This window comes from Streptomyces gilvus, assembly GCF_022513565.1.
GTDB lineage: Bacteria > Actinomycetota > Actinomycetes > Streptomycetales > Streptomycetaceae > Streptomyces > Streptomyces gilvus.
In genome coordinates this window covers 56,498-147,662 of sequence record NZ_JAKWBE010000020.1, presented here as the reverse complement: position 1 = coordinate 147,662, position 91,165 = coordinate 56,498, and the positions used below count along the sequence as shown (strand labels likewise).

General features: G+C 71.5%; 82 protein-coding genes, 2 pseudogenes and 2 riboswitches (1 of these 86 only partly in view). Of the genes and pseudogenes, 56 read left to right on the top strand and 28 right to left on the bottom strand.

The window, feature by feature from the left end; translation table 11 throughout:
* Positions 1 to 87 precede the first annotated feature (87 nt).
* The 3 genes from trpD to MKW14_RS27575 all read left to right on the top strand — a co-directional run bounded on the left by trpD (position 88) and on the right by MKW14_RS27575 (position 3,554).
* The gene (gene trpD, locus MKW14_RS27585) at positions 88 to 1,152 is read left to right on the top strand and encodes an anthranilate phosphoribosyltransferase (protein WP_240866621.1); all 1,065 of its coding nucleotides are present in this window, start codon (positions 88 to 90) and stop codon (positions 1,150 to 1,152) included.
* A 72-nt stretch (positions 1,153 to 1,224) separates the two neighbouring features.
* Positions 1,225 to 1,341: riboswitch (SAM riboswitch) on the top strand.
* A gap of 120 nt (positions 1,342 to 1,461) precedes the next feature.
* The gene (locus tag MKW14_RS27580; protein WP_240866620.1) at positions 1,462 to 2,823 is read left to right on the top strand and encodes an aminotransferase class V-fold PLP-dependent enzyme; all 1,362 of its coding nucleotides are present in this window, start codon (positions 1,462 to 1,464) and stop codon (positions 2,821 to 2,823) included.
* A gap of 11 nt (positions 2,824 to 2,834) precedes the next feature.
* The gene (locus MKW14_RS27575) at positions 2,835 to 3,554 is read left to right on the top strand and encodes a hypothetical protein (RefSeq protein WP_240866617.1); all 720 of its coding nucleotides are present in this window, start codon (positions 2,835 to 2,837) and stop codon (positions 3,552 to 3,554) included.
* Positions 3,555 to 3,563: 9 nt separating this feature from the next.
* Here MKW14_RS27575 and MKW14_RS27570 read toward each other — a convergent pair whose 3' ends face one another.
* Positions 3,564 to 3,845, bottom strand: a complete 282-nt coding sequence (locus MKW14_RS27570; protein ID WP_240866615.1) for an Lrp/AsnC family transcriptional regulator — start codon at positions 3,843 to 3,845, stop codon at positions 3,564 to 3,566.
* Complete coding sequence (locus tag MKW14_RS27565; RefSeq protein WP_240866613.1) at positions 3,842 to 4,576, bottom strand: rhomboid family intramembrane serine protease; 735 nt, start codon at positions 4,574 to 4,576, stop codon at positions 3,842 to 3,844. Before MKW14_RS27565 ends, MKW14_RS27570 begins: the two co-directional genes overlap by 4 nt.
* Positions 4,577 to 4,732: 156 nt before the next feature.
* Here MKW14_RS27565 and MKW14_RS27560 point away from each other — a divergent pair, with 156 nt between their 5' ends.
* From MKW14_RS27560 to MKW14_RS27535, 6 genes and pseudogenes are all read left to right on the top strand, one after another.
* Positions 4,733 to 4,972, top strand: coding sequence for a hypothetical protein (locus tag MKW14_RS27560; protein ID WP_055541554.1), 240 nt, complete (start codon positions 4,733 to 4,735; stop codon positions 4,970 to 4,972).
* A 36-nt stretch (positions 4,973 to 5,008) separates the two neighbouring features.
* Positions 5,009 to 6,352, top strand: a complete 1,344-nt coding sequence (locus tag MKW14_RS27555) for an NYN domain-containing protein (RefSeq protein WP_240866606.1) — start codon at positions 5,009 to 5,011, stop codon at positions 6,350 to 6,352.
* A 247-nt stretch (positions 6,353 to 6,599) separates the two neighbouring features.
* Positions 6,600 to 7,637: a C40 family peptidase gene (locus MKW14_RS27550; protein ID WP_240866603.1), complete on the top strand. Its 1,038-nt coding sequence runs from the start codon at positions 6,600 to 6,602 to the stop codon at positions 7,635 to 7,637.
* Between the two features lie 206 nt (positions 7,638 to 7,843).
* Positions 7,844 to 8,860 carry a C40 family peptidase gene (locus MKW14_RS27545; RefSeq protein WP_240866601.1) on the top strand — a complete coding sequence of 339 codons (1,017 nt, stop codon included), beginning with the start codon at positions 7,844 to 7,846 and terminating at the stop codon, positions 8,858 to 8,860.
* Between the two features lie 33 nt (positions 8,861 to 8,893).
* On the top strand, positions 8,894 to 10,087 hold the full coding sequence (locus MKW14_RS27540) for a hypothetical protein (RefSeq protein WP_240866598.1): 1,194 nt from the start codon (positions 8,894 to 8,896) through the stop codon (positions 10,085 to 10,087).
* A gap of 47 nt (positions 10,088 to 10,134) precedes the next feature.
* Positions 10,135 to 10,962: pseudogene (locus MKW14_RS27535) on the top strand (MATE family efflux transporter); the annotation flags it as partial.
* A 53-nt stretch (positions 10,963 to 11,015) separates the two neighbouring features.
* On the opposite strand, the gene MKW14_RS27530 reads toward MKW14_RS27535, so the two are convergent.
* Positions 11,016 to 12,251, bottom strand: a complete 1,236-nt coding sequence (locus MKW14_RS27530) for a glycosyltransferase 87 family protein (protein WP_240866596.1) — start codon at positions 12,249 to 12,251, stop codon at positions 11,016 to 11,018.
* A 119-nt stretch (positions 12,252 to 12,370) separates the two neighbouring features.
* Here MKW14_RS27530 and MKW14_RS27525 point away from each other — a divergent pair, with 119 nt between their 5' ends.
* Positions 12,371 to 13,513 carry a glycosyltransferase family 4 protein gene (locus tag MKW14_RS27525; protein ID WP_240866593.1) on the top strand — a complete coding sequence of 381 codons (1,143 nt, stop codon included), beginning with the start codon at positions 12,371 to 12,373 and terminating at the stop codon, positions 13,511 to 13,513.
* A 32-nt stretch (positions 13,514 to 13,545) separates the two neighbouring features.
* Positions 13,546 to 15,180 (top strand): GMC oxidoreductase, encoded by a 1,635-nt coding sequence (locus tag MKW14_RS27520; protein ID WP_502628183.1) that lies wholly within the window; start codon positions 13,546 to 13,548, stop codon positions 15,178 to 15,180.
* Positions 15,181 to 15,193: 13 nt separating this feature from the next.
* Here the strand turns inward: MKW14_RS27520 and MKW14_RS27515 are convergent, their stop codons facing one another.
* Positions 15,194 to 17,029 carry an AMP-dependent synthetase/ligase gene (locus MKW14_RS27515; RefSeq protein ID WP_240866588.1) on the bottom strand — a complete coding sequence of 612 codons (1,836 nt, stop codon included), beginning with the start codon at positions 17,027 to 17,029 and terminating at the stop codon, positions 15,194 to 15,196.
* Between the two features lie 294 nt (positions 17,030 to 17,323).
* Between MKW14_RS27515 and MKW14_RS27510 the strand changes: the two genes are divergently transcribed.
* The 6 genes from MKW14_RS27510 (at position 17,324) to MKW14_RS27485 (ending at position 22,386) form a co-directional block, all read left to right on the top strand.
* Complete coding sequence (locus MKW14_RS27510) at positions 17,324 to 18,121, top strand: metallophosphoesterase family protein (protein WP_240866587.1); 798 nt, start codon at positions 17,324 to 17,326, stop codon at positions 18,119 to 18,121.
* 109 nt (positions 18,122 to 18,230) lie between these two features.
* Positions 18,231 to 18,674, top strand: coding sequence for an SRPBCC family protein (locus tag MKW14_RS27505; protein WP_133042889.1), 444 nt, complete (start codon positions 18,231 to 18,233; stop codon positions 18,672 to 18,674).
* A 43-nt stretch (positions 18,675 to 18,717) separates the two neighbouring features.
* The gene (locus MKW14_RS27500; RefSeq protein ID WP_240866584.1) at positions 18,718 to 19,875 is read left to right on the top strand and encodes an ArsA family ATPase; all 1,158 of its coding nucleotides are present in this window, start codon (positions 18,718 to 18,720) and stop codon (positions 19,873 to 19,875) included.
* Between the two features lie 57 nt (positions 19,876 to 19,932).
* Positions 19,933 to 20,430 (top strand): DUF5304 domain-containing protein, encoded by a 498-nt coding sequence (locus MKW14_RS27495; RefSeq protein ID WP_240866581.1) that lies wholly within the window; start codon positions 19,933 to 19,935, stop codon positions 20,428 to 20,430.
* 107 nt (positions 20,431 to 20,537) lie between these two features.
* Positions 20,538 to 21,491 (top strand): ROK family glucokinase, encoded by a 954-nt coding sequence (locus MKW14_RS27490; RefSeq protein ID WP_240866577.1) that lies wholly within the window; start codon positions 20,538 to 20,540, stop codon positions 21,489 to 21,491.
* A gap of 145 nt (positions 21,492 to 21,636) precedes the next feature.
* Positions 21,637 to 22,386 (top strand): endonuclease/exonuclease/phosphatase family protein, encoded by a 750-nt coding sequence (locus MKW14_RS27485; protein ID WP_240866574.1) that lies wholly within the window; start codon positions 21,637 to 21,639, stop codon positions 22,384 to 22,386.
* Between the two features lie 107 nt (positions 22,387 to 22,493).
* On the opposite strand, the gene MKW14_RS27480 is transcribed toward MKW14_RS27485, so the two are convergent.
* Both MKW14_RS27480 and MKW14_RS27475 read right to left on the bottom strand, forming a co-directional pair.
* Positions 22,494 to 23,093, bottom strand: coding sequence for a hypothetical protein (locus MKW14_RS27480; RefSeq protein WP_240866572.1), 600 nt, complete (start codon positions 23,091 to 23,093; stop codon positions 22,494 to 22,496).
* Positions 23,086 to 23,865: an alpha/beta hydrolase gene (locus MKW14_RS27475; RefSeq protein WP_240866636.1), complete on the bottom strand. Its 780-nt coding sequence runs from the start codon at positions 23,863 to 23,865 to the stop codon at positions 23,086 to 23,088. Before MKW14_RS27475 ends, MKW14_RS27480 begins: the two co-directional genes overlap by 8 nt.
* 174 nt (positions 23,866 to 24,039) lie before the next feature.
* On the opposite strand from MKW14_RS27475, the gene MKW14_RS27470 reads away from it, so the two are divergent.
* The 4 genes from MKW14_RS27470 to MKW14_RS27455 all read left to right on the top strand — a co-directional run bounded on the left by MKW14_RS27470 (position 24,040) and on the right by MKW14_RS27455 (position 27,877).
* Positions 24,040 to 24,768 (top strand): lysophospholipid acyltransferase family protein, encoded by a 729-nt coding sequence (locus MKW14_RS27470; RefSeq protein ID WP_240866570.1) that lies wholly within the window; start codon positions 24,040 to 24,042, stop codon positions 24,766 to 24,768.
* 106 nt (positions 24,769 to 24,874) lie between these two features.
* Entirely contained in the window at positions 24,875 to 26,062 is a 1,188-nt protein-coding gene (gene macS / locus MKW14_RS27465; protein WP_502628182.1) for a MacS family sensor histidine kinase, read from the top strand.
* Entirely contained in the window at positions 26,062 to 26,739 is a 678-nt protein-coding gene (locus MKW14_RS27460) for a response regulator (RefSeq protein WP_240866568.1), read from the top strand. Before macS ends, MKW14_RS27460 begins: the two co-directional genes overlap by 1 nt.
* Before the next feature lie 109 nt (positions 26,740 to 26,848).
* On the top strand, positions 26,849 to 27,877 hold the full coding sequence (locus MKW14_RS27455) for a 6-phosphofructokinase (protein ID WP_240866565.1): 1,029 nt from the start codon (positions 26,849 to 26,851) through the stop codon (positions 27,875 to 27,877).
* A 20-nt stretch (positions 27,878 to 27,897) separates the two neighbouring features.
* On the opposite strand, the gene MKW14_RS27450 is transcribed toward MKW14_RS27455, so the two are convergent.
* Together MKW14_RS27450 and MKW14_RS41600 are read right to left on the bottom strand one after the other, a co-directional pair.
* Complete coding sequence (locus tag MKW14_RS27450; protein WP_240866563.1) at positions 27,898 to 29,760, bottom strand: anthranilate synthase family protein; 1,863 nt, start codon at positions 29,758 to 29,760, stop codon at positions 27,898 to 27,900.
* A 114-nt stretch (positions 29,761 to 29,874) separates the two neighbouring features.
* On the bottom strand, positions 29,875 to 29,931 hold the full coding sequence (locus MKW14_RS41600) for a trp operon leader peptide (RefSeq protein ID WP_078912442.1): 57 nt from the start codon (positions 29,929 to 29,931) through the stop codon (positions 29,875 to 29,877).
* Between the two features lie 96 nt (positions 29,932 to 30,027).
* On the opposite strand from MKW14_RS41600, the gene MKW14_RS27445 reads away from it, so the two are divergent.
* Complete coding sequence (locus MKW14_RS27445) at positions 30,028 to 31,380, top strand: class II 3-deoxy-7-phosphoheptulonate synthase (RefSeq protein ID WP_240866561.1); 1,353 nt, start codon at positions 30,028 to 30,030, stop codon at positions 31,378 to 31,380.
* Positions 31,381 to 31,514: 134 nt separating this feature from the next.
* A complete protein-coding gene (locus MKW14_RS27440; RefSeq protein ID WP_240866558.1) occupies positions 31,515 to 31,757 on the top strand; it encodes a (2Fe-2S)-binding protein in 243 nt (80 codons plus the stop codon).
* 15 nt (positions 31,758 to 31,772) lie between these two features.
* Here MKW14_RS27440 and bfr read toward each other — a convergent pair whose 3' ends face one another.
* The gene (gene bfr / locus MKW14_RS27435) at positions 31,773 to 32,252 is read right to left on the bottom strand and encodes a bacterioferritin (protein WP_133042876.1); all 480 of its coding nucleotides are present in this window, start codon (positions 32,250 to 32,252) and stop codon (positions 31,773 to 31,775) included.
* Positions 32,253 to 32,426: 174 nt separating this feature from the next.
* Between bfr and MKW14_RS27430 the strand changes: the two genes are divergently transcribed.
* The gene (locus MKW14_RS27430; RefSeq protein WP_240866556.1) at positions 32,427 to 33,074 is read left to right on the top strand and encodes a sulfite oxidase-like oxidoreductase; all 648 of its coding nucleotides are present in this window, start codon (positions 32,427 to 32,429) and stop codon (positions 33,072 to 33,074) included.
* 13 nt (positions 33,075 to 33,087) lie between these two features.
* On the opposite strand, the gene MKW14_RS27425 is transcribed toward MKW14_RS27430, so the two are convergent.
* From MKW14_RS27425 to thiO, 6 genes are all read right to left on the bottom strand, one after another.
* A complete protein-coding gene (locus MKW14_RS27425) occupies positions 33,088 to 33,621 on the bottom strand; it encodes a DUF4396 domain-containing protein (RefSeq protein WP_374116602.1) in 534 nt (177 codons plus the stop codon).
* A gap of 77 nt (positions 33,622 to 33,698) precedes the next feature.
* Positions 33,699 to 34,577, bottom strand: a complete 879-nt coding sequence (locus MKW14_RS27420) for a deoxyribonuclease IV (RefSeq protein WP_240866554.1) — start codon at positions 34,575 to 34,577, stop codon at positions 33,699 to 33,701.
* 34 nt (positions 34,578 to 34,611) lie between these two features.
* Complete coding sequence (gene pknB, locus MKW14_RS27415; protein ID WP_240866550.1) at positions 34,612 to 36,540, bottom strand: Stk1 family PASTA domain-containing Ser/Thr kinase; 1,929 nt, start codon at positions 36,538 to 36,540, stop codon at positions 34,612 to 34,614.
* Positions 36,541 to 36,658: 118 nt separating this feature from the next.
* A complete protein-coding gene (locus MKW14_RS27410; protein ID WP_240866547.1) occupies positions 36,659 to 37,453 on the bottom strand; it encodes a thiazole synthase in 795 nt (264 codons plus the stop codon).
* A gap of 3 nt (positions 37,454 to 37,456) precedes the next feature.
* Positions 37,457 to 37,657, bottom strand: coding sequence for a sulfur carrier protein ThiS (gene thiS, locus MKW14_RS27405; RefSeq protein WP_240866542.1), 201 nt, complete (start codon positions 37,655 to 37,657; stop codon positions 37,457 to 37,459).
* Positions 37,654 to 38,808, bottom strand: coding sequence for a glycine oxidase ThiO (thiO, locus tag MKW14_RS27400; RefSeq protein WP_240866538.1), 1,155 nt, complete (start codon positions 38,806 to 38,808; stop codon positions 37,654 to 37,656). Before thiO ends, thiS begins: the two co-directional genes overlap by 4 nt.
* Positions 38,806 to 38,917, bottom strand: a riboswitch (TPP riboswitch). Its footprint overlaps the gene before it by 3 nt.
* 53 nt (positions 38,918 to 38,970) lie before the next feature.
* Here thiO and MKW14_RS27395 point away from each other — a divergent pair.
* The 6 genes from MKW14_RS27395 to MKW14_RS27370 all read left to right on the top strand — a co-directional run bounded on the left by MKW14_RS27395 (position 38,971) and on the right by MKW14_RS27370 (position 43,933).
* Positions 38,971 to 39,321 (top strand): avidin-fold protein, encoded by a 351-nt coding sequence (locus tag MKW14_RS27395; RefSeq protein ID WP_240866535.1) that lies wholly within the window; start codon positions 38,971 to 38,973, stop codon positions 39,319 to 39,321.
* Between the two features lie 31 nt (positions 39,322 to 39,352).
* The gene (locus tag MKW14_RS27390; protein WP_240866533.1) at positions 39,353 to 40,582 is read left to right on the top strand and encodes an NAD(P)/FAD-dependent oxidoreductase; all 1,230 of its coding nucleotides are present in this window, start codon (positions 39,353 to 39,355) and stop codon (positions 40,580 to 40,582) included.
* Positions 40,583 to 40,647: 65 nt separating this feature from the next.
* On the top strand, positions 40,648 to 41,019 hold the full coding sequence (locus MKW14_RS27385; RefSeq protein WP_133042867.1) for an Rv2175c family DNA-binding protein: 372 nt from the start codon (positions 40,648 to 40,650) through the stop codon (positions 41,017 to 41,019).
* A 150-nt stretch (positions 41,020 to 41,169) separates the two neighbouring features.
* Positions 41,170 to 41,826 carry a thiamine phosphate synthase gene (thiE, locus tag MKW14_RS27380; RefSeq protein WP_240866531.1) on the top strand — a complete coding sequence of 219 codons (657 nt, stop codon included), beginning with the start codon at positions 41,170 to 41,172 and terminating at the stop codon, positions 41,824 to 41,826.
* A 134-nt stretch (positions 41,827 to 41,960) separates the two neighbouring features.
* Positions 41,961 to 42,884, top strand: a complete 924-nt coding sequence (gene metF, locus MKW14_RS27375) for a methylenetetrahydrofolate reductase [NAD(P)H] (protein ID WP_240866529.1) — start codon at positions 41,961 to 41,963, stop codon at positions 42,882 to 42,884.
* Between the two features lie 56 nt (positions 42,885 to 42,940).
* Positions 42,941 to 43,933: an SCO2102 family sporulation regulator gene (locus MKW14_RS27370; RefSeq protein ID WP_240866526.1), complete on the top strand. Its 993-nt coding sequence runs from the start codon at positions 42,941 to 42,943 to the stop codon at positions 43,931 to 43,933.
* A 27-nt stretch (positions 43,934 to 43,960) separates the two neighbouring features.
* On the opposite strand, the gene MKW14_RS27365 is transcribed toward MKW14_RS27370, so the two are convergent.
* The 4 genes and pseudogenes from MKW14_RS27365 to MKW14_RS27350 all read right to left on the bottom strand — a co-directional run.
* Complete coding sequence (locus MKW14_RS27365) at positions 43,961 to 45,469, bottom strand: phytoene desaturase family protein (protein ID WP_240866524.1); 1,509 nt, start codon at positions 45,467 to 45,469, stop codon at positions 43,961 to 43,963.
* A gap of 472 nt (positions 45,470 to 45,941) precedes the next feature.
* Complete coding sequence (locus tag MKW14_RS27360) at positions 45,942 to 46,571, bottom strand: TetR/AcrR family transcriptional regulator (protein WP_240866522.1); 630 nt, start codon at positions 46,569 to 46,571, stop codon at positions 45,942 to 45,944.
* Positions 46,572 to 46,618: 47 nt separating this feature from the next.
* Entirely contained in the window at positions 46,619 to 48,703 is a 2,085-nt protein-coding gene (locus MKW14_RS27355; RefSeq protein ID WP_240866520.1) for a YhgE/Pip family protein, read from the bottom strand.
* Between the two features lie 16 nt (positions 48,704 to 48,719).
* Positions 48,720 to 49,400: pseudogene (locus MKW14_RS27350) on the bottom strand (ATP-binding cassette domain-containing protein); the annotation flags it as partial.
* Positions 49,401 to 49,573: 173 nt separating this feature from the next.
* Here MKW14_RS27350 and MKW14_RS27345 point away from each other — a divergent pair.
* From MKW14_RS27345 to MKW14_RS27335, 3 genes are all read left to right on the top strand, one after another.
* Positions 49,574 to 50,140 (top strand): SAV_6107 family HEPN domain-containing protein, encoded by a 567-nt coding sequence (locus MKW14_RS27345; RefSeq protein ID WP_240866517.1) that lies wholly within the window; start codon positions 49,574 to 49,576, stop codon positions 50,138 to 50,140.
* Positions 50,141 to 50,392: 252 nt separating this feature from the next.
* On the top strand, positions 50,393 to 51,163 hold the full coding sequence (locus tag MKW14_RS27340) for a methyltransferase (RefSeq protein ID WP_240866514.1): 771 nt from the start codon (positions 50,393 to 50,395) through the stop codon (positions 51,161 to 51,163).
* Between the two features lie 276 nt (positions 51,164 to 51,439).
* Complete coding sequence (locus tag MKW14_RS27335; RefSeq protein WP_240866512.1) at positions 51,440 to 51,829, top strand: SCO2097 family morphological protein; 390 nt, start codon at positions 51,440 to 51,442, stop codon at positions 51,827 to 51,829.
* 695 nt (positions 51,830 to 52,524) lie between these two features.
* Here MKW14_RS27335 and MKW14_RS27330 read toward each other — a convergent pair.
* The 4 genes from MKW14_RS27330 to MKW14_RS27315 all read right to left on the bottom strand — a co-directional run bounded on the left by MKW14_RS27330 (position 52,525) and on the right by MKW14_RS27315 (position 58,256).
* On the bottom strand, positions 52,525 to 54,987 hold the full coding sequence (locus MKW14_RS27330; RefSeq protein WP_240866510.1) for a transglutaminase TgpA family protein: 2,463 nt from the start codon (positions 54,985 to 54,987) through the stop codon (positions 52,525 to 52,527).
* A complete protein-coding gene (locus MKW14_RS27325) occupies positions 54,984 to 56,357 on the bottom strand; it encodes a DUF58 domain-containing protein (RefSeq protein WP_240866509.1) in 1,374 nt (457 codons plus the stop codon). The genes MKW14_RS27330 and MKW14_RS27325 overlap by 4 nt, the downstream gene beginning before the upstream one ends.
* On the bottom strand, positions 56,357 to 57,397 hold the full coding sequence (locus tag MKW14_RS27320; protein ID WP_240866507.1) for an AAA family ATPase: 1,041 nt from the start codon (positions 57,395 to 57,397) through the stop codon (positions 56,357 to 56,359). Before MKW14_RS27320 ends, MKW14_RS27325 begins: the two co-directional genes overlap by 1 nt.
* A gap of 250 nt (positions 57,398 to 57,647) precedes the next feature.
* Positions 57,648 to 58,256, bottom strand: a complete 609-nt coding sequence (locus MKW14_RS27315) for a beta-class carbonic anhydrase (RefSeq protein WP_374116601.1) — start codon at positions 58,254 to 58,256, stop codon at positions 57,648 to 57,650.
* Positions 58,257 to 58,525: 269 nt separating this feature from the next.
* Here MKW14_RS27315 and rsmH point away from each other — a divergent pair, with 269 nt between their 5' ends.
* The 16 genes from rsmH (at position 58,526) to MKW14_RS27235 (ending at position 76,347) form a co-directional block, all read left to right on the top strand.
* Positions 58,526 to 59,482, top strand: coding sequence for a 16S rRNA (cytosine(1402)-N(4))-methyltransferase RsmH (gene rsmH, locus MKW14_RS27310; RefSeq protein ID WP_240866503.1), 957 nt, complete (start codon positions 58,526 to 58,528; stop codon positions 59,480 to 59,482).
* Positions 59,483 to 59,533: 51 nt separating this feature from the next.
* Positions 59,534 to 60,109: a cell division protein FtsL gene (gene ftsL / locus MKW14_RS27305; RefSeq protein ID WP_240866496.1), complete on the top strand. Its 576-nt coding sequence runs from the start codon at positions 59,534 to 59,536 to the stop codon at positions 60,107 to 60,109.
* Between the two features lie 5 nt (positions 60,110 to 60,114).
* Positions 60,115 to 62,079, top strand: coding sequence for a peptidoglycan D,D-transpeptidase FtsI family protein (locus MKW14_RS27300; RefSeq protein ID WP_276621926.1), 1,965 nt, complete (start codon positions 60,115 to 60,117; stop codon positions 62,077 to 62,079).
* A gap of 161 nt (positions 62,080 to 62,240) precedes the next feature.
* A complete protein-coding gene (locus MKW14_RS27295) occupies positions 62,241 to 63,761 on the top strand; it encodes a UDP-N-acetylmuramoyl-L-alanyl-D-glutamate--2,6-diaminopimelate ligase (RefSeq protein ID WP_240866630.1) in 1,521 nt (506 codons plus the stop codon).
* Positions 63,762 to 63,765: 4 nt separating this feature from the next.
* Positions 63,766 to 65,181: a UDP-N-acetylmuramoyl-tripeptide--D-alanyl-D-alanine ligase gene (locus MKW14_RS27290; protein ID WP_240866492.1), complete on the top strand. Its 1,416-nt coding sequence runs from the start codon at positions 63,766 to 63,768 to the stop codon at positions 65,179 to 65,181.
* Complete coding sequence (gene mraY / locus MKW14_RS27285; protein ID WP_240866490.1) at positions 65,178 to 66,251, top strand: phospho-N-acetylmuramoyl-pentapeptide-transferase; 1,074 nt, start codon at positions 65,178 to 65,180, stop codon at positions 66,249 to 66,251. Before MKW14_RS27290 ends, mraY begins: the two co-directional genes overlap by 4 nt.
* Complete coding sequence (murD, locus tag MKW14_RS27280) at positions 66,233 to 67,666, top strand: UDP-N-acetylmuramoyl-L-alanine--D-glutamate ligase (protein WP_240866488.1); 1,434 nt, start codon at positions 66,233 to 66,235, stop codon at positions 67,664 to 67,666. The genes mraY and murD overlap by 19 nt, the downstream gene beginning before the upstream one ends.
* Before the next feature lie 20 nt (positions 67,667 to 67,686).
* The gene (gene ftsW, locus MKW14_RS27275; protein ID WP_240866483.1) at positions 67,687 to 69,048 is read left to right on the top strand and encodes a putative lipid II flippase FtsW; all 1,362 of its coding nucleotides are present in this window, start codon (positions 67,687 to 67,689) and stop codon (positions 69,046 to 69,048) included.
* Positions 69,049 to 69,054: 6 nt separating this feature from the next.
* Entirely contained in the window at positions 69,055 to 70,152 is a 1,098-nt protein-coding gene (gene murG / locus MKW14_RS27270) for an undecaprenyldiphospho-muramoylpentapeptide beta-N-acetylglucosaminyltransferase (RefSeq protein ID WP_240866482.1), read from the top strand.
* Between the two features lie 43 nt (positions 70,153 to 70,195).
* Positions 70,196 to 70,999 carry a cell division protein FtsQ/DivIB gene (locus MKW14_RS27265; protein ID WP_240866480.1) on the top strand — a complete coding sequence of 268 codons (804 nt, stop codon included), beginning with the start codon at positions 70,196 to 70,198 and terminating at the stop codon, positions 70,997 to 70,999.
* 278 nt (positions 71,000 to 71,277) lie between these two features.
* Entirely contained in the window at positions 71,278 to 72,474 is a 1,197-nt protein-coding gene (gene ftsZ / locus MKW14_RS27260) for a cell division protein FtsZ (RefSeq protein ID WP_240866478.1), read from the top strand.
* A 10-nt stretch (positions 72,475 to 72,484) separates the two neighbouring features.
* On the top strand, positions 72,485 to 73,222 hold the full coding sequence (pgeF, locus tag MKW14_RS27255) for a peptidoglycan editing factor PgeF (protein ID WP_240866475.1): 738 nt from the start codon (positions 72,485 to 72,487) through the stop codon (positions 73,220 to 73,222).
* A gap of 5 nt (positions 73,223 to 73,227) precedes the next feature.
* Positions 73,228 to 73,947, top strand: coding sequence for a YggS family pyridoxal phosphate-dependent enzyme (locus MKW14_RS27250; RefSeq protein WP_240866471.1), 720 nt, complete (start codon positions 73,228 to 73,230; stop codon positions 73,945 to 73,947).
* A gap of 129 nt (positions 73,948 to 74,076) precedes the next feature.
* Positions 74,077 to 74,718 (top strand): cell division protein SepF, encoded by a 642-nt coding sequence (locus tag MKW14_RS27245; protein ID WP_240866468.1) that lies wholly within the window; start codon positions 74,077 to 74,079, stop codon positions 74,716 to 74,718.
* Positions 74,719 to 74,789: 71 nt separating this feature from the next.
* Positions 74,790 to 75,074, top strand: a complete 285-nt coding sequence (locus MKW14_RS27240) for a YggT family protein (RefSeq protein WP_016435858.1) — start codon at positions 74,790 to 74,792, stop codon at positions 75,072 to 75,074.
* 52 nt (positions 75,075 to 75,126) lie between these two features.
* Positions 75,127 to 76,347, top strand: coding sequence for a DivIVA domain-containing protein (locus MKW14_RS27235; RefSeq protein ID WP_240866463.1), 1,221 nt, complete (start codon positions 75,127 to 75,129; stop codon positions 76,345 to 76,347).
* Positions 76,348 to 76,587: 240 nt separating this feature from the next.
* Here MKW14_RS27235 and ileS read toward each other — a convergent pair whose 3' ends face one another.
* Positions 76,588 to 79,725, bottom strand: a complete 3,138-nt coding sequence (gene ileS, locus MKW14_RS27230; protein WP_240866459.1) for an isoleucine--tRNA ligase — start codon at positions 79,723 to 79,725, stop codon at positions 76,588 to 76,590.
* Between the two features lie 594 nt (positions 79,726 to 80,319).
* Here ileS and MKW14_RS27225 point away from each other — a divergent pair.
* From MKW14_RS27225 to MKW14_RS27200, 6 genes are all read left to right on the top strand, one after another.
* A complete protein-coding gene (locus tag MKW14_RS27225; protein ID WP_308314637.1) occupies positions 80,320 to 81,996 on the top strand; it encodes a TraR/DksA C4-type zinc finger protein in 1,677 nt (558 codons plus the stop codon).
* 61 nt (positions 81,997 to 82,057) lie between these two features.
* Positions 82,058 to 82,633 carry a signal peptidase II gene (gene lspA, locus MKW14_RS27220; protein ID WP_240866456.1) on the top strand — a complete coding sequence of 192 codons (576 nt, stop codon included), beginning with the start codon at positions 82,058 to 82,060 and terminating at the stop codon, positions 82,631 to 82,633.
* Between the two features lie 75 nt (positions 82,634 to 82,708).
* Positions 82,709 to 83,653, top strand: a complete 945-nt coding sequence (locus MKW14_RS27215; protein WP_240866453.1) for an RluA family pseudouridine synthase — start codon at positions 82,709 to 82,711, stop codon at positions 83,651 to 83,653.
* Positions 83,650 to 84,120 (top strand): GNAT family N-acetyltransferase, encoded by a 471-nt coding sequence (locus MKW14_RS27210; protein ID WP_240866450.1) that lies wholly within the window; start codon positions 83,650 to 83,652, stop codon positions 84,118 to 84,120. The genes MKW14_RS27215 and MKW14_RS27210 overlap by 4 nt, the downstream gene beginning before the upstream one ends.
* 88 nt (positions 84,121 to 84,208) lie before the next feature.
* Positions 84,209 to 85,795: a Na+/H+ antiporter gene (locus MKW14_RS27205; protein WP_240866447.1), complete on the top strand. Its 1,587-nt coding sequence runs from the start codon at positions 84,209 to 84,211 to the stop codon at positions 85,793 to 85,795.
* Positions 85,796 to 85,867: 72 nt separating this feature from the next.
* The gene (locus tag MKW14_RS27200; protein WP_240866445.1) at positions 85,868 to 86,608 is read left to right on the top strand and encodes an SDR family NAD(P)-dependent oxidoreductase; all 741 of its coding nucleotides are present in this window, start codon (positions 85,868 to 85,870) and stop codon (positions 86,606 to 86,608) included.
* Between the two features lie 24 nt (positions 86,609 to 86,632).
* On the opposite strand, the gene MKW14_RS27195 is transcribed toward MKW14_RS27200, so the two are convergent.
* Positions 86,633 to 87,763 (bottom strand): mechanosensitive ion channel family protein, encoded by a 1,131-nt coding sequence (locus MKW14_RS27195; protein ID WP_240866443.1) that lies wholly within the window; start codon positions 87,761 to 87,763, stop codon positions 86,633 to 86,635.
* A gap of 109 nt (positions 87,764 to 87,872) precedes the next feature.
* Here MKW14_RS27195 and MKW14_RS27190 point away from each other — a divergent pair, with 109 nt between their 5' ends.
* Positions 87,873 to 88,442 carry a dienelactone hydrolase family protein gene (locus MKW14_RS27190; RefSeq protein ID WP_240866441.1) on the top strand — a complete coding sequence of 190 codons (570 nt, stop codon included), beginning with the start codon at positions 87,873 to 87,875 and terminating at the stop codon, positions 88,440 to 88,442.
* Here MKW14_RS27190 and MKW14_RS27185 read toward each other — a convergent pair whose 3' ends face one another.
* The 3 genes from MKW14_RS27185 to MKW14_RS27175 form a co-directional block, all read right to left on the bottom strand.
* Positions 88,443 to 90,113 (bottom strand): alkaline phosphatase D family protein, encoded by a 1,671-nt coding sequence (locus MKW14_RS27185; protein WP_240866438.1) that lies wholly within the window; start codon positions 90,111 to 90,113, stop codon positions 88,443 to 88,445.
* A gap of 94 nt (positions 90,114 to 90,207) precedes the next feature.
* A complete protein-coding gene (locus MKW14_RS27180) occupies positions 90,208 to 91,026 on the bottom strand; it encodes a thioredoxin domain-containing protein (RefSeq protein WP_240866435.1) in 819 nt (272 codons plus the stop codon).
* 133 nt (positions 91,027 to 91,159) lie between these two features.
* A protein-coding gene (locus tag MKW14_RS27175; protein ID WP_240866433.1) for a hypothetical protein crosses the window boundary here: on the bottom strand, positions 91,160 to 91,165 show its end. The gene runs 687 nt beyond the window's last position; the window shows 6 of its 693 coding nt (coding positions 688–693); its start codon lies beyond the right edge, outside the window — the gene reads right to left on this strand; the stop codon is at positions 91,160 to 91,162.

The following is a 91,165-nucleotide window of genomic DNA, read 5'->3' as shown; positions in this document are numbered from 1 at the left end:
CGGTGTTCGGACGGGGCCCTTCACCATGTCCTGGAGCTGGATAGGGTGGGGTTCACGTTTTCTGCTACGACACCCCGGAGCGGCCCTATGAGCGCTGTGACCCCCGCTGGAGGCGACACCGCGGCGGGCCGTTCCTGGCCCCAGCTGCTGAACGGCCTGCTGGACGGCCACGACCTCAGCGCCGACGACACCGCCTGGGCGATGGACCTGATCATGCGCGGCGAGGCGACCGACGCGCAGATCGCCGGGTTCGCGGTGGCGCTCAGGGCCAAGGGCGAGACGGTCGAGGAGATCACCGGGCTCGTCCGGACGATGTACGAGCACGCGAACGTGATCGAGGTGCCGGGGCGGACCGTCGACATCGTCGGCACCGGTGGCGACGGCGCCAAGACGGTGAACATCTCCACGATGTCGGCGATCGTCATCGCCGGCACGGGCGCGAAGGTCGTCAAGCACGGCAACCGGGCCGCGTCCTCGGCGTCCGGCGCCTCGGACGTCCTGGAGAAGCTGGGCGTCAACCTGCAACTCACGCCGAAGCGCGTGGCCGAGGTCGCCGAGGAAGCCGGCATCACGTTCTGCTTCGCCATCAAGTTCCACCCGGCACTGCGTCATGTGGCCGCCGCGCGCGGCCAGTTGGGCATCCGGACCACCTTCAACGCCCTCGGCCCGCTGACCAACCCGGCGAAGGTGAGGGCGCAGGCGGTGGGCGTCGCCGACCCGCGGCTGGCGCCCCTCATCGCGGGCGTCCTCGCCGAGCGCGGCAACTCCTCCCTCGTCTTCCGCGGCGACGACGGCTTCGACGAGCTGACCACGACGGCGACTTCGCGGGTCTGGATCGTCCGGGACGGCAAGGTCACCGAGGAGACCTTCGACCCGCGGGACGTCGGCATCGAGCTGGTCCCCGTGGAGGCTCTGCGGGGCGCGGACCCGTCGTACAACGCGGAGGTCGCCCGCCGTCTGCTGGACGGCGAGACGGGCCCGGTGCGCGACGCCGTCCTGCTGAACTCGGCGGCAGCCCTGGTCGCCCTCGACCCGGGCCCCGGGACTCTGGCCGAGCAGATCGGCGCCGGGATGGCCAAGGCGGCCGAGTCGATCGACTCCGGGTCGGCCAAGCGGGCGCTGGAGCGCTGGGTGGCGGCCAGCAACGCATAACGGCGAGGTGCGGTCCCGTAATTCGGACACGAGTTGCGGGACCGCGATCACTTCACGTACGTTCCTGTACCAGGTCATGAGTGACAGTCATGAGGCCCCGGCCGACTGTCCGGCAACCCTCCGTCCGTGGCGGGGTGCCCCGGGTGAAGACCAGGCCGTGGGCAGCGAGGTCTGCGGCAAGCGCGGATCCCTCACGAACCAGGGATCCTGGTCGTTCGAGGAGTCTTCCGTGAGCAAGCGAATGCGATAGGGCGCCGAGCCCCGCCTCCGCACACCCATCTCACCTTTCTCTTTTCACGGGAGTTCCCCATGTCCGTCTCCACCGCTGCCTCCGCCCAGACCATTTGTGCCCCGCTGCCCGTTCTGGGCCGGGATGTCACCGTCCCGCTCGTGACGGGCGGCGAAGTCACCTACGCGGCCCTCGACTACGCGGCCAGCGCCCCCGCCCTGCAGCGCGTCTGGGACGACGTGGCGGCGTACGCCCCGTACTACGGCAGCGTCCACCGCGGTGCCGGCTACCTCTCGCAGCTGTCGACCGACCTGTTCGAGAACGCCCGCAGGACCGTCGCCGAGTTCCTCGACTGCCGCTCCGACGACCAGCTGGTCTTCACCCGCTCGACCACGGACTCCCTCAACCTCCTGGCCCGCGCCCTGCCCGCCGACTGCCAGGTCTTCGTCTTCGAGACCGAGCACCACGCGAGCCTGCTGCCCTGGCCGGACGCCCGGGTCACCTACCTCGACGCCCCGCGCACCCCGTGCCAGGCCGTGGCGACCCTGAAGAAGGCCCTCGCGGACCGCGACCCCCATGGCCCGGCCCTGGTCTGCGTCACCGGCGCCTCGAACGTCACCGGCGAGCTGTGGCCGGTCCGTGAGCTGGCCGCCGCCGCCCACGCGCACGGCGCCCGCATCGTCCTGGACGCCGCCCAGCTGGCCCCGCACCACCCGGTCTCCGTGCGCGACCTGGACGTCGACTGGGTCGCCTTCTCCGGCCACAAGCTGTACGCCCCCTTCGGCTCCGGCGTCCTGGCCGGCCGCGCCGACTGGCTGCGCGCGGCCGACCCCTACCTCGCGGGCGGCGGCGCCAGCCGCAAGGTCACCCGCCGCGAGGACGGGGGAGTGGACGTGGAGTGGCACGACAGCGCCGCCCGGCACGAGGCCGGCTCCCCGAACGTCATCGGCGCCTACTCCATCGCCTCGGCCTGCAAGGCGCTGACGGAGGCCGGTTTCGACACCCTGGTCGCCCGTGAGCAGTATCTGATCGAGAAGGTGCGGGCGGGCCTCGCGGAGGTCCCGCAGGTGAAGGTGCTGTCCCTCTTCGGCGACGACGCGCCCCGGGTCGGCGTGATCTCCTTCGTCGTCGAGGGCTGGAACAGCTCCCACTTCGCCGCCGCCCTCTCCGCCGAGTACGGCATCGGCGTCCGCGACGGCCTGTTCTGCGCCCACCCGCTGGTGCGCACCCTCCTGGGCTCCGACCCGCAGACCCAGGGCGAGTGCGGCGCCCCCGAGGCCGCGCCCGGCGAGAAGTCCCTCAACGCGATCCGGGTCAGCTTCGGCGCGGGCACCCCCGACGAGCACGTCGAGCGCTTCGTGAACGCCGTCCGGGAACTGGTGAGCGACGGGGCGAAGTGGAACTACCGGACGGAGGACGGCCGCTGCGTGCCGGCCGTGTAATCATCCGTTGTGTGGGGATTCCGGCCGCGGTGGGTGAGTCGGCATCGGCCGGGGAACTCGGGGAGCTCCTCGCGGTGGCCGTCGCCCGCCGCCGGCCACGGCTGCTCGGCGGGACGCCGGTGTACCTGTACGAGGAGGGGCTGGTGACCGGGCCGGACGCGCGGGCCCGGCGCTGGGAGCAGGTGACCCACTGGCGCTCCACCATCGACCTGACCCTGAGACGGGACCGGGAGCACGGCCCGCCCTGGTACACCTTCGGCCACCGGCACCTGGCGCGGTTCGCCGACGGCGCGCAACAGTCCTTCGTCCTCGACGAGTGGCAGCTGCACGAGCCGGACGAGCAACGCTCCGAGAACGCGTCGATCCGGGCCGCCGTCCATCACATCCGGCGGCGGGTCGGGCGGGCGCAGGCGCCCGCGCTGCTCGCGCGGCTCGAGGAGGGCCGGCAGGTCGCCTTCGGCCCGCTCACCGCGGACGCGCGGGGACTGTGGCTGCCGCGCGGCCGGACGCTCCTGACCTGGTCCGGCCTGGAGGAGCCCACGCTCGGTGTCGACCTGCCCGACCCGTCCGTCCCCCGCTCCTGGTGGGCGATGCGGCGGGACGCGCGGCTCACGGTGCGCGGCGCCGACGAGGACGGCGTGCCGCACTCCGCCGACCTCCCGGCCTGGCAGGTCGAGAACTGGGGCGCGCTGGTCACCCTCTGGGGCCGCCTGCACCGCCCCGCGGAGTAGGGCGGGGTGTCAGGAGTCCAGGCCGATCGCGAACGCGGCCTCCAGGTCGTGCTGCGAGTAGGTCCGGAACGCGACATGGGTGTCGGTGGCCTCGACGCCCGGGATCTTGCTGATCGAGCCGGGGATGACCTCCGCCAGGTCCTCGTGCCGCTTGACCCGGACCATGGCGATCAGGTCGTAGGTGCCCGTGACGGAGAAGACCTCACTGACGGAGTCCAGCGCGGCGATCCGCTCGGCGATCTCGGGGATCCGGTCCACGCTGGTCTTGATGAGGACGATCGCGGTGATCACGGCTGGTTCTCTCCCTCGGGGGCCGGAGCAGGGGCGGCCCTCACTCTAGTCGTACGGCGGAAACGGGCCCACGCGTAGAGGAAGCCCAGGCCGAAGCCCACCAGGTGGGCCAGATACGCCACCCCGGGCCCCTGGGGCGCCCGGCCCGCCGCCAGCCACTGCAGGGACGCCCAGAAGGGCAGGACCACCCAGGCGGGGAAGCGGAGGGGGAGGAAGAACAGGAAGGGCAGCAGGCTTGTCACCCGGGCCCCGGGGAAGAGGTACAGAAACGCGCCCAGGACCGCCGAGATCGCCCCGGACGCGCCGACCAGGGACTGCTCGGAGGCGGCGTTGGCGGCCGCGTAGCCCAGCAGGGCCAGATAGCCGCAGCCGACGTAGAAGAGCGTGAACCGGATGCGGCCCATCCGTTCCTCGGCCATCGCCCCGAAGACGTAGAGGAAGAGCATGTTGCCCAGCAGGTGCACCCAGCTGCCGTGCACGAACAGGGCGGTCGCCGGGGTGAGGGCGGCCCGGGGAGAGCCCTGGAACAGCTCGGCCGGGACCACGCCCCAGCGGTGGAAGTAGGCGCGCTGCGCGGCGAGCAGCGCGTCCCCGGTGCCGTAGGCCGGGTTCAGCCCCGCCGCGGGCCCGGCCAGGAAGAGCAGACAGCACAGGGCGATCAGCCCGTACGTCACCGGTGCCGAGGGTGTGCGCAGCACTCTGCCGACGGTCACGCTCCAGTTGCCGATCATGAACACAGAGCATGACGTAACAGGACACAGCCGCCCAGACCGCCTCGCCGCCGTGGACGCATCAGCGGTGAGGTGTCGGCAGGCCGTAGGGTTACGGCCACACGCTCCAGGGAAGCTGGGGCGTCACGGAGACTAGAAGGAAAGCGAACAGTCACGATGACGGTTCCCCTGCCGACCGCCACGACGCGGTGGCGCTGCACCCTCTGCGGCAACCTCACGCGTTTCGACGTGACCCGCTCGTCGAAGGTCGTCGAGTACGTCCATCTCGACCTGGCCGGAGAGCCGAAGGTCGAGGAGCGCGAGGTGGTCAGTGAGACCATCGAGTCGGTGCGCTGCCGCTGGTGCAACGCCGTGGACCAGGTGGAACTCGTGGACAGGCCGGGCGCCGGCTCCTGACCGGGAGCGGCCCCGCACAGTGATGGGGTGTGACGGATGGTGGAGACACAAGGCGGGGGGCCGGGCGACGGCGCCGCCGAGGTGCTCGACCGTCCGCTGCCCGACGGGGTGCGCAGAAGAGTCGTACAGATCGTCTCGGACGGGTTCGGCGGGCTGACCGTCGCGGAGCTGCCCGCCCAGCTGAGGCAGTACGCGCGCTTCGCGCCGAACCGGCGGGCCAAGTTCGCCGGGAACGCGATGGCGGCGGCGCTGGAGACCGATCCGCTGTTCCGGCAGCGCATCGGGGAGAAGCTGAGAGAGGCCCAGCCGGAGCTCGCCGGCGCTCTCGACTCCGGCTCGCCGCCCCCGGCCGCGGATCCGCTCGACGTGGCGGCCGCGGCCTATGTTCTGCGGCCCACCGGCTGGGTCAAGCTCGTCACCGCGGCCGGCGAGGAGGCCCAGCGGGCGGACGCCGAGCGGGCCGGCGAGGAGAGCCGGGCGGAGCTGGAGCGGCTGCGCGAGGAGCTCACCGCCGCCCGCGACCAGACCCGCGCGGAGACCGAGCGGCTGCGGGCGGAGCTGGAGTCGGCCAAGAAGGAAGCCGAATCGCTTCACCGCAAGCTCCGTGCCGCCCTCAGCGACGTCAAGCGCGGCGAGGCCGCCCTGCGCAAGATCCAGGGCGAGATGGAGGCCGTACGGGCCGACGGGCAGGCCCAGGTGTCCGCCGCGGAGAGCGAGACCCGGCGGCTCAAGGCGCGGCTCGGGGAGGCCGAGGCGGCCCTCGAGGCCACGCGCAGAGCGGCGCGGGAGGGGCGCAGTGTCGAGGACATGCGCGTCCGTCTGCTTCTGGACACCGTTCTGGACGCGGCCCAGGGGCTGCGCCGCGAACTGGCGTTGCCGCCCGTGTCCGTACGGCCCGCGGAAACCGTCGACGCGGTCGAACCGGGACGAATGACCCCGAAGGACATCGCCGCCAGGGCGCTGTCCGAGCACGATCCGGCCATCCTGGACCAGCTTCTGGCCCTGCCCCAGGCGCACTTGGTGGTCGACGGCTACAACGTCACCAAGACCGGCTATCCGCAGATGCCCCTGGAGAAGCAGCGCCTCAGGCTCCTCGGCCAGCTCTCCCAGCTCGCCGCGCAGACCGGCGCCGAGGTCACCTGCGTCTTCGACGGGGCCGAACTGGTGGCCCCGGTGCTGCTGGCGCCCCCGCGCGGGGTGCGGGTGCTGTTCTCCAAACCCGGCGTCACCGCCGATGAGTTGATCCGTCAGCTGGTGCGCGCCGAGCCGCCGGGGCGGCCCGTCATCGTCGCCTCCACCGACCGTGAGGTGGCCGACGGGGTCGCCAAGGCGGGGGCGCGTCCGGTCGCCTCCGCGATGCTGCTGAAGCGCCTGTCCTGAGTGCCTGCCCGGCCCCTTTGCGGGGCGCCTGTCGCAAACGTCAATCTCCGGTTTCAATGCCCGATTTGATGGGATCGTCACGCAACGTAGCGTCAACCTGGCGTGACCCCATGTGAGTTGTGTGCAAAGAATGCATTGCGTGACGGGATTTTTTGGTGTGAGGATTTGATCTGATCACAGGAAGGTCACTAGGGTCTGGCCTCGAACCTCCGAGCGGGTGATCACTCAAAAGAAGGAGTTCACCTCCGTGGCGTCCCACCGTCGACCCAAGCAGCCGAGCCGCACGCGCGTGACCGTGCTCACCACCGCCGCTGCTGCAGCCGTTGCCATCAGCGCTCAGGCCGCCAACGCCGCGCCGAGCGAGAAGCCCTCCAAGGACGAGGTCAAGGCGAAGGTCGACAAGCTCTACGAGCAGGCCGAGCAGGCCACCGAGAAGCTCAACGGCGCCAAGGAGAAGGAGCAGAAGCTCCAGAAGGAGATCTCCACCATCCAGGACGACGTCGCCCGGGGCCAGGAGGAGCTCAACACCCTGCGCGACTCCATCGGCCTGGCGGCCGCCGCCCAGTACCGCAGCGGCACCATCGACTCCTCCCTGCAGCTGTTCCTGTCGTCGAACCCGGACGACTACCTCGACAAGGCCTCCACCGCCGACCAGCTCAGCGCCCAGCAGGTCGAGGCGCTGAAGAAGATCGAGGAGAAGCAGCGCGAGCTCGCCCAGGAGCGCGCCGAGGCCTCCGGCAAGCTCAAGGACCTCTCCGCCACCCGCGCCGCGTTCGTCGCCCAGAAGAAGGCGGTCCAGGGCAAGCTCGCCCAGGCGCAGAAGCTCCTCAACTCCCTGACCGCCGCCGAGCGCGCGGCCCTCAACGCCGACCAGTCCCGCGCCAACCGCGACGCCAACGAGCGGGTCGACCTCGGCAACAGCACCGCCGCCTCCAGCCGGGCCGCCGCCGCCTTCCAGTGGGCGCAGGGCCAGCTCGGCAAGCCGTACTCCTTCGGCGCCACCGGCATGGCCTCCTTCGACTGCTCCGGTCTGACCTCCCGCGCCTACGCCGCGGCCGGCGTCACCATCCCGCGCACCTCGCAGGAGCAGGCCAACGCCGGCACCCGGATCTACAGCGAGAGCCAGCTCAGGGTCGGCGACCTCGTCCTCTTCTACGGCGACCTGCACCACGTCGGCCTGTACGCGGGCAACGGCATGGTGCTGCACGCCCCGCGCACCGGCACCGTCGTGCGCTACGAGTCGATGAGCAACATGCCGTTCCAGTTCGGCGTCCGCATCGGCTGACGTTCCGGGTGCCGCCCGAACGGGCGAATTACGGCACCTCCCGCTGACCCCGCGCCCCGCCGATGACCTGCGTCAGAGGCGGGGCGTCACTGTGCGTGCCCACCGAGGTCTTTGGCCGACCCCCCACCGCGCGGCTACTGTCTGCCGCGTTTCCCCGCCGCGCGGGGAAGCGGTCCTTGTCGTCAGCGGAAGGAGCGCGGCTTCCCGTGGGGTCCCATCGCCGCCTTGTACCGACGTCCGGGTTCAACCGAGGTGCAGGCACCGCGCTGTGTGTCCTGTCCGCGGCGACCGCCGCCCTCGGCGCCGTGCCGGCCGACGCCGCGCCGCGCACCGACACCAAGACCGAGGTGGACCGCCTCTACGCGGAGGCCGAGAAGGCGACCCAGGCCTACGACAAGGCCGACGAGACCGCCGCCACCCTGCGCCGCGAGCTCGGTCAGGCGCAGGACGGCATCGCCCGCCAGCAGCAGCGCGTCAACACCATGCGGGACGCGCTCGGTTCGCTGGCCGGCGCCCAGTACCGTTCCGGCGGCATCGACCCGACCGTCGCCCTGCTCTTCTCCGACGACCCGGCCGACTACCTCGACAAGGCCTCCACGCTCGACCGGATCAGCGTCCACCAGGCCGGTCAGCTGCGGGAGCTGCGGTCCGCGCTGCGTGAACTCGCCCAGGAGCGCGCGGAGGCGGCCGGCAAGCTCGCCGACCTGGAGAAGAGCCGCACGGCGGTCGCCGCCCACAAGAAGACCGTCGAGCAGAAGCTCGCCAAGGCCCGGCAGCTGCTCACCTCCCTGCCGTTCGGGCAGCGCGCCGCCTACGACCGGGCCTCCCGCTCCGGACGCGACGACGTCCCCGGCCTCTCGGGCGTCGTCCCGCCCGACGCCCGCGCGGCCGCCGCGATCGCCGCCGCCCGCTCGGCGCTCGGCAGACCGTACGTCTGGGGCGCCAACGGCCCCTCCGGCTTCGACTGCTCGGGCCTGATGCAGTGGTCGTACGCGCACGCCGGCGTCCATCTGCCGCGCACCTCGCAGGAGCAGCGGTTCGCCGGCCGGCAGGTGCCGCTCTCCCAGGCGCAGCCCGGCGACCTGGTCGTCTACCGCTCGGACGCCAGCCATGTCGCGATGTACGTGGGCAACGGCCAGGTGATCCACGCGCCCTACCCGGGCGCCCCCGTGCGCTACGACCGCGTCAACATGATGCCGGTGTCGTCCGTCACGCGGGTCTGACGCCGCGCGCCCGGTCGGCCGTACGATCGGAAAGTGGCTGGTGGTCGTGGGCGGGCGTGGAAGCCGGGTGTCGTGGCGCTCGTTCTGCTGCTCGTCTCCCTGGTGGCCTGCGGCGGACAGTCGCCGGACGGCACGGCGAGGGCCGGTCTGCAGCGGGTCCTGGACCGGCGGTCCGCCGCCGTTCTCGACCGCGACCGGACGGCCTTTGTGAAGACCGGCGCGCTCGGGTGGTTCGAGAACCTGCGCGGAGTGCCGCTGGCCTCCTGGTCCTACCGCGTCACGGCCCTGCACCGGCACGGCGACGAGGCCACCGCGGACGCCGAACTCCGCTACCGGGTCCAGGGGTACGACAACGCCCCGGTCACCGCCGGCCGCACCCTCACCCTCTCCCGGGGCCCGGACGGGCAGTGGCGGGTGGACGCCGACACCCCCGCCCGCAAGTCCGCCCAACAGCTGTGGGACCAGGGCGAGGTGACGGTCATGCGCGGCAGGCACAGCCTCGTCCTCGGCGTCGGGCAGTCCAGCGAGCGGCTGCACGTCTACGCCGACCTCGCGGACCATGCCGTCCCGGCCGTCAGCGGGGCGTGGGGCACCGACTGGGCCCGGCACGTCTTCGTCCTCGTACCGAAGTCCGTGGAGGGCATGGCGGGGCTGCTCGGCTCACCGGCCTCGCAGTACCGGGGCATCGCCGCGGTGACCACCGGCGAGGTCGGCGGGCCGCCGGACGCGCCGGCGGACCGGATCATCGTCAACCCGGACGCGTACGCCCTCCTCGGCACGCTGGGCAAGCAGGTCGTGCTCACCCACGAGACCACCCATGTCGCCACCCGCGCCCACACCACGGCCGCGACCCCGCTGTGGCTGTCGGAGGGGTACGCCGACTGGGTCGGCTACCTCGGCACCGGCCGTACAGCGGTCCAGGCCGCCCCCGAGCTGGCCCGCTCGGTCGACGACGGGCAGGTGCCGGCCGCGCTGCCGACCGACAAGGACTTCGGCTTCAGCGGGGACGCGACGAAGCTGGCGCAGGCCTACGAGGGCGGCTGGCTGGCCTGCCGCATGATCGCCGACCGGTGGGGCCAGGACCGGCTCGGGCAGTTCTACCGGGCGGTGGGCGACCATCCGCGCCGGACCGGGTCGGTCGAGGACGCGATGAGGAAGGTCCTCGGCACGACGCTGGGGAAGTTCACCGAGCAGTGGCGGGAGTACCTCAAGTCTCAACTGGCCTGATCCAACAGGCCGATGACCTCCCGGAGCCAGGCCCGCTCCGTATGCACAGGTGCCTGGCGCTGGGCGTGGGGCTGGTCGTCCTCCGACGGAACGACCTGCCGCGGGAGGCGGTCGGCGCGCGCGGCCCGCGGAACCGGTGGTTGCGGCCCTGCGCCGGACCCTGAGGACCGGGCTGCCCATGTCCGCCGACTTCACCGTGCGGCAGGGCGGGGTGCTGGTGCTGGTGCTGGTGCTGGTGCTGGTGCTGGTGGCGATCGTGGCGCGGCTCGGGGTGACGGCGGTGGCGGCGTACGCCGTCGCGTAGCAAGGTCATGTACGTGGCCACCATGGCGTTCTACGCGGTGCGGCAGGCCGCCTCGATCCACACCGCCCACACACGGGGCGCGGGCCGGGACGCGCGGCGGGAGATCGGCCGCCAGGCGATGCTGGTGTCCGGCACGGTGGGGCTGGTGGCCGCCGTCCTGCTCGCCGCCACCGCCCCCTTGATCATGGCCGCCTTCGGTGCCGGACCCGAGGTCGCCCGCGCCGGTGCGCTGTTCCTGCGCTGCATCGGCCCGTACCTGCTGCTGATGGCCTGCTTCATCGCGCTGGGCGGGGTCTTCGAGGGGAGTGGGGGAGCGCCGGCCCTGCTGCGGGTGACACTCCTCGGCACGGCGGTCCAACTCCCGCTCACGTACGCCCTGTCGGGGCTCGGGCTGCCCGGTGTGTGCCTGGCGATGGCGATCGCCATGGCCGTGCAGTGCGCCGCGGTGGCCGTGCCCTTCACGCGGATCGCGCGGATCGCGCGGAGGGGCGGGAGGCGTGCGGCTGCGAGGCGGCACAGCCGTGTGGATCCGCTGCCCGTGCGAGGCGTGACGCGGCGGGGCGGCGACTGACGACCGCCTGGCCGCCGGTGGTCCGTGCCGGTCGGCTGTCGGCAGGGCCCGCCTCAGGTGGAGGTCGTGGTCTCCTTGGTGCGGGGCGTCTGGGCGGGCAGGGTCGGGACCTGGGTGCGGGGGACCGTCGAGCGCCAGAGCTGGACGGCCGTGCAGACGGCTGCGGCGACCAGGAGGCCGTTGCGGAGGAACAGGAGGGTCACCCCGAGGCGGTCGCTCGCGACGACGTGCTGGAACCAGAGCGGGAACTCCAGCACCGTCACCAGACAGGCCGCGAGGACCAGCAGCGCGGGCAGCCCCATCCGGGTGCCCCGGAAGCACACGCAGACGGCCCCGAGACCGACCAGCCACACCATGTACTGGGGGCTGATCACCCGGCTGGTGACCGTGAACATCAGCACCGCCGCGAACGCCGCGTCGGCGAGCGTGCTCGGCAGGAACCGCGTCGCCATCAGCCGCCACAGCAGCAGCCAGCCGAAGGCCACGCCGGTCAGGAACAGGGCGGCGGAGCTGACGGCGTTCACCCAGGGGCCGACGAACTCGATCGAGCCGTAGTTGAACAGCACCCGGCCGTCCCAGCCGAAGTGCCGGGCCACATGGAAGACGAGCGAGCCCAGGGACTCCACCTCGGTGCCCCGGTTGCTCTGGAAGGTCAGGAAGGCGAACGCGCCCGGCATCGACACCGCGAACAGCCCCGCCAGCACGGCGACGGTCCCCGCGGTCCAGGCCCACGCGGTCCACTTGCGGGCGCCGAGCAGCAGCAGCGCCGGCCACACCTTCAGCATCGCCGCGAACCCGACCAGGACGCCCATCACGCGGGGCCGCCGGGCCCCGGCGAGCAGGCCGGCCACGGCGACGGCGGTGACCATCACGTCGTAACGGGCGTACACGGTCGGCCCGACCAGCGGCACGCCCACCACCCACATCCAGGCCCCGCGCAGCGACTTGCCGGGGCGCAGGCCCGTGTACAGCAGCAGGGCGAGGACGGCCAGGTCGGCCACGCAGGCCAGGACGAAGAAGGCCGACGCGTACTGCAGGAAGGGCAGCAGCGCCGGGGAGAGGATCGCGAGGGCCGCCGCGGGCGGGTACTGCCAGGTGACGTCGCCGAGCGGGAAGGTGCCGGTGCGCAGCACCTCGTACCAGCCCTGGTAGATCACCGACACGTCGCTGGTGACGTCCGGGCCCGGGAAGATCCACACCTTGAAGACGAACAGCAGCAGGACCACCCTGGTCAGGCCCCAGGTCACCAGCAGCCCCGCGAGGGACCGCCTCGCACCCGCAATGTCCACCCGAGCCCCTTCGGCCAGCTGTTCGTCTTGAGGGGAACATGATGTCCTGCCCAGCTGTGAACTCGCCACCAACACGGCCGAGCCCACCTGTGCGGACGCGCCCGGTAGGGTCGGCGGCGATGCACAAGACCCTGATCGTGACCAACGACTTCCCGCCCCGCCCCGGCGGCATCCAGGCGTTCCTGCACAACATGGCGCTGCGCCTGGACCCCGAGCGGCTGGTCGTCTACGCCTCCACCTGGAAGCGGGGCAAGGAGGGCGTCGAGGCGACCCGCGCCTTCGACGCCGAGCAGCCCTTCACCGTGGTCCGGGACCGTACGACCATGCTGCTGCCGACGCCGGCGGCCACCCGGACGGCCGTCGGGCTGCTGCGCGCGCACGGTTGTACGTCGGTGTGGTTCGGGGCGGCGGCGCCGCTCGGGCTGATGGCGCCGGCGCTCCGCAGGGCCGGCGCCGAGCGGCTGGTGGCGACGACTCACGGCCACGAGGCGGGGTGGGCGCAGCTGCCCGGCGCGCGGCAGTTGCTGCGGCGGATCGGGGAGGGCACGGACACGATCACCTACCTCGGTGAGTACACGCGCTCGCGGATCGCCTCCGCGCTGACGCCCGCGGCGGCCGGGCGGATGGTGCAGCTGCCGCCCGGCGTCGACGAGAAGGTCTTCCACCCCGCCTCGGGCGGTGACGCGGTCCGGGCGCGGCTCGGGCTGACCGACCGGCCGGTGGTCGTGTGCGTGTCCCGGCTGGTGCCGCGCAAGGGGCAGGACACGCTGATCCTGGCCATGCCCCGGATCCTGGCCGCCGAGCCGGACGCGGTGCTGCTGATCGTCGGCGGCGGGCCCTACGAGGGCGAGCTGCGCAAGCTGGCGCGCGAGACCGGTGTCGCGGGCTCCGTGCGTTTCACGGGTGCCGTCCTCTGGTCCGAGCTGCCCGCCCACTACGGCGCCGGTGACGTCTTCGCCATGCCCTGCCGGACCCGCCGGGGCGGGCTCGACGTCGAGGGGCTCGGCATCGTCTACCTGGAGGCGTCGGCGACGGGCCTGCCGGTCGTGGCCGGCGACTCGGGCGGCGCCCCCGACGCCGTCCTGGACGGCGAGACCGGCTGGGTGGTCCACGGCGGCTCCCCCGAGGAGACGGCCGAATGGATCACCGTCCTCCTCTCCGACCCGGAGCTCAGGCGACGCATGGGGGAGCGGGGACGTGAGTGGGTGGAAGAGAAGTGGCGCTGGGACTTGTTGGCGGAAAAGTTGAAGACCTTGCTATAGCCGGAGCCCGATAATCCGCCGATGCTGCGCGCATGACAGTGAAACTGACGCAGCATCAGCTGACGAGACGTCAAATACTGGGCATGATCGCCCTGCAGAGCGCGGCTGCCGCCGGGCTCACCCGGATCGGGCTGCAGTCGGCGCAGGCGGCCGAGGAAGCGGCCTCCGTCGACAACGCGCCCGCCATCGTGGTCGGTTCGGGGTACGGCGGTGCCGTCGCCGCCCTGCGCCTCGGCCAGGCCGGCATCCGCACGCTCGTCCTGGAGATGGGGCAGCTGTGGAACACCCCCGGCGCCGACGGCAAGATCTTCTGCAACACCGCCAGCCCCGACCAGCGCTCCATGTGGTTCAAGTCCCGCACCGAGGCCCCGCTGGCCACCTTCCTGTGGCTGGACGTCGTCAACAAGGACATCACCCCCTACCCCGGCGTCCTGGACCGCGTGCACTTCGACACGATGTCCGTCTACGTCGGACGCGGTGTCGGCGGCGGCTCCCTGGTCAACGGCGGCATGGCCGTCACCCCGCTCCAGTCGTACTTCACCGAGCAGTTCCCCACCGTGGACGCGACGGAGATGTACAACACCTACTTCCCGCGCGCCCGTTCCATGCTCGGCGTCAACACCATCGACCCCGCCTGGTTCGAGTCGACCGAGTGGTACCAGTTCGCCCGCACCTCGCGGAAGGCCGCCGACAACACCGGGCTCAAGACCACCTTCGTACCGAACGTCTACGACTTCGGCTACATGGAGCGCGAGGCGGCCGGCACCGCCACCAGGTCGGCGCTGGCGCAGGAGGTCATCTACGGCAACAACTACGGCAAGAAGAGCCTCGACAAGACCTACCTGGCCGCCGCGCTCGGCACCGGGAACGTCACCATCAACACCAGGGAGCGGGTCAAGGCCATCCACCGCGCGAGCGACGGGAGTTGGCTGCTGACGACCGACCGCATCGACGTCACGGGAAAGGTCGTGCAGACGAAGCAGTACAGCTGCACGTACCTCTTCCTCGGCGGCGGCAGCCTCGGCACCACCGAACTCCTCGTCCGGGCCCGGGACACCGGCGCCCTGCCCGCCCTCGACGCGAGCGTCGGCGCCGGTTGGGGCCCCAACGGCAACACCATGCTCGGCCGCGCCAACCACATCTGGGACACCACCGGCGCCAACCAGTCGACCATGCCGGTCATGGGCATCGACGACTGGGCCAACACCGACAACCCCGTCTTCGCGGAGATCGCCCCGCTGCCCATCGGGTTCGAGACCTGGGTCAGCCTCTATCTGGCGATCACCAAGAACCCCCAACGGGCGGCCTTCACCTACGACTCCGCGAGCGACGGGGTCAAGCTGGGCTGGACCGCCGCCCAGAGCGCGGTGTCCGTCGCCATGGCCAAGAAGCTCTTCGACCGGATCAACTCGGCCAACGCGACGATCTACCGCTACGACCTGTTCGGCACGTCCAACAAGGTCTTCGCCGACGACTTCTGCTACCACCCGCTGGGCGGCTGCGTGCTGGGCCAGGCGACCGACAACTACGGCCGGGTGAAGGGCTATTCGAAGCTGTACGTCACCGACGGCTCGCTGGTGCCCGGCAACATCGGCGTGAACCCGTTCGTCACCATCACCGCGCTCGCCGAGCGCACGATGACCCGGGTCCTCGCCGAGGACACCTGACCCGAGGGCCGTCCTACTTCTGGTAGATGGCCTCGATCTCGTCCGCGTAGTCCTTCGCCACCACGTTGCGCTTGAGCTTCAGCGAGGGCGTCAGGTGGCCCGACTCCTCCGTGAACTGGGAGGACAGAATGCGGAACTTCCGCACCGATTCCGCCTTCGACACCGCGGCGTTGCCGTCGTCGACCGCGTCCTGGATCGCCGCGAGCAGATCCGGATCCGCACGCAGCGACGCCGCGGTGACACCCGCGGGCTTGCCGTGCTCGGCGGCCCAGCGGCCCAGGAACTCCTCGTCGATGGTGACCAGCGCGCCCACGAACGGCCGCCCGTCGCCCACCACCATGCACTCCGCGACCAGCGCGTGCGCGCGGATCCGGTCCTCGATCACGGCCGGGGCGACGTTCTTGCCGCCCGCGGTGACGATGATCTCCTTCTTGCGGCCGGTGATCCTGAGGTAGCCGTCCTCGTCGAGGGTGCCGATGTCACCGGTGTGGAACCAGCCGTCGGTCAGCGCCTCGGCCGTGGCGGCCTCGTTGTTCCAGTAGCCCTTGAACAGGTGCTCGCCGTGCAGCAGCACCTCCCCGTCGTCCGCGATCCGGATCACCGAGCCCGGCAGCGGCTGCCCGACGGTGCCGATCTTCGTACGGTCCCAGGGGTTGAAGGCGGTGGCCGCGCAGGACTCGGTCAGGCCGTAGCCCTCCAGCACCGTGAAGCCGATGCCGCGGAAGAAGTGGCCCAGCCGCTCGCCCAGCGGGGCGCCGCCGGAGATGGCGTACTCGCCCCGGCCGCCGAGCACCGCGCGCAGCTTGCTGTAGACCAGCTTGTCGAAGGTCCGGTGCTTGATCTTCAGGCCCAGCGACGGGCCCGAGGGCGTGTCCAGCGCCTTGCTGTACGCGATCGCGGTGTCCGCGGCCCTGTCGAAGATCTTGCCCTTGCCGTCCGCCTGCGCCTTGGCGCGCGCCGAGTTGTAGACCTTCTCGAAGACCCGCGGCACGCCCAGGATCAGCGTCGGCCGGAAGGACGCCAGCTCGTCGGTGAGGTTCTTGATGTCCGGGACGGTGCCCAGCTTGATCGGCGCCATCATCGGGGCGATCTGCACGAGCCGGCCGAAGACGTGCGCGAGCGGCAGGAACAGCAGCACGGAACACTCGCCGGTGCGGAACAGCGGCCGCAGGCGCTCGACGATGTTGCCGCACTCGGCGAAGAAGCTGCGGTGGGTGAGCACACAGCCCTTGGGGCGGCCGGTGGTGCCGGAGGTGTAGACGATCGTCGCCGGGTCGTCGGCCCGCGCCAGCGAGCTGCGCTCGTCGACGGTCGCGTCGGAGACGTCCTTGCCGAGGCGCCCGAGCTCCTCGACCCCGCCGGCCTCGATCTGCCACAGGTGCTTGAGGGCCGGCAGCCGGTCGCGCACCGACTCGACGGCGGCGGCGTGGTTGTCCAGCTCGACGAGGGCAGCGGTCGCGCCCGAGTCGGAGAGGATCCACTGGACCTGCTCCGGCGAGCTGGTCTCGTACACCGGCACGGTGACCGCGCCCGCGCTCCAGATCGCGAAGTCCAGCAGCGTCCACTCGTAACGCGTGCGGGACATCAGGGCGACCCGGTCGCCGGGCTGGACGCCGGAGGCGATCAGGCCCTTCGCGGCGGCGTGCACCTCGGCCAGGAACGCCGTGGCCGACACGTCCTGCCACGCGCCTCCCCCAGACTCCGTCCGGGGGGACCCCCATTTCGCTCCGCTCACCTTGCGGGCGATGACGGCCACATCGGGATGCTGCGCGGCGTTTCTGCGGACGATGTCGGTGAGATTGCCGTCCGCAGGGACCTCGTACAAAGCCGGAAGGCTGAACTCGCGCAAGACTGCTGCTCCTCATAAGGCGCCGGCGCCACGACGTTGTGCGATGCGACGGTGCGTCCAAGGCTCGGGCAGGTGCTCGGGAATCACTGGTTGAAATCCTGAGCACGACTGGACTGCCCGGACGTTACCCGCCGGTATGGCTTCTCCGACAGGGGGTCCCGGCGAGATGTTCGCTGCGTCACACAGATGGGTGTTCCTCTGTGTACGGTAGTCGACCCGCTGACCGACTAGCCAGTAACCGCAGGTCCCGACGGCTCTGTTCACGTACACCCCACACCCTTACGCTTGATCGCCATGGCATCGACAGCGGCCGACAGCGGCAGGACCCGGGTTCACGTGGTCAGCGACGTGCACGGCAACGCCCGTGACCTGGCCCGCGCCGGCGACGGCGCCGACGCCCTGATCTGTCTGGGTGACCTGGTCCTCTTCCTCGACTACGCCGACCACTCGCGCGGCATCTTCCCCGACCTGTTCGGCCGGGAGAACGCCGACCGCATCGTCGAGCTGCGCACCGCCCGCCGCTTCGAGGAGGCACGCGAGTTCGGGGCCCGGCTGTGGGGCGGCATCGGCACGGACCGGGCCACCGCCGTCGAACGGGCGGTGCGGGGACAGTACGCGGAGATGTTCGCGGCCTTCCCGACACCCACGTACGCCACCTACGGCAATGTCGATTTGCCGCCTCTGTGGGCCGAGTACGCGGGGCCCGGGACGACCGTGCTGGACGGGGAGCGGGTGGAGATCGGCGGCTGGACCTTCGGCTTCGTCGGAGGGGGCCTGCGCTCGCCGATGCGGACGCCGTACGAGATGGACGACGAGGAGTACGAAGCCAAGCTGGCGGCCGTCGGCGAGGTGGACGTGCTGTGCACGCACATCCCGCCGGAGGTGCCCGAGCTCGTCTACGACACCGTGGCCCGGCGCTTCGAGCGCGGAAGCCGGGCGCTGCTGGAGACCATCCGCCGCACCCGACCCCGCTACGCGCTGTTCGGTCACGTCCACCAACCCCTGGTGCGGCGCATGCGGATCGGGGCCACGGAGTGTGTGAACGTCGGACACTTCGCCGGCACCGGGAAGCCCTGGGCACTCGAATGGTGAACAGCCCGAACCGGGTGAAGTCGCCTGGTCGGGCGCGCGGTAGCCTTCACGCTGCACACACGTGCGTACGACGACCTCTCACCGGCCCGCATCTGGAGGAGCCACGGCGATGGCGGAACACACCAGCTCGAGCATCACGATCGAGGCGGCACCGGCCGATGTCATGGGGGTGATCGCCGACTTCGCGCGCTACCCGGACTGGACCGGCGAGGTCAAGGAGGCGGAGGTCCTCGCGACCGACGCGCAGGGGCGGGCCGAGCAGGTGCGCCTCGTGATGGACGCGGGCGCCATCAAGGACGACCAGGTCCTGGCGTACACGTGGACCGGCGCCAACGAGGTGTCCTGGACGCTGGTCAAGTCCCAGATGCTGCGCTCCCTCGACGGGTCGTACATCCTCAAGCCCGCCGGTGCCGGGGCCACCGAGGTCACCTACCGGCTGACGGTGGACGTGAAGATCCCGATGCTCGGGATGATCAAGCGGAAGGCCGAGAAGGTCATCATCGACCGGGCGCTGGCCGGATTGAAGAAGCGCGTGGAGTCGGGGGAGAAGTAGCCACGGCGTTCGAGGGCGGCGCGCGAAGGTACCGTTCAGCCTCATGCGCACCCTCCTGATCACCGGTCCCGGCGGCAGCGGACGTACGACCGTCGCCGCCGCGACCGCGCTGCGCGCCGCGGGCGAGGGCACCCGGACCCTTCTCCTCGGCGCCGACCGCACCGACACCCTCGGGGCGGCCCTCGGCGCCACGACCGGCCCGGCCCCCCTCCCCGTCTCCTCCCACCTCAGCGTCTGGCGGCCCGACGCGGTCGCCGGCTTCCGGGACGACCTCGCCGCCTTCCAGGAACGGTCCGCAGGCGTCCTCGACCTCCTCGGTGCCTCCCGGCTGGACGCCGAGGAGGTCACCCCGCTCCCCGGAGCCGAGGAGCTCACCCTGCTGCGGGCCCTGCGCGACGCCGCCCTCTCCGAGCGGTTCGATCTGCTGGTCGTCGACCTTCCGCCCGCCCCGCAGGCCCTCGCCCTCCTCGCGCTGCCCGAGGAACTGCGCCGCTATCTGCGCCGCCTGCTCCCGCCCGAACGGCAGGCGGCCCGCGCCCTGCGCCCGGTGCTCGGCCGGCTGGCCGGGGTGCCCATGCCGTCGGAGTGGCTGTACGACACCGCCGCGCGCTGGGACACGGAACTCGCCGCCGTCGAAGCCGTCCTCGCCGACCGGCACACCGCCGTACGGCTGGTCGCCGAACCCGGACCGGCCGGCGCCGACGCCGTCCGCGAGACCGTGCTGGGCCTCGCCCTGCGCGGACTGCGCCCCGACGTCCTGGTCGCGAACCGGGTCGCTGCGGAGGAATGGCCGGCCGGTCTCGTCGCCCAGCAGCGCAAGGCGCTGGAGGAGTGGCGGGAGTCGTACGACGTACGGCAGCTCCCGCACCTCGGCCGCGACCCGCGCGGCACGGACGACCTCACCGCGCTGTCCGCCCCCGGCGTCAACGAGACGACGTCCACCGTCGAGTGGCCCGTCGTCGACCGGCTCGCCGAGGACGGTGTGCTGGTCTGGCACATCCCGCTGCCCGGGGCGGCGCGCGAGGACCTGGACCTGATCCGGCGCGGGGACGAACTCGTCGTCACCGCGGGCCCGTTCCGCCGCATCGTGGCGCTGCCGTCCGCGCTGCGCCGCTGCACCGTCTCCGGCGCGGCCCTGCGCGACGGCGAACTGCGCATCCGTTTCACCCCGGACCCCGGTCTGTGGCCCGACAGGGCCTGAACGACGTACGGCCGTTCGGGTAACGTCGTAGGGACGAACCGTAGTCAGGAGTCCGTCATGAGCGAACAGCTCCCCCCGTCGGATCCCGGTGAGAACGAGGCCGTCGACGAGGTGCGGGCCACCGACGCCGACGCCTGGGCGACGGCGGTCGCCGAGGACCTCGCCGCGGAGAAGGCCCGCCGTCGCGCCGAGTACGGCCGGCCGCCGGTCTCGGCCGCCGAGGAACTGCGCAAGCTGGTCGACACCGTCTCCGAGAAGCTGTCGTCGATCCAGTCCCCGCTGTTCGGCGCCGTCGCCGGGCCCGCCGCGCAGCAGGTGGTCAAGCAGGTCGTGCAGCAGGCCCGGGCAGCCGTCGAACCCGTCATGGAGCGCAACCCCGACGTCTTCGACCACCTGGCCGCCGCGGGCAACGAACTGCTCGCCGCGTACCGCTCCGCGGTCCAGGCCCAGGAGCAGCGCTGGGCGAGCCGGCCGACCGATCTGCACAAGGACCTGGACGAGAGCCGCGACAAGGGCGAGGGCACCGGGCCCGGCCAGCGCATCGACCTGGACTGACACTCCCCAGTGGCCGCCGGGCCGCCCAGCGTTCGGACGCCTGGACCCCGGCGGCAGGGCCTCGGGTACGGTTGCCGTAGCGGGGCTCGACCGAAACTGAGGGATTCATGGGACTCACCATCGGCGTCGACATCGGCGGCACGAAGATCGCGGCCGGCGTGGTCGATGAGGAAGGCAACATCCTCTCGACCTTCAAGGTGCCGACCCCGGGCACGCCCGAGGGCATCGTGGACGCCATCGCCTCCGCCGTCGAGGGGGCGCGCGCCGGGCACGAGATCGTCGGCGTGGGCATCGGTGCGGCCGGTTACGTGAACCGGCAGCGCTCCACCGTCTACTTCGCGCCGAACATCGACTGGCGGCAGGAGCCGCTGAAGAAGAAGGTCGAGGCCCGCGTCGGCCTCCCGGTCGTCGTGGAGAACGACGCCAACGCGGCCGCGTGGGGCGAGTACAAGTTCGGCGCCGGCAAGGGCCACCGCAACGTCATCTGCATCACGCTCGGCACCGGCCTGGGCGGCGGCATCATCATCGGCAACAAGCTGCGCCGCGGCCACTTCGGCGTCGCCGCCGAGTTCGGGCACATCCGGATGGTCCCGGACGGCCTGCTGTGCGGCTGCGGCTCGCAGGGCTGCTGGGAGCAGTACGCCTCCGGGCGCGCCCTGGTCAGGTACGCCAAGCAGCGCGCCAACGCCACCCCGGAGAACGCCGAGATCCTGCTCGGCCTGGGCGACGGCAGCCCCGAGGGCATCGAGGGCAAGCACATCTCCATGGCCGCCCGCCAGGGCGACCCGGTCGCCGTCGACTCCTACCGTGAACTCGCCCGCTGGGCCGGTGCCGGTCTCGCCGACCTCGCCTCCCTCTTCGACCCGTCCGCGTTCATCGTCGGCGGCGGCCTCTCCGATGAGGGCGAACTGGTCCTCGACCCGATCCGCAAGTCCTACAAGCGCTGGCTGGTGGGCGGCAACTGGCGTCCGGTGGCCGACGTGATCGCCGCCCGGCTCGGCAACGAGGCGGGCATGGTGGGCGCCGCGGACCTGGCCCGCGAACCCGACCCGATCATGTAGCCGGACGGTTCGTGAACGCGCCCGGCAGGGGCGCGGGGCTGTATCGACGCGCGGCCTTCGCCGCGCGGGCGCGACCGGGTCACGCACCACCGGCCGGCCGCCCACAAGCCTCGCGCCCCGAGCCGAGGGGCGTAGATTGATCCACATGGAGCCGCTTCCCAACTCCCGCACCGAGGCCGACGGTTCTGCCGTCCTGCGCGTCCTGAGCTACAACATCCGCTCGATGCGGGACGACACCGACGCCCTCGCCCGCGTCATCACCGCGTGCGCCCCGGACCTGGTGCTCATCCAGGAAGCCCCCCGCTTCTTCCGCTGGCGCAAGAAGCTCGCCCGCCTGGCCTCGGCCTCCGGCCTGGTCATCCTCACCGGCGGCGGCACCGCCGCGGGCCCGGCGATCCTCTGCGGCCTCCGGGCCACCGTGGAGCGCACGGAGGACGTCCTGCTGCCGCTCACCCCCGGCCGGCACCGACGCGGCTTCGCCACCGCGGTCGTCCGCTTCGGCGGCGTCCGCGTCGGCGTACTGAGCTGCCACCTCTCCCTCGAGCCGAACGAACGCTACGACCAGGCCGGCATGCTCCTGGACCGGCTGGCCGGCCTCGGCGTGGACCACGCCGTCGCGGGCGGCGACCTCAACGACCGGCCCACCGGCCGCACCTTCCAGCGCCTGGCCGCCGACCTCCAGGACTGCTGGACGACCGTCCCCTGGGGCAGCGAGTACACCTTCACCCCGGTCATCCCCCTCCAGCGCATCGACGCGATCTTCGCCACCAAGGGCATCGAGGTGCTCGGCGCGGGCGTCCCGCTCGGCCTCCCCGGCGTCACCGAGACCGACCTGAGGACAGCCACGGACCACCTCCCGGTCCTGGCCGCCCTCAGAATCCCCGCCGCCTCGTAGGGCCTGTCCGACAGTTCCCGTCTGCCGGCTGTCGAGGCACGCGCACGAGGGCCCGCCCGGATGTGTCCGGGCGGGCCCTCGGTCGGCTGTGGGTGGGGGTGGGGGCGTCAGACCACCGCGCCGCGGCCCGGGTCCTCGGGCTCGTCGTCGTCCGTGCGCATGCGCATCACCAGTGTGGCGAAGCCGCCCAGGAAGCCGCCGATGCCGAGGGTGGTGAGCCACCAGGTCATGTCCCAGCCGAACAGCACGGCCAGCAGGATCAGCACGGGGCCGCCGATGACGCCCAGCCAGGCGAACTTGGCGGTCACGTCGGCGTCGGGCAGCGGCGGCGGCTCCGGCGGGACGAAGTGCCCCTCGTCGTCCTCGTCGAAGTCGTCCTCGGACGGCTCCCGGGCCGTGTAGTCGCGCGGTCCGACGCCGGGCGCGAAGGAGATGGAGCTGCCCAGCGGACCCGAGGGTCTGCTCTGCTTCTCCTCCTCGTCCCCCTTGTCCGACCTGTTCTCCCGGTCGTCGGCCGGCTTCTCGTCGTTGGTCTCCGGCTCCAGCAGGGCCAGGTCCTCGACCGACTTGAACGGCTTCGTGCCCGGCGGGTCCGGCGGTTCCTCGCCGTAACCCGCGACGATCGCGGCCCACGCGGCGTCCTCGTCGAACGGGACGCCCTGCTCCTCCGGCTCGCGGTCCTCGCGATCCGAGTCGTGCTCAGCCACCAGCGGCCGTCCCTTCCTTGCCGACACTGGGTGCGAGCCGGCCGATGAACGCGAGGCTCTCCTCGAAGATCCGGTCCGCGTCATGGTCCAACGTCGCGACGTGGTAGCTCTGTTCCAGCAGGATCTCGGTGACGTCCCGCGAGGAGACCCGGCTCAGCACGCGCGCGGAGTCGGCCGGCGGCACCACATGGTCCTGCGGGCTGCGCAGCAGCAACAGCGGCTGGGTGACCTGCGGCAGCTCGCGGTCGACCAGCCGGAAGAAGTTCCTCAGGGAGTGCGCCGCGTGCAGCGGCACCCGGTCGTAGCCCAGCTCGGCGCTGCCCGGCAGGGCGATGTCGCTGGCGATCCCCTTCGTCGTACGGACGAGATGACGGGCCACCGGAAGGGCGTACGCGGACAGGCCGTGCACCTTGTTCGCCGGGTTGACGACCACGACGCCGCTGACCGCGTCACCGTGCCGGGCCGCCAGCCGCAGCGCCAGGGCGCCGCCCATGGACAGACCGGCCACGAAGACCCGCTCGCAGCGCTCGCCCAGGGCGCGCAGCTCGCGGTCCACCTCCGCGTACCAGTCCTGCCAGCCGGTGAGCTGCATGTCCTCCCAGCGGGTGCCGTGCCCGGGCAGCAGCGGCAGCGACACCGTGAGGCCGTGCTCGGCGAGATGCTCCGCCCACGGGCGCAGCGACTGGGGCGAGCCCGTGAACCCGTGGCAGAGCAGGACGCCGACCTCCCCGCCCTCGTGGCGGAACGGCTCGGCTCCAGGAAGGACCGGCACCATCGGTCTCCTGTTCATGAGAGGGACGGTTCATGAGAGTGACGTGAAGTCCAGATGTGCTTCACCGTACGCGACGGCACTGACACCGACCAGGGCCGTCGGCTCCTTTGCGCGCGGGGCGGGTTAAGGTCTGATCGACGACAAACAGGAGGCACTCGGTTGTTGTACGGCGCGATGAAGGTCGCTATCGGGGGACCGCTGAAGGTCACCTTCAGGCCCTGGGTGGAGGGCCTGGAGAACGTGCCCGCCGAGGGGGCGGCGATCCTGGCGAGCAACCACCTGTCCTTCTCGGACTCGTTCTTCCTGCCCGCGGTCCTCGACCGCAAGGTGACCTTCATCGCGAAGGCCGAGTACTTCACCACGCCCGGTGTGAAGGGCCGTCTGACGGCCGCCTTCTTCAAGGGCGTCGGCCAGCTCCCGGTGGACCGCTCCGGCGCGCGCGGCGCGGGCGAGGCCGCCATCAGGAGCGGCCTGGAAGTGCTGGAGCGCGGTGAGCTGTTCGGGATCTACCCGGAGGGCACGCGCTCGCCCGACGGCCGCCTCTACCGGGGCAAGCCCGGCGGCCTCGCGCGCGTGGCGCTCGCCTCCGGCGCCCCGGTCGTCCCGGTCGCGATGATCGACACGGAGAAGATCCAGCCGCCGGGCAAGGTCATGCCCAAGATCATGCGTCCCGGCATCCGCATCGGCAGGGCCCTCGACTTCAGCCGCTACCAGGGCATGGAGCACGACCGTTTCGTGCTGCGGGCGGTGACCGACGAGGTCATGTACGAGATCATGAAGCTCTCCGGCCAGGAGTACGTCGACATATACGCCACCGCCGCCAAGCGGCAGATAGCGGAGGCGGCGAAGGCCGAGAAGGAACAGGCCAAGGAACAGGCCAAGAAGGACAAGTCCGGGGCATAGGCTCCTGGCTGTGGGGGTGGGGGAGTTGGCCAAGCGTGAGCGCGAGGGAGCCGCAGGGCGCGCACCGGCTGCGGCGCCCGGTGGCGGACGAGTCCAAAGGCAACGCGTGCTGAAGATGTCCGTGGAGCAGCCCCTGTGGCGGGCGCTCAGCGCGTACCGGGTGCTCACCATGCTGTACGCGGTCGGTCTGTTCGCCACCGCCTACGACGAGTACGACCGTCCCGGCATCGCCATCGTCTACTACTGCGTCCTGTTCGTCTGGACCCTCGCCACCCTGCCCCGCGTGCAGAACGCGGCCGCCTGCACCAAGCGCTTCCTCGCCGTCGACCTCGCCGTCGCCCTCACCGGCATCCTGCTGACCCCGCTGGCCGCCGACGACGCGCACATCCACAGCGGCGGTCCCACCCTGCCGTCGATATGGACCGCCGGATCGGTTCTCGCCTACGCCATCAAGGGCGGCTGGCGCTGGGCCGCCTTCGCCTCCACCCCGGTCGCCGTCGCCAACCTCATCGAGCGCGGCGCCCCGGCCCGCGACACCGTCCACAACGTCATCCTGGTCTGGGTCGCCTCCATCGCCATCGGTTACGTCGTCGAGGTGGCCCGCGCCTCCGAGCGCACCCTCGCCCGCGCCCTGGAGATCGAGGCAGCGACGAGGGAGCGGGAGCGGCTCGCCCGGGACATCCACGACGGGGTCCTGCAGGTGCTGGCCATGGTGCAGCGCCGGGGCCTGGTCATCGGCGGTGAGGCGGCGGAACTGGGCCGGATGGCGGGCGAGCAGGAGGTCGCCCTGCGCACCCTGGTCTCCGGCGGGCTGCTCCCGGTCTCCCGGGTCTCCGAGGGCGCGGCCGAGGGCGCGGTCGTACGCGCCGTGGACGAACCCGACGAGGACGGCCTCGTCGATCTGCGGACCCTCCTCGCGCCGTACGCGGCCGCCAGGGTCAGCTTCGCCGAGCCCGGCGCGCCGGTGCCGCTGCCGCCGGCCGCCGCGCGGGAACTGGCCGCGGCCGTCGGCGCCTGCCTGGACAACGTCCGCCGGCACGCGGGCGAGGACGCGCGCGCGTGGATCCTCGTCGAGGACGAACCCGGCGAGATCGTGGTGACCGTACGGGACGACGGTCCCGGCATCCCCGAGGGGCGGCTCGCCCAGGCCGAGGGGGAGGGGCGGCTCGGGGTCGCCCTGTCGATCCGCGGCCGACTGCGCGACCTCGGCGGCAGCGCCGAGCTGATCTCGGTGCCCGGGCAGGGCACGGAGGTCGAACTGAAGGTACCCAAGAGCGTGAAGGCGGAGCGGTGATGAGTGAGCGGCAGGGCCCGATCAAGGTCATGGTGGTCGACGACCACCCCATGTGGCGCGACGCCGTCGCCCGCGACCTGACCGAGTCCGGCTTCGACGTCGTCGCCACCGCAGGGGACGGCGACCAGGCCGTGCGCCGCGCCAAGGCCGCCGGTCCCGACGTCCTCGTCCTGGACCTCAACCTGCCCGCCAAGCCCGGTGTCCAGGTCTGCAAGGAACTCGTCGGCCACAACCCGGCGTTGCGGGTCCTCGTGCTGTCCGCGAGCGGCGAGCACGCCGACGTCCTGGAGGCCGTGAAGTCCGGAGCGACCGGCTATCTGCTGAAGTCGGCGTCCACGGAGGAACTGCTGGACGCGGTGCGCCGTACCGCCGTCGGCGACCCGGTGTTCACGCCGGGCCTGGCCGGACTGGTCCTCGGCGAGTACCGGCGCCTCGCCTCCGAACCGGCGCCCGCCCCCGGCACCGACGAGCCGGGTGCGCCGCAACTCACCGACCGGGAGACCGAGGTGCTGCGCCTGGTCGCCAAGGGCCTGAGCTACAAGCAGATCGCCGAACGCCTGGTCATCTCCCACCGCACGGTCCAGAACCACGTCCAGAACACCCTCGGCAAGCTCCAGCTGCACAACCGGGTGGAACTCGTCCGGTACGCCATAGAGCGCGGACTTGACGACGAGTAAACCAACCGCCCGCTGATTCACCGGAATTGCCGGTCCCGCCCATCCCTCTGTGACGTGGATCACCATTAGCGTGGCTGTCACCAGGCAACCGCGGCGAAGGGACATTTCCATGCGGGTCGGAGTACTGACCGGAGGCGGCGACTGCCCCGGGCTCAACGCCGTCATCCGGGGCGTCGTCCGCAAGGGCGTGCAGGAGTACGGCTACGACTTCGTCGGCTTCCGGGACGGCTGGCGAGGACCTCTGGAGGGCGACACCGTCCGCCTCGACATCCCCGCCGTGCGCGGCATCCTGCCCCGCGGCGGCACCATCCTCGGCTCCTCGCGCACCAATCCCCTCAAGCAGGACAACGGCATCCGGCGCATCAAGGAGAACCTCGCCAAGCTGGAGGTCGACGCGCTCATCGCGATCGGCGGCGAGGACACCCTCGGCGTCGCCGCCCGCCTCACCGACGAGTACGGCGTCCCGGTCGTCGGCGTGCCGAAGACCATCGACAACGACCTGTCCGCCACCGACTACACCTTCGGCTTCGACACCGCCGTCGGCATCGCCACCGAGGCCATCGACCGCCTGCACACCACCGCCGAGTCCCATATGCGGGTCCTGGTCTGCGAGGTGATGGGCCGTCACGCCGGCTGGATCGCCCTGCACTCCGGTCTCGCGGGCGGCGCCAACGTCATCCTCATCCCGGAGCAGCGCTTCGACCTGGACCAGGTGTGCGCCTGGATCACCTCCCGTTTCAAGGCCTCGTACGCCCCGATCGTGGTCGTCGCCGAGGGCGCCATGCCCAAGGACGGCGACATGGTCCTCAAGGACCAGTCGCTGGACTCCTTCGGGCATGTGCGCCTGTCCGGCGTCGGCGAGTGGCTGGCCAAGGAGATCGAGAAGCGCACCGGCAAGGAGGCCCGCACCACCGTGCTCGGGCACATCCAGCGCGGCGGCACCCCGAGCGCCTTCGACCGCTGGCTCGCCACCCGCTTCGGCCTGCACGCCATCGAGGCCGTCCGCGACGGCGACTTCGGCAAGATGGTCGCCCTGCGCGGCACGGACATCGTCCGCGTCCCGATCGGGGAGGCCACGGCCAAACTCAAGACCGTGGACCCGACGCTGTACGAGGAGGTCGGCGTCTTCTTCGGCTGATTCGGCCGACGTCCGCCGGGTCAGGACAACGTGCTCGTGCCGCGCAGCCGGCCGACGAGGTCCCGTACGAGCACCGCCCCGTTCAGCGTCAGGACCGACTCCGGGTGGAACTGCACCCCCGCGAAACCCGGGCCGCGCACGGCGTGCACCTCGCCGTTGCCGGCCCGGCTCACCTCGACGCCGTGCGCGGCCAGTTCCTCCGCCACCTCGTCGTCGCAGCGCGCCACGAAGCTGTTGTAGAAGCCGACGGTCTCCTCCCGCCCGAACAGATCGATCGTGGTCTGCGCGCCCTGGTAGGGCACTTCCTTCCGTACGATCTCCAGCCCCAGCTCGGCCGCGATCAGCTCGTGCCCGAGGCAGACGCCGAGGACGCCGTGCCGGTGGCCCCGGATCACCTCGGCGGTCAGCTCCCGCAGGAAGCGCATCTTGGGGTCCGCCAGGTCGGCGGGGTCACCGGGCCCCGGGCCCAGCACGACCGGTCCCTCGTGCGCGAGAACGGCTGCCCGCAGGCCCGGCTCGTCGTAGCGCCGGACGGTGACCTCCAGCCCGCCCGAGCGCAGTACGTGCGCGAGCATCGCCGTGAAGGTGTCCTCGCCGTCGACGACCAGGGCATGACCGGTCAACTCCTCGGCCCGCTCCTGCATCCGCAGCCAGAAGGGGGCGAGCGAGGCCCGGCGGCCGTCGAGCGCGGCACGCACGCGTGGGTCGTCGGCGAGACGTACGCGCGCGTGCGTGCCGCGCGGCCGTGACGGACGTACGCCCAGAGCCGCCAGCACCCCGGCCGCCTTGGCGTGGGTCTCGGCGACCTCGCTCGCCGGGTCGGAGCCGCGGACCAGGGTGGCGCCGACCGGCACGCGCAGACGGCCGGCCGCGTCGATGTCGGCGGTGCGGATCAGGATGGGGGAGTCGAGGGTCTGGGCGCCGCCGGAGTCGTGGCCGAGCAGCGCGAGCGCGCCCGCGTAGTAGCCGCGCCCGCCGACCTCGTGGCGCTCGATGACCCGGCAGGCGTTCTGCACGGGGGAGCCGGTGACGGTGGCCGCGAACATGGTCTCCTTGAGCACCTCGCGCACGTCCAGCGAGGACTTCCCGCGCAACTCGTACTCCGTGTGCGCGAGATGGGCCATCTCCTTCAGCCGCGGGCCGATCACCACCCCGCCCATGTCGCCGACCGTGCACATCATCTTGAGCTCCTCGTCGACGACCATCGACAGCTCCTCGATCTCCTTGCCGTCGGCGAGGAAGGACAGCAGATGCTCCGGCGTCGGGCCCTCGGCGGGATAGCGGTAGGTCCCGCTGATCGGGTTCATGACGACCGTGCCGCCGGTCATCCGCACATGCACCTCCGGGCTGGCGCCGACCAGCGTGCGGTCCCCGGTGTGCACCACGAACGTCCAGTAAGCGCCCCGCTCGCCCTCCAGCAGCCGGCGGAACAGCGCGAGCGCGTCGGCGCGGGAGAACCCCGGGATCTCCCCCTCGTACGTCCGCCGGATCACGAAGTTGGCGCCCTCGCCCCGCCCGATCTCCTCCCGCAGCACCCGCCCGACGATCTCGCCGTACTCCGCGTCGCCGACGTCGAACCCGCCGCGCTCGACACGGACGTCGTGGGCGGGGAGCTGCGCCAGCGCGTCCCGCAGCGGCAGGGTGTGCGTCTCCTCGGGCGTCAGCACCGCGAGCGGCGTCCCGTCGTCACGCACGTCGAAGCCCCGCTCGCGGATCTGGCGGAAGGGGACCAGCGCGAGCCCCTCGCCGGGAAGGTCGGCGAGGCGGTCGTACGACGTGACCGGGCCGAGCAGCAGCTCCACGGTGTTCTCGTCGTGGCCCGGCGTGCGGCGGCGCAGCAGGGCGAAGGGGCGGGGGTCGTCGAGCAGGTCGAGCAGCTGCATGGGTCCGGTTCCTTCTCGCTGGAGGATTCACTGGGAATCGCTGGGAGGAACGGACCCCGGAAACACCGAAGGCCGCCCCTCGGGCGGCCTTCGCGAAGTCTTGCGTACGCGCAGTCAGTGGGCCGCCGGATGAGCGGTCCACCACCAGTTCTGGGTCGAAAGCGCGAACATGCGACGCACCCTACCCCATGTCCGCTCCTTGTACCCCGTGTCTCATTTGCTGGGCATGGCACGGGAGCCATGACACGACCCCGTAATGTTGAGGTCGTGACCGTGAACGCTAAGTCCAGCGCGAGTGCTGGCAACACCTGGCGAGATCTGCCCGCGGCGCAGCAGCCCGAGTACCCCGACCTTGAGGCTCTGCGCGCAGCCGTTGCGGACCTCGAGTCGTATCCGCCGCTCGTCTTCGCGGGCGAGTGCGACCAGCTGCGCGCCCGGATGGCGGCCGTCGCCAAGGGAGAGGCGTTCCTCCTCCAGGGCGGCGACTGCGCCGAGGCCTTCGACGCGGTGTCCGCCGACCACATCCGCAACAAGCTGAAGACGCTGTTGCAGATGGGTGCCGTGCTGACGTACGCCGCCTCGGTGCCGGTCGTGAAGGTCGGCCGGATCGCCGGCCAGTACTCCAAGCCGCGCTCCAAGCCCACCGAGACCCGCGACGGCGTGACGCTGCCGACCTACCGCGGCGACTCCGTCAACGGCTTCGACTTCACCGAGGCCGCCCGCGTCCCGGACCCGGAGCGGCTGAAGCGGATGTACCACGCGTCGGCCTCGACGCTGAACCTGGTGCGCGCCTTCACCACCGGCGGCTACGCCGACCTGCGCCAGGTGCACGCCTGGAACCAGGACTTCGTGAAGTCGTCCCCCTCCGGCCAGCGCTACGAGCAGCTCGCCCGGGAGATCGACAACGCGCTGAACTTCATGCGGGCCTGCGGCACCGACCCGGAGGAGTTCAAGACGGTCGAGTTCTACTCCTCGCACGAGGCGCTGCTGCTGGACTACGAGTCGGCGCTCACCCGCGTCGACTCCCGCACCGGACACCTGTACGACGTCTCCGCGCACATGGTGTGGATCGGCGAGCGCACCCGGCAGCTGGACCACGCGCACATCGAGTTCGCCTCTCGGATCCGCAACCCGATCGGCATCAAGCTCGGCCCGACGACGACGGCCGAGGACGCGCTGCAGTACATCGAGCGTCTCGACCCCGACCGTGAGCCCGGCCGGCTGACCTTCATCGTCCGCATGGGCGCCGACAAGGTCCGCGACAAGCTGCCCGAGCTGGTCGAGAAGGTCACCGCCTCCGGTGCCACCGTGGCCTGGGTGACCGACCCGATGCACGGCAACACCTTCGAGGCGGCCTCCGGGCACAAGACCCGCCGCTTCGACGACGTGCTGGACGAGGTCAAGGGCTTCTTCGAGGTCCACAAGGGTCTCGGCACCCACCCGGGCGGCATCCACGTGGAGCTCACCGGCGACGACGTCACCGAGTGCGTGGGCGGCGGCGACGAGATCTTCGTCGACGACCTGCACCAGCGCTACGAGACGGCCTGCGACCCCCGGCTCAACCGCAGCCAGTCGCTGGACCTGGCGTTCCTCGTCGCCGAGATGTACAGGGACCAGTGACGGGAGCACCTGTTACCGGGACATGAAGTGGGGCGCGGATCACATACGATCCGCGCCCCACCCCACTTTTGGGGGACTCCCACGGCGGGTAAGGTTAGGTTCACCTAATCGTTTGTGGTGGGAGGTGAGTCCGCGTGTACGTGTGCAGCTGCTTCGGCGTGACCGAGGCACAGGTCAAGCAGCACGTGGACGACGGCGCCTGTACGCCCCGCCAGATAGCCTCCGCCTGCAAGGCCGGCACGGACTGCGGATCGTGCGTCCGCCGTATCCAGGCGATCCTCGGCCGTGGCGCCTGTCCGCGGCGCGAGGCGGCGGACCAGGGCCGTCCGGTGCTCACGGCCGTCGCGGACCTCGACGTCCTCGACGAAGCGGCCTAGCTGCCGACCACATGCTCAGCTCTCCGGCTGCTCGATCAGCTGTGCGATGTAAAGGGCCTCGCCGAGCTTCTCCACCAGTTCCAGCTGGGTGTCGAGATAGTCGATGTGGTGCTCCTCGTCCTCCAGGATCGACTCGAAGATGTTCGCGGACGTGATGTCGCCCTTGTCGCGCATCACCTTGATGCCGCGCCGCAGCCGGTCGATCGCCTCGACCTCGATCTGCCGGTCCGCCTCGAACATCTCCTTGACGGTCTGTCCCACGCGCACATGGAAGAGCCGCTGGTAGTTCGGGAGTCCCTCCAGGAAGAGGATCCGGTCGGTGAGCACTTCGGCGTGCTTCATCTCGTCGAACGACTCGTGGCGGGTGTACTTCGCGAGCTTCGTCCAGCCGAAGTTCTCCTGCATCTTCGCGTGCAGGAAGTATTGGTTGATCGCGGTCAGCTCGCCGGTGAGCTGCTCGTTGAGGAATTCGATGACCTCGGGGTCGCCCTGCATCGCAGAGGCTCCTTCCAACCGGGGGAACAGGCAGGTTGGGCCGCATGATTGCACCGGCAACGATGATCGTCCAGTAAGTCTTCACTTAGTGAGTAAGTACATGCTTGGTCGCAGTTGCCCGTTTTTGGGCGGGCCCGGTCGGGCGCACCCTTCGCGGTCTGTCAGGATGGAGGCATGGGTCAGCCGGTGGAGCGTGAATCGGGCGCGCGCGAGTCAGGAGCAGCAGGTCAGCCCGAGCTTCCGCCGGGGCAGCGGCTGCAGCGCGGCTGGCCGGTCACGCATTACGGCCCCGTCCCCAAGTTCCGCCCGGAGCGCTGGGAGTTCCGGGTCTTCGGCGCCACCGCGGACGGCGAGAAGCGCTGCTGGACCCACGAGGAGTTCACGGCGCTGCCGTACACCAGCGTCGTCGCCGATCTGCACTGCGTCACGAAGTTCAGCATGCTCGGCGCCGAATGGGGCGGGATCCCGGCCCGTACGGTCCTGGAAATGGCCCCGCCCGCGCCGGCCGTCACCCATGTGATGGTGTGGGCGGAGTACGGCTTCAGCTCCAACCTCCGCCTCGCGGACTTCGCGTCGGACCGCACCCTCTTCGCCACCCACAAGGACGGCGAACTCCTCACCGCGGAACACGGCTTCCCGCTGCGCCTGGTGGTCCCCCATCTCTACGCCTGGAAGGGCCCCAAGTGGGTGCGCGGTGTGGAGTACATGACCGCCGACCGCCGGGGCTTCTGGGAGGAGCGCGGCTACCACAACATCGGCGACCCCTGGAAGGAACAGCGCTACTCCTACCAGGAGGAGCCCGGGGAGGGCCCCGAGCTCTGAGGCCCGGTACCCCTCAGTGGTACTGGTGAACCACCGCGTGCCCCTTGCCGCGGCCGATCGTCCACTTGTTGACCGGCGTGGTCACCACGAAGGCGATCACCAGCGAGAGCGCCAGCGAACCCCAGAACAGCAGATCCCCGAGTTCGGCGTCCATCGCGTCCGGCCACAGCACGATCACGCCGTTGTCGATCAGCTCCATTACCGCGATCGACAGGGTGTCCGCGGCCAGTGCCACCCGGATGGCGGCACGGAGACCGAGGCCGGCCCTCAGTACCCCGCGCAGGGTGAGCGAGTAGCCGAAGAAGAAGGCCAGGACGATCGCCAGCAGCGTCGTCGGGAGATTGCCCCAGCCGAACGCGGTGCCGATGACCATGCCCAGCACCTCGCCGATGGCGCAGCCGGTGAGGCAGTGCAGGGTGGCCTGCGCGGCCATGGCCCAGGTGGCGGCCGGCTGGTGGTGCGCGTGGGTCTCGCCCTGGTGCTGCGCGTGCGTCTCGGGGTGGTGCGTTCCGGGCTCGTGGTGGTGTGCGTGCGCCTCGTGCTGCATGACTGCCCCCAACGTCAGGTAACGGTTCCTGCACCGAGCAGGAACCGTATACCCCCTGGGGGTATTCCTCAAGGGTTTCAGGAATCGCGGAGTTTCTTCAGCCGCTCCACGTCCGCCGCGTGTCCCTCCTTGCCGCCGGGGGTCTCGATGACCAGCGGGACGCCGTCGGTGGCGGGGTGGGTCATCAGGGCGCGGAAGGGGTCCTCGCCGATGTGACCGGCGCCGATGTTCTCGTGGCGGTCCTTGTGCGCGCCGACGACGTCCTTGGAGTCGTTGGCGTGGATCAGCTTCAGACGGCCCTCGCCCACCGTGTCCACCAGCAGGTCGAGCGTCTGGTGCATCCCGCTCGGCCCGGTCAGGTCGTGCCCTGCCGCGAAGATGTGACAGGTGTCCAGACAGACCCCGAGCTTCGGGTGGGCGTCCAGCGCCTCGAAGTACGGCCCGAAGTCCCAGGTGCGGGAGCACAGCGAGGCGCCCTGTCCGGCCGTCGACTCCAGCAGCAGGAAGGGGTCGTCGTCGTGCGTCAGCTCGTCCAGCAGCGGCAGCATGTGCTCGCGCACCTGCTTCAGGGCCACGGCACGCTCCCGCCCGCCGGTCGCGCTGCCGGTGTGCACGACCACGCCGAGCGCCCCGATCTCCCGTCCCCGCCGCAGGGAGTGCCGCAGCGACTCCACCGACTTCTCCACCGTCGCCTCGGTGTGCGAACCGAAGTTGATCAGGTACGGCGCGTGCACGTACGCCGGGATCGACTCGGCCGCGCACACCGCCCGGAACTCCTCGTCCTGCCGGGGGTTGCCGGCGGGCGTGGCCCAGCCTCGCGGGTTGGCGACGAAGACCTGCACGGTCTCGGCCTTCAGATCGTGCGCGTAGGTCAGGCCGACGGAGTGGAGCCCGCCGGCCACCGGGACATGGCCGCCGACGGGGTTGCGGGAGGGGAAGGGGGACTGGCTCTTCACCCGTTCAGGGTGTCATGCGCGTGCCCGTGCTCCGTCACCGGATCTTGATGGTGATCGTCGACCCCTTGGGCGCCGTCCGGCCGCCCTGAACCGACTGGTCCTTGACCGTGTCGCCGAACAGCCCGAGCAGGCCGCGGTCCTCCTGGACCTTGAAGCCCTTGTCCTCGAGCGCCTTCTTCGCGTCGTCCACGCTGTCGCCCGTGACGTCCGGGACCTCGACCATCTCCGGGCCCTTGGACAGCGTCAGCGTCACCGTGTCGCCGTCGGCGGCCTGGCTGTCGCCCTGCGGTGTCTGCGCGGCCACCTGGCCCTTGTCGAACTCCGAGTTGACCTGCTGGTCGGCGACCTGGACCTGCAGACCCGCGTCCTGCAGATCGGACCGGGCGTCCTCCAGGCTCTCGCCGGTGACGTCCGGGACGTCGACCGGGCTGCCCTTGCTGACGGTCAGCGCGACCGCCGCGCCCGCGTGCCGCTTCGTGCCCCCGCCCGGATCCGTCGAGACCACGAAACCCTTGGGGACGTCGTCGCTGAACGTCCGGTCGACCATGCCCGGCTCCAGCCCGTCCCGCTTCAGCAGCGACTGTGCCTTGTCCAGCCGGTAGCCCGCGAGATCGGGCACCTTCACGGTCTCCGGACCGTCCGACACGGTGATGGACACGACCCCGTTGTCCCGGATGCGGGTGCCGGGCTCGGGGTCCGAGGTGATGACCGTGCCCCGCTTAACCGTGTCGCTGTAGGCGTGCTTGACCTTCCCCAGGCCCAGCCCGGCATGGCTCAGCTGCCGCTCCGCCTGCGCCCGGGTCTTCGCCAGCACCGGCGGGACCTTCGTGAACTGGCCGGAGTTGATGTACCACACGCCCGTGCCGACCCCGAGGATCAGCAGGACGGCCACGACGATGGCCAGCGGCCCGCGTCGGCTCCGCGCGCCCCGGCGGGGCGGCAGCGGCGGAGGGCTCTCCAGCCGGCTGGTGCGGTGCAGCTCGGGCCCCGCGCCCTCGCCGCCGGCGGGCATCGGGTGCGGTGTCGTCAGCGCGCGCGGGATGACGCTCGTACGGTCCTCGGAGATGTCCCGGTGCTCTGCCGCCAGCGCCCGCGGCGGCATCGCGTCCAGTTGTCCGGCGTCGAGCCGGGCACGCGCCTCACGGGCCAGCGCGAGCATGGCCACCGCGTCGTAGGGACGCAGTTCGGCAGTGCGCGCGGTGGCCGCCGCGACCAGCTCGTCCAGTTCGTACGGAAGTCCCGGGACGGCCGCCGACGGGGGCGGGACGTCCTCGTGGAGGTGCTTGTAGAGGACCGTGGCGGGGGAGTCACCGTCGTGCGGGCGGTCGCCGGTCAGCATCTCGTACAGCACGACACCGCACGCGTACACGTCGACGCGCGGCTCGGCCGTGCCGTGCTCGATCTGCTCCGGCGCCAGGTAGGAGACGGTGCCGAGGACGGTGCCGGTGGTGTTGGTGACCGTGTCCACGGACCGCACCAGCCCGAAGTCGGCGACCTTGACCCGGCCGTCGTCCCCGATGAGCACGTTCTCCGGCTTCATGTCCCGGTGCACGAACCCGGCCCGGTGCGCGGCGCCGAGCGCGGCCAGCACCGGCTCCAGGATGTCCAGGGCGGCGCGCGGCTGCAGCGCCCCGCGCTCGCGCAGCACGTCACGCAGGGTGCACCCGGCGACGTACTCCATGGCGAGATAGACGTACGACCCGTCGGTGCCCTGGTCGAAGACCTGCACCACGTTCGGGTGGGCCAGACGGGCGACCGACTTCGCCTCCCGGATGAACCGCTCGACGAAGGAGCCGTCGGCCGCGAGCGCGGGGTGCATCACCTTCAGCGCGAGCACACGGTCCAGGCGGGTGTCCAGGGCCCGGTAGACCGTGGCCATCCCGCCGACCGCGATCCGCGCGTCCACGCGGTAGCGCCCGTCGAGCACCTGCCCGACCAGAGGGTCCTGAAGGGTCGTATCCACGCAGGTGAGTGTACGAGCCGTGACTGACAGGGCCGCTGGTTCGGGTGCGATCGGGGCGTTACTGCAGCCGAGCTGTGACGGACCTCGCACCGGCGTCCGGATCAGTTCGAACGTCCGTTCAGAAGGCGGGGCGCTCCGGATCCAGCCGGGCGAGCCCCTCCACCGGGGAGGACGCCTGCGCGAAGTGCCGGCGCGGGATCCGCCCCGCGAGCCGCGCCAGCCGGCCCGCCTCCACCGCGTGTTTCATCGCCTCGGCCATCAGCTGCGGCTCCTGCGCCCGCGTCACCGCCGAGGCGAGCATCACGCCCGCGCACCCCAGCTCCATCGCCAGCGCCGCGTCCGAGGCCGTACCGGCGCCCGCGTCCAGGATCACCGGTACGCGCGCGTGCTCGACGATCAGCTGGAAGTTGTGCGGATTGCGGATGCCGAGCCCGGAGCCGATGGGGGAGCCGAGCGGCATGACCGCCGCGCAGCCGACGTCCTCCAGGCGGCGGGCGAGCACCGGGTCGTCATTGGTGTACGGCAGCACGGTGAAGCCGTCGTCGACGAGGGTCTCGGCGGCGTCCAGCAGCTCGACCGGGTCCGGCAGCAGGGTGCGCTCGTCGGCGATCACCTCGAGTTTGACCAGGTCGGTGCCGAGGGCCTCGCGCGCGAGGCGGGCCGTGAGCACGGCCTCTGAGGCGGTGAAGCAGCCCGCCGTGTTCGGCAGCACGCGGATGCCGAGCCTCTCCAGGACGGACAGCACCGAACCGTGCACCGAGGGGTCCACCCGGCGCATCGCGACCGTCGTCAGCTCCGTGCCGGACGCCACCAGCGCCCGCTCCAGCACCTCCAGGCTGGGAGCGCCGCCGGTGCCCATGATCAGGCGGGACGAGAAGGACGTACCGCCGATGACAAGAGGGTCGTCGGCCATGGGTCAGCCTCCTTGGACGGCGCTGAGGACCTCGACGCGGTCCCCCTCGCAGAGGGACGTCGACGGCCACTGCGCGCGCGGGACGACGGTTTCGTTGAGGGCGGCGGCCACACCGGAGGGCGCCGGGGTGAGGGTCTTGACGACGGTGTCGAGAGCCGTGCCGGGGGCGAACTCGCGCGGCTCTCCGTTCACGGAGACGTTCATGCGGGCTGCTCCACGCGCGTAAAGCGCCTCGGGGTGAACGGACGGGCCTCGTCGGGAAGTTCACCGGTGGTCAGGACGTGCGCGATCGCGTCGCCGGTGACCGGCGTGAGCAACACGCCGTTGCGGTAGTGGCCGGTGGCCAGGAGCAGCCCCGGCAGCTGCGTCGGGCCGAGCAGCGGCGCGTTGTCGGGGGAGCCGGGGCGCAATCCCGCGCGGGTCTCCGTCAGCGGCAGTTCGGTGATGCCGGGGACCAGCTCGTGGGCGTCGCGCAGCAGTTCGTACACGCCGCCCGCGGTGACCGTGGTGTCCCAGCCCAGCTCCTCGCTGGTCGCGCCGACGACCAGCTCGCCGTTCTCGCGCGGCACCAGGTAGACGCTGCTGCCGCGCACCACGGCGCGCACGGTGCGGCTCAGGAACGGCGCGTACCGCTTCGGCACGGTCAGCCGCAGCACCTGGCCCTTCACGGGCCGTACGGGAGGCAGCACGTCGTCCGGGACGCCCGGCAGCCGTCCGCTGAGGCTGCCGGCGGCCAGCACGACCTGGCCCGCGCCCAGCTCGGTGCCGTCGGCCGTGGTGACGCCGGCGGCCCGCTCGCCCGCGACCCTCAGGCGCTCGGCCCAGGCGCGGTGGAAGACCACGCCCGCGTGCTCGCACGCCGCCACCAGCGCGCGTGCCAGGCGGCGGGGGTCGATCTGATGGTCGCCGTCGACCCGGAGCCCCCCGCGCACGCCCGGCGCGAGCATCGGCTCCAGGCGCCGGCACTCGCGCCCCGACAACCACTCGGACTCCAGCCCCGACTGCCGCTGCAGGGCGTGCAGTTCGCGCAGGTGGGCGCGGTCGTCGGCGTCCAGGGCGACGGCGAGGGTGCCGCACCGGCGGTAACCGAGGTCGTCCCCGGTGAGCTCGCCGAGCTCGGCCGCGAAGTCCGGATACCTGCGTGCCGACTCCAGGTTGAGGCCGAGCAGGGTCTGCTCGCCGTAGTGCAGTTCGGTGACCGCGGCCAGCATCCCGGCGGCCACCTGGGCGGCCCCGCCGCCCGGCTCCGGGTCGACCAGGGCGGTCGCGAACCCGCGCTGCGCGGCCCGCCAGGCCGTGACCAGGCCGATGATCCCGCCCCCGACGACGAGGACGTCTGACGTACGTGACGGCATGGGCGTCCAGCCCCTCCCTTCGCCGGCATGACCCGGATCAGGTTCGTACGGTCGGAGGCCGCCAGCCTCCCTCTCAGCCCGGTGCGTCCGGGCTCCCGCGAGTGCTTGTACGGTGGCCACCCTAGCCCGACCCGCCAAGCCTCTGTAAGGGAGCCTCCCGCCGTGTCCCGCTCGCTGGACGGCCTCGTCCTCGCCCCCGTCGCCGACCAGGCCCCAGGTCAGGTGGGTACCAGGACCCGCTTCACGTACCACGAACAGGACGGCGAGATCTGGGCCGAGTACGCGGGCGGCGACGTCGTACGCGGGCATCTGGTGGGTACCCGGTCGGGGGACCGGCTCGACTTCCGGTACGTGCAGCTCAAGCACGACGGGACGACGTCCTCGGGGCACTGCGTGTCCACGGTCGTCGCACTGCCCGACGGCCGGGTGCGGCTGGAGGAGACCTGGGAGTGGGAGTCGCAGCCGGGCCGCGGGACCAGTGTTGTGGAGCAGGTCACGGAACCGGGCCACTGACTGACGGATCGTCAGTGTCTATGGTGATCAGGTGAGCGAGCAGACGACGCAGTCGCAGCGACGGGTGGTCGTGGTCGGCGCGGGCATGGCCGGTGTGCAGACCGCCGTCGCCCTGCGCGAACAGGGCTTCGGGGGCACCGTCACCCTGATCGGCGCCGAGCCCCACCAGCCCTACGACCGCCCGCCGCTGTCGAAGGCCGTCCTGCTCGGCAAGTCGGAGGGCTCCGCCTTCGACGTCGACTTCGAGGCGCTCGGCATCGAACTCCTGCTGGGACGCGAGGCGCTCGGCGTGCGCCCGGACGACCACGAACTGGACACCGAGGCCGGGCCCGTCCCGTACGACGTCCTGGTCCTCGCCACCGGCGCCGAACCCGTCCGCCTGCCGGGCGCCGAGGGCGTGCCCGGTGTTCACCTGCTGCGCACCCTGGACGACGCCGAGCGGCTGCGTCCGGTGCTCGCCCGGCAGCACGACATCGTGGTCGTCGGCGCGGGCTGGATCGGCGCCGAGTTCGCCACCGCCGCGCGCGAGGCCGGCTGCTCGGTGACCGTCGTGGAGGCCGCCGACCGGCCGCTGGCCGGCGCGCTGCCCGCCGAGGTGGCCGCCCCGATGGCCGCCTGGTACGAGGACGCCGGCGCCGTACTGCGCACCCACGCGCGCGTGGAGCGCGTCGAACCCGGCGAGGTCGTCCTCGACGACGGCTCGCGGCTGCCCGCGGGTGCCGTGGTGGTCGGCATCGGCGCCCGCCCCGCCACCGGCTGGCTCACCGGCTCCGGCATCGAACTCGGCGCCCACCACGAGATCGTGGCCGACGCGTACCTGCGCACCTCCGCGCCCGACGTCCACGCCGTCGGCGACTGCGCCTCCTTCCCCTCGGGCCGGTACGGCGAGCGCCTGCTCGTCCACCACTGGGACAACGCCCTCCAGGGCCCGCGCACGGTCGCCGCGAACATCATCGCCGCGGCCACCGGGGCGCCGCCCGCCGTCTACGACCCCGTGCCGTACTTCTGGTCCGAGCAGTTCGGCCGCTTCGTCCAGTACGCCGGCCACCACACCTCCGCCGACACCACCCTGTGGCGCGGCGACCCCTCGGGCCCGTCCTGGTCTGTGTGCTGGCTGCGCGAGACCCGTCTGATCGCCCTGCTGGCCGTGGGCAGGCCCCGGGACCTGGCCCAGGGCCGACGGCTGATCGAGGCGGCCACACCGATGGACCCCGCCCTCCTCGCCGACCCGACCCGCCCGCTCAAGGCCGCCACGGCCTAGCCTTTCGGCCCTGGTCGGACGGCCCCGACTTCCGACTGTCAGTCCTGGATGGCACGCTTAATCCCGTGACCGAGATTGACGCAAAGATCGATGCTCTCGTCCCCGCCTGGCTCACCCTGCCCGACATCGCCGAGATGCTCGGCGTCGAGGTGACGCGTGTCCGGCAGCTGGTCAAGGAGGGCCAGCTCATCGCCGTACGCCGAGGTGAGAACCGCGCACTGCACGTCCCCGCCGCCTTCATCGACGGGGCCGAGCAGAAGGTCGTCAAGGGCCTGTCCGGGACCCTGACGCTCCTGCGGGACGACGGCTTCTCCGACGAGGAGATGCTCGAGTGGCTCTTCACCCCCGACGAGAGCCTGCCCGGCACCCCCGCTCAGGCCCTGAGCGAGAATCGCGGCACGGAGGTGAAGCGCCGGGCCCAGGCGCTCGCCGTCTGATCCGAACAGCCTGATCATCCGAACACCGTCCGGCGTACGGGCCGGGCCCGCCCGGGCCACGGCCGTGGCACACCGCGGCCCGCGGCAGCCACGGCCGCGGGCACGCCCCGTCCCGTACGCCGGCCTGGAACGACACCGGGGGACCCTCGCATGTCCATCGCCGCCACCACCGCCCGCGCCCGGCTCGCCGACGCCCGCGTCTACCTGTGCACGGACGCCCGCAGGCGCCAGGGTGACCTCCCCGAGTTCCTGGACGCCGTGCTGGCCGGCGGGGTCGACATCGTCCAGCTGCGTGACAAGGGCATGGAGGCGGCCGAGGAGCTGGAGCACCTGAAGGTCTTCGCCGAGGCCTGCGCCCGGCACGGTCGGCTGCTGGCGGTCAACGACCGCGCGGACGTCGCCCACGCGGCCGCGGCGGACGTGCTCCACCTCGGCCAGGGGGACCTGCCGGTGCCCGCCGCCCGCGCGATCCTCGGCGACGACGTCCTCATCGGCCGCTCCACCCACGCGGAGGCGGAGGCCGAGGCGGCCGCCGTCCAGGACGGCGTCGACTACTTCTGCACCGGCCCCTGCTGGCCCACCCCCACCAAACCCGGACGGCACGCCCCCGGCCTCGGTCTGGTCCGGCACACCGCCGCCCTCGGCACCGACCGCCCCTGGTTCGCCATCGGCGGGATCGACCTCGGCAACCTCGACGAGGTGCTGGAGGCCGGCGCCCGCCGGGTCGTGGTGGTCCGCGCGATCACCGAGGCGGACGATCCGGGCGCCGCGGCGGCGGAGTTCGCCAAGCGACTGCGGCAACCGTGACGGGCGGTGTCCGGCCCGTACGTCTGGTCCCCGCGTCCCGCCCGGGTGTCCAAGGGGTGGACAGCAGGGTGGCAATTCGGGCAAATTCCCGGGACTCGGTTGGGGGACCGCGCCCCCCTGGTTAACCTGCGGGTATGGCCCTCGGAACCGCATCCACCAGGACGGACCGCGCACGCACTGTGCGTGACATGCTCGCCACGGGCAGGACGACGTACTCCTTCGAGTTCTCGGCACCCAAGACGCCCAAGGGCGAGCGCAGTCTGTGGAGTGCGCTCCGGAGGGTCGAGGCGGTCGCCCCGGACTTCGTCTCCGTGACGTACGGCGCCGGCGGCTCCACCCGCGCGGGCACCGTCAAGGAGACCCAGCAGATCGTCGCGGACACCACCCTCACCCCGGTCGCCCACCTCACCGCGGTCAACCACTCCATCGCCGAACTGCGCAACATCATCGGCCAGTACGCCGACGCCGGGATCCGCAACATCCTCGCCGTGCGCGGCGACCCGCCCGGCGACCCCATGGGCGAGTGGGTGCCGCACCCGCACGGCCTGACCTACGCCGCCGAACTCGTCCGGCTCATCAAGGAGTCGGGCGACTTCTGCGTCGGCGTGGCGGCCTTCCCGGAGATGCACCCGCGCTCCGCCGACTGGGACGCCGACGTGACGCGCTTCGTCGACAAGTGCCGGGCCGGCGCCGACTACGCCATCACGCAGATGTTCTTCCAGCCCGAGTCGTATCTGCGGCTGCGCGACCGGGTCGCGACGGCGGGCTGCGAGACCCCGGTCATCCCCGAGGTGATGCCGGTGACGAGTGTGAGGATGCTGGAGCGGTTGCCACAGCTCAGCAACGCCCACATCCCGTCCGCCCTGAAAGAGCGGATCCTCACAGCAGAAGACGATCCGGCCGCTGTACGCTCCATTGGTATCGAATTCGCCACGGAGTTCTGCGCGCGGTTGCTCGCCGAGGGAGTGCCCGGACTGCACTTCATCACGCTCAACAACTCCACGGCGTCGCTGGAAATCTACGAGAACCTGGGCCTGCACCACTCCCCGCAGGCCTAGACCGGCCGCACGGGTATACGACACACTGCGTAGCGGTCACTGGGAGAGGGGCGTACATGGGCTGGACGGTCCTCTACATCGCGTTCGGCATCGTCGCGCTGTGGCTGCTGGGTGAGGTGCTGCTGCAGTACAAGGCGCGCCTGCGCTGGCGGCTGCTCGCGTTCGTCGGCTTCCTCGGCGTGGTCGTCGGGGTGCTGATGGGGTCGGTGGTCGTCATCGGCCTGGGCGCGGCCGCGTTCGCGGTCGGGCAGACGTACGTCACCCTGTCCTTCCGCCGTGGCTTCTCGGCCGGCTGGGCGGTCAAGCGCCCCGAGGGCGAGGGCGATCTGCTCGGCGTCACCAGCAAGCGCCGCCGCGGCAAGGCGGACCGCGAGGACCCGGCCCTCGAGGTCTCCGACCTGGAGTCGGCCGCCACGGACGCCGGGTACGGCGAGGGGCGCCCCTACGCCCAGGACGGCGCGTCCTTCGGCGCGGACGACGACTACGACCGCGACGACGTCTTCACCCCCGCGCGTTCCCCCCAGCCCACGGCCGCCGAGTCCACCATGGTGTACGAGCCGCAGCCCCTGGAGGAGGACACCGGCTCCTACGGCGTATACGGCGGCGACTCCGGCTACCCGGCGGGCGACCCGTCCCACGCGAACGCCAGCCAGTCCCAGGACCAGTACGCGACGGCCGCCCAGGGCGCCGACCAGACCTACGGGTACGACTACTCCGGCTACAACCAGCAGCAGTACGGCTACGACGCCGGCGGCCAGCAGCAGTACGCGGCCTACTCCGACCCGTACATCGGCACCCAGACCTACGGCGGCGGCTACGACGCCTCGTACGGCCAGTACGACCAGCAGGGGTACACGCAGGACCAGTACGGCACCGGCACGTACGGCACCGAGACCCCCTCCGGCGGGGTGTGGGTCCCGCAGCAGCGCACGGACGAGACGTACGGCGGCGAGCTCCCGCAGGAGCAGCAGTACCCCTACCAGGGCGACGGCCAGGGCCAGAACCAGGGTCACGGCACCGGCTACGACGAGCAGCAGTACCGGTTCTGAGCCTTCCTCAGCCCTGGACCGGACCCCTCACTGGGACCCCCGGAACTCCGCCCCCTCCACGATCAGCCCGGCCACGAGCGCACCCGACATCCCGGCATGGGCGAGCCCACCACCGGGGTGCGACCAGCCGCCGACGCTGAACAGACCGGGGACGGCGGTGGTGTTGGCGGGATGCAGGGTGCCTTCCCCACCGGCGAGCGAGGGCGGGGGCACGGCACCGCCCTCGGCGCCCGTCTCCTGTCCGGTGTGCACGGGAGTGCGGACCTCCCGCCACAGCGTCCGCCGGCGCAGTTCCGGCACCGCGCGCTCGGCGGCGGCCACCATCCGGTCCGCGAAGGCGTCGGCGGCGCCGGGCGCGGCCCAGTCGTACTCCGCGGCGGAGGGCACCGTCGCCGTCAGGACCACCGACTCGTGATCGGCGTCCGGGCGAAGGGCGGGGTCATCCGGGCGGTCGACGCGGACCGTCGGCCGGTCGGGCGTGTGCCCGTGCCGGAACAGGTCGAGTTCGCCCTCGGCGTCGTCGGAGTGCACCACCGTGCGGTGCACCGCCCCCGACTCCCGCGCGCCGCGCAGCGCGAGGCACACCACCACGCGGCCGGGGTGCCGGTCCTCGGCGTGGGGTGCGAGGTCCTTCGTGCCGTACGGCTCCCGCCCCCGTACAAGCCCGCGCATGCGCCACGGGCCCGCCCCGACGACGGTGTCCGCCTCCGCCACCGTCCCGTCGGCCAGCTCGATCCCGGCCGCCCGGCCGTCCTTGTCCAGTACCCGGGTGACCTCCGCGCCGAAGACGAACTCGACCTTCCGCGCGACGCACCGCTCGTACACCGCACGGGCCAACTCCCTCACGCCACCGCGCACATACCAGGTACCGAACGCGTGCTCCATGTACGGCAGCACCGCCGCGCTCGCCGGAGCGGTGCCGGGGTCCACACCGTGCGCGAGGGCGTAACCGTCCAACAGCGCGGCCAGACGCGGATCGCGCAGCTCCCACGCCCCGATCTCCGCCAGGGTCGACGCCCGCCGGGTCCGCAGCAGCTTCTTGTGCGGTACCGCCGGATAGGGCTCGCGTTCCGCCAGCACCTGCCAGTTCGGCCACAGGGGCTCCTCCAGCAGGGGCCTGCGGGTGCGGTCCCAGGCCTCCCGGGCCCGCACCAGGAAGTCGCCCCAGCGCTGTCCGGCCCCCGCGCCCAGCGCCTCGTCCAGGGCCGCGACCACGCCCGCGCGTGAGGCGTTCGGCAGGGACACCGCCGTGCCGTCCGCGAACACGTGCCGTGACGACGGATCGACCTGGACCAGCTCGACGCGGTCCTCCAGTGGCTCCTTGCCCGTCTTGAGGAACAGGTCGCGGTACACGGCGGGCAGCGTCAGCAGCCCGGGCCCGGTGTCGAAACCGAACCCGTCCCGCTCGAACCGGCGCACCGCACCGCCGTACGTCTCCGTACGCTCGTACACCGTCACCCGGTGGCCCGCCACGGCCAGCCGGGCGGCGGCCGCCATCGCGCCCATCCCGGCGCCGATCACCGCGATCCGTCCCATGCCCGCGACTTTAGCGATCGCCACTGACAGTCACCGAACCGGCCAGAGGGAGTACGGACACGGGGGCGATCGTAACCAGTGGGCAACACGGCGTCCTGGGGGTGAGCGCGCAGAACTGAGTATCCGTACCTAGTGAGTGAGATGAGTACGCGCGCGGATGGGGCCCGACCTGCGTGAACGAGAAAGTGGTGACACGGAGAAGGGGCGCGGCTCCGGCACCGGCGACACGGGGCGCCGGAACGGAGCGGCCCGCGATCCGCTCCTTCCGCCGGCGGTGGTCGGCGGGAGCGAGGCACGGGGGAACCCGGGGGAACGACCACGACGGGGGTCCCAACGGGGGGAACGGGGGAGAAGAGAGAACGGGGGAGCACGAGAAGGCGCCGGTTCGAGGTGGCCCGCGGGGGACGCGGCCAGAGCGGACCGGCGCTTTCGTGTGCTCGGCGGTGCCGTTCGGCTCCGCGGTGCCGTCGGTTCAGCGGTGGCCGCTGACCCGACCCTGCAGCAGCCGGGACAGCGCCGCGTGGACATCGTCCAGGGAGCGCTCGGGCTGGAAGGACTGCCAGTCCAGGGCGGCCACCAGCACCATGCCGACCAGCGCCGACGCGGTAAGCGGCACATCGATCTCGTCGCTGAACTCGCCGTTCTCCACACCTTCGCGCAGAACGTCCTCCACCACGGCGACGGCCTGCTGCCGCACCACCATCAGCGTGGACTGCCAGGCCCGGTTGGTGCGCCACAGCTCGGCCACGTACAGCTGGGTGAAGGCCGGGTAGCGGTCGATGAAGACGAGACCCGCCCGGATCATCGCGTCCAGGGCGTCGACCTTGCTGCCGCCGTCCCTGGCCGTCTTCTCCGCCGCCTCCCGCAGGGAGGCGGTGAGCAGGCCCACCCCGTGCCGCAGCAGCTCCTCGAAGAGGACCGACTTGCTCGCGAAGTTGTAGTAGACGGTGCCCTTCGCGACCCCGGCCCGCTCGGCGATCTCGTCGACCGTCGTGGCGGAGAAGCCCTGCTCCGCGATGAGCGTGACGGCGGCCTCGTAGAGCTTCTGCCGGGTGGCCTCGCGGCGCGTGCCGCCCCCCGACGTGGTGCTGCTGCTTTCCATGGCCCCGATTGTCACAGGTACGCGCCCGTGCAGGGCCTTCTTCCCGATCACAGGCTCAGCTCCGGGTGCAGCCGGTCCACCGTCCACACCTGGCGGCGGCGGGCCGACACCGCGGTCAGCGCGAGGGCGCCCGCGGTGAAGCCGACGAGCACCACGCACGCGTGCCACACCGGTCCGAGGCCGCCGCCCGTGATGAGCCGCCTGAGCGCCTCCACGACGTAGCTCATCGGCAGGAACGGATGGATGGCGTTGAAGAAGCCCGGGCTGGTCTCCACGGGGTACGTGCCGCCGGCCGAGGTCAGCTGGAGCATCAGCAACGCGAGGACGAGGATTCTGCCCGCGGGGCCGAAGCGGGCGTTGAGCCACTGGACGATCGCCGCGAAACAGGCCGCCACCAGGAACAGGAAGCCGATCGTGCCGGCCGCCCGCAGCATCTCAAGGCCGATCGCCCAGTGCAGGACGTCCATCAGCGCGCTCACCTGCAGCACCCCGACCGCGACGACCGGCAGCCAGCCGGCGAAGGCGATCCGCCACGCGGACGAGCCCACGCCCAGGGCACGCCGGTTGAGCGGCGGGATCAGCATGTACGCCACCATCGCGCCCACCCACAGCGACAACGGGATGAAGTACGGGGCGAATCCGGTGCCGTAGTTGGGCGCCTTGTGCAGGTCGTGGGAGGCCAGGCGGACGGGGTCGGCCATGACGCCGGTGCGTTCGTCGCGGTCCTTCTTGTCGTAGTCGGGGATCTTCCCGGCGCCGTCGTGCAGTCCACCGGCGAGCTTCTGGGAGCCGTCCGCCAGCCGGTACATCCCGCCGCTCAGCGTCTCGGCGCCCGACTCGGCGGTGCCCAGGCCCGCGTCCAGCTCGTCCGCTCCCGTACGGGCCGTGCCGAGCCCGGAGTGCAGCTTCCTCGCGCCCGCGGCGACCTGGTGGGCGCCGGCGTTGAGCTTGTTGATCTGCTTGACAGCCGTGTTGACGTCCTCGTAGAGGTGTGGGGCGCGCTCGGAGAGGGCGCGGGCCTGCTGCTGGAGGGTGCCGAGGTCGGCCCTCATCGTCTTCAGGTCGCCGTCCTGGTCGGCGACGAGGGTGTTGAGGTCGTCGGCGACGGCTGCCACGTCGTCGGCCGCCTGCCGGGCCTTCTTCAGGTCGGGACAGGCCGGGTCGGGCAGCGGGGCGCTCCGGCAGCGGGTCCTGTAGACGTCGTCCAGGACGGCGGCGGAGGCGTGTGCGGTCTTCGCCGCGCCCGGCGCGAGTTTCACGAGGACGTCCAGGTTGTCCTTGACCGTCCCCGCCGAGTCGGCGACCAGCCGGGCCGTGTCGCCGATGGTCTTCTCGTTGTCCTTCAGGAACGGGCCGGCCTTCGCGTAGACCCCGTCGACCCGGTCGGCGAGCGTCTGGGTGCCGTCGGCGACCTGCTGCGAGCCGTCCTGGAGGGCGCCCGCCCCGGAGTCGAGCTTCTTCAGCCCCGTGGCGAGCCTGCCGCTGCCGCTCTTGGCCTCCTTGAGCCCGTCGGCGAGGTCCTGGGAGCCCTTCTCCGCCTTTCCGATGCCGCCGTGGAGCGTGTCGGCCCCCTTCGCGGCCGCCACGGTCTTGTCGTGGATGTCGGAGAACGAGACGAAGATCCGGTCCAGGAAGGTGCGCGACGCCTTGGTGGACGCGGCCGAGCGGACCTCGTTGAAGACGGTGCGGGAGATCTGCCCGACGATGTAGTTGTTCGCGTCGTTCGTACGCACCTGCAGCGCACCGGTCTGCGGGGAGTCGCCCGAACTGGAGGCGATCCGCTCGCTGAAGTCGGCGGGCAGGGTCAGCGACAGGTAGTACGTGCCGTTCTCCAGCCCTCTGCGGGCCTGGGCGTCGCTCACCTCGTGCCACTCGAAGGTGTCGCTCTCCCGCAGCCCGTCGACGATGTCGTCGCCCGCGGTGACCTTCTTGCCGTCGGCGGTCGCCCCCTTGTCGTCGTTGACGAGCGCCACGGGGACGCGGTCCAGGCGGCCGTAGGGGTCCCAGAACGACCACAGGTACAGCGCGCCGTACAGCAGCGGCAGCACCAGGAGCGCAACGAGTGCGGCCCTCGGCAGCCGACCGCGGCGGAAGCGCCTCAGTTCCAGGGCGGCGAGCCTTGGCGAGCGCATCGGCCTTCTCCTTCCCCTGGGTGCTCACGACGAGGGCGTCTTCCGGGGCCTGGCTGGACACCGCCACGACGGTCGTCCCGGCCTCGGCGATGGACCTCAACTGCGCCCAGATCTCGGCCCGTTCCGCGTCCGAGAGCTTGAGGTCGGTGTCGTCGACGCCGAGCAGCCGGGGACCGCCCAGCAGAGCGAGCGCCAGGGACAGCCGCAGCTCCTGAAGGCGCTCCAGATCGCGTACGGCGGTCCGGGAGCCCTTGGGCAGCGAATCGCGGTCGAGCCCGGCGGCGGCCAGGGCGTCGTCGATCCGCAGCTTCGCCTCGGCCGTCCGCTCGCGCCGGGGCCGCAGCAGACCGCGCAGCGAGTCGCCGAAACGCCGTTGCAGCAGCGCCCGTTCGCGCAGGTGCTCGCCGACGGTCAGGGCCGGTTCGAGGTCGGTGACCCCGGCCACGTTCGCCAGGCCGCTGACCCGGCGTACGGCCGCCATCTGCTTCGGCAGCCGCCACTGACCGACCTCGGCCGCTCCCTCGCCGGGTTTCATCCGGCCCGTGAGGGTCAGCAGCAGACATGTACGGCCTGACCCCGACGGTCCCTCGATCGCGATCAGCGAGCCGGGCGCGGCGTCGAACGTGACGTCGCCGAAGACCCGCCCGCGAGGGCCCCTGAGTCCGAGGCCGCGGGCCGTGACACCGGTACCGGGCACGTTCCCCCCATCCCCTGGTCTGGATACCGCTTTTGAACTGACTGGTCAGTGCAAAAACTACTCCGAACCTTCGATCGAAGCAAAAGGCCTGGTCAGAGCGGATTGTCAGTGGCATACCGCACGATGGGCACATACGGCATCCGTGCCGTTACCCAGATGACAGGAGGTTCGTCATGGCCAGCTACCACGCAGCAGCCGCTCGTCGGCGCCGCGCCACCGGCCCTGCCCCCTCACTGACCGGTCCGGCGAGCGACGTCCATCCCGTGCTGCGCCGCTCCGCCGCCCCGCCGGCCGCCCTCGACCTGCTCGCCCAGGCCCGCGCCGGGCTCGACGAGGCGGCCGTGCTGGAGACTCCGAACGAGCGCTACGCCACCGCCCACCTCGCCGCCCTGCGCACGGCCGCGGCGGTGCTCGCGGCGCGGGGCCGCCCGGAGACCACCGTGCGACGCCGGGCACGCATCCGGAGCGCTTGGGAAGTGCTCCCCGAGATCGCGCCCGAACTCACCGAGTGGAGCGCGCTGTTCGCCTCCGGGGCCCGGCGCCGCGCCCGGGCCGAGGCCGGCATCCAGGGCGCGGCGAGCCGCCGGGACGCCGACGACCTGATACGCGACGTGGCGATGTTCCTGCGCCTCGTCGAGCGCATGCTCGTACTCCAGCCGGTCCTGCCCCAGCCCCGCCAGGACCTGGACCACCCGGAACCGGCCCCGGAGAGCGACCGCGACTTCCCGGACGCGGGGTGAGCGTGCCGGGCCGGCGCCTGCTGAGCGGAGGCGCAGCCGTTCGCCGGGCGTGGGCGTCTCGTGGGCCGGTGGGACGGCCGGAAGTCCAGCGTGCGAGACGTGGTGCGGGGCGGGGTGCCGAGGTGGCCGGGCCGGACGGCGGAGGCAATAGGGTGGAGAACGCCTGAAGCCTTCCCTCCGTACGCCGGGCCGGGAGGCAGCCCGTTCGCTCCGCCGTGCAACAGGCGGTGCCGCGCCGAGGAGTCAACTGCCGTGTCGGACCCGCTGCGACCCCGCGCCTCCCTCCGTACCGCCGTGGTCTGGGAGGTCCTCCAGGACGCCCTCGACCGCCGCGTCAAGGCCACGGGACGGCAGGCGCTGGACGTCCTCGACACCGGAGGCGGCAGCGGCAACTTCGCGGTGCCCCTCGCCCGCCTCGGCCACCACGTCACCGTCGTCGACCCCAGCCCCAACGCCCTGTTCGCACTCGAACGCCGTACCGCCGAGGCGGGCGTAGCCGACCGCGTCCGGGGCGTCCAGGGCGATGCCCACGGCCTCTTCGACGTGGTCGAGCGCGGCGGGTACGACGTCGTGCTGTGCCACGGCGTCCTGGAGTACGTCGACGACCCGGCCGAGGGCCTGCGCAACGCCGTGGCCGCCCTGCGCGGCGAGGGCGTCCTCAGCCTGCTCGCCGCCGGTCTCGGCGGTGCCGTGCTCGCCCGCGCGCTCGCCGGGCACTTCAAGGAGGCCCGCCAGGCGCTCGACGACCCGAACGGCCGCTGGGGCGCCGGCGACCCCGTGCCGCGCCGCTTCACCGCCGAGCAGCTCACCGCGCTCGTCGAGGGCGCGGGCCTGCGGGTCGGTGCCGTGCACGGCGTGCGGGTCTTCGCCGACCTGGTCCCGGGCGTGCTCGTGGACACCGAGCCCGGCGCCATGGAGGCGCTGCTGAAGCTGGAGGAGGCGGCCGCCGAACTCCCCGCCTTCCACTCGGTGGCCACCCAGCTCCACGTGCTCGGGGAGACGCCGGAGGCCACCGAGGCCTGAGTGACGCCTGTGCCGCGCCGCTGATCAGCGGCGCGAGCGCGCATGGAGTACGCCACAGGCCCCCCGAACGGGGGCTTGGAGCCGTATGATCGAAGGAGATCACCCGGCATGACGGGTCGGTCGCTGGGGAATGGAAGATTCAGCGAGCCGGGACGTCGATGGCGGAATCCGGTTGGCCAATTGGCGCAGAGGGGCGGGTTTCACGGGGGCGATTCCCTGCCTATCCTGAAGGGACCCCCCGGGTCGCCCCGGCGACTGCACGATGAGGAGGACTCCGTGCCGCTCTCGGAGCACGAGCAGCGCATGCTCGAGCAGATGGAGCGAGCGCTGTACGCCGAAGATCCCAAGTTCGCGTCGGCGCTCGAGGGAAGCGGGCTGCGTACGTACACCCGGCGGCGGGTCTACCAGGCGGTCGCGGGCTTCCTCGTGGGTATCGCGCTCCTCATGGCAGGAATGGTCGCCAAGCAGGTCTGGCTGAGCGTGGTGGGCTTCCTCGTGATGCTGGGCTGCGCGGTCCTCGCCGTGACCGGCTGGCGCAAGGCGCCCAAGCCGGGCGAACAGCCCGCCGGCGCCCCGCAGGCGCGCCGTCAGGCCCGGCCGAAGCGCTCGATGATGGACCGGATCGAACAGCGCTGGCAGCGTCGCCGCGACGAGCAGGGCCAGTAGCGCTCCGACGACTCCGAGGGGTGACCACCACCGGTGGCCACCCCTCACCCATGCCCGCACGGCAGAATCAACCCGGGCGCCGACTCCACCACGGGGCAGAAGCGCCCGGCAGGCTCCAGCGAGCGGCTGAAGCGACCGCCTGGGTGGGGAGCGGCTGAAGCGCCCGCCCGGCCCTACCGAGCGGCTGTAACGCCCGGCAGGCTCCAGCTAGTGGCTGTCGCGCCCGGTCGGCTCTGGCGTGCGGCTGTAGCGACCGGTTGCCGAGCGGCTGTAGCGACCGGTCGGCTCCACGGAGTGGCTGATGCACCCGGTTCGGCTGTAGCGACCGGCTGGCTCAACCAGCGGGCTCAGGGCGCTCGGCTGGCTCCAGCGTGCGGCTGTAGTGACCGGTCGGCCCAACCAGCCGGGCTCAAGCGACCGGCTGGCTCCACGGAGTGGCTGATGCGACCTGCCGGCTCCAGCGTGCGGGCGTAGCGACAGGCTGGCTCAACCAGCGGGCTCAGGCGACCGGCTGGGGCTCCACGGAGTGGCTGATGCCAACGGTCGGCTCCAGTGAGTAGCTGGGCGGTTGAGTAGTGAGCGGCTGGAGGGGCCGAGTGGCTGTGCGGCGGCTTTGGAAGGAAGGGCGGTAGCAGTCGGCCCGGTTCGGAGATTTCGAGCCGGGGCCGATCAGCGGGTGCGCGGCGGGTGGGAGGTCAGCCGCCTTGGCGGCCCGGTTGGCCTGGTAGGCGGCGGATCAGCGTGGTCCAGCGGTCGGCCAGGCGGGCCTTGACGGCCGTCCAGCGGTCCGACAGGTCCCACAGGGCGCGGACGGCCGAACGCGGCGCGACCACCGCACGGATCCTGGTCGTCCGGCTCGCCCGGGAGCGCAGGGCCGACCGCAGCGCGCGGACGTCGTCCGCCAGGCCCGGTACCGCCCGCGGCCGGGGCGCGTACAGCACCTGTTCCACGGCGCCCGCCACCCGGTGGACCCGCTCGGCCGTCGCCGGATCCAGCACCCCGAGCCGCACGATCCGCGCGGCCGCCTTCCTCGGGGTCAGCGCGTCGTCCGGCACGATGCCGTAGTCCCAGGCCGTGTCCGTCAGCTCACGCCAGACGGCGAGCACGTGCCCGGCCGCCATCTGCGCTGCGTGACGGGCGTCCGCCTCGACCTCCATCGCAGGCGCTCCGACCGGGTTCCCGCCCAAGGACGCGTGCTGGGCCGAGGCCAGCCGTGCCGAGCGCCGTCGCAGCCGCCACAGCATGGGCAGCAGCGGTACGGCGAGCACCAGGAGGGCGAGGACCCCCCAGCCGGCGTACCAGTACCAGGGGTGCCCCTCGATGCCCGGCTCGGCGGTGTCCAGCGGAGCGGCGACACCGCAGTCCTGGAGCCTCTTCTCCTGCACCGAGCAGCTGGCGCTCGACGACGGCGCCGCCGACGCGGACGAGCCCGCCGACTGCGAGGGCTGCACGACGTCGGGCAGGCTGTTGCCCGGCGTGTCCGACTGCGTGTACGAGGGAGTGACGCCCCGGCTGGGGGTCGGCTCGAAGCGGGTCCAGCCCACGCCTTCGAAGTACAGCTCGGGCCAGGCGTGGGCGTCCTTCAGACCGACCGACACCGACTGGTCCGACTGCGGGGAACCGGGGGCGAAGCCCACCGCGACCCGGGCCGGTATGCCGAGGATGCGGGCCATCGTCGCCATCGCGAAGGAGAAGTGGACGCAGAAGCCCTCCTTGTCCTTCAGGAACTTGGCGATCGCGTCGGGACCGGTGCCGACCTGCACCTGGGTGCTGTACTGGAACCCGCCGCTGGCGGTGAACCAGTCCTGCAGCTTGACCGCCTGCTCGTAGTGGTTGGTCGTGCCGGCGGTGACCTGCCGGGCGGTCTTCGCCACCACCGAGGGCACCGAGTCCGGCACCTTGGTGTAGTCACGCCTGATCGCCGCGGGCGCCTGAGGGGCGTCCGCGAGCTGCTCCGCCGTCGGCTGCACGTCCAGGCTCTTGACCAGGTACGTCTTGCCGCGCGTGGTCTCTCCGTGGTCGCCGACCAGGGTCATGCCCACCGGTTCGTAGCGCCAGTTGCCGTCGATGTCCACGCCGCTGGGCGGGTAGGGCATCGGCAGCCAGTCCTGCGCGTACCAGTCGGCTGCCGTGATCCGGGTCTCGATCTCCGTGCGCTTGACGTCCGGCGCGAGGCCGGTCGGGGTGGGGAACCTGCCCGGCACGGAGGTGATGTGCCGCTTGGAGGGCTTCCAGGTGCTGCCGTCGAAGTCGTCCAGGGACACGATCCGCAGATACATGTCCGACAGGTCGTTGCTGCTGGTCCTCAGGGACATGACCTGGCGGTCCTCGTCCACGTTCAGACTGTCGCGCAGCGACACGAGCGGGTTGACCGCGGAGATCGTGCCCCCGCTGCCGTTGCCCACGCCCACGCCCGTCCCGGCGCCGTCCAGCAGCCCGCCGTTCATCGCGGGCAGCGCGACCGGCACCACCAGGGCGATGCCCAGCGCGAGCACGCCGATGCGGCGCCCGGTGCGGACCGGCGCGACCGCGCCCAGCTCCCCGCCCGGGGTCCGTGGCGCTCCGCCGAACACGCGGCCCCACTGCGAGAGCCGGTCCCGGCCCTCGGCGAGCAGCAGCATCAGATAGCCGCCGGACGCGACCAGGAACCACAGCCAGTCGGCGCCCCCCTCGGACAGTCCCGCGGCCACCGAGTACAGCGCCAGCAGCGGCAGACCGGCCGGGGCCGCGCTGCGGAAGGTCACCGCGAGGGTGTCCACCGCGAGCCCGACGATCATGACCCCGCCCAGCAGCATCAGCCGGATGCCGCCGGACTCCAGGGGCGCCGGTATCGCGTACCGCGCGATGTCGTCGCCTCCCTGCTGCAGCAGGTCGGAGAAGTGCCGGAACGCCTCGGGGCCGGGCACGATCCCGACGAAGGCCTGCTGCCGCGCGAAGACCAGGGTCAGCATCAGCAGCGTGACCAGGGCCTGGGCCGCCACCGTCAGCGGCCGGGCCAGCGGAACCCGGCGGGTCGCCGCGCCCACGCCGGACTGGACGCCCAGCATCACGGCCGCCTGCAGGATCCAGGTGGCCGGCGACACCAGGGGCAGCAGGGCGCAGGAGGCCAGCAGGGTGGCCGCCCAGGCGCACAGCGCCAGCCGTGTCCGCCCGCTCATGAACCCGCCCCCTCACCGCTCGGCCCGCCCGCCGCGGCCAGGCCCGTGCGCTCACGGTCCGCCTGCCGCCACAACTCGCCCAGCGAGACGCCCCGCGGCACGCTCAGGGCGGTCCAGCCCGCCTCCCGCAGCATCCGCAGCCGCTCCTCACGCCTGTCCAACGGGCCCGGCACATCGCTCGGTTCCCGCACCCACTCCTCGCTGTCGAGCAGGAAGGCGACCGCGCCCCCGCTGCGCTGGCGCATCTTGGCGGCGATCGCGGTCTGCTCCTGGTCGAGGTCGCCGAAGAAGGCCACCAGCAGCCCCTCGTTCCCGCCGCGCAGCACGTCGTAGGCCCGCGACAGGCCCGCGCCGTCGGAGTGGTCGACCACCGCGAGGGTGTCCATCATCAGCCCCGCCGAGTCGGCCGTCTCCTGGCTCGCGCCCGCGAACCCCTCGGCGCCCTCGCCGGGCACCGAGTTGCCGGTGTCCGTCAGCAGCCGCACCGAGAAGCCCCGTTCGAGCATGTGCACGAGGACGGACGCGGTGCCCGAGACCGCCCACTCGAAGGGCGAGTCGGGGCCCGCGCCCTGGAAGGCGATGCCCCGGGTGTCCAGCAGCACCGTGCACCGGGCGCGCTGGGGCTGCTCCTCGCGGCGCACCATCAGCTCGCCGTAGCGGGCGGTGGAGCGCCAGTGGACGCGGCGCAGGTCGTCGCCGTAGCGGTAGCCGCGCGGGATGACGTCGTCCTCGCCGGCCAGGGCGAGCGAGCGCTGCCGCCCGTCGCCGTAGCCCTTGGCCTCGCCGCTCAGGCGCACCGGCGGCAGTGGCTCCACGCGCGGGATCACCGTCAGGGTGTCGTACGAGGAGAACGAACGGGTCAGTTCGCACATGCCGAACGGGTCGGTCAGGCGCAGCTGGAGCGGGCCCAGCGGATAGCGGCCGCGCAGGTCGGAGCGGACGCGGTAGGAGACCTCGCGGCGTCCGCCCGGCTCGACCCGGTCCAGCACGAAGCGGGGCCGCGGCCCGAGGACGTAGGGCACCCGGTCCTGGAGCATCAGCAGACCGGTGGGCAGCCGGGAGACGTTGTCCATCCGCAGATGGACGCGGGCCTCGCTGCTCGCGGGCACGCGCGCGGGGGAGAGCCGGCGGCTGCCCGCCACCCGGTAGCGCGTGCGGTACAGGAACGCGGCGCAGACGAGGGGGAGCGCGGCGAGCAGCAGGCCCACCCGCAGCAGATCGCTCTGGCCGAGGACATAGGCGCAGATGGCGGCGGCGATGCCCGCCGCGAGGAAGGACCGGCCGCGGGTGGTCAGGCCCGCCAGGGCGGTACGGACGCCGCCCTTCTCGCCCCGGTCGGCCTCCGTGTGCCCGGTCCCTCCGAAGGACATCACAGCCTCCGCGGCGGCTGCTGGCCGTACGCCGGCGTGCCGTGGCCGAGGCCGCCGAAGCCACTGGACTGCTGGGGCGCCGCGGGCACCGGGGTGCGCTGCAGGATCTCCTGGACGACCTGCTCGGCGGTGCGGCGGTTGAGCTGGGCCTGCGCGGTGGGCAGCAGACGGTGGGCGAGGACGGCGACGGCGAGCGCCTGCACGTCGTCCGGCAGGGCGTACTCCCGGCCGCTGAGGGCCGCGGACGCCTTCGCGGCGCGCAGCAGGTGCAGCGTCGCGCGCGGGGAGGCCCCGAGTCTGAGGTCGGGGTGGGTGCGGGTGGCGGCGACCAGGTCCACCGCGTACCGCCGGACCGTTTCGGCGACGTGGACCGCGCGCACGGCCTCGATCAGCTTCACGATGTCGTGCGCGTGCGCCACCGGCTGCAGGTCCTCCAGCGGGGAGACGCCGCCGTGCACGTCGAGCATCTGCAGCTCGGCCTCCACGCTGGGGTAACCCACCGAGACCCGGGCCATGAAACGGTCGCGCTGCGCCTCGGGCAGCGGGTAGGTGCCCTCCATCTCCACCGGGTTCTGGGTGGCCACCACCATGAAGGGGCTCGGCAGCTCGTAGGTCTGCCCGTCGATGGTGACCTGGCGCTCCTCCATCGACTCCAGCAGCGCCGACTGGGTCTTGGGCGAGGCGCGGTTGATCTCGTCGCCGATCACGATCTGCGCGAAGATCGCGCCCGGCTTGAACTCGAAGTCCCGGCGCTGCTGGTCCCAGATGGACACACCCGTGATGTCCGAGGGCAGCAGGTCGGGCGTGAACTGGATACGCCGCACGGAACAGTCGATGGACCGCGCCAGCGCCTTTGCGAGCATGGTCTTGCCCACGCCGGGCACGTCCTCGATCAGAAGATGTCCCTCGGCGAGAAGTACGGTCAGCGAAAGCCGCACGACCTCGGGCTTGCCCTCGATCACTCCTTCCACCGAACTGCGGACCCGCTCCACAGTGGCGGTCAGATCTGTAAGGCTCGCTCGATCGTCATAGGTCGTCACCCGGCCCTCCTCGGCCCGTTCTTTCTCCGGGCCGTCGCTCTGCGATGCGGACCGGCCCACCCCTGGAACACGGACACCACGCGTGAAAAGTTCCGCGTGACGCCACACCCGCATTCTTGCCGCCGTTACCGTTTCGTGTCACTCGACTGTGGACAAGTGGCCGCGATATGTCGGGTTTTACGGTACTTGGGGTCCAGCATGCGCGTGTTCCGGGGAAAACGAGAGGGCCGGGGGACGTCTCCGGGACCGGTTACGCCGGGTCGATCTCGCGCAGCAGACCCGTCCGCACGTCGAAGACGAAGCCGCGCACGTCCTCCGTGTACAGCAGGAACGGCGAGGTGCGCACCCGCTGCATGGACTGGCGCACGTCCTGGTCGACGTCCGAGAAGGCCTCCGCCGCCCAGGCCGGGCGCTGGCCGACCTCGTGCTCCAGCTCGGTGCGGAAGTCCTCGGTGATCGTCTCCATGCCGCAGCCGGTGTGGTGGATGAGCACGATGCTGCGGGTGCCGAGCTTGCGCTGGCTGATGGTGAGCGAGCGGATCACGTCGTCGGTGACCACGCCGCCCGCGTTGCGGATGGTGTGACAGTCGCCGAGCTGCAGGCCGAGCGCCTTGTGCAGGTCGATACGGGCGTCCATGCAGGCCACCACCGCGACGTGCAGCACGGGACGGGCGTCCATCCCGGGGTCGGTGAACTCGGCGGCGTACCGCTCGTTCGCCTCGACGAGGCGGTCGGTGACCGTGCCGCCGTGTATGGCGCCTTCGGACTCGGTGGGCACGGATGCAGAAGTCGTCATGGCCACAACGGTACTGGTCACGGCCGTTCCGGTCGCGGTGTGAGAGCGGGAGAAGAGCGTCATCACGTCCCTCTTGTGAGGTAACCCACACAGGTGGCGGCGGCTGAGCCGTCAGGGTGGTTTTCCCCGGTTCGCCGCTTGGCACGCATGCCGGGCCGCCACGCGCAGGCCGGTTGATTGACCGCGAGACACCGTGGACTAAAGTGACGCGAAGCGGGAGGCGAGGCCCTCCCTGCTGGACGAACTTCCCGGAGGCCCCCACGCGGACGGCCTCCCCACGTGCGCGGGGACCCGGCGGTGCGTACGGCCCGCGCCGGACCTGAGAGGGCCCCTTGAGCAACAGTCGACACGTCCCGGTGATGCTCCAGCGGTGCCTGGACCTGTTGGCCCCCGCCCTTCAGCGGCCCGGAGCGGTCGTCGTCGACTGCACGCTCGGGCTCGGCGGTCACAGCGAGGCCCTGCTCGAGCGCTTCCCCGAGGCCCGGCTGGTCGCCCTCGACCGCGACAAGGAGGCGCTGCGCCTGTCCGGCGAGCGGCTCGCCCCCTTCGGCGAGCGCGCTACCTTGGTGCACGCTGTCTACGACGAGCTGCCCGACGTGCTGCGGCGACTCGGCATCGCGCGCGTGCGGGGCGTGCTGTTCGACCTCGGCGTCTCCTCCATGCAGCTCGACGAGGCCGACCGCGGCTTCGCCTACGCCCAGGACGCCCCGCTCGACATGCGCATGGACCAGACGACCGGCATCAGCGCCGCCGAGGTCCTCAACACCTACCCGGCCGGCGAGCTCGTCCGCGTTCTGCGCGCGTACGGCGAGGAGAAGCAGGCCAAGCGGATTGTCGCCGCCATCGTGCGCGAGCGCGACAAGGAGCCCTTCGACAACAGCGCCCGTCTGGTGGAACTGATCCGGGACGCGCTGCCGCAGGCCGCCAAGCGCACCGGCGGCAACCCGGCCAAGCGCACCTTCCAGGCGCTGCGCATCGAGGTTAACGGTGAGCTGTCCGTGCTGGAACGGGCGATCCCGGCCGCGGTGAAGGCGCTCGACGTCGGCGGACGCATCGCCGTGCTGTCGTACCACTCGCTCGAGGACCGCCTGGTCAAGCAGGTCTTCGCGGCCGGTGCCGCCACCACCGCGCCTCCCGGGCTGCCCGTCGTCCCCGAGCGGTACCAGCCGCGGCTCAAGCTGCTCACGCGTGGTGCCGAACTTCCCACCGAGGAAGAGGTCGCCGAGAACCGGCGGGCGGCGCCGGCGCGACTGCGCGGGGCCGAGCGCGTCAGGGAGGACGTCGAGTGAGGGGTGTGAGCGGGTTGGACATCCGAACTCACCAGGTGGGCTGGGGGCGGTGTGAGTAGGAAACCCGAACTGAGAGGGCGGGCCGCCCGTCTCGCCCGGCTCTTCCCCGGGGCGCCGAGCCGTGGACAGGCGGCCCGCACCCCCTTCGTCCTGCTCGTCGTGCTCCTCCTCGGCGGCGGTCTGATCGGCCTCCTGGTGCTGAACTCCGCGCTCAGCGAGGGCTCGTTCAAACTCGACGACCTCCAGAAGAACACCAAGAACCTCACCGACGAGGAACAGGCGCTCCAGCGGGACATCGACGCCTACTCCGCCCCCGAGGCCCTCCAGCGCCGCGCCCGCGAGCTGGGCATGGTCCCCGGCGGCGACCCCGCCTTCCTGAACCCGAACGGCACCGTGAAGGGCGTTCCCTCGGCCGCCGCCGAGCAGTCCTCCGCCCAGATGCCGCTCGTCCTGCTCCCGCCGGAGACCGTCGGCTCCTCACCGGCACCCGGCACCGAGCCCGCCGCGACCCCCACGGCCGACGGGTCGCCCATGACCGGCGAGACCCCCACGACCGGCGTGCCCCAGACGACCGGCGAGACCCCGGCAGTCACCACCCCCGCCCCGACGACGACCCCCGGCAGGTGACGGAATTGTCCGACAGGGAACCGCCGCGCCGCCGCGTGCCCGGCCCCGCGCGCCCCGCCCGCCCCGCCGCCGCTCAGCGGCGTCCCGGCCCCGGCGCCCGCCCGGCGGCCCGCCGTCCGGCGGCGGCCCGGCCCGCGGCCCCGAGCCTCCTCAGGCTCGGCAGCCCCCGCCCCCGGCTGCGCATGGTGGCGCTGGCGCTCACCCTGGTGCTGATCGCGTTCGTCGTACGGCTGCTGCAGGTCCAGGCCGTCGACGCGAGCACGTACGCCGCCAAGGCCGAGCAGAACCGGTACGTCGTGCACACCCTGGCCGCCGAGCGCGGCGGGATCACCGACCGCGACGGCGTGACCCTGGCGACCAGCGTGGACGCCTACGACCTCACGGCCGACCCGACGATGTTCACCCGCGCCCAGCTGAAGATCGACGACGGCCCGGAGCAGGCGGCCGCGCTGCTCGCGCCGATCCTCGGCCAGGACCAGGCCACCCTCGTCAGGAAGCTGCGGCCGGCCAACAAGAAGCTGCGCTACGTCCTGCTCGCGCGCCGTCAGACCCCGCAGGTCTGGACGCAGATCAAGGACCTGAGGAACGCCCTCATCCAGAAGGCGGCGACCGACCCGGGCACCGCCAACGTCCTGGCCGGCGTCTTCGCCGACCCCAGCAGCAAGCGCGTCTACCCCAACGGCGACCTCGCCGCCGGGATACTGGGCTGGGTCAACGACACCGGCCGGGGGGGCGGGGGCGTCGAGCAGGAGCTGAACAAGGAACTGTCCGGCAAGGACGGCAAGATCCGCTACGCCCAGTCCGGCGGCCGGCTGATCCCCACCGCGGGCTCCGCCGAGACGCCCGCGGTGCCCGGCAGCGACGTCGAGCTCACCATCGACCGGGACATCCAGTGGGCCGCCCAGAGCGCGATCAGCGAGCAGGTGAAGAAGTCCGGGGCGGACCGCGGGTACGTGATAGTGCAGGACACCCGGACCGGTGAGATCCTCGCCATGGCCAACTCGCCCGGCTTCGACCCCAACGACCTGTCCAAGGCGGACCCGAACGCCCTGCACAACTGGGCCGTCGAGGACGCCTACGAGCCCGGCTCCACCGCCAAGATCATGTCGATGGCCGCCGTACTGCAGGAGAACGTGGCCACCCCCCTCACGCATGTCGTGGTGCCCAACCGGCTGCACCGCGGCGACCGGCTCTTCAAGGACGACATCGACCACGCCACCTGGGACCTCACCCTCAACGGCGTGCTCGCCAAGTCCAGCAACATCGGCACCATCCTGGCCACCGGCCAGCTGGGCAGGACGCAGGCGCAGGCCAACAAGGTCCTCTACTCCTACCTGCGCAAGTTCGGCATCGGCAGCTACAGCGGACTCGACTTCCCGGGCGAGACCAAGGGCATCCTCGCGCCGCCCGGCAAGTGGTCGACCTCGCAGCAGTACACGATTCCTTTCGGCCAGGGCGTGTCCCTCAACGCCATGCAGGCGGCGTCCGTCTACTCGACCATCGCCAACGGCGGCGTCCGTATCGAGCCCACGCTCGTCCGCGGCACCAGGGGGCCCGACGGGCGCTTCACTCCGGCCGCCAAGCCGCAGAAGACCAGGGTGGTCAGCGCGAAGACGGCGAAGACGCTCGCCCAGATGCTGGAGTCGGTCGTGGACGACCAGGAGGGCACCGGCACCAAGGCACGCATCCCCGGCTACCGGGTCGCGGGCAAGACGGGTACGGCCAACCGCGTGGATCCGGCCACCGGCAAGTACCGCGGATACACGTCCTCGTTCGCCGGTTTCGCCCCTGCGGACAACCCGCGCGTGACCGTCTACTGCGCCATCCAGAACGCCACGAAGGGCAGTTACTTCGGCGGCCAGATCTGCGGACCCATCTTCAAGGAGGTGATGGAGTTCGCTCTGAAGACCCTCCAGGTCCCGCCCACCGGCGCGAAGCCCGCGGCCCTGCCCGTCACCTTCACGCCCTGATCGGCGCAACCAGCCAGGAACGCTCCGTGACCATGATCACTCCCGACTCCGGCAAGCCGGACGCCCCCCGCCCCTCGCTTCGCTCCCGGGCGGGTGCGCCCGGTACGCTCACCGCCGTGCCACACGCTGATCAGTCCCAAATCACCCAGAAGGGCGTTTCCGTGACCTATCCGGGGCCGCCACGACCGGTTCATGTCTCCGCCACACCCCTCGCGGAGCTCGCCGATCAGCTGGGTGCGGAAAGCCCCGAGAGCGCCGCGGAGGTCACGGGCATCACCCATGACTCACGCGCGGTCCGCCCCGGCGACCTGTACGCCGCCCTCCCGGGCGCCCGCCTGCACGGCGCGGACTTCGCCACCCAGGCCGCCGGCCTCGGCGCGGTCGCGGTGCTGACGGACCCGACCGGCGCCGAGCGCGCCGCGGCCACCGGCCTGCCGGTCCTGGTCGTCGACGACCCGCGCGGGCGGATGGGCGAACTGGCGGCCACCATCTACGGCCACCCGGGCCGCGACCTGCTGCAGATCGGCATCACCGGCACCTCCGGCAAGACCACCACCGCCTACCTCGTCGAGGGCGGTCTGAAGACCAAGAACAACACCGGCCTGATCGGCACGGTGGAGACGCGCATCGGCGACGAACGCATCAAGTCCGAGCGCACCACCCCCGAAGCCACCGATCTGCAGGCCCTGTTCTCGGTGATGCGCGAGCGCGGGGTCGAGGCGGTCGCCATGGAGGTCTCCAGCCACGCCCTGGTCCTCGGCCGGGTCGACGGCTGCGTCTTCGACATCGCCGTCTTCACCAACCTCAGCCCGGAGCACATGGAGTTCCACTCCGGCATGGAGGACTACTTCCAGGCGAAGGCGCAGCTGTTCACGCCGCGGCGCAGCAGACTCGGCGTGGTCAACGCCGACGACGAGTACGGCCGCCGGCTCGCGGTGGAGGCGACCGTCCCGGTCGTGACGTACTCCGCCGAGGGCCACCCGGACGCCGACTGGCGGGCCGAGGACGTCGTGATCGGCCAACTCGACTCCACGTTCACCGTGATCGGCCCCGAGGGCGAGCGCATCGAAGCCAAGGCGCCGCTGCCGGGCCCCTTCAACGTGGCCAACACCCTCGCCGCGATCGTCGCCCTGGCCGCCGCGGGCCTGGACCCGCAGGCCGCCGCCGACGGCGTCGCCGCGGTGCCGGGCGTGCCCGGGCGGCTGGAGCGCGTGGACGCCGGACAGCCCTACCTCGCGGTCGTGGACTACGCCCACAAGACCGACGCCGTCGAGTCGGTGCTGCGCGCCCTGCGCAAGGTCACCGAGGGCGGGCTGCACGTCGTGCTCGGCTGCGGAGGCGACCGGGACACAACCAAGCGCGGCCCGATGGGCGCCGCCGCGGCCCGCCTCGCCGACACCGCCGTACTGACCTCCGACAACCCCCGCTCCGAGGACCCCCTCGCCATCCTTGCAACCATGCTCGAGGGCGCCGCGTCCGTACCAGCACACGAACGCGGCGAGGTCCAGGTCTTCGAGGACCGGGCGGCCGCGATCGCGGCGGCCGTCGCCCGGGCACGGCCCGGAGACACCGTGCTCGTCGCCGGCAAGGGCCACGAGCAGGGCCAGGACATCGCCGGGGTGGTCCGTCCCTTCGACGACCGCCAGGTGCTTCGAGAAGCCATCCAGCAGACCCAGGGATGAACTTGTGATCGCCCTCTCTCTCGCCGAGATCGCCTCAGTCGTCGGCGGGCAGACGCACGACATACCGGATCCGTCCGTCCAGGTCACCGCTCCGGTCGTCCGGGACTCGCGGGAGGTGCAGCCGGGCGGGCTCTTCGTCGCCTTCGTCGGCGAGCACGCCGACGGCCACGACTTCGCCCAGCAGGTCGTGGCGGCGGGCGCGGTGGCCGTCCTGGGCTCGCGGCCCGTCGGCGTGCCCGCGATCGTCGTGGACGACGTCCAGGCCGCCCTCGGCGCCCTCGCCCGTCATGTCGTACGCCGCCTCGGCGCGACCCTCGTGGCGCTCACCGGCTCCGCGGGCAAGACCAGCACCAAGGACCTCATCGCCCAGGTGCTGCGGCGCAAGGCGCCGACGGTGTTCACGCCCGGCTCGCTCAACAACGAGATCGGGCTGCCGCTCACGGCCCTGTCCGCCACCGAGGACACCAGGTTCCTCGTGCTGGAGATGGGCGCCCGCGGCATCGGCCACATCCGCTACCTCACCGAGCTGACCCCGCCCCGGATCGGGCTGGTGCTCAACGTCGGCTCCGCCCACATCGGCGAGTTCGGCGGCCGCGAGCAGATCGCGCAGGCCAAGGGCGAACTCGTGGAGGCCCTTCCGTCGGCACAGGACGGCGGCGCCGCGATCCTCAACGCGGACGACCCGCTCGTACGGGCCATGGCGTCCCGGACGAAGGCGAAGGTGGTCCTCTTCGGCGAGGCCGACGAAGCGGACGTACGCGCCGAGAACGTGCGACTCACGGACACCGGGCAGCCCGCCTTCCGGCTCCACACACCCTCCGGTGCAAGCGATGTGACCATGCGCCTGTACGGTGAGCACCACGTGTCGAACGCGCTCGCCGCGGCCGCCGTCGCCCATGAGCTGGGCATGTCCGCGGAAGAGATCGCCACCGCGCTCTCCGAGGCGGACTCCCTCTCCCGCTGGCGCATGGAGGTCACCGAGCGACCGGACGGCGTGACCATCGTCAACGACGCCTACAACGCGAACCCCGAGTCCATGCGAGCCGCCCTGCGCGCGCTCGTGGCGATGGGCCGGGGGCGGCGGACCTGGGCGGTGCTCGGCAAGATGGCCGAGCTCGGGGACGAGGCGCTCGCCGAGCACGACGCGGTCGGGCGGCTCGCCGTCCGGCTCAACGTCAGCAAGCTCGTCGCGGTCGGGGGCAGGGAAGCGTCCTGGCTGCAACTGGGCGCATATAACGAGGGTTCGTGGGGTGAGGAGTCGGTGCACGTGTCCGACGCACAGGCGGCGGTCGACCTGTTGCGCAGCGAGTTGCGCCCGGGGGACGTCGTGCTCGTGAAGGCGTCCCGTTCGGTCGGCCTCGAGAGCGTCGCCCAGGCGCTGCTCGCGACCGGTGCCGAGGGTGAGGTCGCTGCCCGATGATGAAGCAGATCCTGTTCTCGGGAGTCATCGGTCTGTTCCTGACCCTGGTCGGCACCCCGCTGCTGATCAAGCTCCTGGCCCGCAAGGGCTACGGGCAGTACATCCGGGACGACGGCCCCCGTGAGCACGCCAGCAAGCGCGGTACGCCCACCATGGGCGGTATCGCCTTCATCCTGGCGACCGTCGCCGCGTACTTCCTGTCGAAGATCATCACCGGCTACAGCCCGAGCTACTCGGGCCTGCTGGTGCTCGGACTGATGTGCGGCATGGGGCTGGTCGGCTTCCTGGACGACTACATCAAGATCGTCAAGCGTCGTTCGCTGGGTCTGCGGGCCAAGGCCAAGATGGCCGGCCAGCTGATCGTGGGCATCAGCTTCGCGGTGCTCGCCCTGCAGTTCCAGGACGCCCGCGGCAACGCCCCGGCCTCCACCAAGCTGTCGTTCATCACGGACTTCGGCTGGTCGATCGGCCCGGTGCTGTTCGTCGTCTGGGCGCTGTTCATGATCCTCGCCATGTCGAACGGCGTGAACCTCACCGACGGTCTGGACGGCCTCGCCACCGGCGCCTCCGTCCTGGTCTTCGGCGCCTACACGTTCATCGGCGTCTGGCAGTTCCAGGAGTCCTGCGCCAACGCGCAGACCCTGACCAACCCCAACGCCTGCTACGAGGTGCGTGACCCGCTCGACCTCGCGGTCATCGCCTCCGCGCTGATGGGCGCCTGCCTGGGCTTCCTGTGGTGGAACACCTCGCCGGCCAAGATCTTCATGGGCGACACCGGTTCGCTCGCCCTCGGCGGTGTCCTCACCGGCCTGGCCATCCTCTCCCGCACGGAGCTGCTGGTGGCCATCATGGGCGGTCTGTTCGTCCTCATCACCATGTCGGTGGTCATCCAGGTCGGCTCCTTCCGCCTCACCGGCAGGCGCGTCTTCCGGATGGCGCCACTCCAGCACCACTTCGAACTCAAGGGCTGGTCCGAGGTCCTGGTGGTGGTCCGCTTCTGGATCATCCAGGGCATCTGCGTGATCGTCGGACTGGGCCTCTTCTACGCGGGATGGGCAGCGGACAAGTGACCGACCGGCAGGGGCTCTCCTGGGAGGGCAAGCACGTCACCGTCGCCGGGCTCGGCGTCTCCGGCATCCCGGCGGCCAAGGTGCTGCACGCGCGCGGGGCGATCGTCACGGTCGTCAACGACGGCGACGACGCACGCGCGCGTGAACAGGCCGCCGAGCTGGAGGCGCTGGGCGTCACCGTGCGCCTGGGAGACGGCGCGACCCTGCCCGACGGCACGGAGCTCATCGTCACCACGCCCGGCTGGAAGCCGGACAAGCCGCTGTTCACCGCGGCCCGCGAGGCGGGCGTCGACATCTGGGGCGACGTCGAACTCGCCTGGCGGCTGCGCGGACCCGACGCGGCCCCCTGGCTCGCCGTGACCGGCACCAACGGCAAGACCACCACCGTCCAGATGCTGGCGTCGATCCTGAAGGCGGCGGGTCTGCGCACGGCGGCCGTCGGCAACATCGGCGTCTCGCTGCTGGACGTCGTGCTCGGCGAGGAGCGGTACGACGTCCTGGCCGTGGAGCTGTCGAGCTATCAGCTCCACTGGGCGCCCTCCCTGCGGGCGCACTCGGCGGCGGTGCTCAACCTCGCCCCCGACCATCTCGACTGGCACGGCTCCATGGAGGCCTACGCCAGGGACAAGGGCCGTATCTACGAGGGCAATCGGGTCGCCTGCGTCTACAACGTCGCCGACAAGGCCACCGAGGACCTGGTCCGCGAGGCCGACGTCGAGGAGGGCTGCCGGGCCATCGGCTTCACCCTGGGCACCCCGGGTCCCTCCCAACTCGGCGTCGTGGACGGCATCCTGGTCGACCGCGCCTTCGTGGAGAACCGGCAGAAGAACGCCCAGGAGCTCGCCGAGGTCTCCGACGTCAATCCGCCGGCCCCGCACAACATCGCCAACGCCCTTGCCGCGGCGGCCCTTGCGCGCGCCTTCGGGGTGCCCCCCAAGGCCGTACGCGACGGACTGAGGAATTTCACGCCGGACGCGCACCGCATCGCGCACGTGGCCGACGTCGACGGGGTCGCCTACATCGACGACTCCAAGGCCACCAACACCCATGCCGCGGAAGCCTCATTGGCGGCATACGAGTCGATCGTATGGATCGCGGGGGGACTCGCCAAGGGCGCGACCTTCGACGAGCTGGTCGCCAAGTCGGCAAAGCGACTTCGCGGTGTCGTGCTCATCGGACAGGACCGCGCCCTGATCCGCGAAGCCCTCGCGCGACACGCGCCGGAAGTACCCGTCGTCGACCTCGACCGGACCGACACTGGGGCGATGCTCGCGGCCGTCCGGGAGGCCCGGCGGCTCGCGGTCGCAGGCGACACGGTGCTGCTGGCTCCCGCCTGTGCCTCGATGGACATGTTCACCAATTACAACAAGCGCGGTGACGCGTTCGCGGAGGCGGTTCGCGAACTCGGCTCCTGACCGACGCAGCGGAGGCGCTGATGCCCAGTAGCCGTACCGGACGGCCGCCCGTGCAGCGGCCCGTCAGACGTCCCGCCGCTTCCCGGCCGTCCCGTGACCATCCCCTGCGCCGCGCCTACGTCAACGCCAAGCGCGCCTGGGACCGGCCGCTGACGGCCTACTACCTGATCGCCGGCGGCAGTTTCCTGATCACCGTGCTCGGTCTGGTGATGGTCTACTCGGCCTCCCAGATCACCGCGCTGCAGATGTCCCTGCCCGGCTCCTACTTCTTCCGCAAGCAGCTGCTCGCGGCCGTGATCGGCGGCGTCCTGCTGCTGGTCGCCTCCCGGATGCCGGTCAAGCTGCACCGGGCGCTGGCCTACCCGATCCTCGCGGGCGCCGTCTTCCTGATGGCGCTGGTGCAGGTGCCGGGGATAGGGATGTCGGTCAACGGCAACCAGAACTGGATCTCCCTCGGCGGCTCCTTCCAGATCCAGCCCAGCGAGTTCGGCAAGCTCGCGCTGGTCCTGTGGAGCGCCGACCTGCTGGCCCGCAAACAGGACAAGAACCTGCTCAACCAGTGGAAACACATGCTGGTGCCGCTCGTGCCGGTCGCCTTCCTGCTGCTCGGGCTGATCATGCTCGGCGGTGACATGGGTACCGCGATCATCCTCACGGCGATCCTGTTCGGCCTGCTGTGGCTGGCCGGGGCGCCCACCCGCCTCTTCGTCGGCGTGCTGTCGATCACTGCCACCCTCGGTGTGATCCTGATCAAGACCAGCCCCAACCGCATGGCCCGGCTCGCCTGCATCGGCGCCACCGAGCCCCGCTCCGGGGGCGCCGACTGCTGGCAGGCCGTGCACGGGATCTACGCCCTCGCCTCCGGCGGAATCTTCGGCTCCGGGCTCGGTGCGAGTGTGGAAAAATGGGGCCAACTCCCGGAAGCGCACACGGACTTCATCTTCGCCGTCACCGGTGAGGAACTGGGCCTGGCGGGGACGCTGTCGGTACTCGCCCTCTTCGCGGCTCTAGGCTATGCGGGTATCCGCGTGGCCGGACGTACGGAGGACCCCTTCGTCAGGTATGCCGCGGGAGGCGTGACCACCTGGATCACCGCGCAGGCGGTGATCAACATCGGTGCGGTGCTCGGCCTGCTGCCGATCGCCGGCGTCCCCCTCCCGCTGTTCTCCTACGGAGGATCCGCCCTGCTGCCGACCATGTTCGCCGTCGGGCTGCTGATCGCGTTCGCGCGCGACGAGCCCGCTGCGCGGGCGGCGCTTTCCCTGCGGCAACCCCGCTTTGGTAGAAAGCGGGCGGGAGGGGCCGCGCGGGACCGGGGGCCTCGGAGATGGAACACGATGCGACGGCGCGCGCCCACGGCGCGGCCGTCCGGAGAGCGGTGAATTTCGGTGCATGTCGTACTCGCCGGTGGGGGGACCGCCGGCCACATCGAGCCCGCGCTCGCCCTCGCGGACGCCCTGCGCAGGCAGGACCCGACCGTGGGCATCACGGCCCTGGGCACGGAGCGGGGCCTGGAGACCACACTCGTTCCGCAGCGGGGCTACGAGCTCGCGCTCATCCCCGCCGTACCGCTGCCCCGTAAGCCCACGCCCGAGCTGATCACCGTCCCGGGCCGGCTGCGCGGCACGATCAAGGCGACCGAGCAGATCCTGGAGCGCACCAAGGCGGACGCGGTCGTCGGCTTCGGCGGCTATGTGGCGCTGCCCGGCTACCTCGCCGCCAAGCGCCTCGGTGTGCCGATCGTCGTCCACGAGGCCAACGCCCGCCCGGGCCTGGCCAACAAGATCGGCTCCCGGTACGCGGCCCAGGTGGCCGTCGCCACCCCGGACAGCAAGCTGCGCAACTCCCGCTACATCGGGATCCCGCTGCGCCACTCCATCGCCACCCTGGACCGGGCGGCCGCCCGTCCCGAGGCCCGGCACATGTTCGGCCTCGACCCCAACCTGCCCACGCTGCTGGTCTCCGGCGGCTCGCAGGGCGCCCGCCGCCTCAACGAGGTGGTCCAGCAGGTCGCTCCCTGGCTGCAGCAGGCCGGCATCCAGATCCTGCACGCGGTCGGCCCGAAGAACGAACTGCCGCATGTGCAGCAGATGCCGGGAATGCCCCCCTACATCCCGGTAAGTTACCTGGACCGGATGGATCTCGCGTACGCCGCGGCCGACATGATGCTCTGCCGCGCGGGCGCGATGACCGTCGCCGAACTCTCCGCCGTCGGACTCCCGGCCGCCTACGTCCCGCTGCCCATCGGCAACGGCGAACAGCGGCTGAACGCCCAGCCGGTGGTGAAGGCCGGCGGCGGGGTGCTGGTCGACGACGCGGAACTGACGCCCGACTGGGTGCGGGAGAACGTCCTGCCCGTGCTCGCCGACCCGCACCGGCTGTACGAGATGTCCCGCGCGGCAAGCGAGTTCGGCCGTCGGGACGCCGACGACCTGCTCGTCGGCATGGTGTACGAGGCGATCGCCGCCCACCGTGCACGCCGCTAGGGCTGACAGGGCTGTATTTCCGTGTAGGTGAAGGGCAGGGGCCGTGGCCGGACCGACGACCGTCGAGCGCGGGGAACGCCAGCAGGAGTCGTCCGGTCCGCCCCTCGCCCGGCGGTTGAGACGGTTGGTGCGGCGCCGGCTTCGTACGATCATCATGCTCGCGGTCGCGATGGTCTTCCTCGGTACGGCCGGTCTCTGGGCGTTGTACGGCTCCTCATGGACGCGCGTGGAGCGCGTGACGGTCTCCGGCACCCGGGTGCTGACGCCCACACAGGTGCGAGAGGCGGCCGAAGTCCCCGTCGGGGCGCCGCTGATTTCCGTCGACACCGATGCGATCGCGTCACGACTGCGCCGGAAACTGCCCAGAATTGACACGGTTGACGTGGTTCGTTCGTGGCCCCATGGAATCGGCCTGAAAGTGGTTGAGCGCACTCCGGTTCTGATTGTCCAAAAGGGCGGAAAGTTCGTCGAAGTGGACGGCAAGGGCGTCCGTTTCGCCACAGTTTCCGAGGCGCCGAAAGGCGCTCCCGCGCTCGAATTGAGCATCTCCCGCCCGGGTTCCGCCGCCGCGAGCCTGCGCCGCTTCGGCGAGGACCGGTTGGTGCGCGAGGCGGTGACCGTCGCCCGGTCCCTTCCGGCCGCCGTCGCACGCGAGACCCGGAGCGTCAAGGTGCGTTCCTACGATGACATCTCACTGGAGTTGGGCGACGGCCGCACGGTCGACTGGGGAAGCGGCGAGCGGGGCGCGCTGAAGGCCCGTACGCTCACGGCTCTGATGAAAGCGGCGCCGGACGCGCGGCGCTTCGACGTCTCGGTTCCCACCGCCCCGGCGTCATCGGGGAGTTGACGCACATCCGCGCAGGCCAGCACCCTGGTTGGGCAGCGCTATGGCTGATCACATAGGGTGAAAAGAAAAACGGGAGGTTCGGCGTGTTCGTTGAACGTGCGCCACTTGTCGACTTAGTGTCCTGTTCGGAAGACTCCAGCGAACAGTCACACTGGTAACCCTAAACTTCAACGTTAGGGTTCGGGTCGGCGCTACGGACCGTCCCATTCGGCATCAGTCGTCGGATCGCGCTCACCCGCGAATCGGCGACACGTAACTCGAGGCGAGAGGCCTTCGACGTGGCAGCACCGCAGAACTACCTCGCAGTCATCAAAGTCATCGGTGTCGGCGGCGGTGGTGTCAATGCCATCAACCGGATGATCGAGGTCGGTCTCAAGGGCGTCGAGTTCATCGCCATCAACACCGACGCGCAGGCGCTGTTGATGAGCGACGCCGACGTCAAGCTCGACGTCGGCCGCGAACTCACCCGCGGACTCGGCGCCGGAGCCAACCCGGCCGTCGGCCGCAAGGCCGCCGAGGATCACCGCGAGGAGATCGAGGAGGTCCTCAAGGGGGCCGACATGGTCTTCGTGACGGCCGGTGAAGGCGGCGGCACCGGCACCGGCGGCGCGCCCGTCGTGGCCAACATCGCCCGCTCCCTGGGCGCCCTCACCATCGGCGTGGTCACCCGCCCGTTCACCTTCGAGGGACGGCGCCGGGCCAACCAGGCCGAGGACGGCATCGCCGAACTCCGCGAAGAGGTCGACACCCTCATCGTCATCCCGAACGACCGGCTGCTGTCCATCTCGGACCGCCAGGTCTCGGTGCTCGACGCCTTCAAGTCCGCGGACCAGGTCCTGCTCTCCGGTGTCCAGGGCATCACCGACCTCATCACCACCCCCGGCCTCATCAACCTCGACTTCGCCGACGTCAAGTCCGTGATGTCCGAGGCCGGTTCCGCCCTCATGGGCATCGGCTCGGCCCGCGGCGACGACCGCGCGGTGGCCGCGGCCGAGATGGCGATCTCCTCGCCGCTGCTCGAGGCGTCCATCGACGGCGCCCGCGGTGTGCTGCTCTCCATCTCCGGCGGCTCCGACCTCGGCCTGTTCGAGATCAACGAGGCCGCCCAGCTGGTCAGCGAGGCCGCCCACCCCGAGGCCAACATCATCTTCGGCGCGGTCATCGACGACGCGCTCGGCGACGAGGTCCGGGTCACCGTGATCGCGGCCGGCTTCGACGGCGGCCAGCCGCCGGCCCGCCGGGACAACGTCCTCGGCTCGTCCTCGGCCTCCTCCCGCCGCGAGGAGCCCACTCCGGTACGGCAGCCCGAGTCCCGCCCGTCCTTCGGCTCGCTCGGCAGCGTCACGCCGAAGGAGGACCCGGAGCCCGCGCCCGAGCCGGTCGCCGACCTCCCGGTCTCCCCGCCGGTCCCGCCGTCGAGGTCCTACACCGACAGCGCGGCCGAGGAACTGGACGTACCGGACTTCCTCAAGTGATCCTTCTGACGTGATAGAGCAACGCTCGGACACGAGCACCGCGGGCGGCGCGCACTTCGCCTTCACCAGCCGGTGGGGCGGGGTGAGCGCCGTTCCGTACGAGGAGCTCAACCTCGGCGGAGCGGTCGGCGACGACCCCGACGCCGTACGCGCCAACCGGGAACTGGCGGCCAAGTCGCTCGGACTCGATCCGGCGCGGGTCGTCTGGATGAACCAGGTGCACGGCAACGACGTGGCCGTCGTCGACGGTCCCTGGGGTGAGCGCCCGGTGCCGGAGGTCGACGCCGTCGTCACCGCGCGCCGCGGACTCGCCCTCGCCGTGCTCACCGCCGACTGCACGCCCGTTCTGCTCGCCGACCCGGTCGCCGGGATCGTCGCCGCCGCGCACGCGGGCCGGCCCGGCATGGTCGCCGGGGTCGTCCCGGCCGCGCTACGCGCGATGACCGAGCTCGGCGCCGACCCCGCCCGGATCGTCGCCCGCACCGGACCCGCGGTGTGCGGGCGGTGCTACGAGGTGCCGGAGGCGATGCGCGCGGACGTGACCGCCGTCGAGCCCGCGGCGTACGCCGAGACGAGTTGGGGCACGCCGGCGGTCGACGTGACCGCAGGTGTGCACGCGCAGCTCGAACGGCTCGGGGTGCGCGACCTGGAGCGGTCGCCGGTGTGCACACGGGAGTCGGGCGATCACTTCTCGTACCGGCGCGATCGCACCACGGGGCGACTCGCGGGATATGTCTGGCTGGACTGAGGGGCATGACGGACCGTAAGGACGAACTCGCCGAAAACCTGGCGAAGGTGGAGCGTCGTATCGCCGACGCCTGCGCCGCCGCCGGGCGCGCTCGCGAGGAGGTGACGCTGATCGTGGTCACCAAGACGTATCCGGCGGACGACGTGCGGATGCTGGCGGAGCTCGGTGTGTGCCATGTCGCCGAGAACCGTGACCAGGACGCGGCCCCGAAGGCCGCCGAATGTTCGGATCTGCCGCTGACTTGGCATTTCGTTGGCCAGTTGCAGACCAACAAGGTTCGTTCCGTGGTCGGTTATGCCGATATGGTGCAGTCCGTCGATCGCGCCCGGCTGGTCACGGCACTCTCGAAGGAGGCGGTGCGGCAGGGGCGCGAACTCGGCTGTCTGATCCAGGTCGCGCTCGACGCGGACGAGAGCGGTCGCGGGGAGCGCGGGGGCGTCGGCCCCGAGGGAATCGAAGAGTTGGGCGAACTCGTCGCCCGTTCGCCGGGGCTGCGGCTGGATGGTCTGATGACCGTCGCACCGCTGACCGGGCCCTACGCGGGACGTGAACAGGCGGCGTTCGAGCGGTTGATGGATTTGTCGACCGACCTGCGCCGAGCTCATCCGGCTGCGAACATGGTCTCGGCAGGGATGAGTGCGGACCTCGAGCAGGCCGTGGCGGCCGGGGCGACACATGTACGCGTCGGTACGGCGGTACTCGGAGTCCGCGCACGGCTCGGGTAACGTCGCCAGGAAGTCGGACCACAGCAGAAAATATGGTCAATACCGCCGGAAGGCGGGCACAACGGCCTCGTGGATCGCGGGCACTTGACGGTCGTCAGTCGATCCACCACAGAGCGGAGGACTCAGAGCATGGCCGGCGCGATGCGCAAGATGGCGGTCTACCTCGGCCTCGTGGAGGACGATGGGTACGACGGCCGGGGATTCGACCCCGATGACGACTTCGAGCCCGAACTGGACCCCGAGCCGGAGCGGGACCACCGACGGCACGAGCCGTCCCACCAGTCGCACCTGGTACATCAGTCCCAAAGGGACGAAGAGGTGCGAATCGTGCAACCGCCCGCGCCGCGCGAGCCGGTCGCCCGTTCCGCTTCGCTACCCGCGGAATCCGGCCGTCCGGCGCGCATCGCGCCCGTGGCGTCCATCACACAAGAACGCGCAAGCCTGGAGAAGAACGCACCGGTGATCATGCCCAAGGTCGTGTCGGAACGAGAGCCTTACCGGATCACCACGCTGCACCCGCGGACCTACAACGAGGCCCGTACCATCGGGGAACACTTCCGTGAGGGCACCCCGGTGATCATGAATCTGACTGAGATGGACGACACAGACGCGAAGCGACTTGTCGACTTTGCGGCCGGATTGGTGTTTGGTCTTCACGGCAGCATCGAGCGGGTGACGCAGAAGGTGTTCCTGTTGTCGCCTGCTAACGTCGATGTCACGGCGGAGGACAAGGCCCGCATCGCAGAGGGCGGGTTCTTCAACCAGAGCTGAGACGCACGACCGGAAACAGCAGTACAAGTAGTACCCAGCAGCACGGAACAGGGGAGAGGGAAGCACCAGCAATGAGCGTGGTCCTGGATGTCATCTACATCGCGCTGATGTGCTTCCTCATCGTGCTCATCTTCCGGTTGGTCATGGACTACGTCTTCCAGTTCGCCCGCTCATGGCAACCCGGCAAGGCGATGGTGGTCGTTCTGGAGGCCACCTACACTGTCACTGATCCACCGCTCAAGCTTCTGCGGCGGTTCATCCCGCCGCTGCGTCTCGGGGGCGTGGCGCTCGACCTGTCCTTCTTCGTACTGATGATCATCGTCTACATCCTGATCTCGATCGTGAGCCGGCTGTGAGCGATGTGACCTACCGTCTTGCCGATGCCGACGACTACGTTGAGGTGAAGAGATGCCGTTGACCCCCGAGGACGTGCGGAACAAGCAGTTCACGACCGTCCGCCTCCGAGAAGGCTATGACGAGGACGAGGTCGATGCCTTCCTCGATGAGGTCGAAGCCGAACTGACCCGCCTGCTCCGGGAGAACGAGGACCTGCGCGCCAAACTGGCCGCGGCCACGCGCGCCGCTGCTCAGAACCAGCAGAACATGCGCAAGCCCCCGGAGGGTCCCGGCGGTCCGCAGGACCAGCAGGGAGGCATGCCGCAGCAGGGCATGCCTCAGGGCGGTATGCCGCAGGGCGGTATGCCTCAGGGCGGTATGCCGCAGCAGGGCATGCGCGGGCCGGGCGCCCCCGTACCCGCCGGCATATCGGGCCCGCCGCAGCAGCAGATGGGTGGCCCCATGGGTGGTCCGCCCCAGCTGCCGAGCGGTGCGCCGCAGCTGCCCGCCGGTCCCGGTGGACAGGGCGGCCCGCAGGGTCCCGGCCCGATGGGCCAGGGGCCGATGGGTCAGGGCCCCATGGGCCAGGGCCAGATGGGCGGCCCCATGGGCCAGCCCCCCATGCAGCAGCAGATGGGCGGCCCGATGGGTGGCCCCATGGGCGGTCCGATGGGCGGCCCCGGTCAGGGCCCCGGTGGCGACAGCGCCGCCCGTGTCCTCTCGCTGGCCCAGCAGACCGCCGACCAGGCGATCGCCGAGGCCCGTTCCGAGGCCAACAAGATCGTCGGCGAGGCCCGCAGCCGCGCCGAGGGTCTCGAGCGTGACGCCCGTGCCAAGGCCGACGCCCTGGAGCGGGACGCGCAGGAGAAGCACCGCGTCGCGATGGGCTCCCTGGAGTCCGCCCGCGCCACGCTGGAGCGCAAGGTCGAGGATCTGCGCGGCTTCGAGCGCGAGTACCGCACGCGTCTGAAGTCGTACCTGGAGTCGCAGCTGCGTCAGCTGGAGACCCAGGCCGACGACTCGCTGGCTCCGCCGCGCACTCCGGCCGCCGCGAGCCTCCCGCCGTCCCCGGCGCCCTCCATGGCCCCGGCCGGCGCGAGCGCCCCGTCCTACGGCGGCAACCAGGCCATGGGCGGTGCGCCGAGCCCCGCTGCCCCGTCCTACGGCGGCCAGCAGCAGATGACGCCGGCCATGACCCAGCCGATGGCTCCCGTCCGTCCGCAGGGTCCGTCCCCGATGGGCCAGGCCCCCTCGCCCATGCGCGGGTTCCTGATCGACGAGGACGACAACTGACGGCCGCGACACGGTGAGTAGTACGCCGTAGGCGTCGGCAGCGTTCAAAAGGGCGGGGCCCCGGATTCCGATCCGGGGCCCCGCCCTTTCGCTGCGCTTGGCTTGAGCCGGGCGCCTGGAGATGTGCCGCGTTCTGGTTTCTGGCGGGTGCGGCTTCGCTGTGGCTGGTCGCGCCCGCGCGGCGGTAGCCCGCACATTCGACACAGCCCCGTGCCCCTTGGGGGCACGGGGAACCGGTGTTTACGCCTTGCGCAGCCGGAACGTCAGCGACAGTCCTTCGTCGGTGAACGGCGACCCGTACGTGTCGTCCGCCTCGCCCTGGGCGAAGTCCGTCGCCAGGACCTCGTCCGCGATCAGACCGGAGTGCTCGCCCAGGGCCGCGACGACCGCGGGGTCCGTGGACGTCCAGCGCAGGGCGATCCGGTCGGCCACGTCCAGGCCGCTGTTCTTGCGGGCCTCCTGGATCAGCCGGATCGCGTCACGCGCGAGACCCGCCTGCCGCAGCTCCTCCGTGATCTCCAGGTCCAGCGCCACCGTCGCACCGGAGTCGGACGCCACCGACCACCCCTCACGCGGGGTCTCGGTGATGATCACTTCGTCCGGAGCCAGGGTGATCGTCTCCCCGTCGACCTCGACCGACGCCGTCCCCTCGCGCAGGGCCAGCGACAGGGCGGCCGCGTCCGCGTTCGCCACGGCCCTGGCGACGTCCTGGACCCGCTTGCCGAACCGCTTGCCCAGTGCCCGGAAGTTGGCCTTGGCGGTGGTGTCCACCAGGGAGCCGCCGACCTCGCTCAGCGACGCGAGCGCGCTGACGTTCAGCTCTTCCGTGATCTGACCGTGCAGCTCCCGGTCCAGGGAGTCGAAGCCCGCCGCCGCGACCAGCGCCCGCGACAGCGGCTGGCGGGTCTTGACGCCCGACTCCGCGCGCGTGGCCCGGCCGAGCTCCACCAGCCGCCGTACCAGGACCATCTGCTTCGACAGCTCCGGGTCGATGGCGGACAGGTCCGCCTCCGGCCAGGAGGCGAGGTGCACCGACTCCGGGGCGCCCGGGGTCACCGGCACCACCAGGTCCTGCCAGACCCGCTCGGTGATGAACGGGGTCAGCGGGGCCATCAGCTTGGTGACCGTCTCCACGACCTCGTGCAGGGTGCGCAGCGCCGCCTTGTCGCCCTGCCAGAAGCGGCGACGGGAGCGGCGGACGTACCAGTTGGACAGGTCGTCGACGAACGCCGAGAGCAGCTTGCCGGCGCGCTGGGTGTCGTACGCCTCCAGAGCCTGCGTCACCTGGTCGGTGAGCGCGTGGAGTTCGGACAGCAGCCAGCGGTCCAGGACCGGGCGGTCGGCGGGGGCCGGGTCGGCCTCGCTGGGCGCCCAGTCGGACGTACGGGCGTACAGGGCCTGGAAGGCGACCGTGTTCCAGTACGTCAGCAGCGTCTTGCGCACCACCTCCTGGATCGTGCCGTGGCCCACGCGGCGTGCCGCCCACGGCGAACCGCCGGCCGCCATGAACCACCGCACCGCGTCCGCCCCGTGCCGGTCCATCAGCGGGATCGGCTCCAGGGTGTTGCCCAGGTGCTTGGACATCTTGCGGCCGTCCTCGGCGAGGATGTGCCCGAGGCAGACGACGTTCTCGTAGGAGGACTTGTCGAAGACCAGGGTGCCGACCGCCATCAGCGTGTAGAACCAGCCGCGGGTCTGGTCGATGGCCTCGCAGATGAACTGCGCCGGGTAACGGCTCTCGAACAGCTCCTTGTTCTTGTACGGGTAGCCCCACTGCGCGAACGGCATCGAACCCGAGTCGTACCAGGCGTCGATGACCTCCGGCACGCGCGTGGCCGTCTTGGCGCACGTCGGGCACGCGAAGGTGACCTCGTCGATGAACGGGCGGTGCGGGTCGAGGCCCGACTGGTCCGTGCCGGTCAGCTCGGTGAGCTCGGCGAGGGAGCCGACGCAGGTGAGATGGTCGTCCTCGCAGCGCCAGATCGGCAGCGGGGTGCCCCAGTAGCGGTTGCGGGACAGCGCCCAGTCGATGTTGTTGTTCAGCCAGTCGCCGTACCGGCCGTTCTTGACCGTCTCCGGGAACCAGTTGGTGTTCTCGTTCTCCTGGAGGAGGCGGTCCTTGATGGCCGTGGTGCGGATGTACCAGGACGGCTGCGCGTAGTAGAGGAGCGCGGTGTGGCAGCGCCAGCAGTGCGGGTAGCTGTGCTCGTACGGGATGTGCCTGAAGAGGAGGCCGCGCTGCTGGAGGTCCTCGGTGAGCTTTTCGTCCGCCTTCTTGAAGAAGACGCCGCCGACCAGCGGGACGTCCTCCTCGAAGGTGCCGTCCGGGCGGACGGGGTTGACGACGGGGAGGCCGTAGGCGCGGCAGACCTTGAGGTCGTCCTCACCGAAGGCGGGGGACTGGTGGACCAGGCCCGTACCGTCCTCGGTCGTCACGTACTCGGCGTTGACCACGTAGTGCGCCGGCTCCGGGAACTCAACCAGCTCGAACGGACGTTGATACGTCCAGCGCTCCATTTCGGCGCCGGTGAAGGACTCGCCGGTGGTCTCCCAGCCCTCGCCGAGCGCCTTGCCGACGAGCGGCTCGGCGACGACGAGCCGCTCCGTGCCGTCGGTGGCGACGACATAGGTGACCTCGGGGTGCGCGGCGACCGCGGTGTTGGACACCAGCGTCCACGGGGTCGTCGTCCACACCAGGAGCGCGGCCCGGCCGGCCAGCGGACCGGAGGTGAGCGGGAAACGGACGTACACGGAGGGGTCGACGACCGTCTCGTAGCCCTGCGCCAGCTCGTGGTCGGACAGGCCCGTGCCGCAGCGGGGACACCAGGGGGCGACGCGGTGGTCCTGGACCAGCAGGCCCTTGCCGAAGATCTCCTTCAGCGACCACCAGACCGACTCGATGTACTCGGGGTCCATCGTGCGGTAGGGGTCCTGGAGGTCGGTCCAGTAGCCCATGCGGGTCGTGAGCGCCTCGAAGGCGTCCGTGTGCCGGGTCACCGACTCACGGCACTTGGCGTTGAACTCCGCGATGCCGTACTTCTCGATGTCCTGCTTGCCGCTGAAGCCGAGCTCCTTCTCGACCGCGAGCTCCACCGGGAGGCCGTGGCAGTCCCAGCCGGCCTTACGGGCCACGTGGTAGCCGCGCATGGTGCGGAAGCGGGGGAAGACGTCCTTGAAGACGCGAGCCTCGATGTGGTGGGCGCCGGGCATGCCGTTGGCGGTGGGCGGGCCCTCGTAGAACACCCATTCGGGGCGGCCCTCGGACTGTTCCAGGGTCTTGGCGAAGATCTTCTGTTCGCGCCAGAAGTCGAGCACCGCGTGCTCGAGCGCGGGCAGGTCGACCTGGGCGGGCACCTGGCGGTACGTCGGCGTTGTCATCAGCGAGCTTCCTCCGGCGGACTTGCTGCCTTCCGTCCGGAGGGACGAGAGCCGAGTCTTTCCGTACGCCGGTTTCGGCGCGCTCCCGCGGTACCACCCTCCTTGGCCCGCCGACGCCTGGTACCCGTCGGTGAGCCCCCTCATTGGGGTCGCGATGCCGGTTCTACTGCCCCTCGCGGGGGTTCCTCCGGCGGCTCCGGGGTGATCTTCGCGTCGCGCTCGCCCCCGGGCTTCCACCGTCCCCGGGTCGCTCTGGGCTGCGTACGCCGCTACTCGTCCCCATCCACGCTTTTCGCTCCGCCCAGTGTACGGCGCCGTGCGGACAGCGGCCGACCGGTTTTCGGGTACTCGGGGGCGGCGGTGCCCTACGGCCGGATGTGACCCGAACGGAGCGGTACGCGTGTTCGGATCCTGGGACGGACGGCACGGCGGATTACCCCGCGGGGAGCTGGGCACAACGCTTGCAGGCTTGCGGAGTGGCGTGCGTGAGCCGGGCGAATCGGGCGGTGTGCCCCGTTGCCGCGGGACTCAAGTCGATTTATCGTCCCAGCACGATTCGCGTGCAAGATCACAATATGTGAAGGGGCCGCGGCCATGGTGGCGAAGAAGACCGCCGTACAGCAGTCGGCGTCCGGCAGGTCCACACAGGCCTCGGGCGGTGCGGCCAAGGATGTGAGCGGCAAGAAGCGGGTGAGGACGGTACGGGGGGCCGCCGGCGGGCAGGGGGAGAGGCCGCAGAGCCCTCCGGGCACGGGGAGCGCGACGACCGCGAAGAAGCCGGCCGGCAGGTCGGCGACGGCGGAGAAGGCCGCTGCGAGGAAGCCGCCGGCGGAGAAGCCGGCGGCAGCGGAGACGTCCGCAGCCGAGAAGACGGCAGCGGAGAAGGCGGCAGAGGAGAAGACGGCGTCGAAGAGCACCGCGGCGAAGAGGGCCGCGGCCGAGGAAACCGCGGCGGGGAAGCCGGCTGTGGCGAGGAAGGCGGCGGCCAATAAGGCGGCGTCGAAGAAGACGGCGTTGCAGAGCACTGCGGCGAAGAGGGCCGCGGCTGGGGAAACCGCGGTGGAGAAGCCGGCCGCGGTGAGGAAGGCGGCGGTCAATAAGGCGGCGTCGGAGGGCACCGCGGCGAAAGGGGCCGCGGGTGGGGAAGCCGCGGCGGGGAAGTCGGCTGCGGTGGGGAAGGCGGCGCGCACCAAGGCGGCGTCGAAGGAGACGGCGTCGGAGGGCACCGCGGTGAAGAGGGCCGCGGCCGAGGAAACCGCGGCGGGGAAGCCGGCCGCGGTGAGGAAGGCGGCGGCCAACAAGGCGGCGCCGCAGAGCACTGCGGCGAAGAGGGCCGCGGCTGGGGAAACCGCGGCGGGGAAGCCGGCTGCGGTGAGGAAGGCGGCGGGCACCAAGGCGGCGTCGAAGAAGACGGCGGCCAAGGAGACGGCCGCGAGCAAGAAAGCGGCGGCCAAGGAAACGGCCGCTAGTAAGAAAGCGGCGGCCAAGGAGACGGCCGTGGGTAAGAAGGCGGCGGGTAAGGGAGCGGCCCCGGGTAAGAAGGTCGCTACGAAGAAGACCGTCGCCAAGAAAGCCGCAGCGAAGAAAGCCGCGGTGAAGAAGGCCTCTGGGAAGGAGGGGGTCGCTGAGCGGGCGGTTGTCGGGAAGGCGGTCAGCGGGGAGGCGGGCGGGGGCAAGGGTGCCGCCAGGAAAGCCGTCGGCGTCGAGAAGGCCGCCGCGGTGAAGAAGAGCAAGAGCAGGGCCAAGAAGGCGGGCGCGGCGCAGACCGCGGAGCAGACGGGAGCCACGACAGTGGTTGCGAAGAAGACTCCTGGCACGGCCACGGCGGCGAAGAGCGCCGTACCCAAGGCGCGGATCGCGGCGGCTGTGGAGCCGGGCGAGCTCGCGGTGCGCCCCGGTGAGGACCCCTGGACGCCGGAGGAGGTCGAGGAGGCGCGTGCGGAGCTGCTGTCCGAGGAGCAGCGGCTGCGTGACGAGATCACGTCGTCGGAGCAGGCCCTTCAGGGTCTGATGCGGGACTCCGGGGACGGCGCGGGCGACGACCAGGCGGACACCGGCGCCAAGAACATCACGCGCGAGCACGAGATGGCGCTCGCGGCCAACGCGCAGGAGATGCTCACCCAGACCGAGCACGCCCTGCAGCGGCTGGACGCCGGCACCTACGGGCTGTGCGAGAACTGCGGCAACCCCATCGGCAAGGCCCGTATGCAGGCCTTCCCCCGGGCCACCCTGTGTGTGGAGTGCAAGCAGAAGCAGGAACGCCGGTACTGAGGGCCCACACCCGCGTGCCGTACCCTCGTGCTCAGTCAGGTACCTAGGTCGAGGGACTCACGTGGCAGAGGCGGAGCGCATCATCGGTACGCCGGATTCCCCGCAGGCGGCGGGGGCCGAGTCGCAGCAGGACGGGTCGGCGCGGCCCAAGGGCAGGCGCAAGATCGCCGTGCTGTTCACGGTGGCCGCCTTCGCGTACACGCTCGACCTGGTCAGCAAGCTGCTCGTGGTCGCGAAGCTGGAGCACCACGCGCCGATCGAGCTGATCGGTGACTGGCTGAAGCTCGAGGCGATCCGAAATGCGGGCGCGGCCTTCGGCTTCGGCGAGGCCTTCACCGTGATCTTCACGGTGATCGCGGCGGCGGTGATCGTGGTGATCGCCCGGCTCGCCCGCAAGCTCTACAGCCTGCCCTGGGCGATCGCGCTGGGCCTGCTGCTGGGCGGCGCGCTCGGCAACCTCACGGACCGGATCTTCCGCTCGCCGGGCGTCTTCGAGGGCGCGGTGGTCGACTTCATCGCCCCCAAGGGCTTCGCGGTCTTCAACCTGGCCGACTCGGCGATCGTGTGCGGCGGCATCCTGATCGTGCTGCTGTCCTTCAAGGGACTTGACCCGGACGGCACCGTCCACAAGGACTGAGCCCCGGATCCGGCCGGACCCCGGTTGTCCACAGGCGCGGTCGGGACGGTCGGCGCGGTCCGGCATACTCGACGGGTGAGCACGATTCCCGAGATCCGTACCCTGCCCGTGCCCGACGGCCTGGAGGGCGAGCGCGTCGACGCTGCCATCTCCCGCATGTTCGGCTTCTCCCGGACGAAGGCCGCGGAGCTCGCCGCGGCGGGGAAGGTCACGGTCGACGGCTCGGTGGTCGGCAAGTCCGAGCGGGTGCAAGGCGGCGCCTGGCTCGAGGTCGAGATGCCGCAGGCGCCCGCGCCCGTGCAGGTGGTCGCGGAGCCGGTCGAGGGCATGGAGATCGTGCACGACGACGATGACGTGGTGGTGATCGTCAAGCCGGTCGGTGTGGCCGCCCACCCGTCGCCGGGCTGGACCGGGCCGACGGTCATCGGCGGACTCGCCGCGGCGGGCTATCGCATCTCCACCTCCGGTGCCGCCGAGCGCCAGGGCATCGTGCACCGGCTCGACGTGGGCACCTCCGGGCTGATGGTGGTCGCCAAGTCGGAGCGCGCCTACACCTCCCTCAAGCGGCAGTTCAAGGAGCGGACGGTCGACAAGCGGTACCACACGCTCGTCCAGGGCCACCCCGACCCGACCAGCGGCACCATCGACGCGCCCATCGGCCGCCACCCCAACCACGACTACAAGTGGGCGGTCACGGCCGACGGCAAGCCGTCCGTCACGCACTACGACCTCATCGAGGCGTTCCGCGCGGCCTCCCTGCTCGACGTGAAGCTGGAGACCGGCCGCACCCACCAGATCCGCGTCCACATGGCCGCCCACCGCCACCCCTGCGTCGGCGACCTCACCTACGGCGCCGACCCCACCCTCGCCAAGCGGCTGCACCTGACCCGGCAGTGGCTGCACGCCGTCCGGCTCGGCTTCGAGCACCCCGGGGACGGCGAGTGGGTGGAGTTCGCGAGCGACTATCCGGCCGACCTGCAGAAGGCCCTGGACCAGGTCCGCGAGGAGACCTACGGATGAGCACACGCGCGTACGACGTACGGATCGCCGAGGACCCGGCCGACCTGGAGGCCTGCTTCGCGGTGCGCAAGGAGGTCTTCGTCGGCGAGCAGGGCGTGCCCGAGGACATCGAGTACGACGCGTACGACGCCGTGGCCCTGCACGTGCTGGCCGTGCGCGACGACGGGATGCCGCTCGGCACCGGGCGGCTGCTGCACGGGGAGGCGGCCGCGGCGAAGGTCGACGGCGACCTCTCGGTGGGCTCGCTCGGGCGGCTCGCCGTCACCCGGGAGGCGCGCGGCCTCGGCGTCGGCGTGGCGCTCGTACGGGCCATCGAGGACGCGGCACGCGCGCGGGGGCTGAGGGCGGTGGACCTGCACGCGCAGACGCACGCCCTGGGGTTCTACGAGCGGCTGGGGTACGAGGCGTACGGGCCGGAGTACCCGGAGGCGGGGATCCCGCACCGGGCCATGAGGCGGACCCTGTAACGCCGGGGGCCTAAAAGGCTGGTGGGACCGGTGCCGTGGCAGGCTTGAAGTCCGCCTCCCGTCCGTCGATCCTCCCGGAGCGCTGACCGTGGATCAGTTGGCCCTGCTGTTCGTCCTGTTGCTCGGGGCCGTGCTGAGCGTGCCGCTGGGGGACCGGTTCGGGGTGCCGGCGCCGGTGCTCATGACCCTGCTCGGGGTCGCCCTCGCGGTGGCCGACTTCGTGCCGAACGTGAACGTCCCGCCCGAGCTGATCCTGCCGCTGCTGCTGCCGCCCCTGCTGTACGCGGCGGTGCGCCGCACCTCCTGGCGGCAGTTCGCGGCGAACCGGCGGCCGATCTTCCTGCTGGCCGTGGCGCTGGTCTTCGTCACCACCCTCTGTGTGGCCGTCATGGCCCACGCCATCGTGCCGGGACTGCCCGTCGCCGCCGCCGTCGCGCTCGGCGCCCTGGTCGCGCCGCCCGACCCGGTCGCGGCGACCGCGGTCGCGGGCCAACTGGGCCTGCCCCGCCGCCTGGTGTCCATCCTGGAGGGCGAGGGCCTGTTCAACGATGTCACGGCGATCGTGCTCTATCACGTCGCGGTCGCCGCCGCCCTGAACGGCGAGTTCCACGCGGGCCGCGCCGCCCTCGACCTGGTGCTGTCCGCCGTGGTCGCCGTCGCGATCGGCGTCGCCCTCGGCTGGGGCGCCAACCGGCTCCTCGACATGCTCGGCGACGCCACCCTTCAGGTCGGCCTGACGCTGCTCGTGCCGTACGCCTCCTACGTGCTGGCCGAGGAGCTGCACGGCTCCGGGGTGCTGGCCGTGCTCACCACGGCGCTGTTCCTCGCGGAGTACGCGTCCGATCCCGACGACGTGATGACCCGGCTGGCCGGGCACACCTTCTGGGACATCGTCGACACGCTCGTCACCGGCGTCGCCTTCGGGTTGATCGGCCTGGAGCTGCACAACGCGATCCGCACCGCGTCCGGGCGGTGGGGCGAGATGCTCGGCTGGGCGGGGGCGGTGCTCGCCGTGGTGGTGCTGGTCCGGCTCGCCTGGCTGCTCCCGGCGACCTGGCTCACCAAACGGCTGCACGCCAGACGGGACCACGACGAGGACATCCCGATGGGCTGGCGGGAGACGATCGTGATGTGGTGGTCCGGGATGCGGGGCGTGGCCTCGGTCGCGCTGGCCCTGGCGATCCCCCTGACCACGGACGACGGTTCGGCCTTCCCCGACCGGGACGAGATCGTCTTCATCGCGTTCGGCGTGATCATGGGCACGCTGGTGCTGCAGGGCCTGACCCTCCCCTGGCTGGTGAAGAGGCTCGGGGTGCAGGCCGACACCGAGCACGAGAAGGCGTTCGAGAAGGAACTCGCCGTGCGTGCCGCCAAGGCGGCCAAGCGCAGACTCAAGGAGATCGAGGAGGTCGAGGACCTGCCGGACGAGTTGTCGGAGCAGATGCTGCGGCGGGCCCTGGAGATCGGCGTGCGGATCAGCCCGGAGATTGGCGAGGAGGAGCGGCGCGAGGCGCACGAGATGCGGGTGCGCCGGCTCAAGCGGATGCGCCGGATCCAGGGCGAGTTACTCAGCGCCGCACGGCACGAGGTGATGGCCGCGCGCAGCGAGCCCGGGGCGGACCCGGAGATCGTGGACCGGGTGCTCCGCCATCTCGATGTGCGTAGTTTGCGGTGATCCACATTGCGGGCTCGTGGCGCGCGGCCGAATGGCGCCCGGGCGCCCGCTGATCCGTTCTAGGGTCGGATCATGGCTCGCAATGTTGTGATCAGCGGTGGAGGTACGGGAATCGGGCTCGCGGCGGCGCGGGTGTTCGCGGATGAGGGGGATCAGGTCCTGCTGCTCGGGCGGCGCGCCGAGGTCCTGCGGAAGGCCGATGTGCCGGGGGCGTCGACGTACGCCGCCGACCTGGCCGACACCGCCGCCGTGCGCGGGGTCGCGGAGTTCGTGGCGCAGGAGTTCGGGACCGTGGACGTGCTGATCCACGGCGCCGGCGGCACCGGGCAGCTGGAGCCCCCGGCCGAAAGCGAGGACCCGCTCGACCGGGTCGCGCACAACTGGACCGTCAACTTCCGCATCAACACCCTGACCGCCGCCCTGCTCACCGAGGCTCTCAAAGACCGGCTCGCCTCCCCGGGCGGACGGGTGCTGTTCGTCAGCTCCATCGCCGCCTACCGGGGCTCCGGCAGCGGGGCCTACGGGGGCGCCAAGGCCGCGCTGCATCCGTACGCCCACGACCTGGCGCGGGAGTTGGGGCCGCGCGGGATCACCGCGAACGTGGTCGCGCCCGGCTACATCGAGGACACCGAGTTCTTCGGGCCGGCCATCGACCCGGCCCGGCGCGAGCGGCTCGTCGCCGACACGCTCGACAAACGCGCCGGCACGCCCGGTGACGTCGCCTCGACGCTGCACTGGCTGGCCTCGCCGGGCGCGGCGCACGTCACCTCGCAGGTGATCCAGGTCAACGGGGGCGCCGAGCGCGGGCACTGAGCCCGCACCGGCCCCCCGCTTCGGCTACTCGCGCGCGCGGCGTGCCGCGGCGGCGTCGCGGTGGCCGTCGAACTGCCCGTTCACCCGGCCGTCCGGGTGGTCGTCGAGAGCGGGCCGGCTCGGCGGCAGGGCGGCGTCGGCCGTGTTGACGCGGGGCAGCGCGTACGGGTGCTCCGCGCACAGCCAGCTGAGCATCTGCTCGCGCACCGCCACCCGTACCGTCCAGATGTCGTCCGCGTCCTTGGCCGTGACCAGGGCGCGGACCTGGATGGTGTTGGGCGTGGAGTCGGTGACCACGAGGTTGTGGGCGCGGCCGTCCCAGGCCGGGCACTCGCGCAGGATGTCCCGCAGCCGCTCCCGCATCGCCTCCACGGGCGCCGAGTGGTCGAGGTGCCAGTAGACGATGCCCGTCATCTGGTTGCTGCCGCGCGACCAGTTCTCGAACGGCTTGGAGGTGAAGTACGACACCGGCATGGTGATCCGGCGCTCGTCCCACGTCCGCACGGTCAGGAACGTCAGGGTGATCTCCTCGACCGTGCCCCACTCGCCGTCCACCACCACGGTGTCACCGAGCCGCACCATGTCGCCGAAGGCGATCTGCAGTCCCGCGAACATGTTGCCCAGCGTCGACTGGGCGGCGACACCGGCGACGATGCCGAGGATGCCGGCCGAGGCCAGCAGCGAGGCACCGGCCGCGCGCATCGCGGGGAACGTCAGCAGCATCGCGGCCACGGCCACCACACCGACGACCGCCGAGACCACGCGCATGATCAGCGACACCTGGGTGCGCACCCGGCGCACCCGGGCGGCGTCGTGGTGGGCGCGGGCGTACCGGCTGTAGGAGGTCTCGACGACCGCCGCCGCGATCCGGATCACCAGCCAGGCCGCCGCCCCGATCAGCACCAGGGTCAGGAACTGGCCCACCGCGACCCGGTGTTCGCGCAGCAGCCGGGCCTGGTCGTAGGAGCCTCTGAGCAGGGCGGCGCACAGCACGAGCTGGTAGGGGGTGCGGCCACGGCGCAGCAGACCCCACAGCGGGGTCTCGCTGTGGCGTCCGTCTGCCTTGCGCAGCAACTGGTCGGTGGCCCAGCCGATCACGAGCGTGAGGACGACCGAGCCGCCGACCACGATCAGCGGGCGGAGTACGTTCTCCATGCCTCCGAACCTAACCGGCTCCCGGGGGTCATGAACATGTGACTTCCGGCGCGAAACGGGTACGGCCGGTCGCGGGGCGTTGTCAGTGCCGGCTGGCACCATGGGCCTCATGAACATCGTGCTCTTTCACTCGACCTACGGCCTCAGGCCCGGGGTGCGCCAGGCCGCGGACCGGCTGCGCGGTGCCGGACACGAGGTGTGGACCCCGGACCTCTTCGAGGGGCGTACGTTCGAGACGGTGGAGGAGGGCATGGCCTTCAAGGACCGGATCGGCAAGGACGAGCTGCTCAGAAGAGCCGTACTGGCCGCCGCGCCCTACTCCGAGCGCGGCCTGGTGTACGCCGGGTTCTCGCTCGGCGCCTCCGTCGCGCAGACCCTCGCCCTCGGCGACGAGAAGGCCCGCGGGCTGCTGCTCCTGCACGGCACCTCGGACCTCGCGCCCAACGCGTCGGTGGACGATCTGCCGGTCCAGCTGCACGTGGCCGAGCCGGACCCGTTCGAGACGGACGACTGGCTGAGCGCCTGGTATCTGCAGATGGGCAGAGCGGGCGCGGACGTGGAGATCTACCGGTACGCCGGCGCCGGCCACGTCTACACCGACCCCGACCTGCCGGACTACGACGAGGAGGCCGCCGAGGCCACCTGGCGGGTGGCGCTCGGCTTCCTCGACACGCTCTGATCAGACCGGGTCGTACGTCCGCTCGACCTTCTGCGTGCCGCTGCGGGTGCGGTACGAACGCTCCCAGGAGGAGGTCGCGTTCTGGTCCGTGCGGTCGGACAGGACGTAGTAGTCCATCTGCGCCCGCTCGGCGGTGATGTCCAGGACGCCGTAGCCGTGGCGGTCGGTGTCGACCCAGTGGACGTGCCGGTTGGTGGCGCGGATGACCGGTGAGGCGAGGGCGGAGACCGTGCCCTCGGGGACCTTCACGATGTCGTCGAGGTTGTCGGAGGTCACCGAGGTGACGACGAACTCGGTGGCGGCGGAGGCCGACAGCGGGTACGTACCGGCGTCCACGGGTACGTCGTTGGCCCACGCCATGTGGATGTCACCGGTCAGGAACACGGTGTTGCGGATGGCGTTCGAGGTCAGATGGGCGAGCAGTTCGCGCCGGTCGTCGGTGTAGCCGTCCCACTGGTCGGTGTTGACCGCGAGGCCCTCCTGCGGCAGCCCGAGCAGCTTGGCGAGCGGCTTGAGGAGCTCGGCGGAGAGCGAGCCGACGACGAACGGCGCGATCATCACCGAGTTGCCGACCAGCCGCCAGGTGGTGTCGGAGGCCTTCAGTCCGGCCTTCAGCCAGTCGAGTTGGGCGCGGCCGGTGATCGTGCGGTCCGGGTCGTCCACCGAACCGGACCCGGAGGCGGCCTGCTGGGAGCGGAAGGAGCGCAGGTCCAGCAGGGACAGGTCGGCGAGCTTCCCGAAGCGCAGCCGGCGGTAGGTGGTGCCGGCGATCGCCGGACGCACCGGCATCCACTCGAAGTAGGCCTGCTTGGCGGCCGTCTTGCGGTCGGTCCAGGTGCCCTCGGCGCCCTCGGTGTGGTTGACCGCGCCGCCGGACCAGGCGTTGTCGGCGAACTCGTGGTCGTCCCAGATCGCGACGACCGGCGCCTTCGCGTGCAGCGCCTGCAGGTCCGGGTCGGTCTTGTACGCGCCGTGCCGGGTGCGGTAGTCGGCGAGCGTGAGGATCTCGTTGGCCGGGGCGTGCGGCCGGACGACCGTGCCGCGGGCCGCGTACTCGCCGGACTTGTACTCGTAGATGTAGTCGCCGAGATGCAGCCAGGCGTCCAGGTCGCCGCGGGCCGCGAGATGGCGGTACGAGGCGAAGTAACCGCCCTCCCAGTTGGCGCAGGAGACCACGCCGAAGCGCAGACCGGTGACGGCCGCGTCGGCGTCGGGCGCGGTGCGGGTGCGGGCGGCGGGGGAGTCGGTGCCGCCGGCCGAGAAGCGGAACCAGTAGTCGGTGGCGGGTTCCAGGCCCCGTATGTCCGCCTTCACGGTGTGGTCGGAGGCGGCGGTCGCCGTGGTCGAGCCCTTGGCGACGATCGTCGAGAACGCCTTGTCCCGGGCCACCACCCAGCTCACCTCGGTGTCCGGGCCGAGGCCCGAGCCGGGCACCGCCTCGGCGGTGGGTGTCACCCGGGTCCACAGCAGGACGCCGTCGGGCAGCGGGTCGCCGGAGGCGACGCCGTGCAGGAACCGCGGGGTGTCGGCGGCGGCCCGGGCGGGCAGGGCGGCGGCGAGCGGGCCGGCCAGAACAGCCGTCGCCGCCGCGGCCTTGACGACCGTACGGCGGCGGGGCGAGCGCGAGTTGAGGTCCTGGGACGCCTCGGAGGATCTGTGTCGACTGGTCACGGGCGAACAGGTTACTGACCGGTACGCGCGAAAGCGGGCGAACTCGCGAAAGTTCGCCCGCTCTTCCTCCGGAGGTCGTTCACCGACCCCGGGTTCAGGCCTTGAGGGCCGCGTCCACCACCTGGTTGAACTGCGCCACCGTCATCGGCGGGTTGCCCTGGCTGTCGACCGTGAGCATCTTGCCGTTCATGACGAAGCTCGGCGTGCCGGTCACGCCGTCCTTGTTGTCGTCGAACGTCTTCGACATCGCCATCGCCCAGGCGTCGTACGTGCCCTTCTTCACCGCGTCCTGGAACTTGGTGTTGTCCTTCAGCGCGGGCACGGTCTGGGCGACCTTGATGAGGTAGCTGTCGTCCTTGAACTTGTCGGTCGTCTCGTCCGGGTGCCACTTCGTCGAGTACAGCGCGCTCTTGTACTGCAGGAACGCGTCGTCACTGACGTTCAGCGCGGCACCGAGGGCGCTCAGCGCGTTCTTGGAGCCCTGTCCGTTGTCCTTGTCGTCGATGAACGTGCCACCGATGTACTGGATCTTGAACTTGCCGCTGTCGATGTCCTTGATCACGGTCGAGCCGACGGTCTGCTCGAACTGGGCGCAGACCGGGCAGCGCGGGTCCTCGTAGACCTTGAGGGTCTTCTTCGCGCTCGCCTTGCCTATGACCACGGTGGTGCCCTTGGTGCCCGTCGTGTTGGCCGGGGCCACCACCTTGGCGTCCTTCAGGCCCGCCCAGTAGCTGGGCTTGTTGGCCTGGACGACCGCGTAGCCGATGCCGCCGGCCGCCGCGAGGACGGCGACGATCGAGGCGGCGACGATGACCTGCCGCTTCGCCTTGGCCCGCTTGGCCTGACGCTCGCGCTCCTGGCGCAGCCGCTCCCGGGCCGCCGTCTTGGCCGCCTGGGTGTTCCGCTTGCTCATGTTGGTGATCTCCATGTGGGACGCGCATATGTCGTGCGCGGGATACGTGTGGGGGACTACTCGTGCTCAGTGCTCTGGGCCCGCTGCCCGGTGCTGGTGGAGGGCGACGGGCGCCGTCGGCACCGGATGTCGGTCAGGC

Coding starts and splice junctions, on each gene's coding strand:
- trpD (WP_240866621.1), top strand. CDS start 88: ATGAGCGCTGTGACCCCCGCTGGAGGCGACACCGCGGCGGGCCGTTCC.
- MKW14_RS27580 (WP_240866620.1), top strand. CDS start 1,462: ATGTCCGTCTCCACCGCTGCCTCCGCCCAGACCATTTGTGCCCCGCTG.
- MKW14_RS27565 (WP_240866613.1), bottom strand. CDS start 4,576: ATGATCGGCAACTGGAGCGTGACCGTCGGCAGAGTGCTGCGCACACCC.
- MKW14_RS27560 (WP_055541554.1), top strand. CDS start 4,733: ATGACGGTTCCCCTGCCGACCGCCACGACGCGGTGGCGCTGCACCCTC.
- MKW14_RS27555 (WP_240866606.1), top strand. CDS start 5,009: ATGGTGGAGACACAAGGCGGGGGGCCGGGCGACGGCGCCGCCGAGGTG.
- MKW14_RS27525 (WP_240866593.1), top strand. CDS start 12,371: ATGCACAAGACCCTGATCGTGACCAACGACTTCCCGCCCCGCCCCGGC.
- MKW14_RS27520 (WP_502628183.1), top strand. CDS start 13,546: ATGACAGTGAAACTGACGCAGCATCAGCTGACGAGACGTCAAATACTG.
- MKW14_RS27510 (WP_240866587.1), top strand. CDS start 17,324: ATGGCATCGACAGCGGCCGACAGCGGCAGGACCCGGGTTCACGTGGTC.
- MKW14_RS27505 (WP_133042889.1), top strand. CDS start 18,231: ATGGCGGAACACACCAGCTCGAGCATCACGATCGAGGCGGCACCGGCC.
- MKW14_RS27500 (WP_240866584.1), top strand. CDS start 18,718: ATGCGCACCCTCCTGATCACCGGTCCCGGCGGCAGCGGACGTACGACC.
- MKW14_RS27495 (WP_240866581.1), top strand. CDS start 19,933: ATGAGCGAACAGCTCCCCCCGTCGGATCCCGGTGAGAACGAGGCCGTC.
- MKW14_RS27490 (WP_240866577.1), top strand. CDS start 20,538: ATGGGACTCACCATCGGCGTCGACATCGGCGGCACGAAGATCGCGGCC.
- MKW14_RS27485 (WP_240866574.1), top strand. CDS start 21,637: ATGGAGCCGCTTCCCAACTCCCGCACCGAGGCCGACGGTTCTGCCGTC.
- MKW14_RS27470 (WP_240866570.1), top strand. CDS start 24,040: ATGAAGGTCGCTATCGGGGGACCGCTGAAGGTCACCTTCAGGCCCTGG.
- MKW14_RS27460 (WP_240866568.1), top strand. CDS start 26,062: ATGAGTGAGCGGCAGGGCCCGATCAAGGTCATGGTGGTCGACGACCAC.
- MKW14_RS27455 (WP_240866565.1), top strand. CDS start 26,849: ATGCGGGTCGGAGTACTGACCGGAGGCGGCGACTGCCCCGGGCTCAAC.
- MKW14_RS27450 (WP_240866563.1), bottom strand. CDS start 29,760: ATGCAGCTGCTCGACCTGCTCGACGACCCCCGCCCCTTCGCCCTGCTG.
- bfr (WP_133042876.1), bottom strand. CDS start 32,252: ATGCAGGGCGACCCCGAGGTCATCGAATTCCTCAACGAGCAGCTCACC.
- MKW14_RS27430 (WP_240866556.1), top strand. CDS start 32,427: ATGGGTCAGCCGGTGGAGCGTGAATCGGGCGCGCGCGAGTCAGGAGCA.
- MKW14_RS27425 (WP_374116602.1), bottom strand. CDS start 33,621: ATGCAGCACGAGGCGCACGCACACCACCACGAGCCCGGAACGCACCAC.
- MKW14_RS27410 (WP_240866547.1), bottom strand. CDS start 37,453: ATGGCCGACGACCCTCTTGTCATCGGCGGTACGTCCTTCTCGTCCCGC.
- thiS (WP_240866542.1), bottom strand. CDS start 37,657: ATGAACGTCTCCGTGAACGGAGAGCCGCGCGAGTTCGCCCCCGGCACG.
- thiO (WP_240866538.1), bottom strand. CDS start 38,808: ATGCCGTCACGTACGTCAGACGTCCTCGTCGTCGGGGGCGGGATCATC.
- thiE (WP_240866531.1), top strand. CDS start 41,170: ATGTCCATCGCCGCCACCACCGCCCGCGCCCGGCTCGCCGACGCCCGC.
- metF (WP_240866529.1), top strand. CDS start 41,961: ATGGCCCTCGGAACCGCATCCACCAGGACGGACCGCGCACGCACTGTG.
- MKW14_RS27370 (WP_240866526.1), top strand. CDS start 42,941: ATGGGCTGGACGGTCCTCTACATCGCGTTCGGCATCGTCGCGCTGTGG.
- MKW14_RS27365 (WP_240866524.1), bottom strand. CDS start 45,469: ATGGGACGGATCGCGGTGATCGGCGCCGGGATGGGCGCGATGGCGGCC.
- MKW14_RS27360 (WP_240866522.1), bottom strand. CDS start 46,571: ATGGAAAGCAGCAGCACCACGTCGGGGGGCGGCACGCGCCGCGAGGCC.
- MKW14_RS27355 (WP_240866520.1), bottom strand. CDS start 48,703: ATGCGCTCGCCAAGGCTCGCCGCCCTGGAACTGAGGCGCTTCCGCCGC.
- MKW14_RS27345 (WP_240866517.1), top strand. CDS start 49,574: ATGGCCAGCTACCACGCAGCAGCCGCTCGTCGGCGCCGCGCCACCGGC.
- MKW14_RS27330 (WP_240866510.1), bottom strand. CDS start 54,987: ATGAGCGGGCGGACACGGCTGGCGCTGTGCGCCTGGGCGGCCACCCTG.
- MKW14_RS27325 (WP_240866509.1), bottom strand. CDS start 56,357: ATGTCCTTCGGAGGGACCGGGCACACGGAGGCCGACCGGGGCGAGAAG.
- MKW14_RS27315 (WP_374116601.1), bottom strand. CDS start 58,256: ATGACGCTCTTCTCCCGCTCTCACACCGCGACCGGAACGGCCGTGACC.
- mraY (WP_240866490.1), top strand. CDS start 65,178: ATGATGAAGCAGATCCTGTTCTCGGGAGTCATCGGTCTGTTCCTGACC.
- murD (WP_240866488.1), top strand. CDS start 66,233: ATGGGCAGCGGACAAGTGACCGACCGGCAGGGGCTCTCCTGGGAGGGC.
- ftsW (WP_240866483.1), top strand. CDS start 67,687: ATGCCCAGTAGCCGTACCGGACGGCCGCCCGTGCAGCGGCCCGTCAGA.
- MKW14_RS27250 (WP_240866471.1), top strand. CDS start 73,228: ATGACGGACCGTAAGGACGAACTCGCCGAAAACCTGGCGAAGGTGGAG.
- MKW14_RS27245 (WP_240866468.1), top strand. CDS start 74,077: ATGGCCGGCGCGATGCGCAAGATGGCGGTCTACCTCGGCCTCGTGGAG.
- MKW14_RS27240 (WP_016435858.1), top strand. CDS start 74,790: ATGAGCGTGGTCCTGGATGTCATCTACATCGCGCTGATGTGCTTCCTC.
- MKW14_RS27235 (WP_240866463.1), top strand. CDS start 75,127: ATGCCGTTGACCCCCGAGGACGTGCGGAACAAGCAGTTCACGACCGTC.
- ileS (WP_240866459.1), bottom strand. CDS start 79,725: ATGACAACGCCGACGTACCGCCAGGTGCCCGCCCAGGTCGACCTGCCC.
- MKW14_RS27225 (WP_308314637.1), top strand. CDS start 80,320: ATGGTGGCGAAGAAGACCGCCGTACAGCAGTCGGCGTCCGGCAGGTCC.
- MKW14_RS27210 (WP_240866450.1), top strand. CDS start 83,650: ATGAGCACACGCGCGTACGACGTACGGATCGCCGAGGACCCGGCCGAC.
- MKW14_RS27200 (WP_240866445.1), top strand. CDS start 85,868: ATGGCTCGCAATGTTGTGATCAGCGGTGGAGGTACGGGAATCGGGCTC.
- MKW14_RS27195 (WP_240866443.1), bottom strand. CDS start 87,763: ATGGAGAACGTACTCCGCCCGCTGATCGTGGTCGGCGGCTCGGTCGTC.
- MKW14_RS27190 (WP_240866441.1), top strand. CDS start 87,873: ATGAACATCGTGCTCTTTCACTCGACCTACGGCCTCAGGCCCGGGGTG.
- MKW14_RS27180 (WP_240866435.1), bottom strand. CDS start 91,026: ATGAGCAAGCGGAACACCCAGGCGGCCAAGACGGCGGCCCGGGAGCGG.